Origin of the sequence: Rhizocola hellebori (assembly GCF_016862955.1) — a bacterium.
Classification (GTDB): Bacteria; Actinomycetota; Actinomycetes; order Mycobacteriales; family Micromonosporaceae; genus Rhizocola; species Rhizocola hellebori.
The window spans coordinates 56,077-171,419 of the sequence record NZ_BONY01000014.1 but is presented as its reverse complement, the minus strand read 5'-3'; the positions used below and the strand labels follow the sequence as shown (position 1 = coordinate 171,419).

General features: G+C 67.1%; 99 protein-coding genes and 3 pseudogenes (2 of these 102 only partly in view). 40 read left to right on the top strand and 62 right to left on the bottom strand.

Going from position 1 to position 115,343, the window contains the following annotated elements; genetic code table 11:
• A protein-coding gene (hisD, locus tag Rhe02_RS14165; RefSeq protein ID WP_203908646.1) for a histidinol dehydrogenase crosses the window boundary here: on the bottom strand, positions 1-47 show its 5' end (the start). It extends 1,228 nt beyond the left edge of the window; only the first 47 of its 1,275 coding nucleotides appear in the window; it begins with the start codon at positions 45-47; the stop codon falls past the left edge of the window.
• 73 nt (positions 48-120) lie between these two features.
• On the opposite strand from hisD, the gene Rhe02_RS14160 reads away from it, so the two are divergent.
• Positions 121-804 carry an LON peptidase substrate-binding domain-containing protein gene (locus tag Rhe02_RS14160; RefSeq protein WP_203908645.1) on the top strand — a complete coding sequence of 228 codons (684 nt, stop codon included), beginning with the start codon at positions 121-123 and terminating at the stop codon, positions 802-804.
• On the opposite strand, the gene Rhe02_RS14155 is transcribed toward Rhe02_RS14160, so the two are convergent.
• From Rhe02_RS14155 to mraZ, 27 genes and pseudogenes are all read right to left on the bottom strand, one after another.
• Positions 710-1,363 carry a DUF2567 domain-containing protein gene (locus Rhe02_RS14155; protein WP_203908644.1) on the bottom strand — a complete coding sequence of 218 codons (654 nt, stop codon included), beginning with the start codon at positions 1,361-1,363 and terminating at the stop codon, positions 710-712. The two genes, Rhe02_RS14160 and Rhe02_RS14155, sit on opposite strands and share 95 nt — an antisense overlap.
• Positions 1,364-1,421: 58 nt before the next feature.
• A complete protein-coding gene (dnaE, locus tag Rhe02_RS14150; RefSeq protein ID WP_203908643.1) occupies positions 1,422-4,973 on the bottom strand; it encodes a DNA polymerase III subunit alpha in 3,552 nt (1,183 codons plus the stop codon).
• A gap of 116 nt (positions 4,974-5,089) precedes the next feature.
• Positions 5,090-5,929 (bottom strand): annotated as a pseudogene (locus Rhe02_RS14145) (MinD/ParA family ATP-binding protein); the annotation flags it as partial.
• A 187-nt stretch (positions 5,930-6,116) separates the two neighbouring features.
• Positions 6,117-7,061, bottom strand: coding sequence for a hypothetical protein (locus Rhe02_RS14140; RefSeq protein WP_203908641.1), 945 nt, complete (start codon positions 7,059-7,061; stop codon positions 6,117-6,119).
• Positions 7,058-7,939 (bottom strand): RluA family pseudouridine synthase, encoded by an 882-nt coding sequence (locus tag Rhe02_RS14135; protein ID WP_203908670.1) that lies wholly within the window; start codon positions 7,937-7,939, stop codon positions 7,058-7,060. The genes Rhe02_RS14140 and Rhe02_RS14135 overlap by 4 nt, the downstream gene beginning before the upstream one ends.
• A gap of 47 nt (positions 7,940-7,986) precedes the next feature.
• The gene (gene lspA, locus Rhe02_RS14130; RefSeq protein WP_203908640.1) at positions 7,987-8,538 is read right to left on the bottom strand and encodes a signal peptidase II; all 552 of its coding nucleotides are present in this window, start codon (positions 8,536-8,538) and stop codon (positions 7,987-7,989) included.
• Between the two features lie 22 nt (positions 8,539-8,560).
• The gene (locus tag Rhe02_RS14125) at positions 8,561-8,977 is read right to left on the bottom strand and encodes a TraR/DksA family transcriptional regulator (protein WP_203908639.1); all 417 of its coding nucleotides are present in this window, start codon (positions 8,975-8,977) and stop codon (positions 8,561-8,563) included.
• A gap of 347 nt (positions 8,978-9,324) precedes the next feature.
• Positions 9,325-10,830, bottom strand: a complete 1,506-nt coding sequence (locus Rhe02_RS14120) for a potassium/proton antiporter (protein WP_203908638.1) — start codon at positions 10,828-10,830, stop codon at positions 9,325-9,327.
• Positions 10,827-11,135 carry a DUF167 domain-containing protein gene (locus Rhe02_RS14115; RefSeq protein ID WP_203908637.1) on the bottom strand — a complete coding sequence of 103 codons (309 nt, stop codon included), beginning with the start codon at positions 11,133-11,135 and terminating at the stop codon, positions 10,827-10,829. Before Rhe02_RS14115 ends, Rhe02_RS14120 begins: the two co-directional genes overlap by 4 nt.
• A 34-nt stretch (positions 11,136-11,169) precedes the next feature.
• Entirely contained in the window at positions 11,170-11,835 is a 666-nt protein-coding gene (locus tag Rhe02_RS14110; RefSeq protein WP_203908671.1) for a hypothetical protein, read from the bottom strand.
• 83 nt (positions 11,836-11,918) lie between these two features.
• Complete coding sequence (locus Rhe02_RS14105; protein WP_203908636.1) at positions 11,919-12,680, bottom strand: DivIVA domain-containing protein; 762 nt, start codon at positions 12,678-12,680, stop codon at positions 11,919-11,921.
• Positions 12,681-12,735: 55 nt separating this feature from the next.
• Positions 12,736-13,032: a YggT family protein gene (locus Rhe02_RS14100; protein WP_203908635.1), complete on the bottom strand. Its 297-nt coding sequence runs from the start codon at positions 13,030-13,032 to the stop codon at positions 12,736-12,738.
• Positions 13,033-13,056: 24 nt separating this feature from the next.
• Positions 13,057-13,857 carry a cell division protein SepF gene (locus Rhe02_RS14095; protein ID WP_203908634.1) on the bottom strand — a complete coding sequence of 267 codons (801 nt, stop codon included), beginning with the start codon at positions 13,855-13,857 and terminating at the stop codon, positions 13,057-13,059.
• Between the two features lie 146 nt (positions 13,858-14,003).
• On the bottom strand, positions 14,004-14,684 hold the full coding sequence (locus Rhe02_RS14090) for a YggS family pyridoxal phosphate-dependent enzyme (RefSeq protein WP_203908633.1): 681 nt from the start codon (positions 14,682-14,684) through the stop codon (positions 14,004-14,006).
• The gene (gene ftsZ, locus Rhe02_RS14085; RefSeq protein ID WP_203908632.1) at positions 14,674-15,783 is read right to left on the bottom strand and encodes a cell division protein FtsZ; all 1,110 of its coding nucleotides are present in this window, start codon (positions 15,781-15,783) and stop codon (positions 14,674-14,676) included. The genes Rhe02_RS14090 and ftsZ overlap by 11 nt, the downstream gene beginning before the upstream one ends.
• Positions 15,784-15,891: 108 nt before the next feature.
• Positions 15,892-16,671 carry a cell division protein FtsQ/DivIB gene (locus tag Rhe02_RS14080; protein ID WP_203908631.1) on the bottom strand — a complete coding sequence of 260 codons (780 nt, stop codon included), beginning with the start codon at positions 16,669-16,671 and terminating at the stop codon, positions 15,892-15,894.
• A gap of 16 nt (positions 16,672-16,687) precedes the next feature.
• Positions 16,688-18,148 (bottom strand): UDP-N-acetylmuramate--L-alanine ligase, encoded by a 1,461-nt coding sequence (gene murC, locus Rhe02_RS14075; RefSeq protein ID WP_203908669.1) that lies wholly within the window; start codon positions 18,146-18,148, stop codon positions 16,688-16,690.
• Positions 18,149-18,178: 30 nt separating this feature from the next.
• On the bottom strand, positions 18,179-19,276 hold the full coding sequence (gene murG / locus Rhe02_RS14070; RefSeq protein WP_203908630.1) for an undecaprenyldiphospho-muramoylpentapeptide beta-N-acetylglucosaminyltransferase: 1,098 nt from the start codon (positions 19,274-19,276) through the stop codon (positions 18,179-18,181).
• Positions 19,273-20,622 (bottom strand): FtsW/RodA/SpoVE family cell cycle protein, encoded by a 1,350-nt coding sequence (locus Rhe02_RS14065; RefSeq protein ID WP_203908629.1) that lies wholly within the window; start codon positions 20,620-20,622, stop codon positions 19,273-19,275. The genes murG and Rhe02_RS14065 overlap by 4 nt, the downstream gene beginning before the upstream one ends.
• Entirely contained in the window at positions 20,619-21,947 is a 1,329-nt protein-coding gene (gene murD, locus Rhe02_RS14060) for a UDP-N-acetylmuramoyl-L-alanine--D-glutamate ligase (RefSeq protein WP_203908628.1), read from the bottom strand. Before murD ends, Rhe02_RS14065 begins: the two co-directional genes overlap by 4 nt.
• Positions 21,944-23,059 (bottom strand): phospho-N-acetylmuramoyl-pentapeptide-transferase, encoded by a 1,116-nt coding sequence (gene mraY, locus Rhe02_RS14055; protein ID WP_203908627.1) that lies wholly within the window; start codon positions 23,057-23,059, stop codon positions 21,944-21,946. The genes murD and mraY overlap by 4 nt, the downstream gene beginning before the upstream one ends.
• The gene (locus tag Rhe02_RS14050) at positions 23,056-24,402 is read right to left on the bottom strand and encodes a UDP-N-acetylmuramoyl-tripeptide--D-alanyl-D-alanine ligase (protein WP_203908626.1); all 1,347 of its coding nucleotides are present in this window, start codon (positions 24,400-24,402) and stop codon (positions 23,056-23,058) included. The genes mraY and Rhe02_RS14050 overlap by 4 nt, the downstream gene beginning before the upstream one ends.
• Complete coding sequence (locus Rhe02_RS14045) at positions 24,399-25,925, bottom strand: UDP-N-acetylmuramoyl-L-alanyl-D-glutamate--2,6-diaminopimelate ligase (protein WP_239123807.1); 1,527 nt, start codon at positions 25,923-25,925, stop codon at positions 24,399-24,401. The genes Rhe02_RS14050 and Rhe02_RS14045 overlap by 4 nt, the downstream gene beginning before the upstream one ends.
• On the bottom strand, positions 25,922-27,733 hold the full coding sequence (locus Rhe02_RS14040; RefSeq protein WP_203908668.1) for a peptidoglycan D,D-transpeptidase FtsI family protein: 1,812 nt from the start codon (positions 27,731-27,733) through the stop codon (positions 25,922-25,924). Before Rhe02_RS14040 ends, Rhe02_RS14045 begins: the two co-directional genes overlap by 4 nt.
• Positions 27,734-27,986: 253 nt before the next feature.
• Positions 27,987-28,502: a cell division protein FtsL gene (gene ftsL, locus Rhe02_RS14035; protein WP_203908624.1), complete on the bottom strand. Its 516-nt coding sequence runs from the start codon at positions 28,500-28,502 to the stop codon at positions 27,987-27,989.
• Positions 28,503-28,517: 15 nt separating this feature from the next.
• Positions 28,518-29,468, bottom strand: a complete 951-nt coding sequence (gene rsmH, locus Rhe02_RS14030; RefSeq protein ID WP_203908623.1) for a 16S rRNA (cytosine(1402)-N(4))-methyltransferase RsmH — start codon at positions 29,466-29,468, stop codon at positions 28,518-28,520.
• Positions 29,469-29,606: 138 nt separating this feature from the next.
• A complete protein-coding gene (gene mraZ / locus Rhe02_RS14025; RefSeq protein WP_203908622.1) occupies positions 29,607-30,038 on the bottom strand; it encodes a division/cell wall cluster transcriptional repressor MraZ in 432 nt (143 codons plus the stop codon).
• A gap of 229 nt (positions 30,039-30,267) precedes the next feature.
• On the opposite strand from mraZ, the gene Rhe02_RS14020 reads away from it, so the two are divergent.
• The 3 genes from Rhe02_RS14020 to Rhe02_RS14010 all read left to right on the top strand — a co-directional run bounded on the left by Rhe02_RS14020 (position 30,268) and on the right by Rhe02_RS14010 (position 33,021).
• Positions 30,268-31,527, top strand: a complete 1,260-nt coding sequence (locus Rhe02_RS14020) for a MurT ligase domain-containing protein (protein WP_203908621.1) — start codon at positions 30,268-30,270, stop codon at positions 31,525-31,527.
• Complete coding sequence (locus tag Rhe02_RS14015; protein WP_203908620.1) at positions 31,517-32,227, top strand: type 1 glutamine amidotransferase; 711 nt, start codon at positions 31,517-31,519, stop codon at positions 32,225-32,227. The genes Rhe02_RS14020 and Rhe02_RS14015 overlap by 11 nt, the downstream gene beginning before the upstream one ends.
• A gap of 176 nt (positions 32,228-32,403) precedes the next feature.
• The gene (locus Rhe02_RS14010) at positions 32,404-33,021 is read left to right on the top strand and encodes a TVP38/TMEM64 family protein (RefSeq protein ID WP_203908619.1); all 618 of its coding nucleotides are present in this window, start codon (positions 32,404-32,406) and stop codon (positions 33,019-33,021) included.
• A gap of 61 nt (positions 33,022-33,082) precedes the next feature.
• Here Rhe02_RS14010 and Rhe02_RS14005 read toward each other — a convergent pair whose 3' ends face one another.
• On the bottom strand, positions 33,083-35,131 hold the full coding sequence (locus Rhe02_RS14005; protein ID WP_203908618.1) for a discoidin domain-containing protein: 2,049 nt from the start codon (positions 35,129-35,131) through the stop codon (positions 33,083-33,085).
• 203 nt (positions 35,132-35,334) lie between these two features.
• On the opposite strand from Rhe02_RS14005, the gene Rhe02_RS14000 reads away from it, so the two are divergent.
• Both Rhe02_RS14000 and Rhe02_RS13995 read left to right on the top strand, forming a co-directional pair.
• Entirely contained in the window at positions 35,335-37,686 is a 2,352-nt protein-coding gene (locus tag Rhe02_RS14000; protein WP_203908617.1) for an ATP-binding protein, read from the top strand.
• A 32-nt stretch (positions 37,687-37,718) separates the two neighbouring features.
• Complete coding sequence (locus tag Rhe02_RS13995; protein ID WP_203908616.1) at positions 37,719-38,567, top strand: patatin-like phospholipase family protein; 849 nt, start codon at positions 37,719-37,721, stop codon at positions 38,565-38,567.
• A gap of 60 nt (positions 38,568-38,627) precedes the next feature.
• Here Rhe02_RS13995 and Rhe02_RS13990 read toward each other — a convergent pair whose 3' ends face one another.
• Complete coding sequence (locus tag Rhe02_RS13990; RefSeq protein WP_203908615.1) at positions 38,628-40,262, bottom strand: flavin monoamine oxidase family protein; 1,635 nt, start codon at positions 40,260-40,262, stop codon at positions 38,628-38,630.
• A 99-nt stretch (positions 40,263-40,361) separates the two neighbouring features.
• Between Rhe02_RS13990 and Rhe02_RS13985 the strand changes: the two genes are divergently transcribed.
• Positions 40,362-40,889 carry a hypothetical protein gene (locus Rhe02_RS13985; RefSeq protein ID WP_203908614.1) on the top strand — a complete coding sequence of 176 codons (528 nt, stop codon included), beginning with the start codon at positions 40,362-40,364 and terminating at the stop codon, positions 40,887-40,889.
• A gap of 115 nt (positions 40,890-41,004) precedes the next feature.
• Here the strand turns inward: Rhe02_RS13985 and leuS are convergent, their stop codons facing one another.
• Positions 41,005-43,833, bottom strand: a complete 2,829-nt coding sequence (gene leuS, locus Rhe02_RS13980; RefSeq protein WP_203908613.1) for a leucine--tRNA ligase — start codon at positions 43,831-43,833, stop codon at positions 41,005-41,007.
• Between the two features lie 350 nt (positions 43,834-44,183).
• Between leuS and Rhe02_RS13975 the strand changes: the two genes are divergently transcribed.
• The 3 genes from Rhe02_RS13975 to Rhe02_RS13965 are packed head-to-tail and all read left to right on the top strand — an operon-like array spanning position 44,184 to position 48,963.
• A complete protein-coding gene (locus Rhe02_RS13975) occupies positions 44,184-45,191 on the top strand; it encodes an AAA family ATPase (RefSeq protein ID WP_239123813.1) in 1,008 nt (335 codons plus the stop codon).
• 11 nt (positions 45,192-45,202) lie between these two features.
• Entirely contained in the window at positions 45,203-46,504 is a 1,302-nt protein-coding gene (locus tag Rhe02_RS13970; RefSeq protein ID WP_203908611.1) for a DUF58 domain-containing protein, read from the top strand.
• Positions 46,501-48,963 (top strand): transglutaminase TgpA family protein, encoded by a 2,463-nt coding sequence (locus Rhe02_RS13965; RefSeq protein WP_203908610.1) that lies wholly within the window; start codon positions 46,501-46,503, stop codon positions 48,961-48,963. The genes Rhe02_RS13970 and Rhe02_RS13965 overlap by 4 nt, the downstream gene beginning before the upstream one ends.
• A 529-nt stretch (positions 48,964-49,492) precedes the next feature.
• Here the strand turns inward: Rhe02_RS13965 and Rhe02_RS13960 are convergent.
• The 9 genes from Rhe02_RS13960 to Rhe02_RS13920 all read right to left on the bottom strand — a co-directional run bounded on the left by Rhe02_RS13960 (position 49,493) and on the right by Rhe02_RS13920 (position 57,936).
• Positions 49,493-49,882 carry an SCO2097 family morphological protein gene (locus Rhe02_RS13960; RefSeq protein WP_203908609.1) on the bottom strand — a complete coding sequence of 130 codons (390 nt, stop codon included), beginning with the start codon at positions 49,880-49,882 and terminating at the stop codon, positions 49,493-49,495.
• 109 nt (positions 49,883-49,991) lie between these two features.
• Positions 49,992-51,173: a DNA polymerase IV gene (locus Rhe02_RS13955; RefSeq protein ID WP_203908608.1), complete on the bottom strand. Its 1,182-nt coding sequence runs from the start codon at positions 51,171-51,173 to the stop codon at positions 49,992-49,994.
• Between the two features lie 10 nt (positions 51,174-51,183).
• On the bottom strand, positions 51,184-52,311 hold the full coding sequence (locus tag Rhe02_RS13950) for an alkaline phosphatase family protein (protein ID WP_203908607.1): 1,128 nt from the start codon (positions 52,309-52,311) through the stop codon (positions 51,184-51,186).
• Positions 52,308-53,036, bottom strand: coding sequence for a methyltransferase domain-containing protein (locus tag Rhe02_RS13945; protein WP_239123804.1), 729 nt, complete (start codon positions 53,034-53,036; stop codon positions 52,308-52,310). Before Rhe02_RS13945 ends, Rhe02_RS13950 begins: the two co-directional genes overlap by 4 nt.
• A gap of 9 nt (positions 53,037-53,045) precedes the next feature.
• Positions 53,046-53,771, bottom strand: coding sequence for a PASTA domain-containing protein (locus Rhe02_RS13940; protein WP_203908606.1), 726 nt, complete (start codon positions 53,769-53,771; stop codon positions 53,046-53,048).
• A gap of 56 nt (positions 53,772-53,827) precedes the next feature.
• Positions 53,828-55,036 carry a chymotrypsin family serine protease gene (locus tag Rhe02_RS13935; RefSeq protein ID WP_203908605.1) on the bottom strand — a complete coding sequence of 403 codons (1,209 nt, stop codon included), beginning with the start codon at positions 55,034-55,036 and terminating at the stop codon, positions 53,828-53,830.
• 69 nt (positions 55,037-55,105) lie between these two features.
• Positions 55,106-55,990, bottom strand: coding sequence for an AEC family transporter (locus Rhe02_RS13930; RefSeq protein WP_203908604.1), 885 nt, complete (start codon positions 55,988-55,990; stop codon positions 55,106-55,108).
• Positions 55,987-56,895, bottom strand: coding sequence for a proteasome assembly chaperone family protein (locus Rhe02_RS13925; protein ID WP_203908603.1), 909 nt, complete (start codon positions 56,893-56,895; stop codon positions 55,987-55,989). Before Rhe02_RS13925 ends, Rhe02_RS13930 begins: the two co-directional genes overlap by 4 nt.
• Positions 56,896-56,949: 54 nt before the next feature.
• A complete protein-coding gene (locus tag Rhe02_RS13920; protein ID WP_203908602.1) occupies positions 56,950-57,936 on the bottom strand; it encodes a CapA family protein in 987 nt (328 codons plus the stop codon).
• A 67-nt stretch (positions 57,937-58,003) separates the two neighbouring features.
• On the opposite strand from Rhe02_RS13920, the gene Rhe02_RS13915 reads away from it, so the two are divergent.
• The 10 genes from Rhe02_RS13915 (at position 58,004) to Rhe02_RS13870 (ending at position 74,094) form a co-directional block, all read left to right on the top strand.
• The gene (locus Rhe02_RS13915; protein WP_203908601.1) at positions 58,004-58,606 is read left to right on the top strand and encodes a TetR/AcrR family transcriptional regulator; all 603 of its coding nucleotides are present in this window, start codon (positions 58,004-58,006) and stop codon (positions 58,604-58,606) included.
• Between the two features lie 13 nt (positions 58,607-58,619).
• A complete protein-coding gene (locus tag Rhe02_RS13910) occupies positions 58,620-60,650 on the top strand; it encodes an alpha-galactosidase (RefSeq protein ID WP_203908600.1) in 2,031 nt (676 codons plus the stop codon).
• Positions 60,647-62,167, top strand: a complete 1,521-nt coding sequence (locus Rhe02_RS13905; protein ID WP_203908599.1) for a glycoside hydrolase family 13 protein — start codon at positions 60,647-60,649, stop codon at positions 62,165-62,167. Before Rhe02_RS13910 ends, Rhe02_RS13905 begins: the two co-directional genes overlap by 4 nt.
• 85 nt (positions 62,168-62,252) lie before the next feature.
• Positions 62,253-63,323: a LacI family DNA-binding transcriptional regulator gene (locus tag Rhe02_RS13900; RefSeq protein ID WP_203908598.1), complete on the top strand. Its 1,071-nt coding sequence runs from the start codon at positions 62,253-62,255 to the stop codon at positions 63,321-63,323.
• Positions 63,320-64,708: a beta-N-acetylhexosaminidase gene (locus Rhe02_RS13895; protein WP_203908597.1), complete on the top strand. Its 1,389-nt coding sequence runs from the start codon at positions 63,320-63,322 to the stop codon at positions 64,706-64,708. The genes Rhe02_RS13900 and Rhe02_RS13895 overlap by 4 nt, the downstream gene beginning before the upstream one ends.
• 88 nt (positions 64,709-64,796) lie before the next feature.
• Positions 64,797-65,633: a response regulator transcription factor gene (locus tag Rhe02_RS13890; RefSeq protein ID WP_203908596.1), complete on the top strand. Its 837-nt coding sequence runs from the start codon at positions 64,797-64,799 to the stop codon at positions 65,631-65,633.
• Positions 65,634-65,747: 114 nt separating this feature from the next.
• Entirely contained in the window at positions 65,748-68,003 is a 2,256-nt protein-coding gene (locus tag Rhe02_RS13885) for a peroxidase family protein (RefSeq protein ID WP_239123795.1), read from the top strand.
• Between the two features lie 54 nt (positions 68,004-68,057).
• On the top strand, positions 68,058-69,500 hold the full coding sequence (locus Rhe02_RS13880; RefSeq protein WP_203908594.1) for a hypothetical protein: 1,443 nt from the start codon (positions 68,058-68,060) through the stop codon (positions 69,498-69,500).
• Between the two features lie 82 nt (positions 69,501-69,582).
• Positions 69,583-72,867 carry a S8 family serine peptidase gene (locus Rhe02_RS13875; RefSeq protein WP_203908593.1) on the top strand — a complete coding sequence of 1,095 codons (3,285 nt, stop codon included), beginning with the start codon at positions 69,583-69,585 and terminating at the stop codon, positions 72,865-72,867.
• A 75-nt stretch (positions 72,868-72,942) separates the two neighbouring features.
• Complete coding sequence (locus Rhe02_RS13870; RefSeq protein WP_203908592.1) at positions 72,943-74,094, top strand: cytochrome P450; 1,152 nt, start codon at positions 72,943-72,945, stop codon at positions 74,092-74,094.
• Here Rhe02_RS13870 and bioD read toward each other — a convergent pair.
• Entirely contained in the window at positions 74,084-74,776 is a 693-nt protein-coding gene (bioD, locus tag Rhe02_RS13865; protein ID WP_203908591.1) for a dethiobiotin synthase, read from the bottom strand. The two genes, Rhe02_RS13870 and bioD, sit on opposite strands and share 11 nt — an antisense overlap.
• Positions 74,755-76,113: an 8-amino-7-oxononanoate synthase gene (locus Rhe02_RS13860; RefSeq protein ID WP_203908590.1), complete on the bottom strand. Its 1,359-nt coding sequence runs from the start codon at positions 76,111-76,113 to the stop codon at positions 74,755-74,757. The genes bioD and Rhe02_RS13860 overlap by 22 nt, the downstream gene beginning before the upstream one ends.
• On the opposite strand from Rhe02_RS13860, the gene bioB reads away from it, so the two are divergent.
• The 3 genes and pseudogenes from bioB to Rhe02_RS13850 all read left to right on the top strand — a co-directional run bounded on the left by bioB (position 76,112) and on the right by Rhe02_RS13850 (position 78,361).
• On the top strand, positions 76,112-77,107 hold the full coding sequence (gene bioB, locus Rhe02_RS13855; protein WP_203908589.1) for a biotin synthase BioB: 996 nt from the start codon (positions 76,112-76,114) through the stop codon (positions 77,105-77,107). The two genes, Rhe02_RS13860 and bioB, sit on opposite strands and share 2 nt — an antisense overlap.
• A gap of 2 nt (positions 77,108-77,109) precedes the next feature.
• A pseudogene (gene bsaP / locus Rhe02_RS51130) lies at positions 77,110-77,274 on the top strand (biotin synthase auxiliary protein BsaP); the annotation flags it as partial.
• The gene (locus Rhe02_RS13850) at positions 77,267-78,361 is read left to right on the top strand and encodes a threonine aldolase family protein (RefSeq protein ID WP_203908588.1); all 1,095 of its coding nucleotides are present in this window, start codon (positions 77,267-77,269) and stop codon (positions 78,359-78,361) included. The pseudogene bsaP and the gene Rhe02_RS13850, both read left to right, overlap by 8 nt.
• Before the next feature lie 6 nt (positions 78,362-78,367).
• Here Rhe02_RS13850 and Rhe02_RS13845 read toward each other — a convergent pair whose 3' ends face one another.
• Together Rhe02_RS13845 and Rhe02_RS13840 are read right to left on the bottom strand one after the other, a co-directional pair.
• The gene (locus Rhe02_RS13845; protein ID WP_239123793.1) at positions 78,368-79,264 is read right to left on the bottom strand and encodes a polysaccharide deacetylase family protein; all 897 of its coding nucleotides are present in this window, start codon (positions 79,262-79,264) and stop codon (positions 78,368-78,370) included.
• Entirely contained in the window at positions 79,261-79,872 is a 612-nt protein-coding gene (locus Rhe02_RS13840) for a polysaccharide deacetylase family protein (protein WP_239123791.1), read from the bottom strand. Before Rhe02_RS13840 ends, Rhe02_RS13845 begins: the two co-directional genes overlap by 4 nt.
• A 451-nt stretch (positions 79,873-80,323) precedes the next feature.
• On the opposite strand from Rhe02_RS13840, the gene Rhe02_RS13835 reads away from it, so the two are divergent.
• Positions 80,324-81,862 (top strand): aldehyde dehydrogenase family protein, encoded by a 1,539-nt coding sequence (locus Rhe02_RS13835; protein ID WP_203908587.1) that lies wholly within the window; start codon positions 80,324-80,326, stop codon positions 81,860-81,862.
• Here Rhe02_RS13835 and Rhe02_RS13830 read toward each other — a convergent pair.
• Positions 81,842-83,131, bottom strand: coding sequence for a nitric oxide synthase oxygenase (locus Rhe02_RS13830; protein WP_203908586.1), 1,290 nt, complete (start codon positions 83,129-83,131; stop codon positions 81,842-81,844). The genes Rhe02_RS13835 and Rhe02_RS13830 overlap by 21 nt on opposite strands.
• 170 nt (positions 83,132-83,301) lie before the next feature.
• Here Rhe02_RS13830 and Rhe02_RS13825 point away from each other — a divergent pair, with 170 nt between their 5' ends.
• Entirely contained in the window at positions 83,302-84,177 is an 876-nt protein-coding gene (locus Rhe02_RS13825) for an alpha/beta fold hydrolase (protein ID WP_203908585.1), read from the top strand.
• Here Rhe02_RS13825 and Rhe02_RS13820 read toward each other — a convergent pair.
• Together Rhe02_RS13820 and Rhe02_RS13815 are read right to left on the bottom strand one after the other, a co-directional pair.
• On the bottom strand, positions 84,122-84,775 hold the full coding sequence (locus Rhe02_RS13820; protein WP_203908584.1) for a hypothetical protein: 654 nt from the start codon (positions 84,773-84,775) through the stop codon (positions 84,122-84,124). The genes Rhe02_RS13825 and Rhe02_RS13820 overlap by 56 nt on opposite strands.
• Positions 84,776-85,237 carry a MarR family winged helix-turn-helix transcriptional regulator gene (locus Rhe02_RS13815; RefSeq protein ID WP_203908583.1) on the bottom strand — a complete coding sequence of 154 codons (462 nt, stop codon included), beginning with the start codon at positions 85,235-85,237 and terminating at the stop codon, positions 84,776-84,778. It lies immediately after the preceding gene.
• Between the two features lie 94 nt (positions 85,238-85,331).
• Here Rhe02_RS13815 and ligD (Rhe02_RS13810) point away from each other — a divergent pair, with 94 nt between their 5' ends.
• Positions 85,332-86,306 carry a non-homologous end-joining DNA ligase gene (gene ligD, locus Rhe02_RS13810; protein WP_239123790.1) on the top strand — a complete coding sequence of 325 codons (975 nt, stop codon included), beginning with the start codon at positions 85,332-85,334 and terminating at the stop codon, positions 86,304-86,306.
• Here the strand turns inward: ligD (Rhe02_RS13810) and Rhe02_RS13805 are convergent.
• The 9 genes and pseudogenes from Rhe02_RS13805 to Rhe02_RS13765 form a co-directional block, all read right to left on the bottom strand.
• The gene (locus Rhe02_RS13805) at positions 86,290-86,703 is read right to left on the bottom strand and encodes a VOC family protein (RefSeq protein WP_203908582.1); all 414 of its coding nucleotides are present in this window, start codon (positions 86,701-86,703) and stop codon (positions 86,290-86,292) included. The genes ligD (Rhe02_RS13810) and Rhe02_RS13805 overlap by 17 nt on opposite strands.
• On the bottom strand, positions 86,700-87,863 hold the full coding sequence (locus Rhe02_RS13800) for a sensor histidine kinase (protein WP_203908581.1): 1,164 nt from the start codon (positions 87,861-87,863) through the stop codon (positions 86,700-86,702). The genes Rhe02_RS13805 and Rhe02_RS13800 overlap by 4 nt, the downstream gene beginning before the upstream one ends.
• Before the next feature lie 35 nt (positions 87,864-87,898).
• Positions 87,899-88,933, bottom strand: a complete 1,035-nt coding sequence (locus Rhe02_RS13795) for a GNAT family N-acetyltransferase (RefSeq protein WP_203908580.1) — start codon at positions 88,931-88,933, stop codon at positions 87,899-87,901.
• Positions 88,899-89,684, bottom strand: a complete 786-nt coding sequence (locus Rhe02_RS13790; RefSeq protein ID WP_239123789.1) for an ACT domain-containing protein — start codon at positions 89,682-89,684, stop codon at positions 88,899-88,901. The genes Rhe02_RS13795 and Rhe02_RS13790 overlap by 35 nt, the downstream gene beginning before the upstream one ends.
• Before the next feature lie 77 nt (positions 89,685-89,761).
• A complete protein-coding gene (locus tag Rhe02_RS13785; protein WP_203908579.1) occupies positions 89,762-90,778 on the bottom strand; it encodes a LacI family DNA-binding transcriptional regulator in 1,017 nt (338 codons plus the stop codon).
• Positions 90,779-92,095, bottom strand: coding sequence for a GH1 family beta-glucosidase (locus Rhe02_RS13780; protein WP_239123788.1), 1,317 nt, complete (start codon positions 92,093-92,095; stop codon positions 90,779-90,781).
• Positions 92,092-92,925 (bottom strand): carbohydrate ABC transporter permease, encoded by an 834-nt coding sequence (locus Rhe02_RS13775; RefSeq protein WP_203908578.1) that lies wholly within the window; start codon positions 92,923-92,925, stop codon positions 92,092-92,094. Before Rhe02_RS13775 ends, Rhe02_RS13780 begins: the two co-directional genes overlap by 4 nt.
• Positions 92,925-93,809, bottom strand: a pseudogene (locus Rhe02_RS13770) (carbohydrate ABC transporter permease); the annotation flags it as partial. The pseudogene Rhe02_RS13770 and the gene Rhe02_RS13775, both read right to left, overlap by 1 nt.
• A gap of 87 nt (positions 93,810-93,896) precedes the next feature.
• Positions 93,897-95,189 carry an ABC transporter substrate-binding protein gene (locus tag Rhe02_RS13765; protein ID WP_203908576.1) on the bottom strand — a complete coding sequence of 431 codons (1,293 nt, stop codon included), beginning with the start codon at positions 95,187-95,189 and terminating at the stop codon, positions 93,897-93,899.
• A gap of 241 nt (positions 95,190-95,430) precedes the next feature.
• Here Rhe02_RS13765 and Rhe02_RS13760 point away from each other — a divergent pair, with 241 nt between their 5' ends.
• From Rhe02_RS13760 to hpt, 6 genes are all read left to right on the top strand, one after another.
• The gene (locus Rhe02_RS13760) at positions 95,431-96,126 is read left to right on the top strand and encodes a dihydrofolate reductase family protein (protein WP_373320629.1); all 696 of its coding nucleotides are present in this window, start codon (positions 95,431-95,433) and stop codon (positions 96,124-96,126) included.
• 34 nt (positions 96,127-96,160) lie between these two features.
• A complete protein-coding gene (locus Rhe02_RS13755) occupies positions 96,161-97,906 on the top strand; it encodes an ATP-binding protein (RefSeq protein WP_203908575.1) in 1,746 nt (581 codons plus the stop codon).
• Complete coding sequence (locus tag Rhe02_RS13750) at positions 97,906-99,045, top strand: exonuclease SbcCD subunit D (protein ID WP_203908574.1); 1,140 nt, start codon at positions 97,906-97,908, stop codon at positions 99,043-99,045. The genes Rhe02_RS13755 and Rhe02_RS13750 overlap by 1 nt, the downstream gene beginning before the upstream one ends.
• A gap of 82 nt (positions 99,046-99,127) precedes the next feature.
• On the top strand, positions 99,128-101,602 hold the full coding sequence (locus tag Rhe02_RS13745; protein ID WP_203908573.1) for an AAA family ATPase: 2,475 nt from the start codon (positions 99,128-99,130) through the stop codon (positions 101,600-101,602).
• A 9-nt stretch (positions 101,603-101,611) separates the two neighbouring features.
• On the top strand, positions 101,612-102,529 hold the full coding sequence (locus Rhe02_RS13740; RefSeq protein ID WP_203908572.1) for a hypothetical protein: 918 nt from the start codon (positions 101,612-101,614) through the stop codon (positions 102,527-102,529).
• Positions 102,530-102,568: 39 nt separating this feature from the next.
• The gene (hpt, locus tag Rhe02_RS13735) at positions 102,569-103,132 is read left to right on the top strand and encodes a hypoxanthine phosphoribosyltransferase (RefSeq protein WP_203908571.1); all 564 of its coding nucleotides are present in this window, start codon (positions 102,569-102,571) and stop codon (positions 103,130-103,132) included.
• Here the strand turns inward: hpt and Rhe02_RS13730 are convergent.
• The gene (locus tag Rhe02_RS13730) at positions 103,111-104,214 is read right to left on the bottom strand and encodes a DUF11 domain-containing protein (protein WP_203908570.1); all 1,104 of its coding nucleotides are present in this window, start codon (positions 104,212-104,214) and stop codon (positions 103,111-103,113) included. The genes hpt and Rhe02_RS13730 overlap by 22 nt on opposite strands.
• Before the next feature lie 78 nt (positions 104,215-104,292).
• On the opposite strand from Rhe02_RS13730, the gene Rhe02_RS13725 reads away from it, so the two are divergent.
• The 6 genes from Rhe02_RS13725 to Rhe02_RS13700 are packed head-to-tail and all read left to right on the top strand — an operon-like array spanning position 104,293 to position 110,365.
• Positions 104,293-105,693 carry an SDR family NAD(P)-dependent oxidoreductase gene (locus Rhe02_RS13725; RefSeq protein WP_239123786.1) on the top strand — a complete coding sequence of 467 codons (1,401 nt, stop codon included), beginning with the start codon at positions 104,293-104,295 and terminating at the stop codon, positions 105,691-105,693.
• A complete protein-coding gene (locus Rhe02_RS13720; RefSeq protein ID WP_203908568.1) occupies positions 105,694-106,518 on the top strand; it encodes a DNA-3-methyladenine glycosylase family protein in 825 nt (274 codons plus the stop codon).
• A gap of 26 nt (positions 106,519-106,544) precedes the next feature.
• Entirely contained in the window at positions 106,545-106,934 is a 390-nt protein-coding gene (locus tag Rhe02_RS13715; RefSeq protein WP_239123779.1) for a VOC family protein, read from the top strand.
• Positions 106,931-108,016 (top strand): ATP-dependent DNA ligase, encoded by a 1,086-nt coding sequence (locus tag Rhe02_RS13710; protein ID WP_203908661.1) that lies wholly within the window; start codon positions 106,931-106,933, stop codon positions 108,014-108,016. The genes Rhe02_RS13715 and Rhe02_RS13710 overlap by 4 nt, the downstream gene beginning before the upstream one ends.
• 10 nt (positions 108,017-108,026) lie before the next feature.
• On the top strand, positions 108,027-109,544 hold the full coding sequence (locus Rhe02_RS13705) for an alpha/beta hydrolase (RefSeq protein WP_239123777.1): 1,518 nt from the start codon (positions 108,027-108,029) through the stop codon (positions 109,542-109,544).
• A 20-nt stretch (positions 109,545-109,564) separates the two neighbouring features.
• A complete protein-coding gene (locus Rhe02_RS13700) occupies positions 109,565-110,365 on the top strand; it encodes an amidohydrolase family protein (protein ID WP_203908566.1) in 801 nt (266 codons plus the stop codon).
• A gap of 57 nt (positions 110,366-110,422) precedes the next feature.
• On the opposite strand, the gene Rhe02_RS13695 is transcribed toward Rhe02_RS13700, so the two are convergent.
• Entirely contained in the window at positions 110,423-110,917 is a 495-nt protein-coding gene (locus Rhe02_RS13695; protein ID WP_203908565.1) for a hypothetical protein, read from the bottom strand.
• A gap of 168 nt (positions 110,918-111,085) precedes the next feature.
• Positions 111,086-112,102 (bottom strand): non-homologous end-joining DNA ligase, encoded by a 1,017-nt coding sequence (ligD, locus tag Rhe02_RS13690; RefSeq protein ID WP_203908564.1) that lies wholly within the window; start codon positions 112,100-112,102, stop codon positions 111,086-111,088.
• Between the two features lie 29 nt (positions 112,103-112,131).
• Between ligD (Rhe02_RS13690) and msrB the strand changes: the two genes are divergently transcribed.
• Positions 112,132-112,524 (top strand): peptide-methionine (R)-S-oxide reductase MsrB, encoded by a 393-nt coding sequence (gene msrB / locus Rhe02_RS13685; RefSeq protein WP_203908563.1) that lies wholly within the window; start codon positions 112,132-112,134, stop codon positions 112,522-112,524.
• A 22-nt stretch (positions 112,525-112,546) separates the two neighbouring features.
• Here the strand turns inward: msrB and Rhe02_RS13680 are convergent, their stop codons facing one another.
• Both Rhe02_RS13680 and Rhe02_RS13675 read right to left on the bottom strand, forming a co-directional pair.
• Positions 112,547-113,155 carry a hypothetical protein gene (locus tag Rhe02_RS13680; protein ID WP_203908562.1) on the bottom strand — a complete coding sequence of 203 codons (609 nt, stop codon included), beginning with the start codon at positions 113,153-113,155 and terminating at the stop codon, positions 112,547-112,549.
• Entirely contained in the window at positions 113,152-113,745 is a 594-nt protein-coding gene (locus Rhe02_RS13675) for a class I SAM-dependent methyltransferase (RefSeq protein ID WP_203908561.1), read from the bottom strand. Before Rhe02_RS13675 ends, Rhe02_RS13680 begins: the two co-directional genes overlap by 4 nt.
• A 168-nt stretch (positions 113,746-113,913) precedes the next feature.
• Here Rhe02_RS13675 and Rhe02_RS13670 point away from each other — a divergent pair, with 168 nt between their 5' ends.
• The gene (locus Rhe02_RS13670; protein WP_203908560.1) at positions 113,914-115,020 is read left to right on the top strand and encodes a cellulose binding domain-containing protein; all 1,107 of its coding nucleotides are present in this window, start codon (positions 113,914-113,916) and stop codon (positions 115,018-115,020) included.
• Here the strand turns inward: Rhe02_RS13670 and Rhe02_RS13665 are convergent.
• On the bottom strand, positions 115,017-115,343 hold the 3' portion of the coding sequence (locus tag Rhe02_RS13665) for an MFS transporter (RefSeq protein WP_203908559.1). It continues 888 nt past the right edge of the window; 327 of the gene's 1,215 nt are visible here — the last part of the coding sequence; its start codon lies beyond the right edge, outside the window; it ends in the stop codon at positions 115,017-115,019. The two genes, Rhe02_RS13670 and Rhe02_RS13665, sit on opposite strands and share 4 nt — an antisense overlap.

Below are 115,343 nucleotides of genomic sequence, written 5' to 3'. Positions count from 1 at the left end.
TTACGGGGGTCGACCATCGACGTGCGGAGATCAATGCGGTTCAACACTCGTGAAAGTCTAGTTCGGCCAGGAAGCGCCGCCTGCGGGGAGCCCAGTCGATGGGACAGTAGTCTCGCAAGTGTGACCGGCACACTGCCACTCTTCCCGCTGGGGACGGTGCTCTTCCCTGGCCTTGTGCTGCCGCTGCACATTTTCGAGGACCGCTGGCGGGCCCTGGTGCGCTACCTGCGCGATCTGCCCGACGGCACGCCTCGCGAGTTCGGCGTGGTGGCGATCGACCGTGGGCTTGAGGTCATGCCCCCGCCCACCGAAGGGATCTCGACCTCCGAGGTCGTGGTGCACGAGGTCGGCTGCGTCGCGCAGGTTCGGCAGATCACCGAGCATCCGGACGGCCGCTTCGACATCGTCACCGTGGGCGCACGCCGCTTCCGGATCACCGGTTTCGTGCCCAGCCCGCACCCCTATCCGGTGGCTGGAGTGGAGTGGCTGCCCGAGCCGCCCGCCGACGACATTGCCGACAATCTGGCGCCGCGGGTGCTTTCGGCCTTCCGCGAATACCTGTCGGTGCTGCGCGGCGGCCCCGAAGACCAGCTGCCAGAGGACCCGGTGGTGCTGTCACACCTGGTAGCCGCCACCGCATCGCTGACCGTGGCCGATCGCCAGGCGCTGCTGAGTGCGCCAGACCCGGCGAGCCGGCTTCGAGCCGAGCTCAAGCTGCTGGGCCGGGAGACCTCTCTGGTCCGGGAGATTCGGGCGGTTCCGGCGACCCTGTCTCAGCTTGGTCCTGCGCCATCTCAAAACTGAGGCGCTCGGCCTCCTCCTCTTCGCGGCGCAGGCTGGGCCAGCTCGACCAGCCGGCGAGCAGCGAATAGCCGACGACCGACCCGAGCGCGGGCACCAGCAGGTTGCCGCTGCGCACGCTGAAGCATCTGTCCGATAGGGGAAGACACACGCGCATGTTCGCGGCCGACAGCTCCGCCGGGCGTTCGATGATCTCGTTGACCTCCGCTTGGGCACGCCGCTCCGGGAACGAGGTGTTGATGTTGGTGCCGACGAGAAACGCGACATAACCGGCACCGAGCGCGCCGAAGGTGAGCGCGGCCAGCTGAAGCGGGCCGCGCACCCGCCTTACCAGCACCCACACCAGCACCGCGGCGATGATCCCGAAGGCGAAGCCGAGGATGGTGAACCAGCCGTCGGCGGCCACCGGCTGCTCCGGCTCGGGGCTGACGAAGGCGAGACGGTCGCCGTCCACCTTCATCAGGGGCAGGGGCGGGGCCACCAGGTACCAGACCAAACCCAGCAACACGCCCGAAGCCGCCACCGACACGGCGACCAGACCTGCCTTCACAGACTCGTTCACCGACAGATCCTCTCATCCCCCCGCGGGACCTACCGTGTCGGCTCGATCCGGGGAGGGGTCATCGGACCGCCTTGACCATGGCCATGGCCTTGACCTCGCTGAGGAACGGAATGCTCGGGTTGATCTGCATGTCTCGAATCACGTAGACCCGGTCACTGCCCAGGGTGAGGCGCAGCTCGTGCTTTCCGGGATGCTCGCGCACCAGCGTCGACAGGTGTTGCACGTTCTCGGGCAACACCACCAGCTGGGGCACCAGATCGAGCACTATGGGCGGATATTTTTCCAGGTCAGCCTCGGTGATCGGCAGGATCCGCATGTCCTGAACCATGATCGAGGCCGAACCCGAATCCCGCTTGTTGACTTTGCCTTTGACGGCGACCACCAGGTCGTCGGCCAGGTGCTCGCCGAACACTTCGAAGGTCTTCGGGAAGAACAGCAGCTCCGCGCTGGACGACAGGTCTTCAATGGTTGCCGACGCCCAGGGCTTTCCTTGCTTGGTGAGCCTCCTGGACACGTTGGCCAGCATCCCGGCCACCACCACCGCGAATCCGTCAGGCGTGTCGGAATCGACGGCCTGCGCGATGGAATGTTCGGAGTTGCTGGCCAGAACCCTTTCCGTTCCCGCGAGTGGATGCGACGACACATAAAGGCCGAGCATTTCCTTCTCGAAAGTCAGCAGCGTCTTGCGGTCCCATTCACCTTCGGGAATGGGTGTTTCCAGGCTCTTGCGCGACTCGGTCGGCATGGCCGCCGCGAACAGATCGAACTGGCCGGCCGCTTCATTGCGTTTGGTGTCAACAGAATTGTCGATGATATCGGAATGTATCGATAGCAGACCCATTCGGGGATGCCCCAGGGAATCGAACGCCCCGGCCTTAATCATCGACTCGATCGTTCGCTTGTTACAGACGACCAATTCCACCTTGTCCATGAAATCGGAGAAGGAAACATATGCGCCCTTCTCTTTTCGCATACGGACAATGCTGTCCACCGCGCCCGCCCCGACATTGCGAACCGCGCCCAGGCCGAACCGGATGCTTCCCTCGCCGTCCGGCGCGAAGTGCAGACGAGACGAGTTGACGTCCGGCGGCCGCACCTTGAGACCCATCCTCCGGCACTCGCTCAGATAGACGGCCATCTTGTCCTTGTCGTCGCCGACGCTTGTCAGCAAGCCGGACATGTACTCGGCGGGATGGTTCGCCTTCAGGTACGCCGTCCAATAGGCGATCAGACCGTAGGCGGCCGTATGTGCCTTGTTGAACGCATAGTCCGCGAACGGGACGAGGATGTCCCACAGCGTTTTGATCGCTTCCGGCGAATAGTTGTTTTCGAGCATGCCTTTCTCGAAGACAACGAATTCCTTGTCCAGCACCGCGCGGACCTTTTTACCCATGGCCTTGCGCAGGTTGTCGGCCTGGCCCAGCGAGTAGCCGGCCAGCTTCACGGCGGCACGCTGAACCTGTTCCTGATAGACGATCAGGCCATAGGTGGGGCCAAGAATCTCCTCGAGCGGCTCGGCCAGCTCCGGATGAATCGGCGTGATGTCCTGAAGCTTGTTCTTGCGCAGCGCGTAATTGGTGTGTGAGCCGGCGCCCATCGGGCCGGGCCGGTAGAGCGCCAGGGCCGCAGACACGTCCTCGAAATTGTCCGGCTTCATCAGCCGCAGCAGGTCACGCAGCGGGCCACCATCGAGCTGGAACACGCCGAGCGTCTCGCCCCGCGCCAGCAGCTCGTAGGTCGGTGGATCGTCGAGCGGCAGCGCCAGCAGGTCGGCCCACGTCGTCACCGGGTACCTGTCCGGAGCCGCTTCCGCTGACGCCTGAAGGTTTCGCAAGGCATCGTCGATGATGGTCAGGTTGCGCAGCCCGAGGAAGTCCATCTTGATCAGGCCGATGGATTCACAGGTGGGGTAATCGAATTGGGTGATGACCGCCTGGTCCTGTTCCCGCATCATGATCGGAACATGATCAATCAGCGGCTCGGACGACATGATGACGCCCGCGGCGTGAACGCCGGTCTGGCGCACCAGCCCTTCCAGGCCCTTGGCCACCTCAATGACGTTGGCCACCATGGGATCGGTCTGCACCAGCGTGCGCAGCTCTGATGCTTCGTTGTAACGCGGATGCTTGTCGTCCATGATGGCCGACAGCGGAATGTCCTTGCCCATCACGGCCGGCGGGAAGGCCTTGGTAATCCTGTCGCCGACGGCGAAGGGGTGACCGAGCACCCGCGCGGCGTCCTTGACGGCGGCCTTCGCCTTGATGGTTCCGAACGTGGCGATCTGGGCTACCCGATCGCTGCCGTATTTCTCGGTGACATATCGAATGACGTCGGCACGCCCACGCTCGTCGAAGTCGATATCGATATCGGGCTTGGCGACACGTTCCGGATTGAGGAATCGCTCGAAGATAAGCCCATGGGTGATCGGGTCGAGGTCGGTGATGCCGAGCGCATAAGCCACGATCGAGCCCGCTGCCGAACCACGGCCGGGCCCCACCGGAATGCCGTTGTTCTTTGCCCATCCGATGAAGTCGGCGACCACGAGGAAGTAGGCCGGGAACCCCATTTGGATGATGATCCCAATTTCGTACTCCGCCTGCGCGCGGCGATCGTCGGGGATGCCGCGCGGATAGCGGCGATCCATGCCGAGCCATACTTCCTTGGTAAACCAGGATGCTTCGGTTTCCCCTTGCGGCACAGGGAAGTTGGGCATGAGGTCGTGCTCTTTGAACATGCCGCTGGTGTCGACCCGCTCCGCGATCACGAGGGTGTTGCGGCAGCCTTCCAGCCACAGATCAGACGAGTCCTGCTTGTACATCTCGTCGGCAGAGCGCAGATAGTAGCCTTCGCCGTCGAATCTGAAGCGATCCTTGTCGGTGATTAGGGCCTGGGTCTGGACACACAGCAACGCGTCGTGGGATTCACGCTGATCGGGCCTGGTGAAATGGCTGTCATTGGTGACGACCGGCGGAATTTCCAGACGCCGCGCAATGTCCACCAGTCCACTTCGGACACGACGCTCGATTTCGATGCCGTGGTCCATGATTTCCAGGAAGTAATTGTCTTTCCCGAAGATTTCCTGGTACCTGGCGGCGGCTTTGAGCGCCTCGTCGAACTGGCCCAGTCGCAGGCGCGTCTGCACCTCGCCGGACGGGCAACCCGTGGTCGCGATGATGCCTGACGCATATTGCGAAATGAGGTCGGCGTCCATGCGGGGCTTGCCATATTGCCCCTCGAGGGAAGCTCGGGAGGTGAGGCGGAACAGGTTGTGCAGACCCTCGTTGTCGCGCGCCCACAGCGTCGCGTGCGTGTACTTTCCAGCGCCCGAAACGTCGTCGCTCTTCTGCCCGGTGTCGCCCCAGCGAACGGGCTTCTTGTGGAAGCGGTCCGACGGCGCCAGATACGCCTCGATGCCGAGAACCGGAGTCACCCCAGCCTTGGTGGCCGCCTTGTAGAACTCGAAGACCCCGTGCATGTTGCCATGGTCGGTGATCGCCACAGCCGGCATGCCGAGACGGTTGACCTCTTCCATCATGTCCTTGATTCGTGCCGCCCCATCCAAGATCGAGAACTCGGAGTGGACGTGAAGATGCACGAACTGGTCAGACATGCTTTTTCTCCCCTATTCGGCGCTCTGGACACACTGCTCACGCGGTCCCCATCTTGTCACTTACCACCGACAGCGAGGCCATCCGACCCGCGCCAATCGCGGTCACGCCGCAGCGGCTAGACGTACGCCATCATCGTGGCGGCAGCGGTGAGCCAGGCCCTTTTGGTGACGGGCTGCAGAGCGCCGAACTCAATCGATGATCCCGTTTCCAGCGACGGGTCGAAGGGAACCGTCACCACGGCCCGAGTGCGGGTGGCGAAATGCTTGCGGAGATCCTCGAGCATCGCCGGCTGACCCGGGGTGGCGCAGGAGAGCAAGGTCACAGCATTTTCGGCCAGCTGACCCAGGCCAATCTCGTGCAACAGGTCGATCATCCAGTCCGCGGTGAAGGCGGCGTCCTCGCGCGGCACGGTGGTGATCACGAGCTGGTCGCAGGCCCGCAGAACCGTTTGCCAGTTCGGGCTTTCGACGTTGTTACCGGTGTCCACGCAGACCACATCGTGGGTGCGGCAGAGCAGATCGAGGATCCGGCGCACGGTGTGCTGGTCGAGGCGCTGGGCGAAACGCGGGTTCTCCTCGCCGGCCAGCACGTCATAGGTGCCGTCCGAGGCGTGCCGCAGGTAGTCGTCGACCCGCTCAGCGAGCTGTGGCATGCCGATCGACTCGATCTCGATGAGGTCTTTGAGCAGGTGGCGGATGGTGCGCGCGTGACGGGCGCTGCCGGCGCGCAGGCCGAGGGTGCCGCGTAGCTCGTTGTCGTCCCAGGCGAGCACACCGCGGCCCCGGGCGCCGCCGATGGTTGCGGCGGCGAGAACCGTCGCGGTCGTCTTGTGAACGCCGCCTTTGGGATTGGCGAAGGCGAGAATCTTCGGCGCGTTCAGCGGACGGCGCAGGATGGCCAGCTCGCGCTCGACCTCGTTGACCGGTGGAGTGGGCTGAGCTGCGCGCCATTCGAGGTGTCCGGGAATCTGGCCAGGGATCTGGCCGGGCACGATGGGGCCAGCTTTCGCCTTGTCCAGCAAAACCCGCCAACGTGGCGTCGGCTCTTCTTGCCAGCCACGTTCCACCCCTGTGCCTCCAAATCAGTTACTGAGGCCCCACCCTATGTGTAACGCGCGCTCACGCAAACCCCCGTTTCTCAGCTCAACGAAGCGATTCGATGCTGCGCGACGGCGTTGGGGCAGGCGTTACCGCCGAGGGGCTAACCGAGGGTTCGGGCGAAGGTTCCGGCGAGGGCTCGGGTGAAGGCGAAACCGGGGAAGGTGTCGGACTCGCGACAGCTGACGGCGACGGCTCCACCGTGCTCGGCTGCTCGGGCAGCGGGGCAAGGAAGACGGCTTGGTCGAGGCGCAGCACCTCGGGCGCCGGATCGACGGCGCGCACCTCGGGGCGGGCCGCGATCTGCTCGAGTGCCGCCGCGCTGGCCCGAACCACCGCGGCGTAGACGCAGGTGCACCCATCACGGTAGGCGGCCGCTTCGGCCGAAGCGCGGGTCGCGCCATCGAGATAGCTTGTGCGCAACTGATCCTCGGCCGCGTTGACCTCGCTCAGCTTCGCGGCGAGCCGCAGAAACTCATCCGCGTCAGCATCCTTGCGCACGGCCACCTGGCGCATGCCCGCCACGACATCGTCGGGAATGCGGTAGGCCGGGATCCGCACGATCTGGGTTTGCGGCAGCGGCACCCGCGCATAGACCTCGGCCACGGCCACCCCGCCGAGCACCGGCGTGAGCCTGTCCGGCGCCAGATAGGCGCGCAGGCTCACCAGCGCGTAGACCTCAGCCGGGCCCTGTTCTGACAGCGCGGCAAGCTCGCTGTTGCTGGTGCTGACATAGCCCGGGATCGACTGGTTCTGGCCGACTCCAACGTGGACAGTCGGGCCGGCCGGGGTCGAGCCGTGGCCCGGCGCCCGGCGGTGGGTCGCGAAAGCGACCGTGACCAGGGTGGCGACGGTGGCGGTCAGGCCGAGCGCGGTCAGCAGCCGAACCCGCAGCCGTCCGCGGCCGCGCATCTGCGCGAAGCCACGCGCCAGCCTCGGGACGACGACCTCATCAATGTGACGCAGCAACCCGTGCCCGTGCCACTTCATGTTTGCCGCAACACCTCTATCGCGTGGGTCAGATCCTCCGGGTACTCGCTGACGAAGGTCACTTCCTGCTCGGTAGCCGGATGCACGAAGGAAAGCGCACGGGCGTGCAACCATTGCCGGCTCAAGCCAAGCCGGGCGGCCAGAGTGGGGTCGGCGCCATAGGTGAGGTCGCCGACGCAGGGATGGCGCAACGCGGCGAAGTGCACCCGGATCTGGTGGGTGCGGCCGGTTTCCAGATGAACGTCGACCAAACTGGCCGAGGGAAAGGCTTCCAGCGTGTCGTAGTGCGTGACGCTCGGCTTGCCGCCCGACATCACCGCGAACTTGTAGTCGTGCGTCGGATGGCGGTCGATGGGCGCATCTATGGTGCCGCGCAAGGGATCCAGCTGTCCCTGCACTATCGCGTGGTACCGCTTGTCGACCTCGCGCGCCTTGAATGCGCGCTTGAGCACGCTGTAGGCGTACTCGCTCTTGGCCACGACCATCAGCCCCGTCGTCCCGACATCGAGGCGGTGCACCACACCCTGCCGTTCGGCGGCCCCGCTCGTGGCGATGGTGTGCCCCATCGCGGCCAGCCCGCCGATGACGGTCGGCCCTGTCCAGCCCGGGCTCGGATGAGCCGCCACCCCGACCGGCTTGTCCACCACCACGATGTCGTCATCGCTGTAGATGACGTGCAGCCCTTCCACCGGCTCGGCGATCACCTTCGGCGCCGACGGCGGCGCGGGCAGCGTGACCTCCAGCCAGCTTCCCCCGCTCACCTTGTCCGCCTTGGTTTTCACGACCCCGTCGAGCATGGCGTCGCCCGACTCGACCAGGGTGGCAGCTGCCGTACGGGAAAGGCCGAAGAGGCGGGAAACCGCCATGTCCAGGCGCATGCCGTCCAGGCCGTCGGGGACTGGCAGCGAGCGCCTGTCGGGTTCGGTCACCGCAACCGGGTCCCATCTCGTTGCCGGCCCAACAGCTCAAGCAGGACAGCCAGAATCACACCGAAGGTCAGGGCCATGTCGGCGACGTTGAAGATGGCGAAGACCTGGCCGTGCGGGTCGAACAGGCTGAAGAAGTCGACCACGTGGCCGTGGAACACGCCGGGGGCGCGGAAGATGCGATCGATGAGATTGCCCATCGCCCCGCCCAGGACCAGCCCGAGCGCTATGCCCCAGGGCACCGAACGCAGCGTGCGCGCCATCCAGCCGATCCAGATGATCACCACGATCGCGATCATCGGGAAGATGAAGGTGAAGTCGCGGAACAGGCTGAAGGCCGCGCCCGGGTTGCGGGTCAGGGAAAGGTAGACCGCGCCGCCGAGGAGCTTGACCGGTTCATCGGGGTCGAGGAAGCGCGTCGCGAGCTGCTTGGTGAGCAGGTCAAGGCCCACCGCGCCCACGACGGCGATCGCCATGGCCATCAGGGCACGGCCGGTCGGCCGGACAACCCGATCGGCTGGCGATTTCTGCTCCACCTCGGTCTGCACCATCACGCTTCCTTCAGGCCTGGAGCTAGCGCCGCTCCTCGAGTTGCTTGCATGAAACACACAGCGTGGCAGAGGGGAACGCAGCCAGCCGCTCGACCGGGATGGGGTTTCCACACCGCTCGCACCAGCCATAGCTTCCCTCATCGAGCCTCTCCAATGCACGCTCCACCTGGGTGATGCGTTCGAGGATCGCGTTCGCAAGCGTGATCTCCTGCTCGCGTTCGAAGGTCTTTGTCCCGGTATCGGCCTGATCGTCGCCGGCCGAGTCGGTGAGCCGGTCTCGCTGTAGCTCGGCAAGCTCAGTAAGCGTGTGGTCGTACTCTTCCTGCAGCTCGTCTCGACGTGCCGTGAGCGCAATCCGGATCTTCTCGGTCTCCGCGGCGCTCCGCGTGCCTTTCTTCGCCGCAGGCTTTGCGGCTTTCGATTCGGCAGGTTTGACCATCGTCGCTCCCTCAGCGATCTCGGCTTTGCTGGACCGAGCCGCCCTCGGCGTTGCCTGAACGGGGGAATTGTCTGGGTTGTCGACGTCCGTCTTGGCCGTCACGGACTTGTGGGCTCGCGACGTTGCAGCCCCACCTGTGGTCGCGCTCTTGGTGGCGCCTCTGCTGCTAGCTGTCCGCTCTGCCATGGCTCCCCCACATCTATAAACCTGTGCGCGGCTATCGCCGCGCACACGTAAGTAGGCTGGCAAGAATACGGAACGTATGAACGCTCCACAAACATGCCACGCCTGGACTCTCTATTTGCCGCCCTTTTCACGGCTAATTCAGGCAAAAAGGAAGATATCACCTAATCGTTTAGCTCGGCACCCTCTTCTCCGAACCACCGAGCAAGACGGCCTCGTCTGCTAACGGCACGCAACCTTCGCTCGGTCTCGTCGCGGACCTCATCGGTCGCGACGATCAGGAGGCTGTCGTTGGTCTGCAGCCGGGTGTCGCGCTCCGGCACGAAGCCCGAACCGTCGCGCAGCACCAAGGTCACCGAGGCGCCCACCGGCAGCCGCAGCTCATCGAGATAGACGTTGGCCAGCTGGGAACCGTCGGGGATATCGAGCTGGAGCAGATCCGCCCGCATCCGTTCCAGCGGCGCCGTTTCGACCCGAAGCTCGGTCGGCTCGTACGGGGCGGCGACCCCCAAAATCTTCGCGGCCGCCGGCAGGGTGCTGGCCTGCACCAGCGTGAAGATGACCACCAGCACGAAGACCACGTTGAACAGCCACGTCGCATTGGGCACGAACTGGGCCAGCGGGATCGTGGCGAAGACGATCGGCACCGCGCCGCGCAACCCGGCCCACGACAGGAAGGCCTGATCGCGCCAGCTCCAGCCGAAGGGGGTCGCGGCGACGAGGACCGACAACGGGCGCGCCACAAAGGTCAGCACACAGCCGATCACCAGCGCCGGCACCACCACGCCGGGCAGGCCGTCCGGCGAAACCAGCAGCCCGAGCATGACGAACAGGCCGATCTGGGCGAGCCAGGCCACACCGTCGGCGAAGCCCAGGATGGCCTGGCGGTGCGGCAGGCGCGCATTTCCGAGCAACACCGCGGCTACATATACAGCCATGAATCCAGACGCGTGCAGGACGGCGCCGCCGGCGTAGGCGACGAGCATCAGCCCGACCGCGGCCAGCGGATAGAGACCCGCGGAGGGCAGCGCCGCGCGTTTGAGCAGCCAGGTGCCCAGCGCCCCGGTGATCAGGCCGATCACGAGACCGGCCGCCAGCTCGTAGATCAGCATGAGCACCACCACCCACCAGGGGCCGTGCGCGTCCTCGGGCGGGCTCGACAACAGGATCACCAGCAGCACCGCGGTCGGATCGTTCATACCCGACTCGGACTCCAGAACCGACTTGAGCCGGGGCCGGATCGGCAGGCGGCGGAAGACCGAGAAGACAGCGGCGGCATCGGTCGAGCTGATGATCGCCCCCATCAGCAGCGCTGTGCGCCAATCCTGGCCGAGCAGATAGTGAGTGAACAGCGCGACCACGCCGACACTCACGACAACGCCGACCGTCGCCAGCATGATCGATGTGCCGAGCACCGGGCGCATCCGGCTCCAGCGCTCGGTGAGCCCACCCTCGGCGATGATCAGAACCAGCGCCACCGTGCCCAGCCTGCGAGTCAGCTCGGCGTCGCTGAACTCGATGCCGAGGAACGACTCGCCCAGCAGGATGCCGATCGCCAGGTACACCAGAAGCGTTGGCACCCCGAGACGGGTCGACCAGCGCACGGCGGCAACGGAGAAAAGCAGGACGGCTGCGGCGATCAGCAAAACGAGATCGCCGAAGGCCGTCACGACGTGCCGTCCCGCAAAGCGTTGATGCGGTCGGTGAGGTCGGCGGGTGGATCGAGCACCGTGAAGAGTTTGTCGCGGGCCGCTGCGCCAGTTCGCAGCTGGACGGTGGAAGCCGGGACTCCAAGCGCTTGCGCCACCGCGCGCCGGGCCGACTCGGTGGCCCGGCCATCGACCGCGGGCGACTGCACGGCGGCGATCAGCGCCGGCCCGTTCGGTCCGTCATAACAGCCGCCCACCCGTGTCCGCGACGCGCCCGGTTTCACCCTGACCGGGACGATCGCGAACTCAGGTGGGCGGCGAGGCATTCCTTATTGTGCCAGGCGACCGGGAGATCGAAGTTCATACCCTGCGAGCGTCAGCCAACAGAGCGCTATCTGGTTCACACAGGCCGCACGGGCTGAAACCCAGCTCCACGGCCTCCGAAACCGGCAACGGCTCGAACGGTCTTCCGAGCAGATGCACACAACCCGCTACGTGGTACCGGGGCCGGCCGTCGATCACCAGCACGTCGGCCGACATCCGTGCCACCCGAGCCGCATCGGACGCGGTCACCCGCTGGGCCACCGGCTCGTCCGGCGGATCCTCGTCGTCGAGCTCCTCATGCATGGACTGCATGGGAACGCTTACCCCTACCGACTGGGTCGCCTGCAGCGTGTCCACTCCGGACCGCTCAGAAGACGACTCAGCCCAAACACGCTCTGACCGCGCTGGCGGCACCATGGACCGCAGCTCGGGTTCGTCCTCGTACACGGAGGAAGAACGTTGACCGGACCTGCTGGTCCATTGGTCGACCTCGGCGTCGTCGAATTGCTCGTCCTCGTCATCGGATTCGAGGTCCAGCCCGGAACGGCTGGCACCGGCCTGGCGAACCCCCACGACGAGGGCCACCGCGGCCAGCAGACTCGTCCCGATCGAACCGACCAGCAAACCGCTGGACCCATTGATCAAGCCGAGCACGAGCAGAACGACGGCGCCGAGGATGAGCACGAGACTTGCGACAATCACAGCTCACCCCTCGATTACCAATTTCAGGTTGTGTGCTGCCGTCCGGGAATTTCGAGGGGGGGTCGGACGGCAGTCCTACAGGCTCAGCGACCGTTGAAAGCACCGGTGCCAGCGGTCGCTAGACCGCCGCTGCCGGAACCGTCACGCCCGATTTCGGCCTCCAGAGTCTGGCCGCGTCCTTCAAGATCGCGCAGCTGGCTCTCCAGGTAGGCCTTGAGCCGAGTCCGGTATTCGCGCTCGAATTGCTTGAGCGTGTCGATGTGCTGCTGAAGCGCGGTGCGCTTGGCGTCGAGGCCACTGATCGCTTCCTGGTGGCGCTGACGTGCGTCACGCTCAAGCGCATCGGCCTTGGCCCGCGCTTCCCGCGTCACCTCTTCGGCCTTGGACCGGGCCTCACCCAGCACCTTGTCGGCCTCGCGGCGCGCGTCGGAGACGTGATCATCGGCGGTGCGCTGCGCCATCATCAGCACGCGCAGCGCCTGCTGCTCACCGTCCGGGCCGGCAACCGCCCCGGCACCGCCGCGGAACTGCTCAAGCTCGGCCTGCATGGCGCGCGCGGCTTGCTCGGTGGCGACCTTCTCCCGCTGGACGCGGTCGAGCTGAGACTTCATCTCGTTCAGCTCGGCGGCCAGCCGTGGGTCGGGCCCACCGGGACCGGACGGAACCCGGACCGGACCGCCGCGCTCGGACTGCATGCGCAGCTCGGTGTTTTCTTCGATCAGGCGGGCGAGTTCGCGCTCAACCTCGTCAAGGAAGGCGTCGACCTCCTCCTCGTCATAACCCCGCTTGCCGATCGGGGGCTTCTTAAAGGCCACGTTGTGCACGTCGGCCGGGGTGAGCGGCATCGAAACTCCTCGGGTCAGTCGCGGCCGCGTTGGGGCTTTGCTCCTCAGGCTTTCGTCACCCGGGGATCAACGCCTTCACGAGATACTTCAGCAGGAACAGGATTAACAGCAACAGTATGGAGGGCAGGTCGATGCTCACGGTACCAAGACGCAACGGTGGGATCACACGCCTCAACGCTTTGAGGGGCGGATCAGTGACGCTCCACACGAGTTCCAGCGCCGCAGCCGAACCCCGCCCAGGTCGCCAGCGGCGTCCGGTGGTGAGCACGAAGCTCATGATGAACCGCGCGAACAACGCCAGGATGAGCGCGAAGATCAGTAGATAGAGCGCTTGGAGCGGAATCGAGTACACGACAGTGGCGGTCCCTCGCTAGGGCTAACTGTGGTTCAGGAACCTACCCTCAGCGATCTTCGCCTTGTCCTCCGCGGTGACCTGGACGTTAGCCGGTGAGAGCAGGAATACCCTGTTGGTGACGCGCTCGATCGTACCGCGCAACCCGAACGCTAGTCCCGCGGCGAAGTCAACCAAACGCTTCGCGTCCGCTTCGTCCATTTCAGTGAGATTCATGATGACGGGGGAGCCGTCCCGAAACCGCTCCCCGATCTGCCGTGCCTCGTTGTAAGTCGTGGGGTGCAGGGTGGTGATCTGTGTCCGGCGGTCGTCTTCGACGACGGGCGGCGTGGCACGCAACGGCTGGGTCTGCGGCGCCAGCGCGAGGTTGTCCCTCGTCGGCGCCGAAGGCACAGCGCTGACCGGACGCGTGGTGGTGATCGGGCGGACGGTAGCCCTTTCGGCGCGCGCCTGCTCGAGGCGGGCTTCGACATTCATCCGGGTGTCGCGGCCGTCGCGGCCGTCGCGGGGATCGCGGACGTCGCGGGTCAGGACGCGCGGGACGGCCTCACGGACCTCGCGGACATCACGGACTTCGCGGACCTCCCGTTCGGTCTGCGCGGCCATCCGGCTGGAGGCGCGCTCACGCGGACGGGTGATCGCGACTTCAAGATCTTCGTCGTCGTCGAAATCGTCCTCGTAACGATCGCGCGAACGGTCCTCGGCGCGCCTCGGCTGACGGCCGGTCGCGCGCGAATACGTGTCAGCTGGGGCGTCGTCGTACTCGTGGTCGTCGTCATCTTCGACCAGACCGAGCCAGACCCCCGCCTTCCGCAGTGCGCCCATTGCCGCGCCCCTCCGTCCGCCGTGCGGCATGACCCCCGTGCCATGTGCCGCTCTGTCGCGCGTGGACACCATTCAGCGTGCTGGAAGGTGTGACCACACCTCTTGCTTGATAACCACACCCATGTAATTCGGTGCCCGCCGCCAGGCTACCGCAGCGCTGGTCGCTTTCCGAGCAAGGCGCTGCCGATGCGCACATGTGTCGCGCCACAGGCAATGGCCTCTACCAGGTCTTCGCTCATCCCCGCTGATAAAACCGTCGCATCAGGATGGTCCAGCTGGAACATCCGGCTGTACCGCTCCAGTCTGGCAAACGCCACGCCCGGGTCGTCGTTCAGGGGTGCCACAGCCATGAGCCCACGCAGGCGCAACGAGTCCATCGCGAGCACCGCATCGGCCACTTTGGTCAGTTCGCCGGGAGGCACTCCGCCGCGTTGCGGATCGTCGTCGAGGCTCACCTGAATCAAAACCTCCAACGGTGTCCCCTGGCGTCTCTCACCCAGCGCCTTGGCCAATTCGGGACTGTCCACGGAGTGCACCATGCTCGCGTAGGTCACCACGGAACGGGCCTTGTTTCGCTGCAGCTGCCCAATGAAGTGCCAGGTGCCCTCGGGGACCTCGGCCGCCTTGGGCGCAGCCTCCTGGTCCCTGTTCTCACCGAAGTCGGTGACGCCCAGGGAAAGCAGGTGGCGCACATCGGATACGGGGTAGGTCTTCGTCACGGCGATGAGGGTGACTGAAGAGGGATCGCGGCCGGCGGATGCGCAAGCGGCCGCAATGCGCGAACGCACTGCGGCCAAATTGGACGCGATTTCCTGCCTACGATCCATTCTTGAGGAAGTCTGGTACGTCAACGTCGTCAAAGAGGACCTTGCGCTGGCCCTGGGACGGCGGTGGCGCGCTGACCGGCGTCGGGTGGCGCAGGGTTGGCGTCTCCACGGGCGGTGCCACCCGGCGGATCTCAGCGGGCTTGTAGGACGGCGTGCCACCGTCGAAGCCGGCCGCGATCACGGTCACCCTCACCTCGTCGCCGAGGGCGTCGTCGATGACCGCACCAAAGATGATGTTCGCGTCGGCGTGAGCCGCGTCGGTGACCAGCTGAGCCGCATCGTTTATTTCGAACAGGCCCAGGTCGGATCCACCCGCGATGGACAGCAGCACCCCACGCGCGCCGTCCATGCTCTGCTCCAGCAGCGGGCTGGAGATGGCCCGCTCGGCCGCCTCCACCGCACGGTTGTCGCCACGGGCGCTGCCGATGCCCATGAGCGCACTGCCCGCGCCGCTCATCACGCTCTTCACGTCGGCGAAGTCCAGGTTGATCAGACCCGGCGTGGTGATCAGGTCGGTGATGCCCTGGACACCGGAGAGCAGCACCTGGTCGGCCTGGCGGAACGCATCCATCATCGTGATACCGCGGTCGCCCAGCGCCAGCAGCCGGTCGTTGGGGATGACGATGAGCGTGTCGCACTGGTTGCGCAGCTCCTCGATGCCCGTCTCGGCCTGGACCTGACGACGCTTGCCCTCAAAGGAAAACGGACGGGTCACCACGCCGATGGTCAGGGCACCCAGCTTGCGGGCGATGTTGGCCACCACCGGCGCCCCACCTGTCCCCGTCCCGCCGCCCTCGCCACACGTCACGAAGACCATGTCGGCACCGCGAAGCACTTCCTCGATCTCGTCACGGTGATCCTCGGCCGCGTTCTTGCCCACGTCCGGGTTGGCTCCCGCGCCCAACCCGCGCGTGAGTTCGCGGCCCACATCGAGCTTCACATCGGCGTCGCTCATCAGCAGAGCCTGCGCGTCGGTGTTGATCGCGATGAACTCCACGCCCTTGAGGCCAACCTCGATCATGCGGTTGACCGCGTTGACGCCGCCGCCGCCGATGCCGACGACTTTGATGACGGCGAGGTAATTGTGCGGAGGTGTCATCGCAAACCCTCAACCTCTACTAGAGCCTTATAGCTATGTCAACTACTGTTCTGCCCGAAAACGTAGGCGTCGGTACCGTGTGATCCAAGGACCGCTGCGGCGTGTCCCTTATTGGATCGTCACGATCTCCGGGACGCTGACGTCTATCCGCTTGCCTTTCTGGGTCAGCAAAGCGGTAGCGACCTTCGCCTTGAGTTCGCTTTCTTCCGCGTCGCCCCAGGTAACCATACGATCTTTCTGCAAGAGCAGCTGTATTCCAGCTGGCCCATTCACTACGAGTCTGGTCAATTGGGCACGCAGCTCGGCGGTGAGCGAGGCGATCACCTTCAATGCGTCGCGCATCGCCCTGTCCGGTGGCATGTTTTGGGGCAGCGTCACTTCGACGGTGTCCGCGGGTGCCGCAGGCGCCGAAAGGAACTGCACCCCGAACTTGTCGAACACGTGGAACACGGTGTCCTGCTTGACCACCGCGACACCGACCCGCTCGGTCACCTTGATGTGCAACGTGGAGGGCCAGCCGCGGGTCACCTCCACCGACTCGACGGGCGGCAGTTTGGCTATCCTCTCCGCCACACCATCGGTGTCCACCCGGGTCAGCGGCTGGCCTATCGGGACGGCCGCGGCCTGAGCCACCTCTTCCTCGGCGAGCAGACCCACCCCGGCGATCTGAACCTGTTTGATGCCGAACAGCGGAGAAACGAAGATGATCCAGCCGGTCAGGCCGATGACCGCCATCGTCGCCGCGATGAGAGTCCATGGCACCGCGGCCAGCTGGGACGGCCTGGCTCGGGACATGAGGCGGCGCAACGAATCCGGGACGGCGTCCTTACCCGCGCGCACCAGGCGCCAGCGGCGGCTGCCATCCTCCTCAACGGGTCCGGTTGGCAAGGCTCAGCCCAGCCCTCTAGTCCGCGTTCTTGGAGTGCCGTGGCGCGTAGGTGGCATCGAGGTCGTCGCCGCTCATCCGGCGGGTCAGCGCCTCGATCAGCTCCTCACCCATCAGCGAGATCGGCGGCGCGCCCATGGTGACCACCACGTCGCCCTCACGGGCTCGCCGGACCACCTCGCCCGGCACGTCCTCCCAGGACGGGACGAAGACCTTGCGCTCGGCCGGGATCGGGATCGCCCCGGTCAGGGCCACCCCGCCCTCGCCGGGCTCACGCACCTCGCCCGGTCCGAAGACCTCCATCATCACGACCTCGTCGGCCAGGGCCAGCGCGGCGGCGATCTCGGTCTGCAGATCGCGGGTGCGGTAGACGCGGTACGGCTGGAACACCACGACCAGGCGGCCTTCGCCGGCCACCTCGCGCAGGGTCTGCAGCGCGGCGTGCATCGAGGTCGGGTGATAGGCGTACTCGTCGTAGATGCGCACCCCGCCGACGATGCCCTTGAGCTCGAAACGGCGGCGCACTCCCGGATGCACGGCCAGCGCGGCGGCCACCACGTCCGGGTCGAGCCCGAGCCGCAGCGCGGTGAGCACCGCGGCCGCGCTGTTGAGGCCGAGATGGCGGCCGGGAACCGGAAGCGTGAACTCGCCCAGCGGCTCGCCGTTCAGCGCGGCCAGGTAACGCACCCCGGACGCGTTCGAGTGGATCTCCGACAGGTGCAGGTCGGCGTCCTCGGCCTCGCCGTAGGTGTAGACGCTGCGGCCCGCTTCACGCAGCCGCTGCGCCACCTTGCGCACGCCGGGATCGTCGGCACAGGTGACCACGAAGCCGTCGGCGTCGGTGAGGTTGCCGAATTCGACGAACGCATCCTCAAGCCCGGCCAGATCGCCGTAGGTGTTGAGGTGGTCGGCGTCGACGTTGGTGATGATGGCGACGTGTGGCCGGTACAGCAGAAAGGTTCGGTCATGCTCATCGGCCTCGGCCACGAAGTACTCGCCGCTGCCATGGTGGGCGTTCGACCCGACCTCCGAGATCTCGCCCCCGATCACGAACGACGGGGAGAGCCCGGCGTGCTGAAGGACCAGGGTGAGCATTGAGGTCGTGGTGGTTTTTCCATGGGTACCAGCAATGGCGATCGTTCGCCGCCCGGTCATCGCCGCCGCGAGCGCCTCGGAGCGGTGCAGAATGCGCAAACCGCGGCGGCGCGCCTCGACCAGCTCAAGATGGTCCTGCGGGATGGCCGTGGAGTAGACGACGGTGTCTACGCCCTCGAGGTTGGAAGCCTCGTGGCTCATGTACACGGTGCCGCCCAGGGCCCGCAGCGCGGCCAGCGAGGGCCACTCCCGCAGCTCCGAGCCGGAAACCGGGACACCCCGGGTCAGCAGCAGCCGGGCCAGCCCGGACATGCCAACGCCGCCCACCCCGATGAGGTGCACGTGCCCCAGATCCTCCGCGGCTAGCACACCCGCGGGAATCATCTCCGCCGTCTCCACGGCTTCCTCCAATAACTAGCGTTTGACCGCTGAAAGCACGAACCTGCGCAGCTCCTCGTCACCGTCGCGCCGGCCGTAAGCCGATGCGGCCGCGCTCATCTCGGCCAGCCGAGCCCGATCCACCACCAGCGGCAGCACGTTCTGCTCGATCCACTGCGTATTCAGCTCGGAGTCGTCGACGAGGAGACCTCCACCTGCCTCAACGACCGGAAGCGCATTGCGCCGCTGTTCACCGTTTCCATATGGCAGCGGCACGAAAACCGCGGGAAGCCCGACCGCCGCCGTCTCGGCGCAGGTCATCGCGCCTCCACGACACAGCACGAGGTCGGCCGCGGCGTAACCGAGCTCCATTTCATTGATGAACTTCACCCGAACGTAGGGCGCCGCCAACCCCGACGGCACCTCAACATCTTCGTTGCGCGCGCCGATCACGTGCAGCACCTGGACGCCTGCCTCGGTCAGCGCCTTGGCCGATCCGGCCACCGCGAGGTTGATCGAGCGGGCACCCTGCGAAGCGCCGAAGACGAACAGGGTCGGGCGGTCCGGGTCGAGCCCGAAATGGGCGCGGGCCCGCTCGCGCCAGGCGGCTCGGTCGAGGCTGGCGATCGCGGTGCGCAGCGGGATGCCGGTCACCGTCGCCTTGCGCAGCGCCTCGGACTGCTGGGGCTGATGAGGGAAGCCCACGGCCACGTTCTTGGTGAAGCGCATGCCGAGTTTGTTCGCCACCCCCGGCGGCACGTTCACCTCATGGATCACCAACGGGGTGTGCCGGCGCCAGGCCGCCAGATAGGCCGGAACCGAGACGTAGCCGCCGAAACCGACCACGGCATCGGCCTCGACCTCGTCGAGGATGGCACGGGCGGCTCGGGCCGAGCGCCACATCCGGTCGGGGGTGCGGATCAGGTTCATGTTGACCGAACGCGGCAGCTGATAGGCGGGGATGTGCCGCAGCTCGTATCCGGCCGCCGGAATCAGGTCGGTCTCCAGGCCGCGCGGTGTCCCCAGACAGGTGATCCTGATCGAGGGGTCATGGCGGCGCAGGCAATCCGCGAACGCCAATAGGGGGTAAATATGTCCACCGGTACCGCCACCGGCCAAGACCACGCTCTTCATGCGTTCACGCTCCTCTGTTCCGTCGACTCCACGTCGGCCGGACGCGCGGGCGCCGGAAGTGGAGGCAACGGCGCCCAGACTAGCTGGGCCCATTTCGCCGGCGGACGCGCATGCAGCGCGGCGGACGCATCCGGCTCGGCGCGGGCGAAAGACGCGAGCATGCCCACAGCGGCTAGCGTAACCACGAGCGCGGTGCCGCCGTCGGAGATGAACGGCAACGGCAGTCCCGTGATCGGGAGCAGTTTGACCACTCCGCCGATGTTGATGAACGCCTGGCCGACCAGCCACAGGGTCACCGCGCAGGCGGCCATCCGCCGGAACGGGTCGGTGACCCGCCGCGCTATCCGCATGCCCGAGTAGGCCAGGACGGCGAAGAGGGTCAGCACCACCAGGCAGCCGACCACTCCCAGCTCCTCGGCGATGACCGCGAAGATGAAGTCATTGTGGGCGCTGGGCAGCCAGCCCCAGGTGAGCCGGCCTTTGCCCAGCCCGACCCCGAACCAGCCGCCGTCGGCGATGGCGAGCAGGCCCTGCTTGGCTTGGTAGCACTGGTCTTTGACGCACTTGACGATTTCGGCGTCGGATTGGAAGAACGAGCCGAACCGCGCCGAGCGGTACTGGGACTTGCCCGGAGCCATGATCAGACCGGCGATGCCGATGAGCGCCGCGCCGAGCATCATGCCGAAGAAGCGCAGCGGCACCCCGGCCGCCCAGAGCAGGCCCACGAAGAGGATCACCAGGCAGAGCATGGACCCCAGATCGGTGTAGCCCACCAGCACGAAGAGCATGCCGACCGCGGGGAACAGCGGCATCACCAGCTCGCGCCAGTGCACCACCCGGCGGCCCTTGCGGGTCAGCACGTCGGCCCCCCACAGCACGAGGGCGAACTTCGCCAGCTCGGAGGGCTGCAGCTGGACCGGGCCCAGATAGAGCCAGAGCGTCTCGGAGTGCACCGGCCCGATGCGCGGTTGCGGCAGCACCCCCGACGCGTGCAGCAGGGCCAGCCCATCCATGATCAGAAGCAGGATCAAGGTGATGATCACCGCGGTCGGGGCCAGCGCGCGGAAGGTGCGCCGCGGCAGCCGCTGGCAGATCCAGAAGGCGGCCAGCCCGATCACGGCCGCGCCGACCTGCTGCACGATCACCGAGTAGGAGTTTCCGTCGAAGTGGGCGCGCACGTTGGTAGCGGAGAAGACCATCGCCAGCCCGATCACGAGCAGCAGCCCGGAACTGGCCAGCAGGAGATAGTACGAGGCGAGTGGGCGATCCAGCAGGCCACGCAGAACAGCCAGCCACATCAAGGGATCGCGCTGAGGCGAACGCTCACTCTCCGGGGCAAGTGTCATAAGCCTCGCACCGCCGAAGCGAAGGCGTCACCCCGATGCGCGTAGCTGGCGAACATGTCCAGCGACGCCGCGGCGGGAGCGAGCAGCACTGTATCGCCCGGCATGGCCATGCGGGCTGCGGCGCTCACTACCTCCCCCATCGCTCCATCATCGGTACGGGACACCTCCACGACCGGCAGGCGGGGCGCGTGTCGCGAGAGTGCTTCAAGAACCTGTGCCCGGTCTATGCCGAGAACCACGGCACCGGCCAGGCGCGGAGCTATCCGGGCCACGAGATCATCGATGTCGACGCCCTTGAGCTGACCGCCGGCCACCCACACGATGCGCGGGTAGGCGAGCAGCGAAGCCAGGGCGGCATGCGGGTTGGTGGCCTTGCTGTCGTCCACATAGGACACGTCGTTGACCGTGGCGACCGGGGCATTGCGATGCGGCTCGGGGACGTAGTCCGTCAAACCGGCCCGGATCGCCTCGTGCGACACCCCGATGGACAGGGCGAGGGCCGATGCGGCCAGCGCATTGGCCACGTTGTGGGCCCCGCTCGGCTTGATGTCGGCCACATTGGCCAGCTCGAAGGCATCGCCGGGGTTGATCCGGTCGATCAGGAGGTCCTCCACGACTCCGACGCAGCCCGGTGGTGGTACCCCCAAAGTGAAGCCAATCTTGCGACCCGGAGCGTGCTCCAGAGCCTCGGCGACACGTGGGTCATCGAGGTTGCCCACGGCCACGCCACCCCGCCAAATGGCGGTTTTGGCCTTGGCGTATTCGTCGAAGCCACCGTGCCAGTCGAGATGGTCGTCGGCGAGGTTGAGCATGGCACCGCCCTGCGGGGCCAGGGTGGACGACCAATGCAGCTGGAAGCTGGAAAGCTCGACAGCCAGCACGTCATAGCCGGTTTGGGCATCCACCAGCGGCACGCCGATGTTGCCCAGCGCGGCCGTGCGCAGACCCGCGGCGCGCAGGATCGAGGCGAGCATGGTGGTGGTCGTCGTCTTGCCGTTGGTGCCGGTGATGCCCAGCCAGATCGGGGCATCCGGGCCGCGCAGCCGCCAGGCCAGCTCCGGCTCGCTGTAGACGTCCAGCCCCTTGGCGAGGGCGGCAACCGGCAGCGGATGGTGCGGTGGGATGCCGGGCGAGAGCACCACTTCGTCCACTCCGGACAGAAGCTGCGAGGGCTCCGGGTCGCCGATGATCACCTCAATCCCGGCTTCGGCAAGTGCCGGGTCGGCGCTGTGCTGGTCGACCACGCGGACCTGGTGGCCGAGCCGGTGCAGGGCCAGCGCGCTTGCCGCCCCGGCCACACGGGCACCGACCACTAGATATTTCAAGGCATTGTCCGGAGGAAGTCGCTGTAGAAGATACCGAGACCGAGCGCCACGCAGAGGCCACCGACGATCCAGAACCGGATCACGATATTGACTTCGCTCCATCCCACCAACTCAAAGTGGTGCTGGAGCGGGGACATTCGGAATATCCGTTTACCGGTCGTCTTATAGGAGATCATCTGGAGGATCACCGAGCCCATGAGGATGACGAAGAGACCGCCGATGATCGGCAACAGCAGCTCGGTGCGGGTGGCCAGCGCCGCGCCGCCGATGAGGCCACCAAGGCCGAGCGCGCCGGTGTCGCCCATGAAGATGCGGGCCGGGGAGGCGTTCCACCACAGGAAGCCGACGCATGCGCCGGCAGCGGCAGCGCAAATCAGCGCTATCTCGAGCGGATCTCGTACGTCGTAGCAATAGTTACCCGGCTTGGCGTAGGTCCAGTCACCGCACCAGTGCTGGTACTGCCACGCGCCGATGAAGCTGAACGCGCTGAGCACCATCACGCTCGTACCGGTGGCCAGCCCGTCGAGACCATCGGTGATGTTCACCGCGTTGCTGGTCGCGATGATGATGAACACGAACAGGATGACCGCGCCCACCTTGCCGATGTTGAGCCAGTCAATGTCCTTGATGAAGGAGACCTTGGTCGAGCCGACGGTCTCGTTGTTGGTGCTCGGGTAGTAGAGGGCGACCACGCCGAAAGCCACGCCCACCAGCAGCTGGCCCATCAGCTTTCCGCGCTTGCTCAGCCCGCCGCTGTTGCGCTTGCGCACCTTGAGCAGGTCGTCGATGAAGCCGACCGCGCCGCAGAAAACGAAGAGCCCCAACAGAACCAGCGCGGTGATGGTCGGCGTGACCTGGGCGATCTGCTCGACCGGCAGGGTCATCAGGGCGAGGTGGCCGATGACGTAGGCGATGACGGTGGCCACGATGAAGACCACACCACCCATGGTCGGCGTGCCCCGCTTGCCCTCGTGCGGCGGCACCGGCCCGACCGGAGCATCCGTCCGGATCGGTTGCGCCGCTTTGAGTTTGATGAAGAGCCGGATGGCGAACGGGGTCCCGAAAAGGGACACCACGAACGCCACGATGCTTGCTATGAATACCGCTCTCATGACGTCTGGTCTCGCAGGAAGTCGGCCACGTCCCAGGTGCGGTAGCGGGAACCCTTCACCAGGATCACATCGCCCGGCTGCATCCGTTGTTTCACCGCGGCAATTGCCGCCGCCTGATCGCTGACGAGCACCGACTCACCTTCCCAAGACCGCACCGTAGCCGCTCCGTCGAGGATCGGGGCAGCCGACTCCTGCACCGCGATGAGCACGTCCACGCCGAGGGTCGCGGCCAGCGCGCCCACCTCGGCATGTCCCTGCCGCTCGGAGTCGCCAAGCTCGGCGTGGTAACCGAGAACAGCGATCTTGCGGCGGCCCGCACCGGCCGCCGCGAGCGCTTGCAATGCCGCGGCGGTGGATGCTGGATTCGCGTTGTATGAGTCGTCGATGACCGTGACACCGTCGGCACGGTCGAAAACATCCATCCTTCGGGCCGAAATCGGCTTCAGGTCGGCCAGCACCTCCGCCACATCGTGGCGATCCATGCCACAGTCCTCGGCCACCTCGGCCGCCAGGAGGGCATTGCCGACCTGGTGAGCGCCACTGAGCTGGAGCTGGACCCGCTCGCCGCGGAAGCGGAAGGACGGCCGGCCCATCGGGTCGAGAGTCACCTCTTTGTCAGCCGTGGTGACCAGGACGACCTTCGCCGGGCTGACCGCCGCCATCGCCGCGACGGCTGGATCGTCGCCATTGAGCACCGCGAGCCCGTGTGGGGGCAGCGCCTGGATCAGTTCCGCCTTCGCCCGCGCGATCGCCTCCACCGAGCCGAACTCGCCGAGGTGGGCCACGCCGACATTGACGACCACGCCGATGACAGGAGGCGCGATCTGGCACAGATAGGTCAGGTGGCCCTGGCCCCGGGCACCCATCTCCAGCACCAGAAACTCGGTGCGTTTGTCGGCCTGCAGCACGGTGTGCGGCAGACCCAGCTCGTTGTTGAAACTGCCGGCCGGGGCGATGGTCTTGCCGATCTGCGACAGCAGCTGGCCGATCATGTCCTTGGTGGAGGTCTTACCCGACGAGCCGGTGATGCCGATGATGGTGAGTGCCTCAAGCCGATCCACCAGCGCACGGGCCAGCAAACCCATGGCCGCGCGCGGGTCGGCAACCACCACCGAGGACACCCCGTCGACCGGCCTGCTGCTGAGAATGCCGACCGCGCCCGCCTGCGTGGCCGCGACGGCATAGTCGTGCCCGTCAACATTGTCGCCGACGAACGCGACGAAAAGCCCACCCGGCCCGGCTTTGCGCGAGTCGAACTCCACCGAGCCGGTGACGAGAGCATCGCCGCCATGCAGCGTGCCACCAACGATCGCCGCAATCTCGCTCAGCTTGAACGGAATCATGCTTGCGCCGCTTTCAGAGCCAAGGTCAGCTCGACTCGGTCGTCGAAGGGCAGGGTCTCGCCGTTGATTTCCTGGCCGCGCTCATGGCCCTTGCCGAGCAGCGCGACGATGTCACCCGGCTTGGCGTGGTGCACCGCTTCCACGATGGCCTCCCGCCGGCCCGGAATCTCGATCACCGTGCCGCCGCCGGAAAACGCCCGCGCCCCGGCCATCACCGCCGCCCGGATCGCCGCCGGGTCCTCCGTGCGCGGGTTGTCATCGGTCACGATGAGCAGATCCGACCCTTGGGCCGCCGCCGATCCCATGTGCGGCCGCTTGCCCTTGTCGCGATCGCCGCCCGCACCCAGGACGCAGATCACCCGCCCGCTGCGCGCTTGGGCAAGCTCGCGAAGCGCAGCGAGGACCGCCACGATGGCATCGGTCTTGTGCGCATAGTCGACAACCCCGATGATCTCGCCCGGCGCCTTCACCCGCTCCAGCCTTCCCGGCACACCCGGGCACGCGGCCACCCCGGCCGCGGCCACCTCGGGACGCACCCCGGCCCCGGCCAGAGCCGCCAGCGCAAGCAGGGCGTTGGCGATGTTGTGCCGGCCGGGCAGGCTGACTCCCGCGGTGAGATGGCCCATCGGGCCGTAGGCGGTGAAGGTCTGGCCGAAACCGTCGTCGGTCACCTCTGCAGCGCGCCAGGTTGCCTTCCGCGCACCGGAAGCCGAATAGGTGACCGTTCCGGCCTTGAGCAACGGCGTCAAGGCCTCGTCGTCAAGGTTGAGAATCTCGATCGGGGCGCGCCCGTCGAACAGCTTTGCCTTGGCCGCGAAGTAGTCGGCCGAGTCGGTGTGGAAGTCGAGATGGTCGGTGCCGAAGTTGGTCCAGCCCACCACGTCGAAACGGACCCCGCCGACACGGCCCATGGCCAGCGCGTGGCTGGAGACCTCCATCACCATGGTGGTCACCCCGCGCTCGAGCGCCAGCGCGAAAAGCGCGTGCAGGTCCGGTGCCTCGGGGGTGGTGCGCACACTCTCCAAAACCGTGTCGCCTAAACGGGTTTCGACCGTTCCGATCAGCCCGGTGACCCTTCCGGCGGCGCGCAGCCCGGCCTCGATGAGGTAGGCCGTCGACGTCTTGCCCGCGGTGCCGGTGATCCCGATGATGGTGAGCTTCGCCGACGGTTCTCCGTACACCAGATCGGCCACCGCTCCCAGCACGCCTCTGGGATCGGCCACCACCAAGACCGGTACCGGGAGGTCGAGCGGCCGATCGGTGAGCACCGCGACCGCGCCCGCGTCGATGGCCGCCTGGGCGAACTCGGCCCCGTGCCGGCGTGAGCCGGGCAGAGCCGCGTAGAGGTCACCCGGCTTAACCTGGTCGCTGGCGTGAGTCACCCCGGTGACCCCGGCATCTTGCGACACCGCGGCCCCTACGAGCGCAGCCACGGAGATCAGCGGGACGGCCTGGACGGAGCTCGGGCGGAAATTGCCGGACACGAGGTTTGACCTTAGCCCATCACTCATTTCTACAGTCACGCGGTAATAACGAAGTCGGGCGGCTTAGTGCCCGTCGGCGGCACCTTGAAGTGCCGCAACGTGTAGCCCATCATGTCGCGGAAGGCCGGGCCGGCCACCGCGCCACCGCCACCACCGGCCGTGTGCGCGAAGACAGCGATCACGTAGCGCGGCTGATCCGCGGGTGCCATCCCGATGAAGGAAGCCACTTCGCCCGGAATGTATTTGCCATCCTTCACCTGGGTACCAGTGCCCGTCTTGCCGGAAATCCGATAGCCGGCCAGGCGCGCGTTCACACCGGTGGCGTCATCGAGCACGGTGACCGCCTCCATGATCTGGCGCAGTGACGCGGCGTTCTCCGCACTGATCACGCGATGGGACTTGGCCGCGGCCGCGGGAGTGACCTTGCCGTCGGGCTCGCAGATCTCCTTGATCAGATGCGGCTGCACCCACACCCCGTCGTTGGCGATGGCCGCGTAGACCGCCGCCATCTGCAGCGGCGTCACCGCGACACTGTGCCCGATCGGGATCGAGCCGTAGGAGCTGCCGCTCCAGTTCTCCGGCGGCTGAACCAGGCCCGGCGCCTCACCCGGCACCCCGATGCCGGTCTCGGTGCCCAGGCCGAACAGCCGCTGATAGTCGTAAAGCTTTTGTGCGCCAAGGGCTTCCACCACCTTGATGGTGCCCACGTTGGACGAGTACGCCATCAGGCCGGGCATGGTCAGATGGGTACCGGCCGGGAAGGGATGCCCGTCCTTGAAGGTGGTGTCCCCCTTGCGGATGGTCGGCGCCACCTCGACCGTCGAGGTCGGCGTGATCACGCCCTCCTGCAGGGCCGCCGAAAGCACGATCGCCTTGTGGATCGAGCCTGGGTCCACGACGTAGTTGGTCGCCATGTCGACCCGCTCGGACGCCTTTGAGGCGTCGGCGTTCTTGGCCGAATATGTCGGATAGCTCGCCTGCGCGACCACTTCCCCGGTGCGCGCGTCGAGCACGATCGCCGCGGCCCAGGTGGCGTTCTTTTCGCGCATCTTCTCGGCCAGGATGCGCTGGGTCATGAACTGGACATCCCGGTCGATGGTCAGCTTGAGCGACTTACCGGGCTTGGCCGGAGTCACCAGCTGATATCCACCGGGGATCGGCTTGCGCAGATCGCCCTGCCCGACTTCGAAGACGAACTTGCCGTCCCGGCCGCGCAGGTCCGAGTCGAAACGCGCCTCTATCCCGCCCAGGCCGGTCAGGTCGGTACCCGTGAAACCGATGATATTTGCGGCAAGGTCGTCGCCGGGCACCTCACGGCGCTCGTCGCGGTCGACGATGATGCCCTTCAGTTTCAGGCTCGAGATCGCGGTCGCCTGTTCCACATCGACCCCGCGCTTGAGCCAGACGAAGCGCACCGCTTTGCCGGTCAGCTCGTCCTTCTTCTTCTGCATGGCGGCGAACAACTCCGACGCCGCGACGCCGAGCAGTGGCGAGAGCTGGGCGGCCACCGCCGCGGGATCGGTCACCAGCCCCGGGTCGGCGGCCACGTACCGGGCCTCGATGCTGCGTGCCAGCACCGCCCCTTCGCGGTCGAGAATCGACCCGCGGGGCGCGGGCAGCACCACGGTCTTGAGCCTGTCCTGCAGACCCGCGGCCGCATAGGCCGGCGCGTCGGTGAGCTGAAGGTGAACCAGCCGAACCCCGATGATGACGAACAGCAGCAAGGAAATCGCGGTCGCGAGGCGTAACCGCCGCTTGGGATGCCCGAGCCGGGGCGGGGTGACCGTCACGACCGGTTTGATGGGACGCCGCTGCGGGGCGCGCCTCGGCGCCGGCCTTCCCCGCATCGCGGCGCGGGTGGCCGCCCGATCGCGCGGGACCACCACGCGCGCCGGCTTCTCGGCGCGCTCCGGCCTCTCCCCGCGCTCGGGTCTTTCGCTGCGGTTGATGGCATCGGTGTCGCGGGTGGTACGGCCGCGCGGCGTGTAGGCGCGCGCGTCCCCTATCCCGCTGCGCCGCCTGCGATTGTCGTCCCCGGCCACCGTCGTCCCTTCCCCCTGGTGCAGATGCCGGCCGGGGTAATCCCCGGCCGGCTCATGCCTACTGACTGGCGTTGCTGGGTGCGCCCGTGGCCGGACGCGGCACGCCGATCACCTTGCCGTCCGGCAGCAGGATGAACGCGGGCGGACCCGGGTCGGACAGGCCGAGCTTGGTGGCCGCCGCGGCCAGGCTTCCCGGCGACTCCTTCTCGGCGATGAACTGCTCCAGCTGCTGCTGACGCAGGTCGAGCTCGGCTTGGGACGCGCGCAGCGCGTCGAGCTTGAAGGCGTTCTGGTTGATCTTTGAGTTGAGCACGAGGATGCCAAGGACCCCGGCTACCACCACCACCACAAGCGCCACGATGAACGGTGTGCGAGGCACGGCCACCGGCACCGGCGGCGCGAGCCGGATCTTCAGTCGCGCCTTGCGCTCCCCCAGCGACTCGGCGGGCCCCGGACCCGTGACCAGCCCTTCGAAACTTGGCTCCACAGCCTGGTCCACGCCCCGACCCCCCGGGCGCCCACCCTGCTGCGGCAGCTTGCTGCGCGGCGACGCCCGCAGCGGTGTAGTTGTCATGTTGATCGCCCCCTACTAAATCTGTTGCACGGCGCGCAGTCGCACCGACGCCGCTCTCGGGTTGTGCTCGACCTCCGCTTCGCTCGGAAGCTCAGCCCCACCCCGGGTCAAGAGCTTCAGCGTGGGCCCTGTCCCCGGCAGCTCGACCGGTAACCCGATCGGTGCGTTGCTGCGAGCACGGGCCGCGAAGATCTGCTTGGTGATCCGGTCCTCAAGCGAGTGGTACGAGAGCACCACCACCCGCCCGCCGGGTTTGAGCGCGTCGATCGCGGACGGCAACGCTCTTTCCCAGGTGGACAGCTCACCGTTGACCTCAATGCGCAAGGCCTGGAACGTCCGTTTCGCTGGATGTCCCCCGGTGCGCCTCGCCGGTGCCGGAATCGAATCCCGGACCAGCTCGGCCAGATACGCCGACGATGTGATCGGCGCCTTTGCCCGTTCCCGCACGATCGCCCCCGCGATCCGTGACGCGAACTTCTCTTCTCCGTAAACCCGGAGCACCCGGGCCAGTTCCTGTGCGGTGTACTCGTTGACCACCTGCCCGGCGGTCATTCCTGTCGTCTGATCCATCCGCATGTCCAGCGGCGCGTCCTGGGCGTAGGCGAACCCACGGTCGGCCTGATCGAGCTGAAGGGACGAAACACCCAGGTCGAACAGCACGCTGTCGACCCGGTCGAACCCGAGTTTTGTCAGCACCTGCGGCAGCTCGTCGTAGACGGCGTGCTCCAAGTGCACCCTGTTGGCGTAAGCGGCGAGCCGCTCCCGTGAGTGCGCCAGTGCCTCAGTGTCCCGATCCAGTCCAATCAGGACAGTTTCGGGATGCGCTTGCAGCACGGCTTCGGCGTGCCCGCCGAGGCCCAGCGTGGCATCGACGTGAACCGCGCCGGGACGGTTCAGGGCCGGCGCGAGGAGCTCTAGACAGCGTTCCAGAAGCACCGGCACGTGCTTCCCCCGGTGTGCTGCCATGATCACCTCCCAAGACCGTCGTACCGCCAGATCCCCATCCGCTGCCCGCCTTCTGACGGCGCGCCTGGAATCGGGGAAGTGATCCCAGGAGCCGAAGCGGGTGGAGATCTCGCGGTACGTCAGCTTTGTGTTGCCGCCCTAAAGACCGCCCGGCAGCACCCCCTCCTCGATGTCTGCGAACTGCTGCTCGCTGGCCTCGAGATAGGTGGCCCACGCCTGCGTGTCCCAGATTTCCACTCTGGTGCTCGCACCGATGACGACAAGCTCGCGTTCCAGACCCGCGTATTCCCGCAGATGCGCCGGGATGGTCACCCGTCCTTGCTTGTCCGGGATCTCGTCATGGGCGCCGGCGAAGAAGACCCGGCCGTAGGCACGCGCTGCTTTGTTGGTGACTGGAGCCTCCGCAAGCTGTTCCGCGATGCGCTGGAATTCAGGCGTCGTGAAGACGTAGAGACAGCGCTCCTGTCCTTTCGTGATCACCACACCTCCCGCCAACTCTTCCCGGAACCGGGCGGGCAGGATGAGCCGGCCTTTTTCGTCCAGCCGGGGATTATGGGTGCCAAGAAACACGCCCCCCACCCCCTAAGTGCCGACCCGATTCGCGTCAGGCCCGCACGTACTGTTTGCCGACGGACCCGCCAGCCCGCCATAGGGCCCCACTTTACTCCACTTCCCTCCCCGGTCAATGCAAAATCCTCCTTAACAGCGACGGGACGCTCCACATTTACCTGGTCAGCGGTTTGGTTACGGCCTGCCAAGGTCACGTTCCCGACAGGATGTGTTCCGGTAACCTCTCCTCGTGACCGAGAACCTCGAGCCGGTAGCAGGCGACAAGAAACTCCCGTTGCGCGCCACCCTCGCCGCGTCGGTGTCGCGCACCGCCGCCGCGCTGTCGCGCGCTACCGGGCGCGGCGACGGCTCGGTCATCGGCGGCAAGCTCGGCATGATGATCGATCCCGATCTGCTTGCCCACCTGGCGGCCGGCCGCCAGATCGCGCTCGTCTCCGGCACCAACGGCAAGACGACCACCACGCGTTTCACCGCCGCCGCGCTTGGCGTGCTGGGCGAGGTGGCGACAAATTCCTTTGGCGCCAACATGCCCACCGGGCACACCTCCGCGCTGGCGCGTGCGGGCAGCACACCCTTCGCCGTGCTGGAGGTCGACGAGCACTGGCTGCCCAAGGTGATTAACGCCACCAGCCCCCTGGTGGTCGCGCTGCTCAACCTTTCCCGCGACCAGCTCGACCGGGCGCGCGAGGTGGCCATGATGGCGCAGCTGTGGCGCGACACGTTCGAGCAGCACCCCGAGATCCACCTCGTGGCCAACGCCGACGACCCGATGGTGGTCTACGCCGCGGGCAAGGCCACCGATGTCACCTGGTTCTCCGCGGGCCAGCGCTGGCGCGAGGACGCCCATGTCTGCCCGGCCTGCAATTCCCACATCGAGCGCCAGGGCGACGACTGGCGCTGCCAGAACGGAGATCTGGTCCGGCCGCGTCCACAGTGGACGATCGACGGCAGCGCCGTCATCGACCCCACCGGCAAGCGGCACGAGCTCAAGCTTCAGCTGCCCGGTCAGGTCAACGTGGGCAACTCCGCGACCGCGCTTGCGGTCGCCTACTTCTTCGGCGTCGACCCGACCGAAGGCGCGCCCAAGCTCGCCGACGTCGCCAGCGTCGCCGGGCGCTACGCCCAGGTTGAGCGCAAAGGCCGCCAGATTCGCCTGCTGCTGGCCAAAAATCCGGCTAGCTGGCTCGAAGCCTTCGACATGGCACAGGACGCGCCCACCCTGCTGGCCATCAACGCGCGCGATCCCGACGGTTACGACACGAGCTGGCTTTTCGACGTGGACTTCTCCCCGCTGCGGGGCCGCCAGGTGCTCATCACCGGCGAGCGCGCCTACGATCTCGCTGTCCGGCTACAGGTCAACGGCGTCGAGTTCGCCCACGTGACGACCTTCGCCAAGGCGATCGACTCCGCGCCGCCGGGACGCCTCGAGGTCATCGCCAACTACAGCGCCTTCCAGGACATCAGAGCGGAGCTTGACCGTGTCGTCTAGCGCATTGCAAATCGTCTGGGTGTACCCCGATCTGCTCTCCACCTATGGCGATCGCGGCAACATGCTCATCCTCGCCCACCGCGCCCGGTCGCGCGGGATCCCCGCCGACACCCACGAGGTGTTCCTCAACGAGGCGCTGCCCGCCGGCGACATCTACCTTCTCGGCGGGGGCGAGGACGGGGCTCAAGCACTTGCCGCGCAACGCTTGCTGGCCGACCGGGGGCTGCACCGCGCGGTCGACCGGCGCGCTGTGGTTTTCGCGGTCTGTGCCGGGTACCAACTGATGGGCAGTAGCTTTTTCGCCAAAGGCGCCAAGTGTGAAGGCCTCGGGCTGCTCGACCTCTACTCAGACCGCGGCCCACACCGGGCCGTCGGCGAGGTCGGCGGCGAGGTCGACCCGAAGCTCGGCCTGCCCACCCTGACCGGTTTCGAAAACCACGGCGGCAGAACCCATCTGGGTCGCGGCGTGCGCCCACTGGCCTCGGTCAAGGTGGGCATCGGCAACGACGGCAAGACCGAAGGCGCCTGGAACGGAACGGTTCTGGGCACCTACTGTCACGGCCCCGCCCTCTCCCGCAACCCCGCACTGGCCGATCTGTTGCTGCGCTGGGCCACCGGCGAGGACAACCTGCCGGCTCTCGACGAGACCTGGCACAACCGCCTGCGCAACGAACGCCTCACCTTCACCGGCATGGCCTGACCATGTCCACCCCCGGCCCGCCACTGCCCACTGGCCCCGCACCAATCGGTGGCCCCGCAACGGCGGCCGGTCGAGCGACAACCGCTGGGCCTGCAACAATCATTAGCCCTGCGGCGACCGCCAATCCTGCACTGGCCGGGCAAGGGGGATCGACTCCTGGCCGTTTGCGAGCCGGCATGCAGGGCTGGCGCAAGCCTGCATTTCTTGCTCTGGCGGTGGCGGCATTGGCGGCCGCTGCTTGGCGATTCCCGGTGCAGGAGTGGGCAACACAGGTCAGCCCGGCGGTAGCGGTCGCGATCGGCGCATTCGCGCTGTGCGCACTCGTGCCGCGCACGCCCATCTCGCTCATCGCGGGTGCTCTCTTCGGCGCCTATGCCGGTGCCGCTTGGGCTTTCGCCGCCGCCCTCATCGCCACCGCGCTCACCTTCGCCGCCGGCCGGTGGGCCGGGCGCGACCTGCTCGCCCAGCGAGCCGGGGATCGCTTACGCCGCTTGGACACCTGGATAGCCCGCCGCGGCCTGATCGCCGTGGTCGTGGTGCGCCTGCTGCCCATCGCCCCGTTCGGTCTGGTGGGCTACGCCTACGGCTCATCGTCTGTCCTTTTTAGACATTATTTTCTGGGTACCGCCATCGGCGCGTTCCCCTCAGCGATAAGCTACTCCGTCATAGGCGCCGCCGCGGTGAACCCCGATTCGCTTAGCTGGCTTACCTTCCTGCCCGCTGCCGCGGGCATCGCCATCAGCTCCGCCGCCGCCTACCACTGGCGCCGCACCTCCCGCCGCCCAGCTCTCTAACCGAGAAATGCGCTTGGCCTCGCGGTCCCGGCGAGGCCAAGCGGTTGTGCTGGTTAAGTTTCTACGAGGCGTAGACCTCGAATTCGTTCACTCGCACGTATCCCGGCTGCACGGTCGGGCCGGACAGGCCGTAGACCCGGACCAGGCGTGAGGTTTCTGAACCGAAGGTGAAGTTCACCGTCACCTGCAGAGCGGTGTTGCCGCGCACGGCACCGCCGATCGGGGCGCGCCAGGTGGTTCCGTTCCACACCTGGATGTCGAAGTCACGGATAGGGAGACCCTGGCTGGTGAAGACGACGATCCTGCGGAAGGTCTTGACGGTGCCGAAGTCGAGCTGTACCCACTGCGGCGGATAGTTCACCCCGCCGGAGTTGTTGGCCCAGCTGAATCCTCCACCCACGCTCGTGTTCCGGTCGCCGTCGTTGACCCGGGCCGGCGAGTAGCCGGAGTAGGTCGAGGACGCCGCCGCGATGGCTTGCCGGGCGAAGTTGTCGTTGCCGGTGCCGCCGTCGCCGCCGATGCTGCAGACCCGCCATTCGATCGCGGCCGTGCTGTAGGTCATGTACGTCGAGTCGATGAAGCCGACCACGCCGGCGCCCATGTCGTCGTGCTTGGCCTCGAACGTGGCCTTGATGTCGACGGTCAGCGGGATGTTCAGCAGCTGCTTGATCCAGGCGCTGAGCCCGAGCGAGATCTCGATCTTCGGTCCGTTGTCCTCCTCGACCCACTTGTAGGCCCAATAGTCGCCCAGCGCGGCCCGATCCCAGGTGGTCATGAACATTTCCCAGTTGATGCCGTTGCGGGCGTCGGCGCGCTTGATCTTTCCGAAGTAGGCGTTCTTGATTTCCATGCCGCTGCGCGCCACGGTGATCATGCGGATCTCCAGCTTGCCCTGCCACCAGGCCTCCACGGCGGCCGGGTTGGGGACCCGGAACCAGGAGAGGTATTCCTGTCCGCGGTCGTTGCGCAGGCCGGTCGGGTTGCACACGGCCATGGTGCCCATGCCGCCGCGGGTGGAGTAGCTCTGCGAGAGCCCGAGTGGCCCGGCTACAGCCGGCTTGGCGGCCAGCATGCTGGCACCGCCGCCGCCCAGCTCGTCGTTGATGGTCAGCACCCAGACCTCACGGGTTTCGGCGTAGCTCTCCGTGACCGGGGTGGTGGCGACCACCTGACCGCCGCTGAGCGTGTAGGCGGGAAGCGCGCTCTGGCCCTGGTCACCGGCAATCGCCATCCGGATCGGGTTGTTGAGCAGCAGGCCGTCCTCATAGTTGGGGATGAAGATCTGCGGCAGGTAGGCGTGACCGTTGACGTTGGCGAAACCGGCGACACCGTTCTTGAACGCCACCCAGTCCGGCGCCCACGGGTTGACGATCCCGCCCGCCTCGGCCTCGGCGATGACCGTGGACATGAGGGCGTTGCTGTCGCCGTCGAAAAGGCGTCCGGCGATGGTGCGCACCAGGTTCTGCAAGGCCGCGTTGTCGGTGCTGAGCAGCAGCGGGCTGACCAGCTCGGAGAGCTTGGCGCGCAGGATCATGTCGTTCTGGTCGCTGACCGGCAGCGGCTCGGGCCAGGCGCCCAGCGAGTTCCACGGGTTCGCGGGCTGGTCGGAGATGGCCACCCAGTAGCGGGTGCCGGGCAGCAGTCCGCCCCCGGCCGCCCAGAAGGACCAGCCGCCCGCCTGGCTGAAGTCCGCCCCGTAGCGGCCGTCATGGAACTCGGCCAGCCGGTAGCCTGGGCCGAAAGTGTTGGCGCACAGGCCATCCGCGTCTTCCGGCGTGGCTAGGACGTCGCCGCGCACCGGCGCGGTGGCCCGGACCGAGCCGCCCGACCAGCCGTTGTAGAAGTCGAAGGCTATCCCGGGTGGTGGGGCCTGGCCGTCGGACCGAAGACACAGCACAGAGTGGTATTGATCGATCGCTGTGTCACCGTTGTAGGGGTTGGTCACGCCGTCGGATCCGAGGTGGACATATCCATTGCCCTGTTCCACCACCGACCAGGTCATACCAGTCCGGATCGGATCGGCCCGCGCCGGCGTGGAGACCGCCATGACGCCGGGAACCGAGACGATCAAGCCAGCGAGCAAAAGGGCTGCTCGGCGAAGCACGTTCATCAGCACGCTCCAAATCAGGGGAGCCGCGAGCTGCGGTGACGCACATGGTGCCGAACAATCGCATACAGCACATTGAATCCTGAACTTCGCTGAACATTGTTGAACGGTCGTCGGATTGGCGCTCCGCGCCACGAAATGTACGATCCGGACACATTGATGATTTGCTTAGGGTCGATGTGCTGGGGAAAGGGGCGGCCGGGAGGATGAGCGAGGACATTCTCGCCGCCGCGTCCAGCGTGGACTCAGTGGAGGATCTCGCCAGGCTGCTGCGTCAGTTGCGCCGCCGGCAGGCCCACCGGCTCAAGGTGCCCGAGCTGACCTATCGCGAGCTGGCGGCCAAGACCGGATGGTCCATCGGCATCATCGCCGGTTACTTCGCCGGGCGCACCCTGCCCCCCACCGACCGCTTCGACATCTTCATCACGCTGCTCGGCGCCAGCCCCGCCGAGCAGGGCATGCTGGCGACCCTGCGCGACCGGGTGGCCGAGAGCCGCCGGCATCCCGCGCCGGCGCCGAGCCGGGGCGAGCCGAGCTGGCCCAAGCCGCGGCAGCTGCCCGCCGATGTCTTCCGCTTCTCCGGCCGGGAGAGCGAGCTGGCCGAGCTGGATTCGCTGCTCGGCGACGGTCCAAACGCGACAGTCGTCATCTCGGCGCTGTCGGGCACGGCCGGGGTCGGCAAGACCGCGCTCGCGGTGCATTGGGCCCATCGCGTCGCGGCCCGTTTCATCGACGGGCAGCTCTACGTGAACCTGCGCGGTTTCGACGCCACCGGGCCACCGATGAGCCCGGCCGAGGCGGTGCGCGGGTTCCTTGATGCCTTTGGGGTTCAGGCGCAACGGGTACCCATAAGTGAAGAAGCGCAGATTGGGCTCTATCGCAGCATCGTGGCAGACCGGCGGGTGCTGCTCCTGCTGGACAATGCCCGCGACGCCGAGCAGGTGCGGCCCCTGCTGCCGGGCTCGGCGCACTGCCTGACCATTGTCACCAGCCGCAACCGGCTGGCCAGCCTGGTGATAGCCGAAGGGGCGCAACCACTTTCCCTCGACCTGCTGTCCTCGGCCGAGGCGCGGCAGATGCTCATCAGCAGGCTCGGCGAGAAGGCCGTGGCGCACTCCCCTGCAGCCGCCGAGGAGGTCATCGAACGCTGCGCCCGGCTTCCGCTCGCGCTGGCCATCGTCTCGGCCCGGGTGCGGGCCAATCCGGCCCTGACGGTGGCGGCCGTCGCCAAAGAACTTCGGGCCGGCCAGGGCAGCCTCGACCTGTTCGCCGAGGAAGACGGCATGGCCAATGTGCGAGCGGTCTTCTCCTACTCCTACAACCACCTCAGCGACGCCGCCAAAGACCTTTTCCGCCTTCTGGGTACGCAGCCCGGCCCCGACATAACCACAGACGCCGCAACCAGTCTGGCCGGCCAGGAGGCGGCCACCGTGCGCCAGCTGCTCACCGTGCTGGTGCGGGCAAACCTGGTCACCGAGCACCAGCCCGGCCGCTTCGCCTTCCACGACCTGCTGCGAGCCTATGCGCGGGAGCAGGCCGACCTCGGCGACAGCGAATCCGTGCGGGCCGCTGCCCTGCGCCGCTGCCTCGACCACTACTTGCATTCCGCCTACCAGGCGTCGCTCATGATGTACCCGCAACGCGATCCCATCGCGCTCATCGACCCCGACCCCGCCGCGGTCGTCTCCACCTTTGCCGACATCGACGAGGCACGGGCCTGGTTCGCCGACGAGCACACGGTGCTGCTGGCCGCCATCGACCACGCGGCCGCGATCGGGCTGAGCACCCACGCCTGGCAACTCGCCTGGGCCATCGGCGATGTGCTCGACTGGCGCGGGCTGTGGCACCCGATGGTCGCCAGCCAGTCCACCGCGTTGCTGGTCGCGCAGCAGGCCGGCGACGAGCGCGGCATGGCCCACGCCCGGCGCCTGCTGGGCCGCGCCTACATCCGGCTCGGGCGCTGGGACGAAGCCGAATCGCTTCTGCACCAAGCAGTCCAGCTCTTCCACGGGCTCGGCGACCCGGTGGGTGAAGCCAACACGCACATAGCCCTGTCGCGCATTCACGAGCAGCACGGCCGAATGCGCGCCGCCCTCGGCCACTCGCAGCAGGCGCTCACGCTGTTCGGCGCGGCCGGCCACCGGGCCGGGCAGGCGCGATCGCTGAACACTGTTGGCTGGTACCACGCGCTGCTCGGCGAATACGAGCAAGCCATCGAGTCCTGCAAAGCCGCCCTGGATCTGCACGCCAGGATCGGCAGCCGATTCGGCCAGGCCCCGGCCTGGGACAGCCTCGGCTATGCCCATCAGCGACTCGGGCACTACACCGAGGCGGTGTCCTGTTTCGACAACGCGATCGTGCTCTACCGCGAGGTGGGCGATCGTTACCACGAGGCCGACACCATGGTCCACCTGGCCGACAGCCACGCCGCCGCCAGCGCCTGGGAAAGTGCGGCCGCCACCTACCGCGAAGCGCTGCAAACCCTCGATGAGCTGAACCATCCGGCGGCAGTGGAGGTGCGCCCCAAACTCAAACAGGTCGAGGACCAACTCGCCTGAAATCTCGCTGCCGCGGTGGTAAGCATGGGACTGTGGGCAGGCGAGGATTGGTGCTGGGCGCCGGTGGGATCACCGGCATCGCTTGGCAGCTGGGGATGATGCAAGGACTGCTGGCGCACGGGGTCGATGTCGGCAACGCCGACCTGGTGGTGGGAACCTCGGCCGGGTCGGTGGCGGGCGCGATCGTCGCCGGCAAGGTCGATCTGGCCGTCGCCGCCGCGCTGCCGGTGTACCCCGGACCCGACGAAGGCGCTGTCGAACCGGATTGGGAGCTGGGCGCTCAGGCCTTCCAGCTGCTCAACGACAACGAGCTCGACTTGGGCGAGGCCCGGCGCGCGGTGGGCGAGCTGGCGCTGCGGGCCAACGTGATCGACGAGGCCAGGTTCGTCGCCGGGATCGCCAAGCGGCTTCCCGTCCACGACTGGCCGGTCTTGCCACATCTGCTGATCACCGCGGTGGATGCCCGGTCGGGTGAGCTGATCACCTGGGACGCCTCCGCGCAGGTCCCCCTCGACCTGGCGGTAGCCGCCAGCTGTGCCGTCCCGTGCGTCTTCCCGCCGGTCACCATCGGCGGCCGGCAGTACATGGATGGCGGCGTGCGCTCAGGCACCAATGCCGATCTGGCGGCCGGGTGTGACATCGTCCTGGCGTTCGCGCCGCTGGCACCAACGCGGTTACGCGGCGCGCCGCAGGCCGAGTTCGATGCTTTGCGCGACAGCGGAAGCCACGTCGAGCTGATCGCTCCCGACGAAACGGCCCTGGCCGACCTGGGGCCGTACGTGCTCGACCCCGACCGATGGGAGCCTGCCGTCGCCACCGGGCGCAGGCAGGCAGCCCTGATCGCCGAGCAGACCGCCCGGCTGTGGTCCGGCGGCGACTAGTTCGCCACTGCGTCTTCAGCTCTGACCCGCCGAGGGCGTGCCCTCGGCGGGTCTTCGAGGTCAGCGCAGGTCGGCGAGGACTTCGCGGGCGGCCCGGTCACCTTCCAGCGCCGCGCCGTTCATCCAGCCCTGGAAGTCGTAGGAGCAGTGCTCACCCGCGAAGTGCAGGTTGCCTTGGCGAACAGGTTCGTAGCCCGCGTATCGAGTGACGTAGCCGATGGGCCAGAAGACATACGCGCCATAGGCGAGCGGGTTGAGGTGCCAGGCCGAGAAGGTGGCCTTTCCGGTCCAGGCTGATCTGGTACCGGGAAAGACGGTATCGATCTGGGCGAGGGAATCGTTGGCGAAGCGGCGGACCACCGGATCTGATTCGGTGGCGAAAGGTGTCGCGGGGCGAACAGCTTCAGCTGTGCTGCCGCCGTTGTACTGGATGAGGATGCCGCGCTGGCCCGGCTGGCCCGCCGTGGTGTCCCAGGCCTGCTGGAAGGGCAGGTCGGTGAAGGTTTCGCCGGAGGAGACCCCCGGCCACGGGCCGGTGCCCAGCCAGGTCCGGCGCAGGAACTGCAGGTTGAGTTTGGTGCAAGAGCCCATTTTCATGGCCGCCAGCGACTCGCGCTTGCGCTGATCGAGCCCGGCGTTGGTGAGATCGATGCGTTGCAGCACACCGAGGGGGACCGTGAGAATGGTGTGGTCGGCGGTGACCGTCCTGGTGGTGCCACCGTTGTCGAAGGTGAGCGTCTGGGTGCCGTCGGTGTTGCGTCTGACGGCGAGCAACTTCCATCCATATTGGACGGTTCCGTCGGGCAGGCTGTCGGCGATCGCCTCCGGGAGCTGCTGGTTGCCGCCCACGATGTGATAGCGCTCGTCGGACAGGCCCCAGATGTTGAAGTTGCCTGGATTCCGCTGCGCACCAAGCAGATAGATCAGGGCAAGAGACGACTGGCGCGTGGTGTCGGCACCGTATTCAATGTTGTAGGCCACATCGAGCAGCTGACCCAGGCGTGATGTGTGGCCGCCCGGGACACGCGACTCGATCCAGTCATAGAGCGACAGGTTATCGAGAAAACGGGCGTGCGCCGTGGATTGCTCCCACGTCGCCGCCGGGCTGGCGTCGCGCAGATCCCGCTGCACCCATTGGTTGACCGCCTTGAAGTCCACATCGGCCTGCGACCGCGAATAGTATCCGCCGTCAAAGTGGAAAACCTGGTCGGCGTGGGCGGGAGCGGCCTTCGTGACATCGATCGTGCTCAGCCCAAAACGCTGGGCCAGCTGGCGCATCATGGCATGCTCCTGATCGATCGCCTCCCCGCCCCACTCGCTGGTCTGCCCATCGGCCCAATAGGAATCGTTGCTGTACATGCGTCCGCCGACCCGGCCGCTCGCCTCATACACAGTGCAGCCGACACCGTTGTCCGCCAGCGTAAGCGCCGCCGTCAGCCCCGACATGCCCGCGCCAATCACCGCGACCCGGGCCGGCTTCACCGGCGGCTTCGCCGCCGCCACCGCATCGGGCACCGCCAACCCAACGGGGACAACGGCTCCGAGCTTGACCACGGCACGCCGCGAAAGCTCTCCTCGGTTCAGCGCGGACCGGATATCGCGGAACTCGTCAACCGGAATCCCGGCCCGGTCAGCGGCAGTATGGTCGCGCGCCAGGCCGGCCAAGGCCCGGAAGAGGGGTGTTTTACCAGTCATCGCCACACCGTAGTCGCGCGTCTATCCCCGCCACAGCAATGTCTTAGTCAACCAGTATGGTACGAGTGTCCTAACCCCACAGTCGTACAAGGACATATGGTGCCCGTTCACTCATTCATCGACGAGTCCAAACGAAACTCCTACCTCCTTGCCGCCGCTCTCATCGCCCCGGCCCAGCTGGCCAAGGCACGCCGCGCCATCGCCGCACTGGTCATGCCTGGCCAACGCCGAATTCACTTCTATAGCGAGCGGGACAGCCGCAAGTCGCAGATTGTGACGACGATCGCGGAACTCCCGCTTGAGGTAGTACTCATCGAGGCGAGCGGCGCGATCCACGAGAATGCGGCTAGGGGCAGGTGTTTGCACGCGCTGATTCAGGACCACATCGGGCGGCGGGTGAGCAGAATTGTGTTGGAGCGCGACGAGTCGCAGGTGGAGGCGGACCGCAGGATCCTGCGGCGGGAGATCGAGCGCCACGGTCTGCTCGACTGTGTGACGTATGAGCATGTTCGAGCGCATGAGGAGGCACTGCTGGCGATCCCGGATGCCATAGCTTGGTGCTGGGCCAAGGGCGGCCATTGGCGGGTCAGGGTTAAGGCGCTAGTCGCGGAGATGCGCCAGGTCTAGAAAGCGCGAAACCCGGAGGCCATCCGTCCGGTAGGCCCTGCCGGGTTCACTTTCAGTGGCTAGTGCCGCTGACGGAGTTCAGGTTACACCCCGCCAGCGGCGGCACGCAATAGGCTTACGCTACTACGGAGACTAGCTTGCCGGGGATGACGATGACCTTCTTGGGGTTGGCGACGTTCACCTCGGCCAGGGCTGCCGTGCGCACCGTTTCCTCGTCGGCGTCGGCGGCGACGGAGACCCGGGCGCGGACTTTTCCGTTGACCTGTACCGGATAGGTGACTGTCTCCTCGACCAGCAGGGCCGGGTCGGCTACCGGGAAGTCTTGGTAGGTCACCGTTTCGTCGTGGCCCAGTTTGCGCCACAGCTCCTCGGCGATGTGCGGGGCCAGCGGGGACAGCATGACCACCAGCGGTTCGGCCACCTCGCGGGGGGTGGCGGGCAGCTTGGTCAGCGCGTTGGTCAGCTCGATCAGTTTGGCGATGGCCGTGTTGAACCGCAGGCCGAACATGTCCTCGCGGATTCCGGCGATCGCCTTGTGCAGCGCCCGCCGGGTCGCGTCGTCGGCCGGGGTGTCCACGACGGTTGCCGCACCGGTGGTCTCGTCGACGATGGCGCGCCACACCCGCTGCAGGAAGCGCTGCGCGCCAACGACTGCGCGGGTCTCCCAGGGGCGGGAGACCTCCAGCGGGCCCATCGACATCTCGTAGACGCGGAACGTGTCGGCGCCGTAGCGCTCACACATCTCGTCGGGAGTGACGACGTTGCGCAGCGACTTACCCATCTTGCCGTACTCGCGGTCGACCTTCTGTCCATTCCAGACATACACGCCGGGCTGCTCCTCCACGACCTCCTCGGCGGGAACGTAGGCCCCGCGCTCGTCGGTGTAGGCGTAGGCCTGGATGTAACCCTGGTTGAACAGTCGGTGGTAGGGCTCGAACGAGGAGACGTAGCCCAGGTCGAACAGGATTTTGTGCCAGAAGCGGGCATACAGCAGGTGCAGCACGGCATGCTCGACGCCGCCGACGTACAGGTCAACACCGCCGGACTGCTGGCCCTCGCGCGGCCCGACCCAGTAGGCCTCGTTGGCGGGATCGATGAACGCCTTGTCATTGGACGGATCCGCGTATCGCATCTGGTACCAGCACGAGCCCGCCCACTGCGGCATCACATTGGTCTCGCGCGTGTACTGGCGAGGCCCGTCGCCCAGGTCCAGCGTCACGTGGACCCATTCGGTGGCGCGTGACAGCGGCGTCTCCGGCGACGAGCCGGCGTCGTCATCGGCGAAGGTCTTGGGCGAGAAGTCGGCCACCTCGGGCAGCTCGACCGGCAGCATCGAGTCGGGCAGCGCGATCGCGCGGCCGGACTCGTCGTAGACGATCGGGAACGGCTCACCCCAGTAGCGCTGGCGGCTGAACAGCCAGTCGCGCAGACGATAGGTGACGGCCCCCTCGCCACTCTTCGCCGACTCCAGCCAGTCGATGATTTTCGCCTTGGCCTCGGCCACGCCCAGGCCATCCAGCATGCCGGAGTTGATGGCCGGGCCTTCGCCGGTGAACGCCTTGCCTTCCCAGCCCGCGGGTGGCTCAACGGTGCGGATGATGGGCAGCTCGAAGATCTCGGCGAACTCCCAGTCGCGTTCGTCCTGACCCGGGACGGCCATGATCGCACCCGTGCCGTAGCCGGCCAGCACGTAGTCGGCGATGAAGATGGGGATCTGCGCCCCGTTGGCCGGGTTGGTGGCGTAGGCGCCGATGAAGACGCCTGTCTTCTCCTTGGCGTCGGCCTGACGCTCCACTTCGGACTTGCTCGCCGTGAACAGCCTATACGCCGCAACCGCTTCAGCCGGGCTGCTGTGACCCGTCGTCCATTTTCCGTGGGTACCAGCAGGCCACCCGGCCGGAACCAGCTTGTCGACCAGTTCGTGCTCGGGCGCCAGCACCATGTAGGTGGCCCCGTAAACGGTGTCGGGCCGGGTGGTGAAGACCTTTATTGCAGACTTGGAGCTCTCCCTTGGAGGCTCCGCGATGTTGGCGGGCCGACGGGTGAGGTCCTGGTCTGACTCCTCGCCCACGGCGAAGTCGATGAAGGCGCCGGTGGAGCGGCCGATCCAGTTGCGCTGCATCAGCTTGATCGGCTCGGGCCACTGCACGTCGTCCAGATCGTCGATCAGCCGGTCGGCGTACGCGGTGATGCGCATCATCCACTGCTTCAGGTTGCGCTTGAACACCGGGAAGTTGCCGCGTTCGCTTCGGCCGTCGGCGGTGATCTCCTCATTGGCCAGTACCGTCCCCAGACCCGGGCACCAGTTGACCGGGGCCTCGGAGATATAGGCCAGCCGATGTTCGTCGACTATCTTGTTGCGCTCCGCGGCCGGCAGGTGGGCCAGCTGGGCCTCCAGCTCGGCGATCGGGCGGGCCTTGTTGACCGACGGATCAAACCACGAGTTGAAGATCTGCAGGAAGATCCATTGTGTCCACCGGTAATAGTCGACATCGATGGTCGCCACCGAACGCCGGTCGTCGTGACCCAGGCCCAGCATGCGCAGCTGTGCCCGGTACCGCAAAATATTCTCTTCGGTCGTTGTTCTTGGGTGGGTTCCGGTCTGAACAGCGTATTGCTCGGCCGGCAGCCCGAAGGCGTCGAAGCCCATGGTGTGCAGAACGTTAAAGCCCGCCATACGCTGGAACCGCGCGAAGACATCGGTCCCAATAAACCCCAGGGGGTGACCTACGTGCAGGCCCGATCCGGAGGGGTAGGGGAACATGTCCAACACAAACTGCTTCGGCGCGCCCGAGCGCGGGTGCTTGGGATCGGCCAGGTCACCGACCGGATTGGGAGCGTGGAAGGTGCCATGCTCCTGCCAATAGTCCTGCCATTGAGCCTCGATCTTGCAGGCCAGCGCCGCGTTGTAGCGGAACTTCGGGGTGTCTACCTGCTCGTTCATGATTCTTATCCTTTGTCTGAGAGAAGGCATAAAAAATCCCCTTGTGCGAACGCAGAAGGGGTTGCCGTGCTCACGCGTCGGATCGCGTCAGCACGGCTCACTAAGGAGCAGGAAGCCCTGAGCCATGTCCGCATAGTACCTCGTGCGCTCAGACAGCGTCACTTCCCATTCCACGCCGCTGGTGCATTGCCGGAACTGAGAGCGCTGGGGAAGACTCCAAGGGAACGAGAAACTGACCAAGGTGCAACCTCTGGATAGGGGTAGCGCGTTCTGTCGCCGAACGCATGACGAAAACTAGGGAGGCGGGCGTGACGACCACGCAACGCAGTGGGACCGACCTCGGCGAGCCGATGCCGGCAGACGAGTTCCGGGAAACCACCAACGCCATCGTGGCCAACATTGAGCAGGTAATCGAGGGCAAAACCGCCACCGTGCAGCTGGCCCTCGCGGTCCTGCTCGCTGAGGGACATCTGCTTATCGAAGATGTTCCCGGTGTCGGAAAGACGAAACTGGCCAAGGCACTCGCCCGCTCCATCGACTGCTCGGTGCGCCGGATCCAATTCACGCCTGACCTGCTGCCCAGCGACGTCACGGGCGTCAGCGTCTACAACCAGGAAACCCGCGAGTTCGAGTTCAAGCCGGGCGCGGTTTTCGCCAACCTGGTGGTCGGCGACGAAATCAACCGGGCCTCGCCGAAGACACAATCGGCGCTTCTCGAATGTATGGAGGAGCACCAGGTCACCGTCGATGGCGAGACCTACATTCTGCAGACCCCGTTCATGGTGATCGCGACCCAGAACCCGATCGAGATGGAGGGCACCTACCCCCTCCCGGAAGCGCAGCGTGACCGCTTTACCGCTCGCATCGCGATGGGTTACCCCGATGAGCGCGCCGAATTGGCCATGCTCGATGGGCACCAATCCCACGATCCGCTGGAGGATCTCGTCGCGGTCACCGATGGCACGGCAGTACGCCGGTGCATCGCCACGGTTCGCAACGTCCACGTGGCCGCCGCGGTCAAGCAATATGCGGTCGACCTCGTCACCGCCACCCGGGAAGCCCCCGAGCTGCGCCTTGGCGCGTCCCCGCGGTCGACGCTGCAGCTGATCCGCACCTCCAAGGCGGTCGCCGCGCTCGACGGGCGCGACTATGTCGTCCCCGACGACCTGCAGAAGCTCGCGGTTCCGGTGATGGCACACCGCATCATCCCGACCGCCGACGCCCAGCTCGCCCGGCGCACCACCGACGCGATCCTCGCCGAGCTGGTGCATCGGCTCCCGGTGCCGCACGACCGGCGCTCGCCCTACGACACCCGGCCGCCCGCCCCGCCGAGCTCTTTCTACGACCGGCAGAAGTAGGCGTGTGACCTATGCGTGAGGCATTGCGCGGGCTGACGACGCGGGGGCGCAGCTTCCTCGCCGCCGGGCTCGCCGCCGTCTTCTCGGCGCTGATCCTCGGCGAGAAGGACCTGCTTCGGGTGGCCGTGCTTTTGCTGGCGTTGCCCTTGCTCGCCGCCTTCTATGTCGGGCGTTCCCGGTACAGGCTGGCGTGCACGCGCAGCCTTGACCCCTACCGGGTTCAGGCGGGCGGCAACGCGCGGGTGCTGCTGCGCCTGCAGAACATGTCCCGCCTGCCCACCGGCACGCTGCTGCTGGAGGACAAGCTGCCGTATGCGCTCGGCAGCCGTCCCCGGCTGGTGCTTGACCGGCTCGGGTCGCAGCAGGCCTCATCGGTCGCGTACACGGTCCGGGCCGAGCTGCGCGGGCGCTACCAGGTCGGCCCGCTCACGCTGCGGATGACCGATCCGTTCGGGCTGTGCGAGATGACCCGATCCTTCCCCAGCTCCGACAGGCTCACCGTGATCCCGCAGGTGACCCCGCTGCAGCTGGTCCGCCTCGCCGGCGAATACGCCGGCACGGGCGACAGCCGCGCCCGCTCGGTGGCGGTGCACGGCGAGGACGATGCGGCCACCCGCGAATACCGGCGCGGTGACGATCTGCGGCGCGTGCACTGGCGGTCGACCGCTCGGGTGGGCGAGCTGATGGTGCGCCGCGAGGAGCAGCCGTGGGAAAGCCGGGCCACCGTCCTGCTCGACACGCGCGCTTTCGCGCACCGCGGCGAGGGCCCCACCGGCTCGTTCGAGTGGGCGGTCGCGGCCGCGGCCAGCGTCTCTGTCCACTTGCGACAGGCCGGGTACAGGTTGCGGCTGGTCACCGAGGCCGGTGCCGACCTGGACGCCAACGAGAGCACCGGCGACGGGCTGCTGCTCGACCACCTGGCGGAGGTCAAGGCCTCCGGCCGAGGCGACATCACCACCCTGATCGAGCAGGTTCGCCGTCGCGCCGACGGCGGGCTGATCATCGCGGTGCTCGGCCTGCTTTCGACCGCCGAGGCGGCACAGCTGGCGGCGCTGCGCACCAGTGGCACCACCTGCATCGCCTTCCTCATGGATTCGCAGAGCTGGCTCAACGTACCGGCCGAGGTGAAAGCCGAGGCCGAGCGTGAGCATGCGGCCGCCGCACTGGGCCTGCTGCAAAGCGGCTGGCGCGTGGTGGGGGTCAAGCACGGCGATCTGCTTCCATCCCTGTGGCCCCAGGCCGCGCGGGGCCAGCAAGGCTTCGCGCTGCGGGCCGCCATGGCCGAAACCGTCACCATGGGAGGCGGCCGATGACCTCCAAGCGCCACCTGACGCTGGTCGCCGCCGCGGCGACGCTGCTCGCCGCGGCCCCGATCTCGATGATCTTCGACAGCCTGAACTGGCTCTTCCAGGCGATCATCACGATCGCCCTGATCTCGGGGGCCGCCTGGGGCGCCCGGTCGCTGCGGGGGCGGCTTTGGACACAGGTGCTCGCCATGGTCGGTGGCCTGCTCGTCGCCGTGACCATGTTCTTCAGTCAGGGCACCGGAATCCTCGGCCTGATCCCGACCCCGTCGACGTTCTCCCACTTCCGGGAGCTGTTCCTCAAGTCCGGTGAGGACGTGCGCACCGCGTACGTGCCCGCCCCCGACATCGACAGCCTGCTGTTCATCACGATCCTCGGGATCGGCCTGGTCGCCATCCTGGTCGACGTGTTCGCGGTCGGTGTCCGCCGCCCCGCCCTCGCCGGGTTGCCGATGCTTGCCATCTATTCGGTACCGGTGGCGGTCTACGCCGAGTCGGTCTCCCCCATCCCGTTCGTGATCGGGGCGATCGGTTTCCTGTGGCTGCTCGTGACCGACAACGTCGACAAGGTGCGCCGGTTCGGTCGCCGGTTCACCGGCGAAGGCCGGGGCGTCGACCTTTGGGAGCCGTCCCCGCTGGCTGCCGCCGGCCGGCGGCTCGCCGCCTTCGGCGTCGTGGTGGCCGTGCTGCTGCCGATCGTCATCCCGGGCATGACCGAGGGCTTCTTCTCCCGCTTCGGCGCAACCGGGTCAGGCGGCCCAGGCAACGGGCAAGGCCCGGGTAGCGGCTCGGTGAACCTCTTCGCCCACCTTTACGGCGAGCTGAACCAGACCCAGATCCGCGAGCTGGTCAAGGTCACCACCAACGACCCTTCGCCGTTCTACATGCGCTTCGGCACGGCCGACGACATCCAGCTCGACGGATTCCGCAACCGTGCCCCGAGCGGGAAACCGGTTGGCGCCGATCTGCCCCGGCCCATTGGGCTGCAAGGCCCCGGCATCACCGGCCAGCGCTACAACGCCAAGGTCGAGGTTTCCAAGAACTTCGACATGCCGATGGTTCCGGTCTACGCGTCGCCCATCTCCACCAAGGGCCTTGACGCTTCTTGGAACTACGACGTCGACCAGCAGATCTTCTACTCGGTGCGGTCACGCTCGGCCGGCAAGAAGTTCGAGTTCGACTTCATTCACGCCGAATACAGTCCGGACGCGCTGCGCACGGCCCGGCCGCTGCCCCTCAGCAACCAGATCCAGCGCAACATGACCCGGGTGCCGGTGGAGCTGGAAGAGATCCAGGAGCTGGTCAACGGTCTCATCGACGGCAAACCCACCGTCTACGACCAGGTGCGGGCGCTTTACGACTACTTCTCGCAGAAGAACGGGTTCGCCTACGACCTGACGGTTCCCGAGGGCACCAACGGCCAGAAGATCCTGAACTTCCTCGACGTGAAGCGCGGGTTCTGCCAGCAGTACGCTGCGGCGCTGGCCTGGATGCTGCGGGTCGCGAAGATCCCGTCACGGGTGGCGTTCGGCTTCACCAAGGGCAGCAACTACACCGGCGGCAACTACGTCCTGACCAACCGCAACCTGCATGCGTGGACAGAGGTCTACTTCGAAGGCTTCGGGTGGGTGCCGTTCGACGCCACCCCAAGCGCTTCCATCGCCGGAGCGGTCAACTCGTCCTGGGCCCCGAACGTGGATGCTCCCCCGGAAAACCCGTCCACCGGCGCCCCCGCCACCGCCAACCCGGGCAGCACCACGGAGCCCGGTGACGACAAGTTCCTCCCCGGCAACGACGACTGCCCGGAGTGCGGCACCGACGGTAGCTCCAGCCAGACCCCAACCCCGCCTTGGGTTTGGTGGTCCCTGGGCGGTGCCGGGCTGCTGCTGATCCTGCTGATCATGCCAGCCATCCGGCGTCAATCCCTGCGCCGACGGCGAACCCAGCTGGCTACGGCCACAGCGGTCGCTGCTGTCGCGGGCGGGCCTGAGAACACAATGGCCATCGTCGACACCGAGAACAGCGATGCGGCCCGCAGCCAGGCACATGCCGCCTGGGACGAGCTCATCGACACCATGGTCGACTATCGGCTCATCATCGACGCCGCGGAAACCCCTCGAACAACAGCGGAAAGGCTGGTCAGGGAACAAGGCCTCGACACTGCCACCGCCGGGGTAACCCGCCAGCTGGGCCACGCCGAGGAACGGGCTCGCTATTCGCAGCACCCGATCGCCGCCACCGGCCTCATGGGCGCGGTAGCCGATGTGCGCAAAGCCCTGGCCGCGCAGGCCGGTCGCTGGGTCCGCCTGGTCGCCGTTCTCCTGCCGCCCTCGGTGGTCTACCGCTGGCGTTCACGCGCCACATCGCTAGGTCTGAAACTGTCCCGAAGGACCTCAGACGCCAGCCTGGCCATGCGCCGCGTGGTCCGCCCCATCCTGCCCCGCCGCCGCCTATCCGCAAGGGGCTAACCACACGCACCACCCCGGGCCGCCCGCCGCTCCCACGAGCCGGGCGGCCCGCTCTCTGCTTGCACCGCCCGGCGGCATGGGTCTGGCATTCTTGGCGACTTTGTTGTTGCTATAGCTTTCGCGCCGGCCCGTTGTGGTCTTTCGCCGCACCTCCCGGGCGGCAACGCCACGCCCGTGCTTGGTCACCCCCCGGCGGCTGCGCCGCCGACCCGCAGACGCTAGATCACCCCAAGCTCTCCCAGGCACAACTACTCTTCGCGAGTACGTCCATCTCTGCGCCAGGTAGGTGATGCAGAGATGGACACACTCGCCGACAACCACCCTGGACATAGGAGCAACGCACCTCCGGCGGCGCGGCGGGAGCCGTGGGGGCGGCTTGGCGGTTACGAGCAGCGCGGGGGCGCGGGCGTGCCACTAGGGGTGGCGCGGTGGGAGCCCGTGGGACGGCGTGGCAGTTACCAGCGGCGCGCGGCGGCGGGGTGAGATGGGGTAAAGCAATTGGGCCGCTTGAGCGGCCCAATTTGGTGGTTCAGTAGTAGTCGCCGCGGTCTCGCCAGCGTCCTTCAAGGCGATCGATGATGCCAAGACCGCGCCGGGTGCGCCGGCTGGCTGTGCCATCGACGGATCGCAACTGTCCCTTGGTGCCGGCAGTCGCGGCCCGGCGTTGCGAAAGCATCGCGTAGGCGGCGGCAGCAAGCATGACCACGAAACCGGCAACCCCCAGCAGCGGTTGGCTGACGACGGTGCCGTAGACCAGCAATCCAAGCCCGGCGAGGATGACGATGGCAGCCAGTATCAACCGGCGGCGGGCGTGGAACTTCGGATCGCTCTGGCGCACCGCCGAGGCGAACTTAGGGTCCTCTGACAGCGAGCGTTCGATCTGCTCGAACAGCCGCTGCTCGTGCTCGGATAGCGGCACGGCACCCCTCCCCGGCAGACTGACTCTTTCTAAGACGGACAGCAGTCGGACAACTGCTACGTGTCAGTCTACGAGGGGGCACGCCAGTTCGAAAGCTGGACGACACGACCTACCCCCGACGAATCCTGACAAGGCTGGCAGGGCCGACCGCCCCTTTCCCAAAGCGCGCGGCGACAGCGTCGGCCGCGACCTCGGCGTCTCGCCAGCCGTGGGCCGGCTCGTCGAGGGCAAGCTGATGGCTGGAGCCTTCGCTGGCAACGAGTCCTTCCAGTCTGACCCCAGCCAGACGGATGCGCTGACCGGCTTGGGCGGGCTCGAACAGCTCCCAAGCAACCCGGTAGACCTCCTGTGCCACATCGGTGGGCGAGGGAAGGGTGCGCGATCGGGAGATCGTCCGGAAGTCCGCGAAGCGGACCTTGACGGCGATCGTGCGCCCGGCGACGGCGCCTTCGCGGGCCCGTTTGGCCACCTGCTGGGAGAGGCTCAGCAGGGTGCGGCGCAGGACGGCGGGGTCGCTCTGGTCGACGTCGAAGGTGGTTTCCGACCCGATGGACTTTTCCACGCGATGGGTGGTGACGCGCCGGGAGTCACGAGCCCACGACAGCTCGTGCAGGTGGCTGGCGAGGGCTTGGCCCAGGGCGCTGCGCAGCATGCTCACGGAGGCGTTGGCGACGTCGGCCACGGTGGTCAGGCCCAAGCGGCGCAGCGTCTCCTGGGTGCGTTCGCCTACCCCCCAGAGGGCGGAGACCGGCAGCGGGTGCAGGAACTCCAGCGTCTTGTCGACCGGAATGACGATCATGCCGTCGGGTTTGGCCCGGGTGGAGCCGAGCTTTGCGAGGAACTTGTTGGGGGCCACCCCGATCGAGCAGGTCAGCCGCAGCTCGTCGGCCATGCGCGCGCGAATGTCGGCAGCGATCTTCGCAGGACTCCCGAAAAGGCGCATAGCGCCTGAAACATCAAGGAAGGCCTCATCGACCGAGAGCGGCTCGACCAGCGGGGTCACGTCGCGGAACACGCCCATCACCTGCCGCGAAGCGCTGATGTATTCGCGCATGTCGACCGGGAGGAAGATGGCGTGCGGGCACTTGGCGCGCGCCTGCATGCCCGGCATCGCGCTGCGGATGCCGAACCGGCGTGCCTCGTAACTGGCCGACGACACCACCCCGCGCGGACCTGCACCGCCCACCACCACCGGTTTCCCGCGCAGCTCAGGGCGGCGCCGCACCTCCACCGAGGCATAGAAAGCATCCATGTCCACGTGGAGGATGGGACAGCCGGCGTCCACTTCCATAGCGCAGAAGCTACTCGCCCCTTACGACAATCAGCGGGATGTCGAGCTCGGCGTCGGTCAGGGAGCCGTGCATGGCGACGAGACGCGCAATCGTGGCCGGCTCGCGCCGCGTGCCGTGAACTGCCCAATCGTCGCGGCACACCACCACCACGTCGCCTATCCGTTGCGCGAAGGTCAGGTCCATCGGCCCGTACCAGCCGGTGGCGATCGCCTCCTCGCGTGACCCGATCCAGGCCGCGTGGCCGACCAGCTCCTGCCAGGCCGCGAGCACGTCCGCGGCCGCGCCCGGCTCGGCGTGCAGGTAGCGCACCCGCGGCTCGCCCGCGAAAACCCTTACCCCATAGGCGAGCCGGGGATCACCGTCGATGTCGATGCGGCGATCGGCCGGGATGTCGAGCTGGCCGTGGTCGGCCGTGACGACCAGCGCGGCATCGGGCGGCAGCGCGGTCACCAGGCGTTCCACGATTTTGTCCACTTTGGAGGCGGCGTCGGCCCACTGCTCCGACTCCAAGCCGAAGGCGTGGCCCATCTTGTCGAGGTTGGGGTAATAGCCGTAGACCAGGGCGGGCCCGTCGGCCCCCAGCAGAGCCTTGACCATGCCGTCGGCCAGCTCCTGGGACGAGTCGGCCGGGACATAGACCGCGCCGCGGGTGGTGACTTCGGTCAGGCCGGAGCCCACATACTCGGCGCGGTTGACGACCGTGACGTCGATGCCCTGGCGCGCCGCCTCGGCGTAGACCGGCGGGACCGGTTGCCACAGCAACGGGTCGGGATCGTCTTTCCACTGGGTGTGGTTCAGGACGATGTCCGTCCCCGGAATGTTGCTGGTAAATGCCAGCACCCCGTGCGAGCCCGGCCACGCCCCGGTGGCGAGGCTGACCAGGCTGGTCGGCGTCGTCGAGGGGAAGCCGCTGGTGATGGCCCGGGACGGCAGCGCCACCAGCCCGGGTGCGAAGGGCCGCATGGTCGGCAGCTGATGCCAGCCCATGCCGTCCACCAGCAGGACGGCGATGCGCCGCACCCCCTCCAGCTGGCGAGCCAGCCCGAGCCGGTCGGAGAACCCTTGCGCCCCAAGGCATTTGAGGCATCCGGGCAGGATGTCGGCGATCGTCCCTTCCGGGTAGCTGGGTGCCCTCATCTGCGCGCCAGCAGGTGCAACTGGGTCGCGAAGTCGCGATAGGGCGCCTCGGCGGACGCGGCCAGCTCGAACGCGGCGAGCGCCTCCGGATCCGCGTCGGCTATCACTCCCGGTACCAGATCAGACACCACCCGAACACCGTGAACCTGTTCCACGGCAAGCCCTTGCGCCTCCAGCAGCGCGGTGACCTCGGCGGCGTCGAAGCGCCGGCCCAGCTTGGACCCGAGTGGCTCCCGGAAAGCGAGCAACTCGCCGGCGAGCCGGAACTGGCCTGCGATCGCCCGCGACAGCACCGCCGCGGCCCGGTTGGCCACGAGCACGCTGGCCGCACCGCCCGGCCGCAGCACCCGTGCCAGCGCCGCGCTGACCCCGCTCGGGTCGTCCACGACCTCGAGCACCGCGTGACACAGCACCAGATCGGATTGCCCGGCCGGAATCAGGTCGGCGAGCGAGTCGGCGTCGCCCTGCAGGCCGAAGACCCGCTGGGCCACCCCGGCGTCGGCGGCGCGCCGCAACAGCGCGGCCAGCGCGTCGGGGCTCGGGTCGACGACGGTCACCGTATGCCCTGCCTCGGCCAGCGGCACCGCGAACCCGCCGGTGCCACCGCCGACATCGACCACGTTCAGGCTTCGACCACCCTGCGCTGCCAACTCGGCTCGCAGCACAGCCCAGATCACCGCTGTGCGGGGGCCTGCCTGGCGCGACTGCACACCAACTCGCTCCACGTCGCGAGACTACCCGCCGCGCCGCACGCTGCCCTTCTGGATTACCAGCGCGCCCTGATATCTGGCCGTCAGCTGAGCGATATCGGGCTCGGACATGTCTATGGTCAGCCGCACGGCACACGCCAGCGGATCAACCGTCATCGCGAAGCTGAGCTTGTCGGCCCCGGCCACGAAGTCGCGGCGCGCCAGCTCGAGCTGAACGCGCTGCAGATCGGTAAACGTTCGCGGACAGGTCTGGATCCGGTAGGCGGAACCGTTGGCCAGCTGGGCCAGCGTCTCGATCTCTCTGGCGAGATCTGCCTGCTGGTGAATGCCCACCACCAGCACGCCGTTGGCGTCCGCGGCTATCCCGACAAACGTCTCGCGGTGGGCGTTGACGTAGTCCTGCAGGGTCGGGCCGGGCGCTCCGGCTACCAGCACGGTCACCGAGTCGCCCGCGAGCACGATGGCCCCGGCCGGGGGGTCTGTGCCGACGACGGTGCCCTCGCCGCTGAGGACCTCGGGGTGGTAGCGCAGGATCGGGACGAGCTTGGCCTCGGCGAAAAGCTTGTCGACCTCGGTCACGCCCAACGCGGCCACCTGCGGCACCGTCGTTCGAGCCGCGGCGGCGGTGGGACTGGCCAGCGGCAGGTTCCCCGCGGCCGGCGCGACCGGCGGCGGCTGCTTTGCACACGCCCCCATCGCCAGCACGGTGAGCGCGGCCGCGCCCAGGACTCGAATCGGGTTACGCCTCATGCCGCCTCCGACGCTGCGCACAGCGGTTGGGTTTCATGCCGGTCCTCACGCGGGTGTCACGACGTGAGCACAGAAACGTTGAAATAGCTTTCGATCACGCCGATGTGCTCGCCGTAGGCGATCGTGCCGCCACCCGCGGCGGCGATGACCATGCCGGTCGCGAGGGCGGAATTGCTGCCGTACCGGGTGTAGATGGGGGCGCCGGAGTCACCGGGGCGCACGATCACGCCACCGCCGCGGATGGCTTCGATCAGGCCGCCGGTGCAGCCGTACTGGTCGCAGAAGTAGCCGTTGGTCGAGGTCACCTGAATGCTGCAGAGGGCCTTGCTCACCATGCCGGAGAAGCAGACCAGGTCCCCCACCACGGCCGGGTCGCGGCCGATCACGTCGCGCTTGACGGGGCAGCAGTTGTCGGTGTGGATCACGTTGTCGTAGGTCTCGCTCCAGGACTTGATCCCGATCATGTCGTAGGCCGGGAAGTTGACCTTGCCCCACGCCTCGCCCCAGAGCTGGGTGCTGGAGTAGAGGATGTTGCCGTTGGCGAAGCAGTGACCGGCCGTGAACCCTCCGCGCTGGCCGTCGGCGTTGCGGCGCACCGTGAATCCAGCGGTACACGTGTTGCTGGAAAGCGAGGAGTTGTAGCCGTTGCGTATCCCGGCGCCACCGAAATGCGGCTCGCCGTCGTTGAGCCGGCCGGTGCGCCCGGTCTCGGAAACGGTCACCACCGCGCGATCGCCGAGCACGGCCGAAAGCGCGGCGGCCGCCGCCGCGAAGCGCGGGTCGAACGAGACGTGGAAGCGGGAATCGTTGGCGTGCAAGGAGAAGCTGAAGGTGGCCTGTGCCGCCTGCGGGTGCCACGCGCGGGAGACGAGCACATCGTCCGCGTCGATCAGAGCGGCTGCCGGGTGGCAGCCGATCATCAGTTTGGCCGTGGTCAGGCCGCGCACCGCACGGAACTCCGGGGTGGCCACCACCGTGCTGTTCCCGGTGATCGGGTCGGCCACCACCCCGATCAGTCCCCGGCGCAGCTGGTCGGCGATGCGCTCCTTGATCGCGCCCACGCCGAAGGTGGCCTCGACTTCGTCGTTGACGGCCCGGTTGCGCTGGTCTGCCTGCGCCTCAGCATTTTCCGGGAGCTCAGCGGATGAGACAGGCGCCGGTGCTGTGCACAGCTTCGACGGTGCCTGAGCTGGCCATACCGGAGCCGCTGAAATGACGATCAAGAGAGCGGCAAGACCGGATACGGTCAGTGTTCTTTTCATCACGCCGGAGAGGTTATCCCCCCTTGGCGGATCCACACAAGGCGATGGATGCGGTCCAAAGCGGACGGCACACTAGCCCAGCAGCCACAGGATAATCGAAAGCGTACCAAGGGATAGGACGCTGCTCACCACCACCGCGTCGCGGGACAGGCCGTTGGGCACCTTGTACTCGGTCGCGTAGATGTAGGTGTTCTGCGCGGTCGGCAACCCGGCGAACAGGGTCACCGCGAGCACCTGCGCGTCGTCGAGCCGGAACAGGTAGCGCGCCACGAAATAGGCGACCAGGGGCTGAAAGATAATCTTCAGCGGGATCACGACGCCGAGCTCGGGTCGCTTGAGGGTGAGCCGTTCCCCCGGGGGCAGGTGCAGTGACATGCCCAGGGCGAAAAGCGCGGTGGGCACGGCCGCGTCACCGAGCAGGTCCAAAGGGCGCAGCACGGCATCGGGAAGCGTCCAGCCCGACAGGGTGAAGACCACTCCGGCAGCCGACGCGAGCACCACCGGCACCCGCAATGGCAACGTCCACAACCGCCTGTCGGACTTGTCAAGCAGCGCGGCGATGAACGGCGTCACGAGCACGGTCTGGAACGCCACCACACCAACGATCAATGACGCGCTGCCCAAGACATAGATCGCGACCGGGATGCCGAGGTTTCCGGAGTTGACGTAGGCGCTCGCCATGGCCGCGATGATGCGCTCATCACGACGAAGCCAGCGCATTATCAGGTACCCAGAAAGACCGAGAAAGATCGCGCTGAGCGCATAGGCCGCGAGCGGCACCAGGGGCAACCCGCCCAGCGGCAGCCGCACCAAGGTGGTGAAGACGACCGCGGGGATGGCGAAGGTGAACGCGAAATGCGTCAGTCCTCGCTCGACTGACGCATTCAGCAGTCCAAACCGGTTAGCTGCCCAACCCAGGAACGTGAGTATCCAAAGTGGAGCAAAAGCTGCGATCACTCCCCGAGGTCGCGGCGGTGGTGCTCGGCGAGGAAGCGCTCAAGCTCGGCGCCCAGCTCGTCCGCGGTCGGCAGCGGCGTGGGTTCGGTTAACAGGTTGCCACCGCGCCCCCGCATGAACGCGTCATATTGCTCCTCAAGCGCGTGCACGACCGCGCTCGCCTGCTGGTTGTCGGTGAGCTGCCGCTCGACCTCGGCTCGCACCCGCTCGCCGGCCTCGCGCAGCTCCTCCACCGGAAGCAGCAGCCCGGTCGCCCGCGACACCGACGCCAGCAACAGCTCGGCGGCTTGCGGGTACTCGCTTTCGGCCAGGTAGTGGGGAACGTGGGCGGCGAAGCCGATCGCGTCTTGGCCCTGCTGACCGAGCCGGTATTCCAGCAGGTTGGTGATGCTCGCCGGCACCTGAACGTTGGCTATCCACGGCTCGTAGCCGGCGATCAGCTCGGGACGGGTGCCGTGGGCGGTCACGCCGGTGGGCCTGGTGTGGGGCACCGACATCGGGATCGCGTGGATGCCCACGGCCAGCCGGACATCGAGGTCGCGCACGATCGAGGTGACCGCCGCGATGAACCTCTCCCATTGCAGATCGGGCTCGGGACCGGTGAGCAGGAGGAAGGGCGTGTCATCGTCGTCGCGCAACGCGTGCAGCTCGAGCTTGGGATCGTCGTAGGACTCCCAGTGGTCGGCGGCGAAATGCATCAGCGGCCGGCGCGAGCGGTAGTCGAAAAGCTGGTCGATGTCGAAGCGGGCGATCACCGTCGAGTTGAGCGACTCAAGAAGGTGCTGGCGAGCCAGCCGCCCGGCGGCCCCGGCATCGATGAAGCCGGTCAGTGCGTGCAAAAGCACCGGCCGCCCCAGATCCGGCCGGGGGTCGGTGAGCTCAAATAGCCCCTTCGGGTCAAGCACGATGATCTCCTCAGACAGGGTGTCGTCTTGTGTCGCAACACCGCGAGGATGAGATCAATTCCCCGGATGCTCCGCAAGGCCGGCACAGGCTCGCAGGCGTTTCTGCTCCTCCATTATTCGGGCCGCGGCTTCGCCGTCCACCGGGTAGGGCTGGCCGGTAGCGCGGTCGATATAGGCGGGGACCAGGCTCGCGGCGGCAACTTTGCGGTCCCGGATAGTGACCCACAACACACCGGTGTCGTTGCTCAGCGCATCGTTACGCCACCAGAGAAAGTTGCCCATGCCGTAGGCGACGTAGGCCTTGCCCTGCCAGCCCGCCCCCAGCAGCAGATGCTGGTGGCCGCCGACAAGCAGATCGGCCCCGGCCTCGATGAGCTGGGCGGCGAGCGTTTTGAGCTCGGCGGTCGGGCACTCCTGGTACTCCGGACCCCAGTGCAGCATGACCACGACGACATCGGCCTGGGCCCGCGCCTGCCGCACCGCCGCCAAGGCGCGCAACGGGTTGCGCAGCATGGCCAGCCCGGGTCGGGTGTCCGTCGCCTCCCAGCTCTGCCAAAGCTCGTCGACATGGCTCAGCGCGACGACCGCGATCCGGGTTCCGCGCACCTCGGTGATCCAGGGCTGGTAAGCCTGCTCGACCGGGCCCCCGCCCAGGGCCGGGATCCCGCTCTGGCGAGCGTAGTCAAGCGTGTCGGCGAGGCCGGTCTGGCCGTAGTCGAGGGTGTGGTTGTTGGCGATGGACACCGCATCGATCCCGGCCGCCTTGACCGCGGCGTAGGCCGACGCCGGGGCGCGGAAGTGGAACTCCTTGGGCTCAGGCGTGCCGCGCTCGGTGACCGCGGTCTCCAGGTTGACGAAAGCCAGATCCGCGCGGGAGAGCACGGGCCCGATCCTGCCGAAGGCGGTCTGCGGATTGTCCAGCAGGCTCAGCGTGCGCCCGGAGAAGTGGACATCACCCCCGAAAGCCAGCGTGATGTCGCGCGGCGCGGACGAAGTTGAGGGCGGGGGTTGCGCCGCGGGAGCCGTCGTCGAAGCGGGCATCGGGGAGCAGGCCGTCAGAAATACGACGATCAATAGTCCAAAGCGCACGATGGTCTAACGTGGGCCCGTGACCAGACGTTCTGCCCACCTGCGCTTGGAGGATCTGCTGCGCACGGCGGTGGAGGTGATTCTCGAGCGCGGATTCGCCAACACCCGCACCGCTGACGTGGCCAAGGCGGCCGGGGTGAGCCAGGCACTGGTCTTCTACCACTTCTCCACCAAAGACGCCTTGATGACACAGGCGTTCAGCTATGCGGCCGAGCAGGATCTGGGCCGGCTGCAGGCCGTGCTCGACGCGCGCGTCGGCCCGGTCGACAAGCTCAAGCGGCTGCTCAAACTGCTCGCACCGCAGGGAAGGTCGAACTCCTGGCTGATGTGGATCGATGGCTGGTCCGAGGCGCTGCGCGTGCCGGAGCTGGAGAAGGTGTCGCGCCGGATGGACCTGCGGTGGAAGGAAGGCCTGATCGAGGTCATCGCGGCGGGTGTCGCCGACGGCTCCTTCAAATGCGAGGATCCGCACGGCGCGGCCTGGCGCATCAACAGCCTGATCGACGGGCTTGCCGTCCAGCTCATGGTCCATGACAAGGTGATCTCGCGGCGGCAGGCCGCCGAGTGGATCCGGGTCGCGGCCGCGCGCGAGGTGGGCCTCGACTTGGCTGATCTCAGCTGACAATATTTGCACCGTGTCCAACGGATTCGAACAAATTCACACACTGTCCCGCGACGGGGTGGGGCTCACCGTCCAACTATCCAATGAGGACAGACTGCCTCGGTTGGTGCACTGGGGCGCCGATCCCGGGCCTGTGCCGCCGGGACCATACGGGTCAAGCGCACTCCCGCTGTTGCCGTTGCAGCACGAGGGCTGGGCCGGGCGGCCCGCCCTGGCCGGAGATCGTGAGGGGCGCTTTCCCCATCCGCGGCTTCGCCTCACCACGCCGGTGGAGTTCACCGAGCACGCGATGACCGTGCGGGCCGCCGACCCGCAAGCCGGGCTCGAGGTGGTCTGCGAGCTGACCCTCAGCGCCCAGGGCGTGATCCGGGCCGACTATGCGGTGACCAACACGGGTCCCGGCATCTGGACACTTTCTTTTTTGGGTTGCTTTCTTCCGGTACCCGACGAAGCCTGGAATTTGCTGGAAATGACCGGTCGCTGGGCACTGGAACGCGTGCCGCAGCAACGCCCGTTTCACCTAGGCGCACACGTGCGCGAAAGCCGCCGCGGCCGCACCGGTCACGACAGCACGACCCTGCTGTGCCTAGCCGATGGCGAGTTGCGCAACCGCACCGGGCAGGTCTGGGCGGCGCACGTCGGGTGGAGCGGCAACCATGAGCACAGCGCGGTTCGGCTGCCGGATGCGCAGGGCGCGCTGGGCGGCGGGGAGCTGCTCTCCTCGGGCGAGATCCGGCTTGACCCGGGCGCGAGTTACCGCACGCCATCGGTTTACTTCGCCTGGTCCGGATGCGGGCTCGACGGCATCCGCGACCGCTTCCACCGCTTTCTGCGCGCCCGCGACACCCATCCGCGCACGCCCCGGCCGGTGGTTCTCAACACGTGGGAAGCCGTGTATTTCGACCATCGGCTCGACAAGCTCAAGGCGCTCGCCGACGCGGCCGCTTCCGTTGGTGTGGAAAGGTTTGTGCTCGACGACGGGTGGTTCGGGGCTCGCCGCGACGACCGGGCGGGCCTGGGCGACTGGGAAGTCAGCGCCGACGTATGGCCCGATGGCCTCGGCCCGCTGGTTTCGCATGTGCACTCGCTGGGCATGCAGTTCGGCCTCTGGTTCGAGCCGGAGATGGTCAACCCCGACTCTGAGCTGTTTCGCGCCCATCCCGATTGGGTGCTCGCCGACCCGGGAAGGTTGCCCGCCCTGCACCGAAACCAGCTCGTCCTGGACCTGTCTCTGCCCGAGGTGCACGACTATCTGCTGGCGCGCCTTGACGCGCTGGTCACCGAATACCGGATCGATTTCATCAAGTGGGACCACAACCGCGATCTGGTGGAAGCGCCGCAGGTGCACCGGCAGACCCACGCCGCCTATCACCTCTTCGACGCGTTGCGGGCCAGGCATCCCGGCCTGGAGATCGAGAGCTGCTCGTCGGGCGGGGCCCGGATAGATCTCGGGATTCTGGAGCGCACCGACCGGGTCTGGACCTCCGACACCAACGACCCGATCGATCGCCAGCAGATCCAGCGCTGGACAGGGCTCCTGCTGCCCCTGGAGCTGATCGGCGCCCATGTCGGGCCGGCCCGTGCGCACATCACCAAACGGGCGACCAGCATCGAGGTCCGTTGTGCCACAGCGCTTTTCGGCCACGCGGGGATCGAGGCCGACCTCACCGGGTTCGACCCGGCCGAGCTTGCCGTGGTGCGCGACTGGATCGAGCTTTACAAGCGCACCCGGGGCCTGCTGCACACCGGCCGCGTGGTGACCCCCGACGGGATCGACCCGGCCGCGTCGGTGCACGGCGTGGTGGCCCAGGACGGCTCGCACGCCCTGTTCAGCTACGCCCAGCTGGACAGCGCCCTGCCGCAGACGCCGATGCGGTTGCGGATACCCGGCCTGCTGCCGCAAGCGCGGTATAACGTTGCTACCGTCCTCGGCCCTGAGCACGACGGTGCTGTCTCAATCACTGGACGCGCTCTGGAAACCGTGGGCCTGCCCCTGCCCCGCCTCAAACCCGCAGAAGTTCTCGTGCTGGAGTTCACGTCATGACCTGGGTCGACAACGCCGTTATCTATCAGATCTATCCGCGCAGCTTCGCCGACGGAAACGACGACGGGATAGGCGATCTGGCCGGTATGCGCAGCCGTCTGCCCTATCTGCGCGAGCTCGGGGTGAACGCGGTCTGGCTCAGCCCTTGGTACACCTCGCCGATGGCCGACGCCGGCTACGACGTGGCCGACTACCGAAACATCGATCCGCTCTTCGGCACCCTCGACGAAGCAAGCGCTTTCATCGAGGAGGCGCACGCCGCCGGGATGCGCGTGATCGTGGACATCGTTCCCAATCACTGCTCCGACAAGCATCCCGCATTCCAAGAGGCCCTGCGCGCGGGCCGCGGCTCGCCCGAGCGTGAGCTGTTCTGGTTCTTCGACTCCCCGGTCAACGACTGGAGCTCCCACTTCGGCGGCTCCGCCTGGACCCAGGTCGCCGACGGGCAGTGGTACCTGCACATGTTCGCCGCCGAGCAGCCCGACTGGAATTGGGAGCACCCGCGGGTGCGCGAGGATTTCCTGACCACGCTGCGGTTCTGGCTCGATCGCGGCGTCGACGGCTTCCGCATCGACGTCGCCGACCACCTGGTCAAGGACCTCCACGCGCTGGGCGGCTGGGCCAATCAGGATGGCGTGCACGAGATCTACCGCGAGTGGCGCAAGGTGGCCGACACCTACCCGCAGCAGCCGGTCTTCGTCGGCGAGCTGTGGGCCGAGCGCGACGAGTTTCTCAAGTACCTGCGCCCCGATGAGCTGCACACCGGCTTCAATTTCGCCTTCCTCATGTGTGCCTGGGACTGCGACATGTTCCGCGAGGTGATCACGGGCACGCTGGAGACCCATGACCTCATCGGCGCCACCCCGACCTGGGTTCTGTCCAATCACGACGTTGTCCGGCCGGTCACCCGGTACGGCCGCGACGACTCGGGGCACATCTGGATCATGCCGCCCGGGGGCTGGCACGCCGACCTCGATCTGGGCACGCGCCGCGCGCGGGCGGCCGCCCTGCTCCTGCTGGGCCTGCCCGGTTGCGCCTACGTCTTTCAGGGCGAGGAGCTGGGCCTGGCCGAGGTCGAGGACATCCCGCCCGCGCTGCGGCAGGACCCGCGCTGGGCACGCTCCGAGCACACCGACTACGGCCGCGACGGTTGCCGCATCCCGCTTCCGTGGTCGGGAAGCGAGCCACCTTTCGGCTTCTCCCCCACCGCCGCCACTCAGCCGTGGCTGCCCCAGCCCGCCGCTTGGGCCTCGATGACCGCGCAGGCTCAAGCCGACGACCCGGCTTCGATGCTCTCGCTTTACCGTGCCGCCCTGGCGCACCGCCCCACCGGCTCAGGTCTGGCCTGGCTCGATCTCGGGCCGGGCGTGCTGGCCTTCCAGCGGGAAGAGGTGACCTGTGTCGTCAACTTCGGCACCGAACCGGTCGTCCTGCCCGCCCACACCGAGGTCGTGCTCGCCAGCGGGCCATTGCCGGGCGGCGCGCTGCCGTCCGACACCGCAGTTTGGCTCCGTTAGAGCGACCGGTCACCGGGTTGACAGAGTGCGGCGCGCGGCGGCAGTATCAGCGCAGTAAACGGTTACCGAAACATGAGGGTGGACAATGCCGCGCAAGCCTGTTGAACAGGCCGATGGCGAGCGCCGAAGCACCATCCGGGACGTAGCGGCCCTGGCCGGGGTCTCTGTGGCCACCGTGTCACGCGTGCTCGCGGGCAACTACCCGATCGCGCCCCCGACCCGGGCTCGGGTGTTGCGCGCGGTCAAAGACCTCGACTATGTAGTCAATGTCCACGCCCGTGCATTGGCCGGGGTGAGCCAGAAGACGGTGGCGATCCTGACCCGGGACGTGACGACGCCCTTCTATGCCCATGTGATCCAGGGCGTCGAGCAGCAGGCGGCCCAGGACGGACGGCTCTGCGTGGTCTGCACCACCGGCGCCGACCCCGACCGCGAGCTGGCTTACGTGAAAATGATGCGCGAACACGGGGCCGACGCGGTCATCATCGTCGGCGGTGTGGTGGAGACCCTTGGCTACCGCAAACAGCTTGCCCAATACGCGCAAGCACTTGACAGCGCCGGGTCCAAGCTCGTCCTATGTGGACGGCCGGGTCTGGGTCCGGACGTGCCCGCGCTGGTCGCCCACTACGACAACGAGGGCGGCGCCTATGCCGCCACCAGCCACGTCCTGTCCGCCGGGCACGAGCGGGTCCTCTTCCTCGGTGGCGTGGAAGGCTTCACCACCAGCGATCCCCGGGTCGCGGGCTGGCGGCGAGCGCTGCGCGATCGCGGTATCACCCCAGACAAAGAGCTTCTCCAACAAGGCTCATTTGGTACCCATTTCGGCTACGAAAGAACGCGGCAGTTGCTCAAGCGCGGCCCGCTTCCGGCCACCGCGATCGTCGCCAGCGATGACGGCTGCGCCGCCGGCGCCGTCAGGGCGCTGCGCGAGGCCGGCTTGGGCATCCCGGAAGACGTTTCAGTAGTCGGCTACGACGACGCGCCGATGGCCGCCCACTTGTGGCCTCCCCTGACCACCGTGCACATACCAGCCGAAGAGCTGGGCCGCACAGCGGTACGCCTGGCGCTAGACTCACGTGCCCAGCTCGGCCGGGAGACCATTCTCGGCACGCACGTAGTAGTCAGAGATTCGGTCGCTAGGAGAATTGACAGATGATCCCCCTCCCGTCACAGGTTGTTGGCGGTCAAGGCAATGTCACACTGCGCGGTCAGGTTTTCTTTGGCCCGCAGGCCACCGCCGACCTGCTAGCCGAGTTGGGCCTGCCGGTCGCGGGCACCTGGTCGGTGACCGAAACCCATGGGGAAGAGGGCTACTGCCTGCGGGTGGGCGAGGAGGGCCTGACCGTCGAGGGCGGCGAGACCGGCCTCAAGTGGGCGGTGCAGACGCTGCGCCAGCTCCTTCACGAGCAGGGCGGCACCTTGTCCTATATGGATATTGTGGACGCTCCGCGCTACCCGTGGCGGGGCAGCCTGCTCGATGTGGCCCGCTGGTGCCTGCCGCTGGAGTTCCTCTACCGCTATGTCGATCTGCTCGCCCTGCACAAGCTCAACCGGCTGCATCTGCACCTGACCGATGACCAGGGCTGGCGATTCGAGGTCAAGCGCTACCCGCGCCTGACCGAAGTGGGCGCTCACCGCAAGGAGTCTGTGCGCGGCCACTACACCGCCTACGAGTGGGACGGCCAGCCACACGGCGGCTTCTACACCCAGGAACAGCTCAAGGATCTGGTGGCCTACGGTCTGCGCCGGGGCGTCGAGATCATGCCGGAGATCGATCTTCCCGGGCACACCCAGGCCGCCATCGCGGCCTATCCCGAGCTCGGCAACAATCCCGCCCGGCCGGTGGAGGTCTCCACCCGGTGGGGCATCCACGACATCGTGCTCAACACCGATGAGGCGACCGTCGATTTCTTCAAGGCCGTCCTCGACGAGGTGGTCGACGTCTTCCCTTTCGCCTATGTACACCTTGGCGGCGACGAGGTTCGCTCTCAGGAATGGCGCATCAATCCGGCGGTACAGGCGCGGGTCAAGGAGCTGGGGCTGTCCGAAGTGGACGATCTGCTGGGCTGGTGGATCGGCCGGCTCCAGGCCCACCTGGCCGGGCGCGGGCGCATGGTGGCGGTCTGGGACGAGCTGCTCGAGACCAACCCGCCCAAGGACCTGCTCTTCTTCGGCTGGCGCAACGCGGCGCGGGCGCCGGCGGCCCGGGAGGCGGGCTATGCTGCCGTCTCCTGCCCGCAGGAACACGCCTACTTCGACTGGGCCGAGTCCGCTCGGTCCGACGAGCCGGTGGCGATCAAGGGGTACCTCCCGCTGGAGAAGGCCTACGCCTTCGAGCCGGGGGATGTCACCGGAGTGCAGGGCAACCTGTGGACCGAATACCTGCCCGCCCCCGAGCTGGTGGAGTGGCGCGCCTTCCCGAGACTGGCCGCGCTCGCCGAGATCGGCTGGGGTAAGGCCGACTACGCCGACTTTTCGGCGAGACTGCCCAGCCATCTTGATCTGCTGCGCGACCTGGGAGTGAACTACCGTCCGCGCTAAGTTGCTGACGTGTTAATGACGTGTGCCCACCTTAAAACATTCGAATCAATCACTTAAATTCTTGACTTCGTTGTCCTAGGCTCAGGCCGTGGCCGCCGTCCCTATGACAGTGGCAGTGCACTCGGCAAGACGTCTTGTCAGCGAGGCGCTTTCCTGGTGTCTAGCCACCCAGCCCGGCCTGTCAGTTGTTGGGCACACCCAACAATGGGCCCAACTGGCAAGCCTTTGCCGCCTTCGCCAACCCGACACCGCAGTGGTGGACGCCTCCGCCGATCTCGATGGCACGATAGGCCAGCTGCGCTGGATGACCGCGCGTTCCTCCGTCAACTCAATCGTCATACTCTGCGACGACCTGCCCGGCGACGACGTGACCCAGGACAACCGGGGCTGGCGCTACTTTCCGCACTCCCGGGGGCTGAGCGGTCTTCTCGCTCTTCTCAACGATTGTTCCAGCCGTTGCGAAACCTCACGGGCCGTGGCCCGGTCGGCCCGCCTCACCGAACGCGAGGTCGAAGTGCTGGCGATGGTGGGCTCCGGGCTGACCGCGCCGGAGATCGCCGACCGGCTCGACATCGCGCCGCGCAGCGTCGAAAACCACAAGCGCCGCATCTACGCCAAGCTCGGCACCCACAGCCAGGCGGCCGCGGTCGGGGCGATCGCTCCACTTGGGATACTCGACGCGCGCCCCAACTCCGTTGCGGATTCCCGGCTCGCCGCCATCCCGGGGCTGAGCCGGCGTGAGTACGAGATCCTCAAGCTGTCCTCGCACGGCTCCAGCGTGCGCCAGATGGCTACCACCTTCGGAGTGGCGCCCAAGACGGTGGAGGCACAGCTGTCCCTGCTCTACCGCAAGCTCAACGTGCACAACCGGGCCCAAGCTCTTGCCGTCGCCAGAGCGCACGGATTAATTCCGGAAGGGCAATGAGTCCCTTAAGGTAGAGTCGTCCCCTTAGGTGCTATTGGCTCCTGGTCGGGAATTGTTAAGAAACCTAGCGTTACGGTGTTTAAGCATTTCCATTCTCCGATGATCGGAGCAGAAATGAGGCACCGCAGACCCATCTACCTGGCCGCGGCCTTGATGCTGGGCTTCGCCTCCTTCGTCGGCCAGGTGCCGTCGCAGGCCGCGGTTCCCTTCCCCATCCAGAGCCTCAACGGCAGCGGCAACAACGTCGCCAACCCCACCTGGGGTCAGGCGGGCACCAACTACTCGCGCGTGGCAGCCGCCCGCTACGCCGACGGTCGCAGCCAACCCGTTGCCGGGCCCAACTCCCGCTATATCAGCAACCGGGTCTTCAACGACACCAGTCAGAACATCTTCTCCGAGCGCGCCGTGACGCAATGGGGCTTCACGTGGGGTCAGTTCCTCGACCACACCTTCGGTTTGCGCTTGGGCGGCGCCACTGGGGATCCAAACGGCGGCACGGCCAACATCCCCTTCAACTCCGCCGATCCGTTGGAGGACTTCACCAACACCCTCGGCGTCATCGGCTTCAGCCGTTCCGCAGCGGCTAGCGGCACCGGTGTCACCAATGCCCGCCAGCAGGTGAACACCGTCAGCTCCTACCTCGACGCCTTCGCGGTCTACGGTGGCACGAACTCTAGACTCGACTGGCTGCGCGAGGGCTCCGCAGACGGCAATCCCGCCAACAACGGCGCACGTCTGCTCATGCCCGGCGGGCTGCTGCCCACCCGCGACGCGCGTGGCAACCCCGCCACCGCACCCCCGACCGAGATCGACGGCAGACTGCGCGCCACCCCCAACCGGGCCGTGGTCGCCGGCGATGTGCGCGCCAACGAGAACGTCGCTCTGACCGCCACCCACACCCTGTTTGCCCGCGAGCACAACCGGATCGTCTCCCTGCTGCCCACCTCACTGTCGCAGGAGGACAGATTCCAGATCGCCCGCCGGATCGTCATCGCCGAGCAGCAGGCCGTCACCTACCACGAATTCCTGCCCGCGATGGGAGTGAACCTGGCTCCCTACGCCGGTTACAAGACGAACATCAACACCGCCTTGAGCAATGAGTTCGCCACCGTCGGCTATCGTGCGCACAGCATGATCCACGGTGAGATCGAGCTGGAGGCCGAGGTCGACCGGTACAGCCAGCAAACGCTGGATGCCTTGGCCGCACAGGGCGTCGAGCTCGCCATCGACGGCGACGAGATCGAAATCGCCATCCCGCTCAACGTGGCGTTCTTCAACCCCGACCTGATCGGTCAGGTGCAGCTGGGCCCGCTGCTGCAGGGCATCGGGCTGGAATCCGAGTACAAGAACGACGAGCAGATCGACAACCAGCTGCGCAGCGTGCTGTTCCAGGTTCCCGTGCCGGGCAACCCGGAATGCCTCGACGGCCCAACACTTCCGGAATGTTTCCGGGGAGTCGTCGACCTGGGCGCGATCGACGTCGAACGTGGCCGCGACCACGGCATGCCTTCGTACAACCAGATGAGGCAGGCCTACGGGCTGCCGGCGAAGACCTCGTTCACCTCAATCACCGGTGAGTCCACCGAGAACTTCCCGGGCGGCTCGGGTGTTGACAACCCCAACAGCGTCGACTTCACGCAGCTGTTCAACTTCGGCGGCGACCCGGTCACGCTGGGCAGCGAAGAGGCCGACGCCACCGGCACCCGCGGCGTACGGCGCAGCACCACCGCCGCCAGGCTAAGGGCCATCTACGGTTCGGTGAACAACATCGACGCGTTCACCGGCATGGTGGCCGAGCAGCACGTCCCTGGTGCGGACATGGGCGAGCTACAGCTGGCCATCTGGAAGCGGGAGTTTGAGCGCCTGCGCGACGGCGACCGTTTCTTCTACGGCAACGATCCCGGTCTGAGCTACATCCTCAGCACCTACGGAATCGACTTCCACCGCAACCTCGGCGACATCATCGCGCTCAACACCGACATCCCCCGCGCGGAGATGAACGACAACGTCTTCCTCGTCGAAGACGCCGAGATCGCGTCGGCCCGCTGCCGCGTCGACTACGACATCTTCACGTCGTGGACCGGCTTCACGCAGTACACCATGGTGGTGACCAACCTGAGCCCGAACACCATCAACGGCTGGAACCTGCGCTGGAAGTACCCCACCGGCCAGAACATGACCCAGATCTGGGACGGGGTGGTCAGCCAGAGCGGCCCGAATGTGACGGTCACCAACCCGGTCAACTACAACCAGTCCATCGCGCCCAACGGAGGTACCCGCCAATTCGGCGGTATCAGTACCTGGGACAACGCCACCAACGCGGAACCGATGAGTTTCACGCTCAACAACATGCCGTGCGTGGTGAGCTGATCTGACGCGCGGGGCGATGTCTTGAAACAGGCATCGCCCCCGTAACCTGTCGTGGTGAGAAGCTGGGCCGCCGTGTTCGCCGCTGTGTTCGGCGTGCTCGTCTTTCGCAATCGATTCCTGTTCACCACGCCGCTCTACGAGCTCGGCGACAGTGGCGCCAATTCGATCATCATTGGGCAGGCCAAGCATTTCGGCCTGCTCGTCGGCAACTACTCGCGGCAGGGCTTCAGCCATCCCGGCCCGGCCTACTTCTACCTCCAGGCCGCCGGCGAAGCCGGATTCCACGACCTGCTCGGCCTCGTGCCGACCCCGTGGAACGGGCAGCTGCTCGCGATCTACGCGATGAACGCGGCTCTGCTCACCGTCATCGCCTTCATCATGGCGAGCCACTTCCGCGCGGGCTGGGCGATTCTCCTCTTGGCCGGGCTCATCGCCTGGCATCCCGGAATCCTCACCGACGCCTGGATGCCGTTCGTCTACGTCCTTTCCTTCCTGCTCCTGCTGGTCGCCTCGGCGTCGGTGGCGGCTGGTCGTGCCGAGCACCTCTGGGCGGTCGCGCTCAGCGGCGGCCTGCTCATCCACGGGCACGTGGTCTTCCTCCTCTTCGTGCCGGTGGTGGCCGGTTGCGCGCTGGCCTGGCTGCGCTACCGGCACGGTTTCGACCGCCGGGCTTGGGCGATCGCCGCGGGCGTCTTCGCGGTGTTCCTGATTCCGCTGGCGCTCAACACCTTTCTGCATTGGCCGGGCGAGTTCGGCAAATACTTCGGTTACGGCAGTTCCGACTCCGCGGGCAGTCACTCGGTCACCTCTTCTCTTGGCTATGTTTTGTGGTACTGGTGGCCCTTCGCGACCCCGGTGATAGCCGGGGTCTTCGTGGTCACCGCTATTGCCGTCGCGACCGCTTTCGTCCGGGAGCCGTTTGTGCGCGCGGGCCTTTGCCTGTGCGGCCTGGTCACCCTGCTGCTCGCCTTCTACGCCTACGCCGGCATCGACGATCTGAGCCACCCCTACATGGGCTACTTCTACTGGTCCGTGCCCATCTTCATGCTCGCCGCACCGTTGGCCTGGCTCGCCGAGCGCCTGCCCGCACCTCGTTACCACGCACCGCTTCTGGCCACCGTTCTCGTCCTCGCCCTGGTTCCCGGCGTCCGCAGCGGAGTCGGCGACAACTACCCGTCCGTGCCGCAAACGTTGCACGCCTTGAAAACTCATGCCGCCGGCCATCCCCTGGTCATCGAGATCGCCGACCCATACATCGGCCCGGAAGTCACCGGCCTGCTCTACTGGGCTCACCGCGACGGCTTCCGGGCCTGTCTCCGCGATCCGAAATGGCGCTTCATCGCCACCGCCGACTTCATCTGCACCCCCACCGAGGTCGCCGAAGGAGTGGTCATCTCGCGTTGGGAAGCCGCCAAGGACTCCCTGCCGCGCCCCGGCGAGATCGCCCGCACCGGCACCTCCGCCTTCGTCGCCGCTCCGGCTAAGGGAAACACCTGATATCGAGCACTTGTGCATACTGGGTATCCTCGACGATGTCTACGAATGTAGATGCATCGCATTGATCACAATGGGGGTATCCATGGATAGGCGTGTGGGCGGCGGCTTGCTGGTCGTCGCCCTTTTGATCTCGCTGGGGCAGAGCGCGAGCAGCGCAGCTGCTCCAGCCGGATCCGTGGCCACGGGGGGATCGTCAGCCGCGCTGACGGGTCGCACGGTCACGCTCATCACCGGAGATCAGGTGTCCGTTGCAGGCGACGGCAAGATGTCGATTCGACGGGGGAAGGGGCGGGACGCCATCAGGTTCGTCACCGCCCAGGTCGGTGGGCACCTGCAGGTGATCCCGTCCGACGCACTGCGGCTGATCCACACCGGCCGGGTCGACCGGCGGTTGTTCGATGTGACGACGCTGCTGGAGTTCGGGTACGACAAGCGCAAGGACCTGCCGCTGATCGTCACCAACACAAGCACGCGTGCGTCGGTTGCCGGCGCGGGCGCGCAGGTGGTCCGGGAGTTGCGCGCGGTCAACGGTTTCGCGCTGCGGGCCGCTGCCGACACCACCTTCTGGGCCGGTCTCACCAAGGGGGCCGGCACTCTTGACGCCGGCGTCGGGAAGATCTGGCTCGACGGGCTGCGCCAGCACGCCCTGGACGTCAGCGTGCCGCAGATCGGCGCGCCGGTGGCCTGGCAGGCCGGGTTCGACGGCACCGGCGTGACGGTCGGCCTGCTGGACAGTGGCGCCGACGGGACCCATCCCGACCTCGCCGGGCAGATTGCTGCGAGCATGAACTTCACCGAGGGCCTCGAACCCGACGAGGACCTCGAAGGGCACGGCACCCACGTGGCGTCCACCATTCTCGGCACCGGCGCCGCCTCGGGCGGCCGGTACCGGGGGGTCGCACCCGGCGCCAAACTGTTGGCCGGCAAGGTATGTGCGGTCTTCGGCTGCGCCGAGTCGTGGATCCTCGCCGGAATGCAGTGGGTCGCCGAGAACGGCGCGACCGCGGTGAACATGAGCCTGGGCGGTCCCGACACCCCTGAGCTCGACCCGATCGAGCAGGCCGTGCAGACGCTGACCGATCAGTACGGAACGCTGTTCGTGATCGCCGCGGGCAACAGCGGGCCACAGCCGAACACGGTGGCCTCACCGGGCAGCGCGGACGCCGCGTTGACCGTCGGCGCTGTAGACAAGAGCAACGAGCTGGCGGAATTCTCCAGCCGCGGGCCGCGGATCGGCGACTCCGCGCTCAAGCCGGACATCACCGCGCCGGGCGTGGCGGTGGTCGCCGCGTTCAGCACCTCCGCCGGAGGCGGTCCCGGTAACTACTACTTCTCCGCCTCCGGAACCTCGATGGCCACACCGCATGTGGTGGGTGCTACGGCGATCCTCGCCCAGCGCCGGCCCGACTTCTCCGCTGCCCAGCTCAAGGCGACACTAATGGCTTCGGCGGCTCCGCACTCGGCGCAGACCGCATTCGAGCAGGGGGCAGGACGGGTCGATGTGGCCCGCGCGATCAACCAGTCGATCCTGGTCGATCCACCGAGTGTCAGCTTTGGCCGCCAGGTCTGGCCGCACAACGACGACACCCCGGTGACGAAGACGCTGACCTACCGCAACATCGGCGCGGCTGAAGTCACGCTCTCGATCGCGGCCAACGCCCAAGGCCCGGACGGCAATCCGGCCCCCGCGGGCATGTTCACGCTCAGCGCGACCACCCTGACCGTGCCCGCGGGCGGCCAGGCATCGGTGACGATGACGGCGGACACCCGGGTGGGGTCACTCGACGGCTACGGCCAGGGCCGGCTCGTCGCCACCGCGCCGAACACGGTGGTACAGACCCCATTCGCGGTCGACCGGGAGGTCGAAAGCTATGACCTGACCATGGCGCAGACCAACCGTGAAGGACAGGCCCCGGATCTGCATGACACTCTGATAGTCCGGACAGACCAGTCCGGTTTCTTCGAGCTGTTCACCGATCAGCAGACGGCAAGCATCCGCCTGCCGCGAGGCACCTACGCCCTGTTCGCCTTGCAGGCGGACTTTACTGAGGACCCCGAGGCCCCACCCGTGCTCACCTTCGGCGTGCAGCCAAAGCTGGAGCTGACCGCGAGCAAGACCGTCGCCTTCGACGCCCGGCTGAGCAAACCCTTCTCCATCACATTGCCGCGACCCGGGCAGGCGCAGGTCTTCGGGCAGGTGACCGGCACCACCGCCACGCCCGATGGCCCGTTCTCCATTGGTCTCTTCGGCGAAACCCTGGACGGGATCCAGTCGCTCGCGCTCGGCCCGCCGCAGCGCGTCGATGGTTTCCACGCACAGGTCGGCGGCACCTGGGCACGGCTGGATAGCGAGGGTCAGCCCGTCAACAGCCCGGTCGTGTACAACCTGGCTTGGATCACCCAGGGCCGCATGGTGACCGGTGCCACCCAAGTGGTCCGCGACCGGGATCTGGCAACGGTTGTCGCCCACCATTCGGTACAGGACACGGGCGGTCTCGCGTTCAAGGGTGCTTGGGCGATCGTGCCGGGCGAGATCGATTTCCCACCGGCGGTGGGGTTGCCGTTCGAGCTGCCGTTCACCCGTACCGAATACTTCAACACCGACGGCGGCGCTGCCTGGATGTCGGTGTTCGAAGAGGACTCCAGCACGGGCGAACCCCAGGCGGCTATGCTCCAGCAGCCGCAGACCTATCGGGCCGGCCGCACCTACCACGAAGACTGGAACGAGGCCGTTTTCGGCCCTGCGGTGGGCAAACCCAGCGATCCCCAGCTCGTCTCCACCCGCACCGGCGATCGGATCCACGTGTTCGTGCCGATGCATGGTGACGGGCAAGGGCGCACGGGCATCGCCATGTACACCACCGCGCGGACCGCGCTCTTCAAGGACGGGGTGAAGGTCGGCGAGGTCTCCGACATCGCGGGCGACTTCACCGTCCCGGCCGCATCGGGCCGGTACCGGGTGGAGGTCGATGTCCAGCGGACACCCGGCCCCACCCTATCGACCAAAGTCAGTGGGGTGTGGACGTTCCGATCCGGTCACTCGGCCGGCACCACCAACCTTCCACTGTGGACGATCGGCTTCAGCCCGGCGCTGGACGAGCGCAACACCGCACCGGCCGGCCGCGCGTTCAGCATTCCGGTGGCGGCGGTTGCCGCACCCGGATCGAATGCAGGGCACCTGCGCGGCCTGCGGGTCGAGGTCTCCTTCGACGGCGGCGTCACCTGGCGACCGGCCCCGGTGGCCGGGAACTCGGTGCGGGTGACCCATCCCGGCGGCACCGGGTTCGTCTCGCTGCGTGCCAACGCGAATGACAACCGCGGCAACACCGTCGAGCAAACCATCATCAACGCGTACCGTTTCGGCTGATCCGCTAGGACCGGGACGTCAGGCGACCACCTGGCGTCCCGGTCGTCATCGAGCGGCTGACGGTACGGTGATCCGGTGTTGTTCCGATGGGATGAGCGCGCCGAGCAGCCGTCTGTGGCGCAGGTCACCGACCATGTCGGGGTGGCGCATCTGGTGGTCACCGCGCCGAAGCTGATCCGGCAGGTGCTGGCCGACCCGGACACCTTCGGGCCGGGCAACGCCCTTGATGCGATCAGCCCGATGCCGGTCAGTGCGCTGCGGGTGTTGGCGGGGCACAGATTCCGGCTCCCGGCGACGCTTGCCAACAACGGCTCGCTGTCCCATCCCCGCATCCGTGCAATCACCGCCGCGGCGCTCAGCCTCGATCGGGTCAACGCCCTTCGTCCTTGGCTTTCCGATTTGGTACAGGAAAGGGTGCGCGCCCTGACCAAACGCCTCGACGCCGGCGAGGCCGTCGACCTCTACGCCGAGCTGGCCGCCGACCTCCCGCTGCTGGTGCTGGCCCGGCTGGTCGAGCTGCCCGAGGTGCCCGCGGCGATGGTCAAGGAGTTCTCCCGGGCCGCGCTCGAGCTGTTCTGGGCGCCCGTGCAGGAGGCGCGGCAGGTGGAGCTGGCCGGGATAGTGGGCCGATTTCACTTGGTGTTGCGCGACTTCGCGGCCACAGCGGGTGGCATGGTGGGCGAGCTCAGGGAGCACGCCAAGCTGGCCGGGCTGCATCCCGATACCCCGATCGGGGCGCTTTTCTTCCTTCTCGTGGCGGGGCAGGAGACCACATCGCAGTTCCTCACCCTGCTGATGCACCGCCTTACCGGCGAACCGGCGGTGCTAGATGGCTTGGCCGGCAACGTGATTCGCGTGGAGGACGTCGTCGAGGAGGGCCTGCGGCTGGTGCCGCCGATTCCGACCTGGCGGCGGACGGCCACCCGCGACGTGACTTTCGAGGGGGTGCGCGTGCCGCAGGGGCGAAGCATCGTGCTGTGGCTGTCGCATGCCGGGCATAGCGTTGCCGGTCCCGAATTGGTGCCCGGTCAGCCAGGCTCGCGAAAGCATCTCGCCTTCGGCGCGGGCGCGCACCGCTGCGTGGGCGCACAGCTCGCGCGCATGGAAGCCGGGGTCGTGGTGGCGCAGACCGCCTCGCTGTTGCGCCGGGTTCGCGTGGTGCGTGAGCCGTGGTGCCCTCAGAACCTCAGCTTCCGGATGCCCGACTCGTTCGTGGTCACTCGCTAGCAAGCTCGCGCGGGTCATCGCAGGAGCCGTAGAGCGTGGGCGTCAGCCAGCCGGGCGCGCTGCGCCGGAACACACCCGGCTCCATCGCCCCCGCCCGCTCGGGCAGCATCCCGTGCAGCGGCAGCCCGAAGTCCTCCAGATTGGTGAAGTGCACCGTCTCCGGCTCGGCCGGCCACGCGCCGACGATCAGATAGGGCTGGATTTCCCTGTGCCGCAAGGCTTCCATGGTCAGCGCGGTGTGGTTCAGGGTGCCCAGCGCGGCGCGGGCGACGACGATCGCCGGTGCCTGCACCTCCTGCGCCAGGTCGGCAACCGTCCACTTCGGACCCATCGGCACCAGCAACCCGCCCGCCCCTTCCACCAGCACCAGATCGTGATCCTCCGCGATCCGGGCGACCGCGTCGATGACGGTCTGCAGCTCCAGCGGCGCTAGCCCGGCTACCCGCGCGGCGGCCAGCGGCGCCAACGGGTCCGGATAGGAAACCAGCGTGGTCACCATGGTCGGGGCAGCGAGTTCACGCACCACCGACTCGTCGGAGTCGTCCCCGGTCTGGGCCGGCTTGATGACCGCGACCTCCATCCCGGCTCGCATCGCGGCGGCCGCGATCGCTGCGGTGGCAACGGTTTTGCCGACACCGGTATCGGTCCCGGTGACGATGGCTACCCCTGTGATGGGCGGCAAAGCTCGATCACCTCCAGCGCTTCCAGGAACTCTTCCTCAGGCACACCAACGTTCACGGTCAGCCGCAACCGCGATCGATTGTCCGGAGTGGACGGTGGCCGGAAGCACCCAACCGCGATCCCCTTCGACCGGCACGCCGCCGCCCAAGCCACCGCCTCCTGCGCCCCCGGCGCCGTCAGCGAAACCACTCCCCCCGGCGGGGTTGTCGCCATGGCACCACCACCCGTTGCACGGCCCAGAAAGGCGGACACACCCCCAAGCGCGGCAGTCGCGGCGCCGTCGAAAGCGGCCGACTCAATGGCGCTAGAGGCCGTTGGCGCAGACACGCCGCCAAGCGGGGTAGACGCCGAGGCGGCGAAAGCGGCTGGCGCGTCAGGGCCAAGGGCGGTTGGTGCGGCAGGGAGGGAGCCCGGCGCAGTGGGACCGAGTGCCGCGGGCAGGGTGGGGAAGGAGGAGCCGGGGAGGGCGGCGAGGAGGGCGGCACGGCGGTGGAGTTCGGCGCGCAGGTCGTCGGCGTCTCGGGCGATGCTCAACGCCGTGAGGACGCCGGCGGCGACAGCGGGCGGGAGGGCGGTGTCGAAGATGAAGGTGCGGCCGGTGTCGATCAGGTGGTCGATGAGCGGGGCCGGGCCGGCCACCACTCCGCCGGAACCGCCGAGCGCCTTGGACAGGGTGGCAGTGATGACGACGTCCGGTTCCCCCGCCAGAAAGCGGGTCGCGTCAAGGACTCCCAGGCCGTGGGCGTCGTCGATGAGCAGCAAAGCGCCGTGAGCCCTGGCCGCCGCGTGCAGCTCGCGCAGCGGGGCCAGGTCACCGTCGACCGAGAAGACCGACTCGGTGAGGATCACGTTGAGGCGGCCTGGCTGCAGCAAGGACGCGGCATGGGTCGCGTTGCCGTGCTCGAAGACGACCGTCTCGGCGCGGGAGAGGCGACAGCCGTCGATCATCGAGGCGTGGCAGTGGGCGTCGGAGACGATCAGAGTGTTCGGCGTGAGGCTCGCCAGCGCCCGGATGGCGCCCAGGTTCGCCAGGTACCCCGACGAGTAGACCAGGGCCCGTTGCGTGCCGATCCACTCCGCGAGGGCCTCTTCCAGCTCGAGATGAAGGCCGGTCGTCCCTCGTACCAGACGAGAGGCTGTTGCTCCTAAACCGAACTCCGAGAGCGCCTTGGCAGCGGCGGCCAGCACTCGAGAATCGCTTGAAAGGCCGAGGTAATCATTGCCGGCGAGATCTATCGCTGGCCCCCGAGCAGCCACTGAGCGGCGCAAACCCGCCCGCTCGCGTAACGCTGCCTTACGGGTGAGAGTGGCGAGCCAGTCGTTATAAGGTACCGACATGGCCTCCATCCTTGACCATGCCCGTATAACCGTCCTCGAGCAGGGGGTGGGCCTGACCCAGGCCGGCATCCTGGAGGTGCTCCAGCTGCCCGACGACGAGATCGAAGCCGCCCTCCAGCTGGCGCACGAGGTGCGCATGCGCTGGTGCGGGCCGGAGGTCGAGGTCGAGGGCATCGTGTCGCTCAAGACCGGCGGCTGCCCGGAAGACTGCCACTTCTGCTCCCAGTCCGGCCTGTTCTCCTCGCCGGTACGCAGCGTCTGGCTGGACATTCCCTCCCTGGTGGAGGCGGCGAAGCAGACCGCGGCCACCGGGGCGAGCGAGTTCTGCATCGTGGCGGCGGTGCGCGGGCCGGACGCCAAGCTGATGAAGCAGATGCGCGACGGGGTGGCGGCCATCAAGGCGGCGGTCGACATCAATGTCGCGGCCAGCCTCGGAATGCTGACTCAGGAACAGGTCGACGACCTGGTGAGCATGGGCGTGCACCGCTACAACCACAATCTCGAGACCTGCCAGTCCTACTTCCCGAACGTGGTGAGCACCCACACCTGGGAGGAGCGCTGGACCACGCTGAAGATGGTCCGCGAGTCGGGCATGGAGGTCTGCTGCGGAGGCATCATCGGGCTCGGCGAGACGCTTGAGCAGCGCGCCGAATTTGCCGCGCAACTGGCGCAGCTGCAGCCGCACGAGGTTCCGCTGAACTTCCTCAACCCGCGGCCGGGCACGCCGCTGGGCGACCGGCCGGTGATGGACCCCAAGGACGCGCTGCGCGCCATCGCCGCCTTCCGGCTCGCCCTGCCAAAGACCATTCTGCGTTACGCGGGTGGGCGCGAGATCACCCTCGGCGACCTCGGCACCCGCGACGGCCTGCTCGGCGGGATCAACGCCGTCATCGTCGGCAACTACCTGACCACCCTCGGCAGGCCGGCCACCGCCGACCTGGAGTTGTTGCAGGAGTTGAAGATGCCCGTCAAAGCGCTCTCGGCGACGCTATGACCTACTGCGACCGGTGCGGTGACGAGGGGGTCCACGAAGCGTGTGCGCAAGCACGCGCGCTCGAGCCGCCGCGCTATTGCCGGCATTGCCGTCGCCGGCTGAAGGTTCAGGTCGTCCCGTCCGGCTGGAGCGCCACCTGCGTTGAGCACGGCGCGATAGATGGCTGAGGACAAGGCCCAGCGACGCTGGCTGGCGCGGCAGGCCTGCACCCGCGCCCTGTCCGGCCACCTGCCGATGACCGCGGCGCAACGCCTGGAGTCGTTCCGCTCCGGCGGGTTCGACCTCGACGCCCTGCCCGACGCCTACGGCGACGGCCCGGTGCGCGATCTCGAAACGCGGGTTGCCGAGCTGCTGGGCAAGCCCGCGGCGGCCTTCTTCCCCAGCGGCACCATGGCCCAGCAGGTGGCGCTGCGCCTGTGGGCGGACCGCAGCGGCAGCAACGCGGTGGCGATGCACCCGTTGAGCCATCTCGAGGTGCATGAGCGGGAGGGCTACGTCCACCTGACCGGCCTGCGCCCGGTCTGGGTGACCCGCGAGCCCCGCCAGCCCACCCCCGACGAGGTGGCCAAGCTCGATGAGCGCTTCGGCACACTGACCGTCGAGCTTCCGCTGCGCGAGCCAGGTTTCCTGCTGCCCGCCAGCTTCGCTGAGCTGACCGAGGTGGTGGCCGCCGCCCGCGCCCGCGGCGCCTTCGTTCACTTCGACGGGGCCCGGCTCTGGGAGTCGACCGTCCACCTTGGACAGGATCTGGCCACCATCGCCGGCCTCGCCGACAGCGTTTACGTCTCCTTCTACAAGACCCTCGGCGGGATCTCCGGCTCGGCGCTGGCCGGGCCGGCCGACTTCATCGCCGAGGCACGAGCGTGGCGGCATCGCTACGGAGGCAACATCTTTCAGCAGTGGCCGGCGATCTACGCGGCGATGTCCGGATTGGACACTGTGCTGCCCCAGCTCGATTCCTTTGTCGCGCACGCGCAGACGGTCGCCGCCGCGCTGAGCGCACTGCCCGGGGTGCGGGTGCACCCCAATCCTCCCCATACCCACCAGTTTCAGATCTGGGTCGAGGGCACCGCGGCCGCCCTCGATGAGGCCAACCTGGCTCTGGCCGAGACCGAGCAGGTCTGGTTCATCGGCGGCTGGCGCGACCAGACCCCGACCGGTCTGGCCATGGCCGAGGTGACCATCCTGCAGGGCGCGCTGAGCTGGTCGGCCGAACAGGTCACCGAGGTGGCCCGCAAGGTCTTCCAGCGCTGACCGGGGCTAGGGCGACGCCATCCCGTCCCGGGGCAGGGCGACCACCGAAAAGCGCGCCTTGAGCCACGGCATGATCGTGCGCAGCGCCTCGGTGGTGTCGGGCTTCTGATAGTCGTGCATCAGAATCACCGAGCCGGGATGGCACGAGCCCTCCACGTAGTTGATTATGTGGTTGACCATCGACGAGCCCTTGCCGTACTGCGAGCTTTCCCAATCGCGGGTGTCCAGGTGCCAGTGCAACGAGGTCATGCCCATCGATCGCGCCACCGAGACATAGTCGGCTGTCCACTCGCCGCCCGGGGCCCGGAAGTAGGAGATCTTCGCGTCCGGGACCACCGACCTGATCGCGTTGTTCGTCATCGTCAGGTCTTCCCGGATCAGGTCGGGGCCGTAGCTGCCCAGCTGACGGATGTGCCGCCAGGTGTGGTTGCAGAAGGTGTGACCCTCGTTGTGGATCCGCTCGATCACGCTTCGCGCGTTGGCGACCTTGATGCCGTTGACGCAGAAGGTCGCCTTCAGCCCGCACTGTTTGAGCAGGTCCAGCACCTTTGGCGTGTTGACCGGGTCGGGTCCGTCGTCGAAAGTCAGCGCGACGTCCATGGAGCCGGTGGCGATGACGGTGCCGAACGGGCCCGTTCCGGTTGCCTGCGTGCGGTCGGAGGTGGCCGTGCCGGTGCAGTCCATGGGCGTGGGTGGCTTGGGCGCAGGCTTGGTGCTCGGCTTGACCGTGGGCGACGGGGAGGGGCTCGGCGAGGCGATAGCGGCCGGCTCGACCTCGAACGGGGAAGGCGACACCGACGGCGTCGGGCTGGGCGCGGCCCGGGAGACAGTCGAGGTCTGTGGTCCACACGCGGCCAGCGCCAGGGTCGCTGTAAGCACGGCAAGGACGCGGAGGTAGATCACGGCCGGGGCAACTTTCCGTCGGGGGGCAGCGCAATCAGCGTGTACTGCTGCTTCAGCCAGGGCAAGAGGGTCTCAAAGGCAATAACTGTGTCCGGCTTCAACTTGTCGTGGGCCAGGATGATGGATCCCGGTCGTGAGTGCTGCTTCACCTGCGAGACCACATTGTTGGCCATGGCCTGGCCCTGCGGATATTTGGAGTACTCCCAGTCGCGTGTGTCGACATGCCAATAGAGCGAGGTCATGCCCATGCTCGACGCGATCTTTACCAACGCGGCGTCGAAGTTGCCCCCGGGCGCCCGGAAGTATCCGATCTTCGCCTGGGGCACAGCCTCGTGGATCGCCCGGTTGGTGGCGGCCAGATCGTCCCGGATCGCGCCCTCACCCAGCGTGGCCAGCGTGAGGTCGTGCCGCCAGGTGTGGTTGCAGAGGGTGTGCCCCTCGGCAACGATCCGGCGAACCAGGTCGGGATAGGTCTGCACCTGCTTGCCGACCACACAGAAGGTGGCCTTCACCCCATTGGTATGCAACAAGTCCAGAATGTTCGGTGTGTACTCAGGGTACGGGCCGTCGTCGAAGGTCAGCGCCACCGCCTGGGAACCGGTGGACATGATCGAGCCACCCGGGCCGGACCCACGGATCACGCCGGGCGGCGGAGGGGTCTGCGGGCCACCGGTGGGCCGCTTCGGCGGCGGGGTGGACCGCGGCGGCGAAGTGGACGGTGCCGTCGTCAGCGAAGGAGTGGGCGACGGCGACGGAGAAAGTGGAGGCCCGGGGTTTGAAGAGATTGATGACGGGGAATCCTGGGGAGCGGGCGGGGTCTGGGTACAGCCCACCGCTGTGACCAGCACGGCGAAAACACCGACGAGCATGCGCACTGGGGGGCCTCCCGGGGGCTGGGGGAAGTGCGAGCCTGACGATAGCCCAGGCGTGCGACATGCAACTCCAATCACGAGAGCTTCGTCACGATCTTTGGGAAAACCCCAGGTCATACACGGTATGCGAGTCCCGGTATATGAACGCTCTATTGTCGGTGCAGGTGGGCAGCGGCAAGGTACGAACATGCAGCTGGCTTTCGGAACCGACTGGCAGACCACTTTGAGCCGTGCGACCGAGGTCGCCCCGGAGGCCTTCGACGGCGACGTCCTCCGCAACCTGATCCAGGGCGAGTGGCGTTCGCAGGGCCGCCCGTCCGCCCTGACCACGCCGGTCGACGGCACGGTGATCGCGAAGCTGTCGCGACTGGACGCCGGGGAGGCGCTGGCCGCCGTCCGGCACTCGGCCCGGACTCAGCGCGAATGGGCGGCCACGCCGCTGGCGCAGCGCAAGGAGCGGGTGGTCGCCGCGCTCGACCTGTTGACCGAGCACCGCGACCTGCTCGCGCTGCTGCTGGTCTGGGAGATCGGCAAGCCGTGGCGGCTCGCCTGCGCCGACGTCGACCGCGCCCTCGACGGCGTGCGGTGGTACGTGGACGAGATCGATCGCCAGGTGGCCGGCCGTGAGCCGCTGGCCGGTCCGGTGTCCAACATCGCCAGCTGGAACTATCCGATGAGCGTGCTGGTCCACGCCGAGCTGGTCCAGCTGCTGGCCGGCAACGCGGTGATCGCGAAGACCCCGTCGCAGGGCGGCGCGGTCTGCCTCACCGTGGCGCACGCCCTCATGCATCGCGCCGGGCTGCCGGCCTCGCTCGTGTCCGGTGGCGGCGAGGAGCTCTCCGAGGTTCTCGTACGCGCGCCCGAGATCGGCGCGGTCGCCTTCGTCGGCGGGCGGTCCAACGGCGGCAAGGTGGCCGCGGCCCTGCTCGACAGCGACAAGCGGCACTTCATCGAGCAGGAGGGCCTCAACGCCTGGGGCGTATGGAACTTCTCGCAGTGGGACGCCCTTGCCGCGCATCTGAAGAAGGGCTTCGAGTACGGCAAGCAGCGGTGCACCGCCTATCCGCGTTTCGTCGTGCAGCGGGAGCTGGTCGACGAGTTCCTTGACGTCTATCTGCCGGTGGTGCGGGCCATCCGGTTCGGGCACCCGCTGGCCGTGGAGAACCAGGGCGACCCGCTGCCGGAGCTCGACTTCGGCCCGCTGATCAGCGCCGCCAAGGCCGATGAGCTGCGCCGCAAGGTGGACGAGGCGATCAAGGCCGGGGCAATTCCGCTCTACCGGGGCAAGAACACCGGCGGGCGATTCCTCGACGGTCAGGAAACGGGTGCTTACGTGGCGCCGGTGGCGTTGCTCGCGCCGCCCGGCCGCAGCCGTCTCATGCATGCCGAGCCGTTCGGGCCGGTCGACACCATCGTCGTGGTCGACACCGAGGACGAGCTGCTCGCCGCGATGAACGCCTCCAACGGCGCGCTGGTCGCCAGCCTGGCCTGCGACGACGAGGAGCTGGCCGCCAAGCTGGCCCAGGATTTGCAGGCGTTCAAGGTGGGCATCAACAAGCCGCGTTCACGGGGCGACCGCGAGGAGCCCTTCGGCGGGCGCGGGGCCTCCTGGAAGGGTGCCTTTGTCGGCGGCGACCTGCTGGTCCACGCCGTCACCGTGGGCGAGCCGGGCGAACGGCTCTACGGCAACTTCCCCGACTACAGCTCATACCCTCCGTCGATCTAGCAGCGCGCGAATGCTCCGGCGTTGCTGCTGGGGCACTTCGGCTTCCGAGGTGTGTGCCACGTGTGCCACCGGGCACACACCCGGCCGGGCGACCTCGTCGCCCGACCCCGTGATCAGCTCCTGCGCCTGCTCGTCCAAATAGAAGTTTGGCCGTAGGTCTGCCTCCGCGTAGTACTGGTGAAAGACCGGGGTAATGCCGCCCGACATGGGCGGCACTATCCAGGTCCAGTCGGCCGGAGCGGGCCGTCCTGCACGCAGCTCCCTTTCCACATGTGTCAGGAACAGCCGTGACTCGGTGTGGTGGTCGGTCATCCGCACTCCGGCCTTCTCGAAAGACCACAGCACGGCACGGTTCAGCTCAAGCAGCGCACGATCGCGCCAGAGCGTCGACTCCTTCGCGGTGTCTAGGCCCATGCGCTGTGCTATCACGGGAATCTGGTTGTACCGGCTGGCGTCTGCGAGGTTGCGGGCGCCGATTTCGGTGCCCATGTACCAACCCGAGAACGGGGCGAGCGGATAACTCACGCCCCCGATCGACAGCCGCATATTGGATATGGCCGGGACCGCGTGCCACCGCAAGCCCAGCTCTGCGAACCAGGGCAGGTCTGGGTGCGCTAGGGGGACCTCCAGCACCGCGGTCTCCGGCAGCTCAAATAGCTGGGGCTCGGCATGCCCCGTTTGCATAATCAGTGGTAACAGATCGAAGGCGCTTCCCTTGCCCTGCCAGCCGAGTTCGGTGGCCTGCCGGGTCAGCTTCAGGTTGCGCGGATCCCCGACTATCCCGCCATCCTTGTCATGGCCTGCGTAACGGATCAGCTGGTCGTTCCAGATCCGGGTGATGGGCCGGCCCGGAACGGCCTGGCCGAATATGGAGATGATGGGCCGAAGATTCCCGCGCCGGTCGCCGTCACCGGTCGCGGCCTCCAGATGAAAAACCAAATCTTTGAACAATTGCTCCGGGGTACGCGGTGAGCGCCGGTCAAGCACGACCAGGCTGCGCCAATACACCCGGCCGATACACCGGCTCGCGTTGCGCCAGGCCATCCGGGCGCCGTGGATGAGTTCCATCTTGGTGTGCGTGTAGGTGCCGATCGCCGAGATCTGCTCGCGCACCGCGTTGATCCGGGGCTCGACCGGGCCTAGCTTCGGTACCTCGGAATAACAGGCGCGAAGGAACTCCTCTGCCTCCCCCTCATCGACCGGTATGTCGGGTGCCCATCCGGGTAATGGCGCGTCACGATAACCAACTGGGGGGACGGCGGCTGTCATGCGACAGATGCTCACCCGGGTGATTCGTGCCGCGTCGCACACTTTGTGCGACCGGTCCACTACCGAATCCCTTAGAGTTCTGGGTGCAGCTCTCCCAAGCTCGCGCCCGCAGTCCCCCATGTGTAGGGGTCTGCGGGCATTTTGTCGTAGGTGCCCGCGAGGATGTCCGCATGGGCATCGAGGACCTGTTCACGCTCAAAAGCGGGCGCCGGTTGGCGGTGCACACCCTGGCCGAGGGCGTCTCCGGCCGCACGGTGGTGTTGTGCCATGCGGCGCCCGGCTCCGGCCTGTTCGACCCCGACCCGGAGGCGACCTGGGCGCGCGGGGTCGCCCTGATCTCCGTCGATCGTCCCGGCTATGGCGGCTCCGACCCGGTGGGGCCGGGCGAGTGGTCGAGTGTGGAGCGGGCCGCCGACGAGCTGGCGGAGGTGCTCGTCCAGCTCGGCACCGGTCCGGTGGGCGTGGCCGGCTGGTCGGCGGGCGGGCGGGTTGCTCTCGCCCTGGCCGCCCGGCATCCCGATCTGGTGGAGCGGGTGGCGGTCGTCGCGACGCCCGCGCCCCACGAGGAGGTGCCGTGGATTCCGCCCGAGCAGAATGCGGGCCTGGAAGCCCTCCGGAGCATGCCGCCCGACCAGGTGCACGCGGCGCTGACACAGCAGCTCGCCCCGCTCGCCACCGATCCCGCGCATGCCGTCGCCCTGCTCGGCGCCGGGCCCGCCGATCAGGCCGCGCTCGCCGCACCCGGTGCCCGCGATCGGCTGGAAGCTATGCTGCGCAACGCTTTTGTCCAGGGCGCGGCCGGCCTGGCAGCCGACATCGCCGGCTACTGCTTGGCGCCGTGGGGTTTCGAGCCGGAGCAGGTGGAAGCGAAGACCTTGCTCGTCTACGGCGCCGCCGATCCGGTCGCCGGCCCCCGCCACGGCAAGTGGTACCAGCGACGGGTTCCCGACGCGCGTTTCGAGCAGTCGCCGGGCTCCGGCCACCTCGACATCATCCCGAGGTGGCAGCGGGTGCTGTCCCATCTGGCACCGCATAGCAAGCGATGAGCTCACGCGCCCGCGCCACGAGAGCGGCCGACTCGTCGGTGTAGAAACGCAGCTGGGAGAAGGGCTCACTGGTTTCGCCACGAAGGTCGACCGTCAGCGCCCGGCGCAGCACCACATCGAGGTTGGTCTGGCTTGCCACACCCACGCTCAGCACCAGGCCGGCCTCGGTTTCCTCATGGACCACGGTCCTGTTGCTGTGCAGGGCACGGATCCGCGGGCGAATGGCGGCAATGTCCTGCCATGCGATGGTGAAGTCGAGCCCGGTGCCATAGCGGATTCGCAGCCCGGAGTCGCTGACCTCATGCGGGTTCACCCGCAGGCTGGCAAGGAGCCCGATCATCCAGAAAAGTGTTTGCACGCCGAGCAACAGCAGGACCAAACGCACCGGTGCCCAGGGCAGGAGCAGGTGCGCGACCGGGATCTCGATGGCGGCGACCACGGTGATCCCGATGAACATCGGCGTCACCACGCCGGCGTAGCTGAACCCGACCGCGGTGGGGTCGGTCAGCGCTGTTCGGCGCAACGCCCACCGGAACAGGCTTTTCCACAGACCGAGCTCGAAGCGGATAGCCTTGCGCGCCAACGGGAGGATCTTCATCTATCCACCTGCCGCATTCCTTGTCAGGCCCGCCTTGGCCAGCCGGGCGAGCACCTCGCCCAGCCCGCCGACAAAGGCATCGAACTGCTCGCGCGGCATTCCCGCGAAGAGCAGCTCGGCGAACTCCTCCTGATCGCGTTGCAGATCGCGCGCGGTCGCCTCGCCCTGCTTGGTGAAGGAGACCAGGGTGGCGCGCCGGTCGGTGGGATGGGGCTCGCGGGAAACGAAGCCGGTGGCGACCAGAGCATCGACAAGACCGGTGATGTTGCGGGCGCTCACCCCGAGCGCCTGGGCCAGGCTCCGCTGAGTGAGGGGACCTCGCTCGCGCAGCACCCACAGCAGGTGTGCCCGCGACCCGGTCAGCCCCAGGCTGGCCAGGCTCTTGGTCATGTCGTCGTTGAGCAGCACGACAAGCTCGAGGACGCGGTCGAGCGCCCCGGAGAACCGATCCTTCTCACTCATCGTGATGCACCTTCACTATGTATCTGCATCACGATTCTGCGCTGATCAGCCCAAATAGGCAACATCGGGAGGCGGGTCGGTCCATGATCGAGCTGTGAGCCAGGCTCGGCTGCCCGTGACGGTTCACCCCATGCTGGCCACCCTGGGGCCGATGCCCACTGGCCCGGAGTGGGCATACGAGTTCAAGTGGGACGGGGTAAGGGCGATAGTCAGCGTGGCCGGTGAGCGAGTCCGGGCCACCTCCCGCAACGACCTGGACATCACCGTCAGCTACCCGGAACTCGCCCTGCTTCCCGCGCAGCTCGGCGGGCGGCGACTGCTCCTGGACGGCGAGCTGGTCACGCTCGACACCGACGGCGTCACCTCCTTCAGCCTGCTGCAACAGCGCATGCACACCAAGAATCCAGCCGCCGCACTGGTTTCCCGGATCCCCGTGCTCTTCTACGCCTTCGATCTGCTCTGGCTCGACAACGCGCCCACGCTCAGCTGGACCTACACGCAACGCCGCGAAACCCTGGAAGGCTTGTCCCGTACCGAAAACGGGCCCATCTCCATCCCGCCTTCCTTCTCCGGCCCGGGACAGGCGCTGCTGGACGCGGCCGCCGAGCACCGCCTCGAGGGTGTGGTCGCCAAACGCCTTGATGCGGCCTACATCGCGGGCCGGCGTTCCCCGGCCTGGATCAAAATTCCGCTCAACCGCACCCAGGAAGGCATCATCATCGGCTGGCGATCGGGCGAAGGCAACCGCACCGGCACCATCGGATCGCTGCTGCTGGCCGCCAAAGACGGTGACGGCAAGCTCTCCTTCATCGGCGCGGTCGGAACGGGCTTCACCCGCAAGATGCTCACCGATCTGCAGCGCCAGCTTGAGGAAACCGAGATCGGCGCCTCTCCGCTGACCGGGCGGCCGGTGCCGCGCGAATACCTGCGCGGCGCGCGCTGGTGTGAGCCCACGCTGGTCGGCGAAGTCCAATTTAGAAACTGGACACCCGACTCCACCATGCGCCACCCAAGCTGGCGAGGACTGCGTCCCGACAAGACACCCGGCGACGTCAGCCGGCTTGACTGAACTCGATCAGGTGACCGTCGGGGTCGCGGGTGAAGCATCGGATCTCGCCGCCCCAGTCGTGCGGCGGGGCAAGGAACACCGCGCCCCGGGCACGCAGAATCTCGTACACGCCAAGGCAATCAGCCACCCGAAGGGTCAGCGCGTGGCTGACCCGGGTGGGGTCGGGCGGCGCGGCGAAGGTGGTGTCGGGCTTGTCCACAGTTGGCGGGCCGCCGGTCACCAGCAGCAGCCAGCTGCCGCCAAACCTGAGCACGAGACTGGTTCCGCCGTATTCACGGTAGATCTCCGCGCCAAGAACATCGACCCAGAACGCACGTGACTGGTTCAGCTCCGACACCACAAGGATGTGGGTGACGGCCAGATCGGCTCCGTATGCGGCTGCAAGCGTTTCTGTCATTGGCGTCCGGACTCCTTCGCGTCGGCTGCGTAACGCGGTATCTCGGCGTGGATTTCGAATCCGCCGTCCGCGGTCGGGCCCGATTCGAAGGTGCCGCCGAGGGCGCGAACCCTTTCGCTCAGCCCGGCCAAACCCAACCCGGAGCCGGGAATCGGCTCGGAGATGGTCTCCGGCGCGCCGTTGCGCACGTTGATGTTGAGGGTGTCCCTGGGACAGATGACCGAGATTTTCACGGCCGCGCCCGGGGCGTGCTTGACCACATTGGTCAACGCTTCCTGTACCAGACGATATGCGGTGCGTTGCGCGGCAGCGCTCGCATTGCGGGTCTCCTCCTGCAGGTGCAGATCGATGGTGAGGCCGGCTTGCCGGCTGAGTTTGGAGAGCTGATGGATTCCCGCGATGTCGGGCATCGGTATCGCGGCGGCGGTTCCGCGCAGGACGCCGAGGACCTGCCGCAGCTCGATGAGCGCCTCCCGGCCGGCGCTGCGGATCAGGCCGGCTGTCCGCGAGGTGGGCTCGTCGCGGGCGCCCATCTCAAGCGCGCCAGCGTGAATCACGATAAGCGAGACTCGATGGGCGACGATGTCGTGCATCTCGCGGGCGATCCTGTTGCGTTCCGACTCACGGATTTTGAGCGCCTGCATCCGTTCCGCCTCGGCCTGCTGTTCCCGGCGGCCCTTGGTCCACAGCCCGAAGATTAACGGCAGCACGATCATCATGCCGATCGCCGAAATGACGTAGACCACCGAGCCGCGCCAGAGCCCGCCGCTGGAACCCTCTGAGGTGAACACGACCGTCGCGATGACCAACACCGCCAGCCCGACGAACAAGGCTTTGGCGAGCGGCCCGAACTTCAGCCCGGCGTAGAAACTGGCGACGATGACAACGGCCCACATCCCGAAGGTCAGCCAGCCAACGGCCGCCATCACGTACAACGGCGCCCGGATCCGGCGTGCCAGAGCGACCGCGATGCCGCAAGCGGCGGCGATCGGGATGACTTTCCACGACGCGATGAGCGGCTCCTCCGCGCAGGTGCGCCAGCAGGAGCTGCTGGCATCACTGATGGGCGAACGCTGCGGGGAAAGGAACGACAGCAGGAAGACCGTCACCCCGGCGATGACCGGGGCGAACGCCTCGAACCGGCTGAAATTCCTGCTCACAGCCCTTAGCCTAGGGCTGGCTGCGGTCTGGCCGCCTAGCGAACGGCTCCGGCGGGCAACTCGGTGACGATGAGCGTGGCGCTCACGACAGCTCCGTCGACGTCAAGGGCGGCGGTCTGTGGCATCCGGCGCACTGTGCGCAGCATGGGCTCGTTGTCGGCGTGGGTGTGCAACACGACCGCCCGGAAACCCGACGGCTGAGCCAAAGCGATGAGACGCCTCAGCATCCCGGTACCAATTCCGCGCCGCTGCCAAGCGTCCTCCACCAACAGCGCCGCCTCGGCCTGCTCCCCTTCACCGATCAGGTTGGCCAGTGCCACCAGCCTGCCGTCGGCGTCCTCGGCCACCAGCGCGCTGCCCCGGGCGGGTCGCAGCAGCCGCTCGAGCTGCTGGCGGCTCGGCCCGCGGGTGCCCGCGAAGTAGCGGCGGTAAAGCGAATGTTCCCCGCACCGGGCGTGCATCTCCAGCAGCGCCGGCAGATCCGACGAGCTGGCCGGGCGCACCTGCAGCTCGGCGCCGTCGCCAAGCAACACCGTCACCACACTCAGCCGGCGGGCCAGCGCCGAACGGGCCACCTCCACCAAACCCTGCGCCCGCGCGAACTCGGCCGGGGTGAAGCTGGGCGCGAGCCGGGTGAGGATGATCATGCCGCCGCCGTTCGGATCGGCCATGCGCATGACATTCGAACCCTGGCCGGTGATCGACGTGTCCGGGTCGTGCTGGACCAGACATCCGCCAAGAAGATCGCTGAGCGCCTGGCCCAGCAGGGTCGGATCGGCGGTGACCCGGGCCGCCAGGCTGGCCATGTGGGTCGGCGGGTCTACCAGGTCGTAGGCGTCGGTGCGGGTCACCCAGGCGTTGCGGCCCCTGCCGCGCTCGATCGCCGCGAGCAGCTCGTCATCGTCAAGGCCATCGGGTGCGTCGAGCAGGAAGTCGTCAACCGCGCCGGTCTCGGTGGTGTGGACCTGGACGGCGAGGATATTGATCGACCGCAGCGCCAGACTGGCCGTCAGGACCGCGAGGAAACCCGGCCGGTCATCGACTGTCGCTCTTACCCGCCAAAGTGTCATGAAGTTCAGCCTGCGCCCGTGAGGTTACATCGCTATTACCAGCGGTTATACACGACTGATTGTGCGCCAGCTCACCGTTGGCGATCTCCTCATCCAGTCGTGTCCCCATCATCACCGAGGTCGCCCTGACCAATTGGGCCAGCCGATCGACCTCGGTGCCGTGGAAGGTGGCCACCGGAAGCTGGTTGTCGGCCTGGCGGGCGACGGCCAGAACCAGGCCACCCTTGCCGAAGGGCACCAGCGCGAAGCGTGTTCCGTCGGCCGCGGTGGAAGCGCGCGGCCGCAGCGGGGTGATCTCGGGCAGCTCTGGTGGCTGCGGCATGCGCCAGCTCGCGTAGACGATCGCCGGGTCCATCCGCCGCACCGCCCAGTCCGCCGGTACCAGCAAAACAGCGGCCCAATCAGCGGCAACCAGAGCTGGAACGGTGTCCACGAGGATGCTCAGCCCGTCATCGGGCTTGCCGGCGATCTGGGTGAGCAGCTCGGCGTCGACGCCGCTGGAGACCGGTGAGCCGATCGCCCGCCAGATCCCGTCCACCCGCACGCCCGGCATCGCGGCGAGCCCGGCGCGCAGCCTCTCCACGCCCGAGCCACCCGGCCAGACCACGGTGAAGTCGTCGACCGCCCTGCCGCCGAGGCGTTCGAGCACGACCACCTGAACGATGTCAGCTCCCGAGACGCCCAGCGTTCGCGCCACCTGGCCCAGAGATCCCGGCCTATCCGGCAGCGCCACGCGCACCCTTAGCAACATGTCGGCAAGCATGCCCGATCGGCGTTACGTCCGGATTTCGTCGCCATGTCACCCACCACTTTTGGGTGTTGAAACCCCTACCCGGAGACGCGCTTGACCAGGTGCGTGTCGAGCAGGACGTGGGAGGGTGAATCCTCGTTGCGGATGCGGGCGAGCAGCAGCTGGACCATCTGGCGGCCCATCTCTTCGACGGGCTGGTAGACGGTCGTCAGCGGCGGCTCGGTCTGCGCCGCGATGGGCGAGTCCTCGAAGCCGACGACAGCCACATCATCGGGCACCCGGCGGCGCAGCTCGCGCAGAGCCCGCAGGGCGCCCGCCGCCATCAGGTCGGAGGCGACGAAGACCGCGTCGATGTCGGACTCCTTGGCCAGCAGCTCCCGCATGGCCTCGGTGCCGCTCGCCTCGCCCCAGTCGCCGTAGGCGATGCGCTGCTTGGCCGAACCCATCGCTTCCTGATATCCGCGAAGCCGGTCGACGCCCACGCCCATGTCCTGAAGACCGGCGATGGTCGCGACCTTGCGCCGCCCCGAATTGATCAGATGCTCGACCGCACCGCGGGCGCCGCCAACGTTATCGATGTCCACATAGGAGATTTCCTGACCCGGCCCGATCGGGCGACCGCCCAGCACGGCCGGCAACCCGCGGTCGCGCAACAGCCGCGGCAGCTGATCGGACTCGTGCAGCGAGAGCAGCAGCACCCCGTCGACATGCTGGCTGGTCAGGTGGTGCTCGACGCGCTGCTGCTCGGCCGCGGTCTGTGCCATCGCGAGCCACAGCTGCAGCGGGGTGTCGGCCAGGGCGGAGGAAATTCCGCGCACCAGCCCAGCGAAGTAAGGCTGGGCGAAGACCCTGTCCTGCGACTCGGAGACGACCAGCGCCACCGAGTCCGTCCGCTGGGTGACCAGAGCCCGGGCCGCCCGGTTGGGCACATAGCCGAGCTCCTTGATGGCGTCCTGGACCGCTGCGCGCGCCTCCGGACTCACCTGTGGTGAGCCGTTGACCACGCGGGAGACCGTGCCCCGGCCCACCCCTGCGAGCGCCGCGACCTCGTCCAGGGTCGGCCGCCCGGCAGATCGCGTGCGCTGCGTTGTCATCTACTTATCCCCCAAGCCGCCATTTCGGATTACATCCGAATACCAGTGTGCACTGGCCTTCGGCGTCCTCGCTTGCGACTCATAGTCCACATGGACGATGCCGAAGCGTTTCGAGTATCCCCACGCCCATTCGAAATTGTCCATCAACGACCAGACGAAATAGCCCTTCAATGGGATCCCATCGGTCACCGCTCGTTCACAGACCCGAATATGGGCCTCCAGATACGCGATCCTGTCCTGATCATCTACAAATTCAGGATATGCCGCGCCGTTCTCCGTGATGTAGAGCGGCAGATCACCGGCAACTTTGTGCACGTCACGTAGCAGTTGGGCCAGTCCGTCCGGATCGATCTCCCAGCCCATGTCGGTGGCCGGCAAGCCGCGGTTGAGCCAGCGCACCGACTCGCTGCCCGGCCACGCCGAGGGAAACTGCGGCTCGTCACCGTTGGCCACGAGCGCGCGCGTGTAGTAGTTGACCCCCATGAAGCCGATCGGCTGGTGGATGATCTCCAGGTCGCCCGGCTGGACGAAACTCCAGTCGGTCAGCGACGCGGTGTCGGAAAGCAGATCCTCCGGGTAGGCGCCCTGGAAGAGCGGGCCGAGCCAGATCCGGTTACCCACGGCATCCAGCCGCCGCACGGCATCGGCGTCGGCATCGGTCTGCGGCAGGAACGCGTGCAGGTTCAGGCTTATCCCGACGTTGGCTCCCGCCAGCGCCTGCACCGCCAGGCCGTGGCCCAGGTTGAGGTGATGCGCCGCCGCGAGCGCGGCCGCGCCGTCGGTGCGGCCGGGCGCGTGCTCGCCACTTCCGTAGCCGAGGAACGCGGCACACCACGGCTCGTTGTGGGTGGTCCAGAAGCGGACCCTGTCCCCCAGCGCGTCGTGCATCAGCTTCGCGTATTCGGCGAACCGGTAGGCGGTCTCCCGGGCCGGCCAGCCGCCCGCGTCCTCCAGCTCCTGCGGCAGATCCCAGTGGTTCAAGGTGAGGAAGGGCTCGATGCTCTGGGCTCGCAGATCGTCGATCAGACGCTTGTAGAAGTCCAGGCCGCGCTGGTTGACCGGGCCGGAACCGGTGGGCTGCACGCGCGACCACGAGGTGGAGAAGCGGTAGCCCCCCACCCCGATTTTGGCCATCAGCCGCACGTCGTCAGAACTGCGGTGGTAGTGGTCGCACGCAACATCGCCGGTGTCACCGCCGAGCACCTTGCCCGGCGTGTGACTGAACGTGTCCCAGATGGACGGTGTCCGGCCGTCCTCCGTGGCACCCCCTTCGATCTGGTAGGCGGCTGTCGCGGTACCCCAGAGAAATGTTTTCAAGCTTTTACAGCACCTTCCATAATTCCGCCGATGATCTGGCGGCCGAACAATGCGAACACGATCAGCAACGGCAGTGTGGCCACCGCGGTCGCGGAGAAAACCTGCGCGTAATCGGTGTAGTACGCCTGCGAGAGAAGTGCCAGTGACACCTGAACCGTCGGCGTGTCCGCGTTGAGGATCGCATAGGGCCAGAGGAACGAATTCCACTGTTCCATAAAGGTAAGCAAACCGAGCACACCCATGGCTGGGCGCAACGCGGGCAGCACGACACTCCAGTAAATACGGAAAGTGGTGCAGCCGTCGACCCGCGCGGCCTCGATCAGTTCGTCGGAGATCGCCGACGAGGCGTACTGGCGCATCATGAACACGCCGAGCCCGGTCACCAGGAAGGGCAGGATGACCGCCGGAAGCGTGCCATCAAGGTGGAAGAAGTTCACCATCATGTCGTAGAGCGGGATGATGCCAAGCTGTGTCGGGATCATCATGGTGGCGATGATGATCAGCAGCAGGGCGTTCTGTCCGCGGAAGCGCAGCTTCGCGAAGGCGAAACCGGCCAGCGAGGAGAAGAAGACCACGCTCAGGGTGATGATGCTGGACACCACCACGGAATTGATCAGGCCGTAGATGAACGCCGCATGCTCATTATCGAGAACCCGCTGGAAGTTATCGCCGAAGTCGCCGCCGGGGGTGAACGGCGGTGGCACAGCGTTGATGACCTCGAGCTTGCGGGTCGCCACCACGAACATGAAGTAGAACGGCGTGATCGACAGCAGCACCGCGAGAGTCAGCGCGAGGTAAGTCAAAGGGCTTGCCGCCCAAAGCTTTTTCATTAGTTGCGCACCGACCTTCGCACGAGCAGATAGTTGAGGACCGAGAAAATAACAATCAACGCGAATAGGGCGAAGGCCACCGCCGAGCCGTAGCCGAACTGAAGATTGTCAAAAGCCTTCTCGTACATGTACATCGCCACGGTCTGGAACTCGCGCCGCGCCCCGCCGAGGATCGCGCCGCCGCCGCCGTTGAAGATGAGCGGCTCGGTGAACAGCTGCCAGCCACCGATCGTCGAGATAATCACGACGAAGAACAGTGTGGGCCGCAGACCCGGAAGGGTGATGCTCAAGAACTGCCGCCATCGGCCCGCGCCGTCCAACGCTGCCGATTCGTAGAGGTCCTTGGGAATGGCCTGCATCGCGGCCAGGAAGATGAGGGTGTTGTAACCGGTCCAGCGCCAGTCGATCATTGTCGCGAGCGCGATCCAGGAAGGCCACTGCTCTGTGCGCCAGCTGATCGGGTCGATCCCCACCAGGCCGATGAAGTAGTTGACGATGCCGAAATCGCGCCGGAAGAACACGCCGAACACCACGGCCACCGCGGCGAGCGAGGTCACGTTCGGCACGAAGATGAGCATGCGCCAGAAGGTGCGCGCGCGCAGCGGGCGGTTCAGCAGAGTCGCCAGGAACAGCGCGAGGAACATCTGCGGGACTGTGGCGATCAGGAAGATGGCGAAGGTGTTGCGAACCGCGTTCCAGAAGTACTCGTCGACTAGCAACGCCGAGTAGTTCTCCAGGCCGACGAAGGAGCGATCACCGATGAGGTTCCAGTCGGTCAGCGACATGTAGGCGGTCATCAGCAGCGGGTACAACCCGAAGACCCCGAACAGCACGAAGAATGGGGCCACATAGAGGTACGGGGAGTACTTGATGTCCCAACGCGAGAACATGGGCTTCCTTGTGACTCAATAGGTCCTGGCGGACAGCGGCGTGGAAGTGGTTCGCCACTGTCCGCCAGGAGAAACCGGGTGTTAGAAAGCGCCCTGTGTCTTGGCGTCCTTTATTGCGTCTTCCCAGGCTTTGGCAGCCGATACCTGGCCGCCTTCAAAGGCTTGGAGCTGAGGCTCGAACGCCCGCTCCTTGACCGCCTGGTGCTTCGGACCGAGCACGAGCGGCTTGAGCGTCTTGGCGCCCGAACCGAAGATCGCGCCGACCGGAGCGTCGCTGAAGTACGCGTTCTTGTAGGCCTTGAAGTCAGAGTTGTCCAGTGCCTTCAGGTTCGACGGCAGCGGGCCCTTGGCCTTGAACGCGGCAACCTGGCTGTCCGCGTTGGTGAGGAACGCGGCCAGTTCAGCGGCCTCCTTGGGGTGCTTGCTCTGGGTTGGCACGGCGAGGAAAGAACCACCCCAGTTACCGCCACCGCCAGGAACATCGGCGACATCCCACTTGCCCTTGTTGGCCGCGCCGGAGTTCTGCTCGACGATGCCGAGCATCCATGACGGGCAAAGGGTTGCCGCGAAGGTGCCCTGCTGGAAGCCGGCCGTCCATTCCGGTGACCAGGTGCGGATCTTCGCGGTGATGCCCGCGTTGGCGAGGCTGATCGCGGTGTCCCACGCCGACTTCACGGTCGCGCTCTTGTCGGCGACGACGTTGAAGTCCTTGTCGTAGAAGCCATCGCCACCGGCCTGCGACATGGCAGCGCTGAACGCGGTGGTGACGGTGTCGAGCAGAGCCTTGCCGCCGGACTTCGTCTTGTACTCCTGGCCCACCTTGATGAAGTCGGCCCAGGTCTTCCAGCTGGCGGAAACCTTCTCCCGCTCGAACGGCATGCCTGCCGCCTTGAACAGGTCACTGCGGTAGCAGGTGGCCAGGCCGCCGACGTCGGTCGGGAGGGCCATCAGCCGGCCGTCCGCGAGCACTCCGATGTCGTACTTCCACGGCAGGTAGTCGTTGCGCTTGTCGCCCACGTACGGCTTGAGGTCGATCCAGTTCGCCGGGTTCGCCTTGAACTCGGTGATGATGCCCTCTTCCAGGGCCACGACGTCGCCCGCACCCTTCTGGGTGGCGAGGTACCGGACCAGCAGCGGCCGATAGTCGTTGAGCTGTGCTGTCTTGCGAATTTCCACCTTGATGCCGGGGTGGGTGCTCTCGTACTGCTTGACCAGTTCGTCGTACCCAAACTCACCAAAGTGGTCCACGACGAGCTTGATCTCGCCGGGCTTCGCCTCTTCGTCTTTCTTGCTACAAGCTGCGAGACCGCCGAGCGCGGTGACCGCAGCCAGAGCGACCACCGCGAACTTACGGCGGCGCGTTGTAACGCTCATGCTGGCCCCTTTTCTCAATATGGGCGAAATCATGGGAGCGCTCCCGGGGGGAGCGCTCCCATGATTGCCAGCGCGTTACGTAAGTGTCAATAGGCCTCTGGGAGCGATCCCAATCCGTTACCTAAATAGGCAGCTGACATGCCAGATCATGACTGGATGGGCCTCAAGCCGGATAGGTTGAGGAAATGGTCTGCCGAGCTTGCAAAGAGAAGCGGCACGAGAGCTGCCCTGGGCATTCCTGGTGCGATTGCCAGCACCGCGACCCCAGACCCACCCCTCCGGTCACTGGACCTGCGGGCGAATAGTGCTCAAGGTCAACTTTGTGGCGAGCCTCGACGGCGCGACACACATCGATGGACTCTCCGCCGGGTTGTCCGGCGAGGCGGACAAGAGACTGTTCCGTCAGCTCCGGCGCGAATGCGACGCGCTGCTCGTCGGGGCGGGCACGTTTCGGGCCGAGAACTACCGGCCGCTCACGCTCGACGCACCCCGCCGGGCGTGGCGGGTGGAACACGGGCTCGCCGAGTACCCGCGACTGGTGGTGGTATCGAGAAACCTCGCTCTCGATCCAAGCCACCCAGCGCTTGCCGCCGCTCCGGTCAGGGCGGCCGTCCTCACCACAGATGATATTGCGGCGTCGGCCGAACTGTCCAAAGTGGTCGATGTGATTCGCGGCCCCAGCCTCGCCGCCGGGCTGGCGCAGCTGAAGTCGCTCGGCCTGAACCAGATCCTGTGCGAGGGCGGGCCACAGCTCTTCGCCGCGCTGGCGAAGGAGGATCTGATCGACGAGCTCCGGCTCAGCCTGGCTCCCTTGCTGGCCGGGCCGGGCGCCGGGCGCATCACCGCGGGCCTGCCGCACGAGGTGCGGCGGATGCGCCTGGCCGACTGGACCGTTTCGGACGACGGCACGCTTTTCCTTACCTATCAGCGTGCCTAGTCGGTCGTTGGGGTGAAGGTCATACCCGGGGGGTATGGTCTTGGCCGTGGCTGAGGTTGGAACACCTGTTGGGAGAGTGCTCGGCACCGAGGACGCCAGTCCATTGACGTTCTGGGCCGCCGTCAACTCCGAAGACGGGTCCTATTTGCAGCTTGACGACGTGGTGGTGACCCAGCGTGAGCTGGCAGATCACGGCCGCGTCACCATCGCCGGGGTGGTCACCGCGGTGCGTGCCCGGCACGAGGGCGCCAGCTTCGACTCCGATGTTTTCGCCATCGCCGACGGCATGCTGCCCGCCCGGGTTCAGGAGGCGGCCGAGGTCACCGTCACCCGTGTGGAGCCGGAGGTTTACGTTCCGCCATTGCCCGGTGCGGTGGCCTATCGGGCCGAAGGCGAGGCCCGCGACAGCGCGCTGTCCTTCGATCGGATGCAAAGGCGCCTTCCTATGGGTACGGGGCGAGACGGCCAGCCCGTCTTCCTCAACGCCGACTTTCTCGACGGCAGCCGGGGCGCTCACGTTTCCATCTCGGGCATCTCCGGGGTGGCCACGAAGACCAGCTTCGCCACCTTCCTGCTCTATTCGGTCTTCAAGTCCGGTGTCTTCGGCGGTGACGCCATCAACACCAAGGCGCTCATCTTCAACGTCAAGGGCGAAGACCTGCTGTTCCTGGATCATCCAAACACGAGGCTCGATGAGCGCACCCGCGCGGCCTATCACCGGCTCGGGCTGGAGGCAGGCCCCTTCCCTCAGGTGAGCGTCTACGCCCCGGCCCGCGCGGGCGACCGCACCGGCAGCCCAGACGTGGCGAGCCGGCTGACCGGGGTGGATCCCTTCTACTGGACGCTTTCCGAGTTCTGTTCGGATCGGCTGCTGCCCTACGTGTTCGCCGATGCCGACGACGAGCGCCAGCAATACACGATGGTGGTGCATTCGGTCACCGCGCAGCTGGCGCGCAACGCCGTCGACAAAGACGGCGGCATCAGCATCGACGGCACCCCCATCCACAGCTATGAACAGCTCGTCGACTACCTCGTGGAGCAGCTCAACGACGACGCCACCCGCGGCGGGTGGGCGGGCAGCGCGGTCGGTCTAGGCACGATCAACGCCTTCGCGCGGCGGCTCATCAACAGCAAACGCGACCTGGCCCGCCTGATTCGCGGTGACCTCCCGGCCAAGCAGCAGCACCGCATCTCCACGGCCGACGGCGCCCAGGTCACCGTCGTCGACCTGCACAACCTGCCCGACCGGGCACAGCGCTTCGTCGTCGGCGTCACGCTCAAGACGGAGTTCGAGCGCAAGGAGAAGGCGGGCAGCGCCAAGCCCTTGCTGTTCGTGGTCCTCGACGAGCTGAACAAATACGCGCCGCGCGATGGCTCCAGTCCCATCAAGGACGTGCTGCTCGATATCGCCGAGCGGGGCCGATCCCTTGGCGTGGTGCTGATCGGGGCGCAGCAGACCGCCTCCGAGGTGGAGCGGCGCATCGTGGCCAACTCGGCCATCCGGGTGGTCGGCCGGCTCGACCCGGCCGAGGCCTCCCGGCCCGAGTATGGGTTTCTTCCGCCCGCGCAGCGCCAGCGCGCGCTGCTTGCCAAGCCGGGCACCATGTTCGTGGCGCAGCCCGAGATTCCGGTGCCGCTCGCTATCGAGTTCCCCTTCCCTGCGTGGGCAACCCGGCCCGGAGAGGCCGGCCCGGCACCGAGGGCCACGCTTGCCAGCATGATCAGTGCCACCGATCCGCTGACGGTGGTGAAGGGCAAAGACGACGGGATCCCGTTCTGATGAAAATCCTTCATACCTCCGATTGGCACATCGGCAAGGTGCTCAAGGGACGCTCGCGTCTCGATGAGCAGATCGCCGCCATCGCCAACGTGATAGACATTGCGCGCCAAGAGAAACCGGATCTGATCCTGGTAGCGGGCGATCTGCACGACAACGCCCAGCCGTCGCCGGAGGCGACCAAGGTGGTGACGCGGGCGCTGACCGCCTTGCGGGCCACCGGCGCCGACGTGGTGGCCATCGGCGGCAACCACGACAATGGCGCCGCGCTCGACGCGTTGCGGCCGTGGGCCGACGCCGCCGGCATCACCCTGCGCGGCCGGGTCAGCGATCGCGTGGAGGACCATGTCATCGCGGGCACCACCCGCGGCGGCGAGCGGTGGCGCTGTGTCGCGCTGCCCTTCCTGTCCCAGCGCTATGCGGTGCGTGCGCTGGAGATGTTCTCGCTGACCGAGGCACAGGCCCAGGCCACGTACGCCGACCACGTGTCGCGGTTGCTGTCGGTTTTCGCGCAGGAGCCGCAGGCGGGTGTCGTCAACCTCATCATGGGGCACATGACCGTCGTGGGTGGACTGATGGGCGGCGGCGAGCGCGAGGCGCACACGATCCTCGGCTATGCGGTGCCCACCTCGGTGTTCCCGGCCAACACCCACTACGTCGCGCTGGGGCATCTGCACCGCGCGCAGGTGATGTTCGGGCCGTGTCCGGTGCGCTACAGCGGGTCGCCGATCGCCATCGACTTCGGCGAGGAGGAGAACGCCTCCTCGGTGACGATGGTGGAGGTCAGCGCCGACACCACGGCGAAGGCCCGGGTCGTGCCGGTGCCCGTGGCGGTGCCGCTGCGCACCATCCGTGGCACGGTGGAACAGCTTGCCGCGCTTGAGGTTGGCGAGGCGTGGCTGCGGGTCTATGTGACCGAGCCGACACGGGCCGGTCTGCGCGAACAGATACAGGAGATGTTCCCGCGTGCTCTGGAGATCCGGGTCGACCCGGGCGACCTGAGCCAAAAGGCCCGCGCCGTGCGCGCGGGGCGAAGCGCGCCAGAGCTTTTCGCCGACTACCTGGAGCAGCGCGGCAGCACCGACCCGCACACCCAAGCCCTCTTCGACCGCCTCTACGACGAAGTGAGCACGGTGTCATGAGCGAGCTTGTCGAGCTCATCATGAGATTGGGATTCTCTCATGCCTTCACCGCAGGTGATGGCCGACGTGAGGAGGCCATGGCATGAGGCCGATGCGATTGGACATGCGCGGGTTCGCGGCGTTCCGTCAGCCGGCGGTCGTCGACTTCACCGATACCGACTTCTTCGCCCTGATCGGGCCCACCGGGTCGGGCAAGTCCACCATCCTCGACGCGATGTGCTTCGCGCTCTACGGCACCGCACCGCGCTGGGGCGCCCGGTCGGTCGCGCATGCGCTTGCCCCGTCGGCGACCGAGGCCGCGGTTCGGCTCATCTTCGAAGCGGGCGGCTCCCGATACGCCGTGACGCGGGTGGTGCGCCGCGACGGAAAAGGCCGCGCTTCCACCCGCGCCGCTGCGCTGCAGGCCCTCTCGCCCGGCTTCGATCCGTCCACTCTGGACGGTTCGGAGTTGCTGAATGAGCTGGGTGAGGCCCTCGCCGGGAGCCCGGCGGAGCTGGACACCGCCATCGTTGACGTGGTGGGGCTTCCCTACGACCAGTTCATCAAGTGCGTGGTGCTTCCCCAGGGCGAGTTCGCCGCCTTCCTGCACGCCAAACCGGCGGAGCGGCAAGAGATTCTGGTGCGCCTGCTGGGCTTGGACGTCTACGAGAAGGTGCGTGACCGCGCCACCGGCCTGGTGACCGAGGCGGCGGCACAGCTGGCCGCCACCGAGCCGGTGCTCGCCGAGCTGACCGCCGCCGCCTCGGAGGAGGCGCTGGAGGCAGCCGAGGAAGACCTGCACCTGATGACCCGGATCACCGATCTGGTGGAGAAGGCGCTGCCTGTGCTGGCCAAAGCGCAGGAAAGCAGGACTGTCGCCGCCAACGCGGTGGCCGAGGTGGAGAAGCGGCTGTCGCTGCTGGCGCTGGTGCGCCCACCGCGCGATGCCGCTTCGCTGGCCGCGAGTGCGAACGAGGCGACGGCCCGCATCGCCGACGCGGCGGTGGCGGTCGGCGCGGCCGAAGAGCACGAGGAGAAGTTGCGCCACCAGCTCGACAGCGGCCCCGATCCGGCGGCCATCGCGGCCGTGCTCAATCTGCACGAGGAGCGCGGCAAGGTCGCCACCCGGCTCACCGCGCTCGACAAGGATCTGGCCCAGGCCCAGAAGGCGCACACCGCCGCCGACAAACAGCTCAAGGCGGCGCACAAGGCCTCGGCGGCGGCGAGCGAAGCGGTGACCAGCGCGCAGCAGGCGTTGCTCACCGCGCAGACCGCCGACCGCGCCGCCTGGCTACGCCGAGACCTGGTGGCCGGACACGCCTGCCCGGTCTGCGAGCAGACGGTCGCCAAGGTGCCGGCCCAGCCGGAAAAGCCGGCCATGGTGGCGGCCAAACATGTGGTGGCACAGGCCGAAGACGAGGCCGAGAAGGCGCGCAAACAGCTCGAAAGGGCAGACCTGGCGGCCCGCGAGTCCGACCGCAAGGTGACCACGGCCCAGGCGTCGCACGACCAGCTGGCCGCCCGGCTGTCCGAAGTGGACGCCATGCTGGCCGGCACCGAGTCGCAGGAAATCCTGCGCGGCCAGCTCAAAGCCGTGGAGACCCACAAGCGTGAGCTGGCGGCGGCCTCCGGCGAGCTGCGCGCCGCGCGTGAGGCCCATCGCAAGGCCTCGCTGGAGGCGCAGCAGGCACAGGAACGCCTGCGCAGGGGCTGGCGCGACTTCGACGCCGCCCGCGACACCGTGGCGGTGCTCGGGCCACCGTCCGCCGACCGCGACGACCTCGGCCGGGCATGGGCCTCCATGTCGGGCTGGGCAGCCGAACAGGTGACCACGGGAGAGAAACAGCGGGCCCGGCTGCGTAAAGAACACGACACCGCCAGCGGCGAAGTCACTCGGGCGATGGCTTCGCTCGACGAGCTTTTCACCGATTCCGGTCTGGCCAAGCCGCGGCCGGGAGAGCATCAGCGGGCCGCCGCGGTGGCCGTTGAGCGGGCCAGCGCGGTGCGGGAGCGGATAATCCAGATGCAGGCGCAGGCGGAGTCGCTGCGCTCGCAGCGGGCCGCGGTGGAGGCCGATCGGCAGATCGCCTCAACCCTGGCGCAGCACTTGCGCGCCAACAATTTCGAGGCCTGGCTGCTGCAGGAGGCGCTGGAAGCCCTGGTTTCGGGGGCTTCCGGGATCCTGCGGGAGCTGTCCAACGGGCAATACGACCTCATCCACGACGACCGCGAGTTCTTCGTCGTCGACCACCATGACGCCGGTCTGCGCAGAGCTGTCAGAACATTGTCAGGCGGGGAAACCTTCCAGGCCTCACTTGCCCTGGCCCTGGCCCTTGCCGACCAGCTCGGAGGCATGTCGTCAAACGCAAGCCTGGAATCCATCATGCTCGACGAAGGTTTCGGCACCCTCGACGCGTCCACTCTGGACACGGTCGCGGCCACGCTGGAAAACCTTGCCGCTACAGGGAATCGGATGGTAGGAGTGGTCACTCACGTGCCAAGTCTGGCCGAGCGCATCCCGGTCCGCTTCGAGATCACCAAGGATGCTCGAAGCGCCCGGGTTGAACGCATAGGTTAAAAAGTGTTCATGCAGTTTCACGTTGATGCGTGGAATCCTGGTTTCGGGTCGAGCGCCGAGGCGACCGACCGGGGGCCGACGGCGTCGAGCACCGCGAAGCTCGACACCAACATTGAGGTCGACGCCAAGAAGTGGCAGCCCATCGACCCACCCGCGGGGCTGAGCGCCCCCCAGCGCGTGCTTCTCGTCGACGGCGTGCGCCGCACCGATGCCCGGCTCTGGATAGGCCTGCACCCCGGCTTGGCCTGCTCCTACGCGGCCGGTGTGGTGGAGTGCACGCCGGGGCAGGCCAAGCTTGCCGCCGCCCAGGTGCAGCGCACCATCTTCACCTCCGCCGAAGAGGTGTCCGATGTGGGCACGGCACCGGCCCGTTACCGCGCCGTCTGCGTACAGGGGGCCGACGAGGCCGGGCTTTCCAATGCGGTGCAGGCCCACCTGACCGAGCTGGAAATCAACATCTCGTCACTGGCCCGCACCGACGACGACCTGCTGATCGTGGACGGGCCGCTGCGCTCGCGCGGCACCCTGCCCCGCGCGCTCGGCTACGTCAAGACACAGCAGAAGCAGTACCTGCCCGAGTCACTCGTTGGCATCGTCACCGCGCTGAAACCCGGTCAGCGCACGCCGGTGTTCCTCATTGGCGGGATCTATCAGCGCATCACCTGGTACCTGAAGCTTCCTGGCGGCTCAGGGGCGCCGTGGGCCGGCATCGTGCGGGTCGAGTGCTCGGCCGAGCTGCCCGAGCATGAGGCCATCCGGCTGGCCGGCCTCTCTGCCGTGACCATCCCCCGCTTCGCGTCGGTGCCCTACAAGGACCCGCGCGCCCCGCAGAACCTGATTCCCATTGCGGGCCTTGAGAAACGGCTGCGTCAGCTGCTTGGCGATCCGAAGCTACTGCACCGGGCGCTGGTTCGCGCATCAGCCTAGGGCCGAAGCGGCGAAGCGGCGATGCGATAGCATCCGCGCATGAACGTCGCCGATGTCGCTGACGACCTCGCAGAAGTCCTCCACTCAGAAGCCGAAATCCTGGCCCGGATCGACCAGCTGGCAGCAGAAATCGAGCGCGATTACGAGGGCAAAGACCTTGTCCTGCTTGGGGTTCTCGGTGGCGCGGCGATGCTCACCGTCGATCTGGCCCGGGCGCTGACCCGGCATGTCGAAATAGCCTGGATGGCCATCCGCTCCTATGGTTCGGGCACCAAGTCGTCGGGTTCGGTGCGGCTGCTCAAGGATCTCGACATCGATGTCACGGGCCGCCATGTGCTGGTGGTCGACGGCGTCATCGACACCGGGCTGACCGCCCAGTGGCTGGTGTCCAACATCGGTGCCCGCAAGCCCGCCTCAGCGCACGTCTTCACCCTGTTCCGCAAGCCGAAGGCGCCGCCGATGCCCGACGCGGTCAAGTATGTGGGGTTCGATATCGGCGAAGGCATGATCGTCGGGTACGGGCTGGACTACGCGAGCCGTTATCGAAACCTGCGCTGCTGTGCTGTCCTGGCCGAGCACGTCTACAAGTCGCGCGTGGGGTGATGGCGACGGTATCGCCAGATCGCCCATCCGGCGATGGCTGCCGCCACCACAAGTAGGCCCGCCAGTGCGATCACCCATCCCGCGACGGCGAAGGCCGGGCGGCTGGAGGCGATCGGCTGAATGGACGTGGACGGCGTGGGCGACGGCTCGGCTTGGCCGGTGGGCGACGGCTCGGCCTGGCCGGTGGGCGACGGCGTCACGGCGTTGACCGCGGCCTCGGGCACCGGTGCGTTGGTGCACCCGGTGGCGTGGAGGTCGACTCGGGGGTCGGAGTTCTGCTGATTGGGATCTTCCATCACCCACTCCATGGCGAACACCACAAAGCTCTTGCCGGCGGGAGGACAACCGGTCAGCTTAAAATCGATCGTCACCGTTCTTGTTTCGCCCGGACGGATGGCCTTCATAGCGCACCGGATGCTGCTCGACGACCCCGAGCAGGGCTTGCCTGAGACGATCTGAATCGCCGGATCGGCGATGTGCGGCGACCGCAGGGTGTAACTCATCTGAGTATTGGGGCCTTTGTTGTGCACCTTGATGCTCGCGGTAACCGTCTGACCCACCCTGCCGGTCACGTCGGGCGTGGTGAGCTCCATGTCCGCCCCGAGCTCGCGGCGCATCACATCGAGCTCCAGCGAGCCGGAATCGTTGCCGCTGTTGGGGTCGGTCACCTCGCCGCTGGTCGGGCGAACCCGATAGCCGATCGTGCCGGCAGGCCCGGGTGACGCATCGGCGGAAACCGTCATGCGCAGGCCCACCGTCATCCCGCCCGATCCGAGCCAGCCCCGGCAGACCCGCTGCGAACCGTTCTCCGCGCAGGTGGCTTGGGTGGACTCGGTCACGACCGAGATGCGGCCGTCCAACCGGGACAGATCAATGATCATTTCGAACGGGAACTCCCAGGCGGCGTCGGGGGCCGTGACCTCCAGCAGCCGGGTGCCGGACACCCCTGGACTGAGGTACAGGGGCTCGCCGTTGCTGCTCAGGTCCCGCACCCGCAGATCCGCCTGCTGGGGCAGGCCCACGCCGGAGAGGGCCACCGCGGCGCTGAGCCCCATCGCCACGGCAGCATGCGCGAAGGACACGACAAACCTCCATAGCGGGTAGGGGCGATGAGCATAAGCGCAGCAGGGCTTGCGCCGCAGTCCCGGTACCCTTGGCGGGTGTCAATCGATCCCCGCCACCTCGAAATCTGCCTGAACGTGCTAGCCGACGTCGAAAAGCTGCCACCCCAGCACCCCGATGCGGTGAAGGTGCGGTTGGCCACGGCCGCCATCTTCAAGGCGGTCAAGCAGCAGCGCCGCCGGGAGGCGCGCGAGTCGGTGCTCGCCAACGACAACGCGGTGACGGCCGCCACGGCGACCGGCGCGCCGGGCCGCATCGATGACGAGACCGCCGGGATCCAGCTGACCTCACCCACGATCGGCGCGACGGCCGGCGAGCTGAAGCGGGCCCGGCCGTGCTACGTGTGCAAGGAGCGCTACACGCTGGTCGACGCGTTCTACCACCAGCTGTGCCCGCAGTGCGCCGCGCTGAACCGCAGCCGCCGCGACGCCCGTACCGACCTGACCGGCAAGCGGGCCCTGCTCACCGGCGGGCGGGCGAAGATCGGGATGTATATCGCGCTGCGGCTGCTGCGCGACGGCGCTCACACCACCATCACCACCCGCTTTCCCAACGATGCTGTCCGCCGCTTCAAGGCGATGCCCGACAGCCACGACTGGCTCGACCGGCTACGCATCGTGGGCATCGACCTGCGCGACCCGGCCCAGGTGGTGGCGCTCGCGGACGCGGTGACCGACCAGGGTCCGCTCGACATCCTCATCAACAACGCCGCCCAGACGGTGCGCCGCAGCCCGGGCGCCTACGCGCCGCTGGTCGCGGCCGAAGCGGCTCCGCTTCCTGACGGGCGGCTTCCCGAGCTGATCTCCTTCGGCCACTACACGGGCTCGTCGCCGGCCGCGGCGGCGATCCAGTCGATGCCGCACCAGATGCTCGACCCAGAAATGGTGACCGCGCTCGCGCTCACCTCGCGCGGCACTGTGATCGACGCGGGCGGGCTGGTACCCGACACCGCCGCCACCAACAGCTGGGTCCAGGTCGTCGACGAGGTGGACCCGATCGAGCTGCTCGAGGTGCAGCTGTGCAATGTCACGGCCCCCTTCGTGCTGGTGAGCCGGCTGCGCCCGGCGATGGCGAAGTCGCCTGCCCGCCGCAAGTACGTGGTGAACGTCTCCGCGATGGAAGGCCAGTTCGGCCGCGGCTACAAGGGGCCGGGCCACCCGCATACCAACATGGCCAAAGCCGCGCTCAACATGCTGACCCGCACCAGCGCCAAGGAGATGCTCGAAACCGACGGCATCCTGATGACCGCGGTCGACACCGGCTGGATCACCGACGAAAGGCCGCACCCGACCAAGATGCGCCTGCACGAGGAGGGGTTCCACGCTCCGCTGGATCTGGTCGACGGCGCGGCACGGGTTTACGATCCGATCGTGCGTGGCGAGCTTGGCGAAGACCTTTACGGCTGCTTCCTGAAGGACTATCAAAAGTCGGCGTGGTAGATGAGCGCACTGAGCCTCATCGGTTTCACCCGCTACGATCCGTGCGCCCGCTGGATCGACGGGTCGTTCTGGCTGGCTGCCCGCACCCCGCACGGGCCGGGCTCGATCCGCTTGCATCCGCAGGTCGAGGCGCACGGCCCGGGTGGGCCCTGGTTGCTTGAGCGCGCGCCGGGCATGCTCGGCGAGCTGGACGACGTCACCGGTTTCGCACCCGAGCATCCGCTGCTGAAACGGCTGAAACCGGTCACTCTGCCCCGAACAGGGCTGGTCTTTCCCCGTCTGATGCGGGCCATCTGCGAGCAGAAGGTCACCGGCAAGGAGGCCTACCAGGCGTATTCGGCGATCGTGCGGCATTTCCGCGAGGAGGCGCCGGGGCCTGTGGCCGGGTTGCTTCTGCCGCCTTCGCCGGAGGCGATTCTTGGTACCCCATATTGGGGATTTCATGCTCTAGGCCTTGAACAGCGGCGAGCGGAAGTGTTGCGGCGGGCGGCTTTTGAGGCGCCCCGGCTTGAGTCCTGTGTGGACAGTGCGGCGCTCGCGAAGCGGCTGTTGAGCATCCCCGGCATCGGGCCGTGGACGGTCGCCGAGGTGACCCGGCTCGTCTTCGGCGACGCCGATGCGGTCAGCGTCGGCGACTTCCACATGAAGAACTTCGTCAGCTGGGCCTTGGCCGGTGAGCCACGCGGAACCGATGAGCGGATGCTCGAGCTGCTGCAGCCCTATGCCGGGCACCGGGGCCGGGTCTGCCTCATGATCGAGTCGGCCGGGCTGGGGGCGCCGCGCTACGGGCCAAGAGCGCCGATCCGCAACTTCCGCTCGTTTTGACACACCCCTTGAATAGGATGGGCGGTATGGCCAACAGTGTGGTGCATTTCGAGGTTCCCGCTGATGATGTCGAGCGGGCGAAGACGTTCTACCGTGAGGCCTTCGGGTGGCAGATCCAGGCCTATCCGGGCATGAATTATCACGGCGTGACCACCGCCGAGGTCGGCCCCGACATGATGCCGCTCAAGCCGGGCGCCATCAATGGCGGGCTGTTCGACAAGGCGGAGTTTCCGATTACCTCGCCGGTGCTCACCATCGGCGTCGACGACATCGATGAGGCGCTGGAAAAGGTGGAAAGGCTGGGCGGCAAGACCTTGATGGGCCGCCAAGCCGTCGCCGACATGGGCTTCACCGGTTACTTCACCGATCCGGAGGGCAACGTTATGGGCCTATGGCAGAACGCCCCAGCGGCATGACCCTTCCCATCACCCCACCGGTCGAGCCGATGCTCGCCAAGGCCGTCGACGGCCTGCCCGAAGCGCCCGGCATGACCTATGAACCCAAGTGGGACGGCTTCCGCTGCATCATCTTCCGCGACGGCGACGAGGTCGAGCTGGGCAGCCGCACCGAGAAGCCGATGAACCGCTACTTCCCCGACGTGGTGGCGCAGGTGCTTGAGCAGTTTCCCAAGCGCTGCATCATCGACTGCGAGCTGGTCGTCATCCGCCGCGAGGAGGGCAAGCTGCCACGCCTCGACTTCGAGCTGCTCGGCCAGCGCATCCACCCGGCCGCGTCGCGCGTGAAGATGCTCGCCGAAACGACCCCCGCCGACATCATCGCCTTCGACATCCTCGCCCTCGGCGACGACGACCTCATGAAACAGCCCTATCAGCAACGCCGCGAGCTGCTGTTCAAAACCCTTAACGGGGTTCGGCCGCCGATCCATCTGACTCCGATCACGACAGATGCCGAGGTGGCGCGGCGCTGGTTCACCGAGTTCGAGGGGGCCGGCCTCGACGGCCTGATCGCCAAGCCCGCCGACATGCTTTACGAGCCCGGCAAACGCCTGATGTTCAAGGTGAAACACGCCCGCACCGCCGATGCGGTGGTGTGCGGGTTCCGTTACCACAAGTCAGGCCCGATCGTCGGGTCCCTCCTTTTAGGACTTTATGACGACGAAGGCGTGCTCCATCACGTCGGCGTGAGCTCCTCGTTCAGCCTGGCCCGCCGCAAGGAGCTGCTCGACGAGATCGAGCCCTACCGCAACCCGAAGGATCACCCCTGGGCCGATTGGGCCGAGCAGGCGACCACGGGTGGCAGCCAGCGCATGCCGGGCGCGGTCAGCCGGTGGACCGGCAAGAAGGATCTCTCCTTCGAGCCGCTGAGCCCCGAGCTGGTGGTCGAGGTCGGCTACGACGCGATGGAGGGTGATCGATTCCGGCACACCGCCCAGTTCAAGCGGTGGCGGCCCGACCGCGAGCCCCAATCATGCCGCTACGACCAGCTCGAACGTCCGCTCAAACTGAGCGTCGACGCCGTTCTGGAAACGAGCGGATAGGCTCGCGGGCGTGGTGCGCCTCCCCTCACGCCTCGGCATCGCCTTTCTGGCCATGACCGTCGCGCTCGCCGGTTGTTTCCTGCCGCCTATCCTCGACGGCGGGCAAGCCCGCGAAGCAAGCCCGGAGCCGGGCTGGACCTCCTGCTCAGGTGAGGCGCGCAGCCTCCTCGGGCGGGTTCCGGCCGGCTATTCGTTCCAGTGCCGCACCATCCAGGTGCCGCAAGACTGGGGCAACAAGGCCGACGGCCGCACGCTGGGGATCTCCGTGATCCGGGCGCGCGCCGACGACCAGCGCGACCGGATAGGTTCGCTGCTGGTCAACCCGGGCGGGCCGGGAGGTTCCGGGGTCGACCTGGCGATCTATCTGACCCAGGGGCTCCCCGCGGAGATCACCCGCCGCTTCGACATCGTGGGCTTCGACCCGCGCGGGGTGGGTCGCTCCGACCCGATCACCTGCTACAACTCGGCCGGCCTCGACGCGAGCTTCGGCGCCGAGCCAGACCCGCTCAGCCAGAGCGCGTTCGACGAGGTGGTCGCGCTCAACAGGAAGATGGTCGACGCCTGCGACGCGAAATACGGCGCCAAGCTGCCCTACTACTCGACCGAGCAGGCAGCCCGCGACATGGACAAGATCCGCGAGGAGCTGGGCGACCCGAAGCTGACCTACCTGGGCTACTCCTACGGCACCCTGCTCGGTGCGGTTTACGCCCAGCTGTTCCCCGACAAGATCCGCGCGCTGGTTCTCGATGGCGCCGTCGACCCGCAGGCGAACTCGGTCGAGTCGTCCGAGGGGCAGGCCAAGGGCTTCGAGCTGGCTTTCGGCAACTTCGCCGCGTGGTGCGCCGACAACGCCAGCCGCTGCCCGATCAGCGGCGACGCGCAGGCGGTCGTGCTCAAGCTGATGGAACAGGCCCGCACCAACCCGGTCGGCTACCGTGACGGACGCCACGCGACTGCGGGCTGGATCCTGTGGGCGGTGGTCTCCGCCATGTACACCAAGACCCGCTGGCCCGACCTGGGCAAGGCCCTCGACGACCTGGGCGACGGCAAGGCCGGGGGCATCTTCACCCTCGCCGACGCCTATTCCGATCGCGATCCGAACGGCAACTACAGCAACCTTTTCGATGCCAACGCCGCGGTCAACTGCGCCGACGACGGCAAGCCGGTGACGGTGGAGCGGATCCGTTCGCTGCAGTCGGAGTGGCGCGCGAAATACCCCGTGTTCGGCGCACCCCTCGCGATCGGCATGCTTACCTGCGCGCTGTGGCCGGGCAAGCGCGATCCGTACCCGGTCGGCCCGGCCAACGGTGCTCCCCCGATCCTCGTGGTGGGCACCAAGGGCGACCCGGCCACCCCCTTCGACCAGACACCGAAGCTGGCTGCGATGCTCGGGGTCGGCGTGGTGCTCGGCTGGGACGGCGAGGGCCACACGGCCTATCCGGAAACCCGATGTATCGCGGCCGCGGTCAACAAATACCTGATCAGCCTGGAGCCTCCGCGCAACAACACCACCTGTCCGGCGTCCTAAAAGGACACTAAGATCGGCCCATGTACGACGGGCCTGTCATCGACATCCACGCGCACCTCGCCCTCGACCGGGAAAGGTCCGTGGGCGACCATCACACACTCGGTCTCGACGGGCTGCTCGCCGCCGTGCGGCAGCCGCGGGTGAAGCACGCCACGGCAATCGTCATGGCGCCCCGCGACGACATGGAAACGACCCGCAGCCAGAACGACGCGGTGCTAGAGCTGGCCGCGAGCACAGACGGGTTCCTCATCCCGGTCGTCTCGGTCCACCCCGCCGACCGCGAGCTGGCCTCGGCCGAGCTACATCGGGTGGCCCAGCTCGGCGCCCGCATGCTCAAGCTGCATCCGAACACGCAGGAGTTCGATGTCGGCGACGAGGAGGTGACCAACCTGGTGCGCCGGGCGGGAGAGTACGGCATCATCACGCTCTTCGATGGCTACAGCCCCTTCGATCCGGCTCAGCCGGGCAAGTTCATCCGCCTCGCCATGACCTGCCCCGAATCGAAGCTCATCCTGGCCCACATGAACGGGCCTGACTTCGTCCAGACGCTGGTTTACGAAATTCTGGGGCGCTATCCGTGGTACGGGCACAACGTCCACTTTGACCTGTCGGCCACCGGGCCGATGATGGCCGGTGGTCCCTACGCCGAGCATTTCCGCTGGGTGATACGCAAAGTCGGGGTGCGCCAAGTGCTTTACGGAAGCGACTGGCCCTTCGACGATCCGGCTTTCGCGCTGAGCGCCTTCCACAGCCTGGGCTTCACCGACGAAGAGGAAAAGGCGCTGCTGCACGACAATGCGGCCGCCCTGCTCAACTTGTGACAGCTCCGACAGCGGCCGCCGCCCAAACTGGGCGGCGGCCGTCGCTGGAGTCAATCGCTACGAGGAGGTCCCTCGGTAACCACCGAGGGCCGCCGCGCCGACGATCCAGCCCACGAAGAAGCCATAGATCGCCCCGCTTCCCGCGGCGTTGAAGGCGCCCAGCACGGTGGGGTTGGTCTGCACGAAAGCGGCAAGCAGCGCCGCGAACGCGCCCGCGAAGATGTAAGCGGCCCAACCGGCCAGGAACTGACTGCCTCCGCCACGGGCACGGGCCAGCTGCGACCCGGGCAGCAGCACCATGAATCCCCAAGTCAGCAGCACCACCAGAATCGCCTTGATGTCGTCGGCGATGAGACTCTGCACCGAGTCCTGGGCGTCAAACCTCCACGCCGGCCAGGCCAGCAGGCGCATGAACCAGCCGCCCGCCGAGCCCTCATCTGTATTGCTCTGCACCCAGCGCACGTATGCCGGGCTGCCGAATATCAGCACCAGCAGAAACGCCGCCAGCGTCCCAGCACCGGGGGCAGTGCGGTAGCGAGAGAATGTAGCCATGGCGACAATGTCCCCGTTGGACATTCAATCCAAACAATAATTCTGGCGCGTGCGAAGCAACGCGCGGCATTGCCGCCCCAAAGCCACCGTCTTCCCTCCCGATCTTGCAAGCAAAGAACGCTTGCAAGATCGCTCAGTCCAGACGGCGGCGGCGGCAATGCGCCAGGGCTACTCTTCCCAGTTGGCGGCTACCTTTTTGCTTGGCTGGACGCGCGGGGGTTCACCGGGCATTTTTGGATAATCTGGGGGATACGGCATTTCGCGGGCGTCCTGCTCCCACCACTCGAGGAGCTTTTCCAGCCCGAAGTGCTTGGAATCCATGGACTCGAAGGGGTCTCCGACCTTCTTCAGCCGCTTGGGCAACGTCTCCAGATCGAAGTCGTCGGGCTCCACATCGGACAGCTCCGCCCAGGTGAGCGGGGCGCTCGCGGTCGCCCTCTTGTTGGCGCGCAACGAATATGGGCTCGCGATGGTCCTGTCCCGGGCCGCCTGGTTGAAGTCGATGAAGACCCGCTCGCCGCGCTCCTCCTTCCACCACGCCGTGGTCACCCGCTCCGGGTCGCGCTGCTCCACCTTGCGCGCCAGCGCGATCGCGGCGTGGCGCACGTCGATGAAGTCCCAGTCGGGCTTGATCCGCACGTAGACGTGGACCCCTCTTCCTCCGCTTGTCTTCGGGTACCCGACAAGGCCCGCCTCATCCAGCACCGCCTGGACATGCTCGGTCGCGACCCGGGCGGCGTCGACGAAGTCGGTCCCCGGCTGCGGGTCAAGATCTATCCGCAGCTCGTCGGGGTTTTCGGTGGCCGGTTCCCTTACCGGCCACGGGTGGAACACGACCGCGCCCATCTGCGCGGCCCACAACAGGTGAGCCGGCTCAATCGGGCACAGCTCATCGGCTTTGCGCCCGCTGGGGAACGTGATCTGGGCGGTGTGCATCCAGTCCGGTACCCCCCTGGTGGGTATGCGCTTTTGATAAAACATCTCGCCATCGATGCCGTCGGGGAATCGTTGCAGCGTGGTGGGTCGGTGATTGACCGCGCGCAACATCGGCTCGCTGACCGCGAGATAGTACTCAAACACGTCTTTCTTGGTGAATCCGCGCTCCGGAAACATGATCTTTTCCGGGCTGGTAAGTCTTACCTTTCGATTACCGACCTCGTACTCGAGCGCCTCAGCCTTGGGCATGGTCCGACGTTACCGCGTACCTTTAGGGCATGGAGCAGATCTCTGAGGACGAATGGAAGGTCCGCCTCAACCCCGCGGAGTTCCGCGTGCTGCGCCAGGGCGGCACAGAGCCCGCGTGGAGCGGGGAATACGTGGACACCAAGACCGCGGGAAGGTACAACTGCCGCGGTTGCGGGGCGCTTCTGTTCGACAGCACCACCAAGTTCGACAGCCACTGCGGCTGGCCCTCCTTTGACGAGGCCATCCCGGGCGCCATCAAATACATTGAGGACCGCTCGCACGGCATGGTCCGCACAGAGGTCCGCTGCGCCACCTGCGACGGCCACCTCGGCCACGTCTTCTACGGCGAGCACATGACTCCCAAGGACGCCCGCTACTGCATCAACTCGCTGAGCATCAAACTCGACCCCAGCGAAGGCTGACTGAGCCAGGGACAGGAAGCGGTTAGTCCGGGTTTTCCAGGTGGCCGCACCAGCGGTGGTGGTAACCCGTCTTGCAGGTCCGCACCTCGGCCATGCCGTCGTCGGCCGCCCGGGCCCAGGCCCGGCCGATCGGCCGCAGCACCCGCTTGAAGAGTATGGCCAGCAGGGACGGCCAGGTCACCAGCAACACTGAGACCGCCGCCAGCGTGTATAGCTGTTGCCGGTCACTGACATGCGCGTCCAAGACGACAACTGCGACGGCGAAGACGGTGATCGGCTCGATTGCCTTGAAGGCAAATCGGGTCAGGCCCGTCTTTTCCGCGGGCTCCGTTTCGAGGCCCGTTCTCATTGACCTCCATAGGTTGCGACCCGAGTACAGGAGCAAGATGATCAGGTGCAGCGGCAGCCGCCAAAGGCCGATCTGCCAGGCCCATTCCGACACAGCTGCGCGGTTGGCTCCGTCAAACAGCTCCGGCGCCATGAGCAGCAGCAACCTGTACCCCACCAGGAGCAACAAATAGTCGATGGCCGCCAGAAACAATGGCCCGAGCAACAGCAGCGCCGCAGCCCCCAACCGCACAAGAGGCTTGGGCATCGAGGTCGTCGCCTCGTCCTCCAGCTCAGCTGTCACGAGGTCACCGCCACGCCGCCGATGTAGCGGGCGTCGGTGTCGAAGAACAGCTTTGTGCGGAACCATCGCATGTCGACCTGCGCGAAGCCGGCCTCGTTAATGGAGCGCCAGGTCTGGCGGGTCGGGTCGCAGCCGCCGTCGAAACGGCGCGAGAACGGGGCCCAAGCCCTTTGCAGCCAGTAACTCCAGCTTCCGCGCCGGGCCGCCACGTGCTCGAAGAAAATGAACTCGCCGCCCGGTTTCAGCACCCGCTTGACCTCGGCCAGCACCTTGGCCTGGTCTGCCACTGAGCACAACACCACCCTGGCCACCACGGCGTCGACACTGGCGTCGGGCAACGGGATCTGTTCCGCTCCGCCCTCCAGAATCGGGCTGGAATGCCCGTGCGCCGCCGCCACCTGGCTGAGCACCCGGCGTCGGGCCGGGTCCGGCTCCAGCCCAATCCATTCGATGTCGCGGCGCAGCCGGTCGAAGTTGCGGCCACGCCCGGCCCCGATCTCCAGCACCCGGCCGCCGACCCCGCCGATGAGCTGGTCCATTAGCGCGTAAAAGCTCTCTTTTGTGCCCGCCACCGGCTCGCTGTCCCCCATGCCGCCAGCCTAGTGACGTAGGTCAACGCCCGGTTACCATCTACGGCAGACGATGTCGGTCCGTCGGGAGCCGGACCCCTCGCCCCATCGCCGCGTTGATGACCTGCAGCGCTCGGGTCTCCGCATGGGCAGCGGGGGTCTGCGCGCCCCTCGAAAGGACCCGGCACTATGGCACGTCCTGCCCCATTGGCTGCGCTGGCGGCCACGGTCGCGGCATTGATCGCCGCGCTCGTGTACGTCGTCGTCTCGCCCACTCTCCCCGCTCAAGCCGCGGCCGTACGGATCATGCCGCTTGGCGACTCCATCACCGGATCGCCCGGCTGCTGGCGTGCGCTGCTCTGGAATCGTCTACAGAACAGCGGTCAGACCAACATCGATTTTGTCGGGACGCTGCCACCACAGGGCTGCGGGGTCGCCTATGACGGCGACAACGAAGGCCACGGCGGCTTCCTGGCGACCAACATCGCCAATCAGAACCAGCTGGTGGGCTGGTTGTCCGGCACCCGCCCCGATGTGGTGATCATGCATCTTGGCACGAACGATGTGTGGAGCAACATCGCGCCGGCGACGATTCTCGCGGCGTTCAGCCGGTTGGTGGACCAGATGCGGGCCAGCAACCCGGCGATGAGAATCCTCGTCGCGAAGATCATCCCGATGGGCACCTCTCAGTGCACGCCGTGCGGGCAGCGGGTGGTGGACTTCAACAACGCCATCCCGAGCTGGGCGGCGGGCAAGACCACCACCCAATCACCCATCACCGTGGTCGACCAGTGGACCGGTTTCAACACCACCACCGACACCACCGACGGCGTACACCCGAATGCCGCCGGCGACCAGAAGATCTCCGACCGGTGGTTCTCGCCTCTGGTCAGCGCGATCGGTGGTGTCCCACCGACTCCGCCGACCGCAGGCCCGACCTCGTCGCCGACTGTCAGCCCGTCGCCGAGCCCGTCCACCCCGAACCCCATCCCGCCGCTGCGGTGCCGGGCGGTCTACCAGGTGGTCAACCAGTGGCAGGGCGGGTTCCAGGCCGAGGTGACCGTCACCAACATCACCACGGCCACGCAGATGACGTCTTGGTCGCTCAGCTTCAACTTCGCCAACGGGCAGACCATTACCCAGATCTGGAGCGCTAGCTATACGCAGACCGGGGCCACTGTCATTGCCAGGAATGTGAACTACAACGGGTCGCTGGCGCCCGGAGCCAGCACGAAGTTTGGGTTCCTGGCGAATTGGAACGGGACCAACTCCGTCCCAACGCTCAGCTGCGCCTAAGGCGTAACAGCGATGGCGTCTCGGCTTCGGGACGCCATCGCCCACACCCCGGCCGAGCACAGCGCGGCGACTCCCGCGACGGCCATGGCCGGGCCGATGCCGGCCAGCTGCCCGAGCGCGCCGAACGCCAGCGGCCCCAAGCCTTGCAGCGTCATGAGCCCGGTGCCCAGGAGCCCGAACGCCTGTCCCCGATGGGGCACCGGCACCGCGTCCAGGAAGGCCTGCTGCAGGCCCAGCAGGTAAGAGAAACCGGCGCCGCCGAATCCCAGCGCGATCACAGACACGGCAGGCGGCGGGTTCACGGCGAGCAGGATCAGTGGAAT

Coding starts and splice junctions, on each gene's coding strand:
- dnaE (WP_203908643.1), bottom strand. CDS start 4,973: ATGTCTGACCAGTTCGTGCATCTTCACGTCCACTCCGAGTTCTCGATC.
- Rhe02_RS14140 (WP_203908641.1), bottom strand. CDS start 7,061: ATGAAGTGGCACGGGCACGGGTTGCTGCGTCACATTGATGAGGTCGTC.
- Rhe02_RS14135 (WP_203908670.1), bottom strand. CDS start 7,939: ATGCGCCTGGACATGGCGGTTTCCCGCCTCTTCGGCCTTTCCCGTACG.
- lspA (WP_203908640.1), bottom strand. CDS start 8,538: ATGGTGCAGACCGAGGTGGAGCAGAAATCGCCAGCCGATCGGGTTGTC.
- Rhe02_RS14125 (WP_203908639.1), bottom strand. CDS start 8,977: ATGGTCAAACCTGCCGAATCGAAAGCCGCAAAGCCTGCGGCGAAGAAA.
- Rhe02_RS14115 (WP_203908637.1), bottom strand. CDS start 11,135: ATGCCTCGCCGCCCACCTGAGTTCGCGATCGTCCCGGTCAGGGTGAAA.
- Rhe02_RS14105 (WP_203908636.1), bottom strand. CDS start 12,680: ATGCCGCTCACCCCGGCCGACGTGCACAACGTGGCCTTTAAGAAGCCC.
- Rhe02_RS14095 (WP_203908634.1), bottom strand. CDS start 13,857: ATGGGCGCACTGCGGAAGGCGGGGGTCTGGCTCGGTCTGGTCGAAGAT.
- Rhe02_RS14090 (WP_203908633.1), bottom strand. CDS start 14,684: ATGGATCGTAGGCAGGAAATCGCGTCCAATTTGGCCGCAGTGCGTTCG.
- ftsZ (WP_203908632.1), bottom strand. CDS start 15,783: ATGACACCTCCGCACAATTACCTCGCCGTCATCAAAGTCGTCGGCATC.
- murC (WP_203908669.1), bottom strand. CDS start 18,148: ATGATTCCCGCGGGTGTGCTAGCCGCGGAGGATCTGGGGCACGTGCAC.
- murG (WP_203908630.1), bottom strand. CDS start 19,276: ATGAAGAGCGTGGTCTTGGCCGGTGGCGGTACCGGTGGACATATTTAC.
- Rhe02_RS14065 (WP_203908629.1), bottom strand. CDS start 20,622: ATGACACTTGCCCCGGAGAGTGAGCGTTCGCCTCAGCGCGATCCCTTG.
- mraY (WP_203908627.1), bottom strand. CDS start 23,059: ATGAGAGCGGTATTCATAGCAAGCATCGTGGCGTTCGTGGTGTCCCTT.
- Rhe02_RS14050 (WP_203908626.1), bottom strand. CDS start 24,402: ATGATTCCGTTCAAGCTGAGCGAGATTGCGGCGATCGTTGGTGGCACG.
- Rhe02_RS14040 (WP_203908668.1), bottom strand. CDS start 27,733: ATGCGGGGAAGGCCGGCGCCGAGGCGCGCCCCGCAGCGGCGTCCCATC.
- ftsL (WP_203908624.1), bottom strand. CDS start 28,502: ATGACAACTACACCGCTGCGGGCGTCGCCGCGCAGCAAGCTGCCGCAG.
- rsmH (WP_203908623.1), bottom strand. CDS start 29,468: ATGGCAGCACACCGGGGGAAGCACGTGCCGGTGCTTCTGGAACGCTGT.
- Rhe02_RS14010 (WP_203908619.1), top strand. CDS start 32,404: ATGCAGGGCTGGCGCAAGCCTGCATTTCTTGCTCTGGCGGTGGCGGCA.
- Rhe02_RS14005 (WP_203908618.1), bottom strand. CDS start 35,131: ATGAACGTGCTTCGCCGAGCAGCCCTTTTGCTCGCTGGCTTGATCGTC.
- Rhe02_RS14000 (WP_203908617.1), top strand. CDS start 35,335: ATGAGCGAGGACATTCTCGCCGCCGCGTCCAGCGTGGACTCAGTGGAG.
- Rhe02_RS13990 (WP_203908615.1), bottom strand. CDS start 40,262: ATGACTGGTAAAACACCCCTCTTCCGGGCCTTGGCCGGCCTGGCGCGC.
- leuS (WP_203908613.1), bottom strand. CDS start 43,833: ATGAACGAGCAGGTAGACACCCCGAAGTTCCGCTACAACGCGGCGCTG.
- Rhe02_RS13975 (WP_239123813.1), top strand. CDS start 44,184: ATGCCGGCAGACGAGTTCCGGGAAACCACCAACGCCATCGTGGCCAAC.
- Rhe02_RS13970 (WP_203908611.1), top strand. CDS start 45,203: ATGCGTGAGGCATTGCGCGGGCTGACGACGCGGGGGCGCAGCTTCCTC.
- Rhe02_RS13965 (WP_203908610.1), top strand. CDS start 46,501: ATGACCTCCAAGCGCCACCTGACGCTGGTCGCCGCCGCGGCGACGCTG.
- Rhe02_RS13955 (WP_203908608.1), bottom strand. CDS start 51,173: ATGGAAGTGGACGCCGGCTGTCCCATCCTCCACGTGGACATGGATGCT.
- Rhe02_RS13950 (WP_203908607.1), bottom strand. CDS start 52,311: ATGAGGGCACCCAGCTACCCGGAAGGGACGATCGCCGACATCCTGCCC.
- Rhe02_RS13940 (WP_203908606.1), bottom strand. CDS start 53,771: ATGAGGCGTAACCCGATTCGAGTCCTGGGCGCGGCCGCGCTCACCGTG.
- Rhe02_RS13920 (WP_203908602.1), bottom strand. CDS start 57,936: ATGCCCGCTTCGACGACGGCTCCCGCGGCGCAACCCCCGCCCTCAACT.
- Rhe02_RS13905 (WP_203908599.1), top strand. CDS start 60,647: ATGACCTGGGTCGACAACGCCGTTATCTATCAGATCTATCCGCGCAGC.
- Rhe02_RS13900 (WP_203908598.1), top strand. CDS start 62,253: ATGCCGCGCAAGCCTGTTGAACAGGCCGATGGCGAGCGCCGAAGCACC.
- Rhe02_RS13895 (WP_203908597.1), top strand. CDS start 63,320: ATGATCCCCCTCCCGTCACAGGTTGTTGGCGGTCAAGGCAATGTCACA.
- Rhe02_RS13885 (WP_239123795.1), top strand. CDS start 65,748: ATGAGGCACCGCAGACCCATCTACCTGGCCGCGGCCTTGATGCTGGGC.
- Rhe02_RS13875 (WP_203908593.1), top strand. CDS start 69,583: ATGGATAGGCGTGTGGGCGGCGGCTTGCTGGTCGTCGCCCTTTTGATC.
- bioB (WP_203908589.1), top strand. CDS start 76,112: ATGGCCTCCATCCTTGACCATGCCCGTATAACCGTCCTCGAGCAGGGG.
- Rhe02_RS13860 (WP_203908590.1), bottom strand. CDS start 76,113: ATGTCGGTACCTTATAACGACTGGCTCGCCACTCTCACCCGTAAGGCA.
- Rhe02_RS13850 (WP_203908588.1), top strand. CDS start 77,267: ATGGCTGAGGACAAGGCCCAGCGACGCTGGCTGGCGCGGCAGGCCTGC.
- Rhe02_RS13840 (WP_239123791.1), bottom strand. CDS start 79,872: ATGTCCACCGGTTCCCAGGCGGTGGCGCTGACCTTCGACGACGGCCCG.
- Rhe02_RS13835 (WP_203908587.1), top strand. CDS start 80,324: ATGCAGCTGGCTTTCGGAACCGACTGGCAGACCACTTTGAGCCGTGCG.
- Rhe02_RS13830 (WP_203908586.1), bottom strand. CDS start 83,131: ATGACAGCCGCCGTCCCCCCAGTTGGTTATCGTGACGCGCCATTACCC.
- Rhe02_RS13825 (WP_203908585.1), top strand. CDS start 83,302: ATGGGCATCGAGGACCTGTTCACGCTCAAAAGCGGGCGCCGGTTGGCG.
- Rhe02_RS13820 (WP_203908584.1), bottom strand. CDS start 84,775: ATGAAGATCCTCCCGTTGGCGCGCAAGGCTATCCGCTTCGAGCTCGGT.
- Rhe02_RS13815 (WP_203908583.1), bottom strand. CDS start 85,237: ATGAGTGAGAAGGATCGGTTCTCCGGGGCGCTCGACCGCGTCCTCGAG.
- Rhe02_RS13805 (WP_203908582.1), bottom strand. CDS start 86,703: ATGACAGAAACGCTTGCAGCCGCATACGGAGCCGATCTGGCCGTCACC.
- Rhe02_RS13795 (WP_203908580.1), bottom strand. CDS start 88,933: ATGACACTTTGGCGGGTAAGAGCGACAGTCGATGACCGGCCGGGTTTC.
- Rhe02_RS13790 (WP_239123789.1), bottom strand. CDS start 89,684: ATGTTGCTAAGGGTGCGCGTGGCGCTGCCGGATAGGCCGGGATCTCTG.
- Rhe02_RS13785 (WP_203908579.1), bottom strand. CDS start 90,778: ATGACAACGCAGCGCACGCGATCTGCCGGGCGGCCGACCCTGGACGAG.
- Rhe02_RS13775 (WP_203908578.1), bottom strand. CDS start 92,925: ATGAAAAAGCTTTGGGCGGCAAGCCCTTTGACTTACCTCGCGCTGACT.
- Rhe02_RS13765 (WP_203908576.1), bottom strand. CDS start 95,189: ATGAGCGTTACAACGCGCCGCCGTAAGTTCGCGGTGGTCGCTCTGGCT.
- Rhe02_RS13755 (WP_203908575.1), top strand. CDS start 96,161: ATGGTCTTGGCCGTGGCTGAGGTTGGAACACCTGTTGGGAGAGTGCTC.
- Rhe02_RS13750 (WP_203908574.1), top strand. CDS start 97,906: ATGAAAATCCTTCATACCTCCGATTGGCACATCGGCAAGGTGCTCAAG.
- Rhe02_RS13745 (WP_203908573.1), top strand. CDS start 99,128: ATGAGGCCGATGCGATTGGACATGCGCGGGTTCGCGGCGTTCCGTCAG.
- Rhe02_RS13740 (WP_203908572.1), top strand. CDS start 101,612: ATGCAGTTTCACGTTGATGCGTGGAATCCTGGTTTCGGGTCGAGCGCC.
- hpt (WP_203908571.1), top strand. CDS start 102,569: ATGAACGTCGCCGATGTCGCTGACGACCTCGCAGAAGTCCTCCACTCA.
- Rhe02_RS13720 (WP_203908568.1), top strand. CDS start 105,694: ATGAGCGCACTGAGCCTCATCGGTTTCACCCGCTACGATCCGTGCGCC.
- Rhe02_RS13715 (WP_239123779.1), top strand. CDS start 106,545: ATGGCCAACAGTGTGGTGCATTTCGAGGTTCCCGCTGATGATGTCGAG.
- Rhe02_RS13710 (WP_203908661.1), top strand. CDS start 106,931: ATGACCCTTCCCATCACCCCACCGGTCGAGCCGATGCTCGCCAAGGCC.
- Rhe02_RS13700 (WP_203908566.1), top strand. CDS start 109,565: ATGTACGACGGGCCTGTCATCGACATCCACGCGCACCTCGCCCTCGAC.
- Rhe02_RS13695 (WP_203908565.1), bottom strand. CDS start 110,917: ATGGCTACATTCTCTCGCTACCGCACTGCCCCCGGTGCTGGGACGCTG.
- ligD (WP_203908564.1), bottom strand. CDS start 112,102: ATGCCCAAGGCTGAGGCGCTCGAGTACGAGGTCGGTAATCGAAAGGTA.
- msrB (WP_203908563.1), top strand. CDS start 112,132: ATGGAGCAGATCTCTGAGGACGAATGGAAGGTCCGCCTCAACCCCGCG.
- Rhe02_RS13675 (WP_203908561.1), bottom strand. CDS start 113,745: ATGGGGGACAGCGAGCCGGTGGCGGGCACAAAAGAGAGCTTTTACGCG.
- Rhe02_RS13670 (WP_203908560.1), top strand. CDS start 113,914: ATGGCACGTCCTGCCCCATTGGCTGCGCTGGCGGCCACGGTCGCGGCA.